Source organism: Desulfovibrio sp., from assembly GCA_016208105.1.
GTDB lineage: Bacteria > Desulfobacterota > Desulfovibrionia > Desulfovibrionales > Desulfovibrionaceae > Fundidesulfovibrio.
This window is the reverse complement of sequence record JACQYS010000029.1, coordinates 114932-228961: the sequence shown is the minus strand read 5'-3', so window position 1 is coordinate 228961 and position 114030 is coordinate 114932. Positions and strand designations below refer to the sequence as shown.

The 114030-nt window shown below is 60.3% G+C and carries 102 protein-coding genes, 1 tRNA gene, 1 rRNA gene and 1 pseudogene (1 of these 105 running past the window's edge); 76 read left to right on the top strand and 29 right to left on the bottom strand.

Annotated elements, in window-relative coordinates; genetic code table 11:
* Positions 1-20: 20 nt before the first annotated feature.
* From rrf to HY795_18460, 4 genes are all read left to right on the top strand, one after another.
* Positions 21-136: ribosomal RNA gene (gene rrf / locus HY795_18475) — 5S ribosomal RNA — on the top strand.
* Between the two features lie 99 nt (positions 137-235).
* Positions 236-1051 carry an HNH endonuclease gene (locus HY795_18470; GenBank protein ID MBI4807204.1) on the top strand — a complete coding sequence of 272 codons (816 nt, stop codon included), beginning with the start codon at positions 236-238 and terminating at the stop codon, positions 1049-1051.
* A gap of 362 nt (positions 1052-1413) precedes the next feature.
* Positions 1414-1659: a type II toxin-antitoxin system Phd/YefM family antitoxin gene (locus HY795_18465; protein MBI4807203.1), complete on the top strand. Its 246-nt coding sequence runs from the start codon at positions 1414-1416 to the stop codon at positions 1657-1659.
* Positions 1649-1936, top strand: coding sequence for a type II toxin-antitoxin system RelE/ParE family toxin (locus HY795_18460; GenBank protein ID MBI4807202.1), 288 nt, complete (start codon positions 1649-1651; stop codon positions 1934-1936). The genes HY795_18465 and HY795_18460 overlap by 11 nt, the downstream gene beginning before the upstream one ends.
* 92 nt (positions 1937-2028) lie before the next feature.
* Here HY795_18460 and HY795_18455 read toward each other — a convergent pair whose 3' ends face one another.
* Positions 2029-2709, bottom strand: coding sequence for a hypothetical protein (locus HY795_18455; GenBank protein ID MBI4807201.1), 681 nt, complete (start codon positions 2707-2709; stop codon positions 2029-2031).
* 242 nt (positions 2710-2951) lie between these two features.
* Between HY795_18455 and HY795_18450 the strand changes: the two genes are divergently transcribed.
* Complete coding sequence (locus HY795_18450) at positions 2952-3764, top strand: glutamate racemase (protein MBI4807200.1); 813 nt, start codon at positions 2952-2954, stop codon at positions 3762-3764.
* Between the two features lie 109 nt (positions 3765-3873).
* Complete coding sequence (locus tag HY795_18445; GenBank protein MBI4807199.1) at positions 3874-4062, top strand: hypothetical protein; 189 nt, start codon at positions 3874-3876, stop codon at positions 4060-4062.
* Positions 4063-4146: 84 nt separating this feature from the next.
* Here the strand turns inward: HY795_18445 and HY795_18440 are convergent, their stop codons facing one another.
* The 3 genes from HY795_18440 to HY795_18430 are packed head-to-tail and all read right to left on the bottom strand — an operon-like array spanning position 4147 to position 6977.
* Positions 4147-5118 (bottom strand): chemotaxis protein CheV, encoded by a 972-nt coding sequence (locus tag HY795_18440; protein ID MBI4807198.1) that lies wholly within the window; start codon positions 5116-5118, stop codon positions 4147-4149.
* Positions 5119-5134: 16 nt separating this feature from the next.
* Positions 5135-5986 carry a 4-hydroxy-3-methylbut-2-enyl diphosphate reductase gene (ispH, locus tag HY795_18435; GenBank protein ID MBI4807197.1) on the bottom strand — a complete coding sequence of 284 codons (852 nt, stop codon included), beginning with the start codon at positions 5984-5986 and terminating at the stop codon, positions 5135-5137.
* Positions 5973-6977, bottom strand: coding sequence for a tRNA-dihydrouridine synthase family protein (locus HY795_18430; GenBank protein MBI4807196.1), 1005 nt, complete (start codon positions 6975-6977; stop codon positions 5973-5975). Before HY795_18430 ends, ispH begins: the two co-directional genes overlap by 14 nt.
* Before the next feature lie 221 nt (positions 6978-7198).
* Between HY795_18430 and HY795_18425 the strand changes: the two genes are divergently transcribed.
* From HY795_18425 to HY795_18375, 11 genes are all read left to right on the top strand, one after another.
* Positions 7199-8125, top strand: coding sequence for a branched-chain amino acid transaminase (locus HY795_18425; GenBank protein MBI4807195.1), 927 nt, complete (start codon positions 7199-7201; stop codon positions 8123-8125).
* Positions 8126-8167: 42 nt separating this feature from the next.
* A complete protein-coding gene (dnaX, locus tag HY795_18420; GenBank protein MBI4807194.1) occupies positions 8168-10186 on the top strand; it encodes a DNA polymerase III subunit gamma/tau in 2019 nt (672 codons plus the stop codon).
* Between the two features lie 13 nt (positions 10187-10199).
* Positions 10200-10511 (top strand): YbaB/EbfC family nucleoid-associated protein, encoded by a 312-nt coding sequence (locus HY795_18415; protein MBI4807193.1) that lies wholly within the window; start codon positions 10200-10202, stop codon positions 10509-10511.
* Positions 10512-10514: 3 nt separating this feature from the next.
* The gene (gene recR / locus HY795_18410) at positions 10515-11120 is read left to right on the top strand and encodes a recombination protein RecR (GenBank protein MBI4807192.1); all 606 of its coding nucleotides are present in this window, start codon (positions 10515-10517) and stop codon (positions 11118-11120) included.
* A gap of 6 nt (positions 11121-11126) precedes the next feature.
* Entirely contained in the window at positions 11127-13301 is a 2175-nt protein-coding gene (locus tag HY795_18405) for an ATP-dependent RecD-like DNA helicase (GenBank protein MBI4807191.1), read from the top strand.
* 18 nt (positions 13302-13319) lie between these two features.
* Positions 13320-14279 carry a flippase-like domain-containing protein gene (locus tag HY795_18400; GenBank protein ID MBI4807190.1) on the top strand — a complete coding sequence of 320 codons (960 nt, stop codon included), beginning with the start codon at positions 13320-13322 and terminating at the stop codon, positions 14277-14279.
* Entirely contained in the window at positions 14276-15085 is an 810-nt protein-coding gene (gene thiD / locus HY795_18395; GenBank protein MBI4807189.1) for a bifunctional hydroxymethylpyrimidine kinase/phosphomethylpyrimidine kinase, read from the top strand. Before HY795_18400 ends, thiD begins: the two co-directional genes overlap by 4 nt.
* Positions 15086-15099: 14 nt before the next feature.
* Positions 15100-15182, top strand: a tRNA-Leu gene (locus HY795_18390).
* Positions 15183-16156: 974 nt separating this feature from the next.
* Complete coding sequence (locus tag HY795_18385) at positions 16157-17413, top strand: carbonic anhydrase (GenBank protein MBI4807188.1); 1257 nt, start codon at positions 16157-16159, stop codon at positions 17411-17413.
* A 128-nt stretch (positions 17414-17541) separates the two neighbouring features.
* Positions 17542-18501, top strand: a complete 960-nt coding sequence (locus tag HY795_18380) for a chemotaxis protein CheV (protein MBI4807187.1) — start codon at positions 17542-17544, stop codon at positions 18499-18501.
* Between the two features lie 206 nt (positions 18502-18707).
* A complete protein-coding gene (locus HY795_18375) occupies positions 18708-18965 on the top strand; it encodes a hypothetical protein (protein ID MBI4807186.1) in 258 nt (85 codons plus the stop codon).
* Positions 18966-19017: 52 nt separating this feature from the next.
* On the opposite strand, the gene HY795_18370 is transcribed toward HY795_18375, so the two are convergent.
* On the bottom strand, positions 19018-20232 hold the full coding sequence (locus HY795_18370) for an acyltransferase (GenBank protein MBI4807185.1): 1215 nt from the start codon (positions 20230-20232) through the stop codon (positions 19018-19020).
* A 156-nt stretch (positions 20233-20388) separates the two neighbouring features.
* Between HY795_18370 and HY795_18365 the strand changes: the two are divergent.
* Positions 20389-21380, top strand: a pseudogene (locus tag HY795_18365) (methyltransferase domain-containing protein).
* Positions 21381-21399: 19 nt separating this feature from the next.
* Here the strand turns inward: HY795_18365 and HY795_18360 are convergent.
* Complete coding sequence (locus tag HY795_18360; GenBank protein ID MBI4807184.1) at positions 21400-22698, bottom strand: MFS transporter; 1299 nt, start codon at positions 22696-22698, stop codon at positions 21400-21402.
* A gap of 267 nt (positions 22699-22965) precedes the next feature.
* On the opposite strand from HY795_18360, the gene HY795_18355 reads away from it, so the two are divergent.
* The 8 genes from HY795_18355 (at position 22966) to HY795_18320 (ending at position 30996) form a co-directional block, all read left to right on the top strand.
* Positions 22966-23619: a DedA family protein gene (locus HY795_18355; protein ID MBI4807183.1), complete on the top strand. Its 654-nt coding sequence runs from the start codon at positions 22966-22968 to the stop codon at positions 23617-23619.
* A gap of 184 nt (positions 23620-23803) precedes the next feature.
* Positions 23804-25597 (top strand): hypothetical protein, encoded by a 1794-nt coding sequence (locus tag HY795_18350; protein ID MBI4807182.1) that lies wholly within the window; start codon positions 23804-23806, stop codon positions 25595-25597.
* A gap of 17 nt (positions 25598-25614) precedes the next feature.
* Complete coding sequence (locus HY795_18345) at positions 25615-25947, top strand: STAS domain-containing protein (protein MBI4807181.1); 333 nt, start codon at positions 25615-25617, stop codon at positions 25945-25947.
* The gene (locus tag HY795_18340; GenBank protein ID MBI4807180.1) at positions 25944-26306 is read left to right on the top strand and encodes a response regulator; all 363 of its coding nucleotides are present in this window, start codon (positions 25944-25946) and stop codon (positions 26304-26306) included. Before HY795_18345 ends, HY795_18340 begins: the two co-directional genes overlap by 4 nt.
* 36 nt (positions 26307-26342) lie before the next feature.
* Positions 26343-28433: a chemotaxis protein CheA gene (locus tag HY795_18335; GenBank protein ID MBI4807179.1), complete on the top strand. Its 2091-nt coding sequence runs from the start codon at positions 26343-26345 to the stop codon at positions 28431-28433.
* 15 nt (positions 28434-28448) lie between these two features.
* Positions 28449-29303, top strand: a complete 855-nt coding sequence (locus HY795_18330; protein MBI4807178.1) for a protein-glutamate O-methyltransferase — start codon at positions 28449-28451, stop codon at positions 29301-29303.
* A 9-nt stretch (positions 29304-29312) separates the two neighbouring features.
* On the top strand, positions 29313-30389 hold the full coding sequence (locus tag HY795_18325; protein MBI4807177.1) for a chemotaxis response regulator protein-glutamate methylesterase: 1077 nt from the start codon (positions 29313-29315) through the stop codon (positions 30387-30389).
* Positions 30390-30393: 4 nt separating this feature from the next.
* A complete protein-coding gene (locus HY795_18320; protein ID MBI4807176.1) occupies positions 30394-30996 on the top strand; it encodes a class IV adenylate cyclase in 603 nt (200 codons plus the stop codon).
* Between the two features lie 22 nt (positions 30997-31018).
* On the opposite strand, the gene HY795_18315 is transcribed toward HY795_18320, so the two are convergent.
* Positions 31019-33973 carry a PD-(D/E)XK nuclease family protein gene (locus tag HY795_18315; protein ID MBI4807175.1) on the bottom strand — a complete coding sequence of 985 codons (2955 nt, stop codon included), beginning with the start codon at positions 33971-33973 and terminating at the stop codon, positions 31019-31021.
* A complete protein-coding gene (locus HY795_18310; protein ID MBI4807174.1) occupies positions 33970-37146 on the bottom strand; it encodes a UvrD-helicase domain-containing protein in 3177 nt (1058 codons plus the stop codon). Before HY795_18310 ends, HY795_18315 begins: the two co-directional genes overlap by 4 nt.
* A 194-nt stretch (positions 37147-37340) precedes the next feature.
* Here HY795_18310 and HY795_18305 point away from each other — a divergent pair, with 194 nt between their 5' ends.
* A complete protein-coding gene (locus tag HY795_18305; protein MBI4807173.1) occupies positions 37341-37664 on the top strand; it encodes a hypothetical protein in 324 nt (107 codons plus the stop codon).
* Positions 37665-37720: 56 nt separating this feature from the next.
* Here the strand turns inward: HY795_18305 and HY795_18300 are convergent, their stop codons facing one another.
* A complete protein-coding gene (locus HY795_18300; GenBank protein ID MBI4807172.1) occupies positions 37721-40099 on the bottom strand; it encodes an AsmA family protein in 2379 nt (792 codons plus the stop codon).
* 52 nt (positions 40100-40151) lie between these two features.
* On the opposite strand from HY795_18300, the gene HY795_18295 reads away from it, so the two are divergent.
* From HY795_18295 to moaC, 10 genes are all read left to right on the top strand, one after another.
* A complete protein-coding gene (locus HY795_18295; protein ID MBI4807171.1) occupies positions 40152-41018 on the top strand; it encodes an RNA pseudouridine synthase in 867 nt (288 codons plus the stop codon).
* Positions 41003-41503, top strand: a complete 501-nt coding sequence (locus HY795_18290; protein MBI4807170.1) for a hypothetical protein — start codon at positions 41003-41005, stop codon at positions 41501-41503. The genes HY795_18295 and HY795_18290 overlap by 16 nt, the downstream gene beginning before the upstream one ends.
* A gap of 106 nt (positions 41504-41609) precedes the next feature.
* The gene (locus HY795_18285; protein ID MBI4807169.1) at positions 41610-42323 is read left to right on the top strand and encodes an ABC transporter permease; all 714 of its coding nucleotides are present in this window, start codon (positions 41610-41612) and stop codon (positions 42321-42323) included.
* 3 nt (positions 42324-42326) lie between these two features.
* Positions 42327-43067, top strand: a complete 741-nt coding sequence (locus HY795_18280; GenBank protein ID MBI4807168.1) for an ABC transporter ATP-binding protein — start codon at positions 42327-42329, stop codon at positions 43065-43067.
* Positions 43068-47876, top strand: coding sequence for a M28 family peptidase (locus HY795_18275; protein MBI4807167.1), 4809 nt, complete (start codon positions 43068-43070; stop codon positions 47874-47876). It abuts the gene before it with no gap.
* Positions 47877-47988: 112 nt separating this feature from the next.
* Entirely contained in the window at positions 47989-49968 is a 1980-nt protein-coding gene (locus HY795_18270) for a hypothetical protein (protein MBI4807166.1), read from the top strand.
* A gap of 33 nt (positions 49969-50001) precedes the next feature.
* Positions 50002-51957, top strand: a complete 1956-nt coding sequence (locus HY795_18265; GenBank protein MBI4807165.1) for a peptide transporter — start codon at positions 50002-50004, stop codon at positions 51955-51957.
* 155 nt (positions 51958-52112) lie between these two features.
* Positions 52113-52337 (top strand): DNA-directed RNA polymerase subunit omega, encoded by a 225-nt coding sequence (locus tag HY795_18260; GenBank protein ID MBI4807164.1) that lies wholly within the window; start codon positions 52113-52115, stop codon positions 52335-52337.
* A gap of 6 nt (positions 52338-52343) precedes the next feature.
* Positions 52344-53459 (top strand): molecular chaperone DnaJ, encoded by a 1116-nt coding sequence (gene dnaJ / locus HY795_18255; protein MBI4807163.1) that lies wholly within the window; start codon positions 52344-52346, stop codon positions 53457-53459.
* Positions 53459-53941: a cyclic pyranopterin monophosphate synthase MoaC gene (gene moaC, locus HY795_18250; GenBank protein MBI4807162.1), complete on the top strand. Its 483-nt coding sequence runs from the start codon at positions 53459-53461 to the stop codon at positions 53939-53941. Before dnaJ ends, moaC begins: the two co-directional genes overlap by 1 nt.
* A gap of 190 nt (positions 53942-54131) precedes the next feature.
* Here the strand turns inward: moaC and HY795_18245 are convergent, their stop codons facing one another.
* On the bottom strand, positions 54132-55388 hold the full coding sequence (locus tag HY795_18245) for a YihY/virulence factor BrkB family protein (protein MBI4807161.1): 1257 nt from the start codon (positions 55386-55388) through the stop codon (positions 54132-54134).
* Between the two features lie 179 nt (positions 55389-55567).
* Between HY795_18245 and HY795_18240 the strand changes: the two genes are divergently transcribed.
* On the top strand, positions 55568-56914 hold the full coding sequence (locus HY795_18240; GenBank protein MBI4807160.1) for a TrpB-like pyridoxal phosphate-dependent enzyme: 1347 nt from the start codon (positions 55568-55570) through the stop codon (positions 56912-56914).
* Between the two features lie 132 nt (positions 56915-57046).
* On the opposite strand, the gene HY795_18235 is transcribed toward HY795_18240, so the two are convergent.
* Positions 57047-57763, bottom strand: a complete 717-nt coding sequence (locus HY795_18235) for a TerC family protein (GenBank protein MBI4807159.1) — start codon at positions 57761-57763, stop codon at positions 57047-57049.
* A 109-nt stretch (positions 57764-57872) separates the two neighbouring features.
* Between HY795_18235 and HY795_18230 the strand changes: the two genes are divergently transcribed.
* The gene (locus HY795_18230; GenBank protein ID MBI4807158.1) at positions 57873-59066 is read left to right on the top strand and encodes a glycosyltransferase family 92 protein; all 1194 of its coding nucleotides are present in this window, start codon (positions 57873-57875) and stop codon (positions 59064-59066) included.
* On the opposite strand, the gene HY795_18225 is transcribed toward HY795_18230, so the two are convergent.
* From HY795_18225 to HY795_18210, 4 genes are all read right to left on the bottom strand, one after another.
* Positions 59063-59785, bottom strand: coding sequence for an amino acid ABC transporter ATP-binding protein (locus HY795_18225; protein ID MBI4807157.1), 723 nt, complete (start codon positions 59783-59785; stop codon positions 59063-59065). The two genes, HY795_18230 and HY795_18225, sit on opposite strands and share 4 nt — an antisense overlap.
* A gap of 13 nt (positions 59786-59798) precedes the next feature.
* Positions 59799-60590 carry an amino acid ABC transporter permease gene (locus tag HY795_18220; GenBank protein ID MBI4807156.1) on the bottom strand — a complete coding sequence of 264 codons (792 nt, stop codon included), beginning with the start codon at positions 60588-60590 and terminating at the stop codon, positions 59799-59801.
* Between the two features lie 53 nt (positions 60591-60643).
* Positions 60644-61381 carry a basic amino acid ABC transporter substrate-binding protein gene (locus tag HY795_18215; protein ID MBI4807155.1) on the bottom strand — a complete coding sequence of 246 codons (738 nt, stop codon included), beginning with the start codon at positions 61379-61381 and terminating at the stop codon, positions 60644-60646.
* Between the two features lie 235 nt (positions 61382-61616).
* The gene (locus HY795_18210; GenBank protein ID MBI4807154.1) at positions 61617-62732 is read right to left on the bottom strand and encodes an aminotransferase class I/II-fold pyridoxal phosphate-dependent enzyme; all 1116 of its coding nucleotides are present in this window, start codon (positions 62730-62732) and stop codon (positions 61617-61619) included.
* Between the two features lie 100 nt (positions 62733-62832).
* Here HY795_18210 and HY795_18205 point away from each other — a divergent pair, with 100 nt between their 5' ends.
* The 3 genes from HY795_18205 (at position 62833) to HY795_18195 (ending at position 65953) form a co-directional block, all read left to right on the top strand.
* Positions 62833-63819, top strand: coding sequence for a polysaccharide deacetylase family protein (locus tag HY795_18205; protein MBI4807153.1), 987 nt, complete (start codon positions 62833-62835; stop codon positions 63817-63819).
* Positions 63820-63982: 163 nt separating this feature from the next.
* Positions 63983-64711: an HD domain-containing protein gene (locus HY795_18200; protein MBI4807152.1), complete on the top strand. Its 729-nt coding sequence runs from the start codon at positions 63983-63985 to the stop codon at positions 64709-64711.
* A 129-nt stretch (positions 64712-64840) separates the two neighbouring features.
* The gene (locus HY795_18195) at positions 64841-65953 is read left to right on the top strand and encodes a hypothetical protein (GenBank protein MBI4807151.1); all 1113 of its coding nucleotides are present in this window, start codon (positions 64841-64843) and stop codon (positions 65951-65953) included.
* 31 nt (positions 65954-65984) lie between these two features.
* On the opposite strand, the gene HY795_18190 is transcribed toward HY795_18195, so the two are convergent.
* The 4 genes from HY795_18190 to HY795_18175 all read right to left on the bottom strand — a co-directional run bounded on the left by HY795_18190 (position 65985) and on the right by HY795_18175 (position 71097).
* Positions 65985-66752 (bottom strand): GGDEF domain-containing protein, encoded by a 768-nt coding sequence (locus tag HY795_18190; protein ID MBI4807150.1) that lies wholly within the window; start codon positions 66750-66752, stop codon positions 65985-65987.
* Positions 66753-66941: 189 nt separating this feature from the next.
* Complete coding sequence (gene clpB / locus HY795_18185) at positions 66942-69545, bottom strand: ATP-dependent chaperone ClpB (protein MBI4807149.1); 2604 nt, start codon at positions 69543-69545, stop codon at positions 66942-66944.
* Between the two features lie 244 nt (positions 69546-69789).
* Positions 69790-70107, bottom strand: coding sequence for a chaperone modulator CbpM (locus HY795_18180; GenBank protein MBI4807148.1), 318 nt, complete (start codon positions 70105-70107; stop codon positions 69790-69792).
* A 15-nt stretch (positions 70108-70122) separates the two neighbouring features.
* A complete protein-coding gene (locus tag HY795_18175; protein MBI4807147.1) occupies positions 70123-71097 on the bottom strand; it encodes a J domain-containing protein in 975 nt (324 codons plus the stop codon).
* Positions 71098-71365: 268 nt separating this feature from the next.
* Between HY795_18175 and HY795_18170 the strand changes: the two genes are divergently transcribed.
* Positions 71366-72085, top strand: coding sequence for a Smr/MutS family protein (locus HY795_18170; protein ID MBI4807146.1), 720 nt, complete (start codon positions 71366-71368; stop codon positions 72083-72085).
* Positions 72086-72173: 88 nt separating this feature from the next.
* On the opposite strand, the gene HY795_18165 is transcribed toward HY795_18170, so the two are convergent.
* Together HY795_18165 and HY795_18160 are read right to left on the bottom strand one after the other, a co-directional pair.
* A complete protein-coding gene (locus HY795_18165; protein MBI4807145.1) occupies positions 72174-73541 on the bottom strand; it encodes a B12-binding domain-containing radical SAM protein in 1368 nt (455 codons plus the stop codon).
* Positions 73542-73884: 343 nt separating this feature from the next.
* Positions 73885-75669 carry a DUF115 domain-containing protein gene (locus HY795_18160; GenBank protein MBI4807144.1) on the bottom strand — a complete coding sequence of 595 codons (1785 nt, stop codon included), beginning with the start codon at positions 75667-75669 and terminating at the stop codon, positions 73885-73887.
* 58 nt (positions 75670-75727) lie between these two features.
* Here HY795_18160 and HY795_18155 point away from each other — a divergent pair, with 58 nt between their 5' ends.
* Positions 75728-78013, top strand: coding sequence for a cysteine synthase (locus HY795_18155; GenBank protein ID MBI4807143.1), 2286 nt, complete (start codon positions 75728-75730; stop codon positions 78011-78013).
* A gap of 239 nt (positions 78014-78252) precedes the next feature.
* Here the strand turns inward: HY795_18155 and hisF are convergent, their stop codons facing one another.
* Complete coding sequence (hisF, locus tag HY795_18150) at positions 78253-79032, bottom strand: imidazole glycerol phosphate synthase subunit HisF (protein MBI4807142.1); 780 nt, start codon at positions 79030-79032, stop codon at positions 78253-78255.
* Entirely contained in the window at positions 79022-79663 is a 642-nt protein-coding gene (hisH, locus tag HY795_18145; protein MBI4807141.1) for an imidazole glycerol phosphate synthase subunit HisH, read from the bottom strand. The genes hisF and hisH overlap by 11 nt, the downstream gene beginning before the upstream one ends.
* 403 nt (positions 79664-80066) lie before the next feature.
* Between hisH and HY795_18140 the strand changes: the two genes are divergently transcribed.
* The gene (locus tag HY795_18140) at positions 80067-80381 is read left to right on the top strand and encodes a hypothetical protein (GenBank protein ID MBI4807140.1); all 315 of its coding nucleotides are present in this window, start codon (positions 80067-80069) and stop codon (positions 80379-80381) included.
* Between the two features lie 120 nt (positions 80382-80501).
* Here HY795_18140 and HY795_18135 read toward each other — a convergent pair whose 3' ends face one another.
* Positions 80502-80882, bottom strand: a complete 381-nt coding sequence (locus tag HY795_18135; protein MBI4807139.1) for a hypothetical protein — start codon at positions 80880-80882, stop codon at positions 80502-80504.
* Between the two features lie 228 nt (positions 80883-81110).
* Between HY795_18135 and HY795_18130 the strand changes: the two genes are divergently transcribed.
* Positions 81111-81788 (top strand): type 1 glutamine amidotransferase domain-containing protein, encoded by a 678-nt coding sequence (locus HY795_18130; GenBank protein ID MBI4807138.1) that lies wholly within the window; start codon positions 81111-81113, stop codon positions 81786-81788.
* Positions 81789-81864: 76 nt separating this feature from the next.
* Here HY795_18130 and HY795_18125 read toward each other — a convergent pair whose 3' ends face one another.
* The 4 genes from HY795_18125 to HY795_18110 are packed head-to-tail and all read right to left on the bottom strand — an operon-like array spanning position 81865 to position 86517.
* Positions 81865-83421, bottom strand: a complete 1557-nt coding sequence (locus tag HY795_18125) for a sigma-54-dependent Fis family transcriptional regulator (GenBank protein MBI4807137.1) — start codon at positions 83419-83421, stop codon at positions 81865-81867.
* A 13-nt stretch (positions 83422-83434) separates the two neighbouring features.
* The gene (locus HY795_18120; GenBank protein ID MBI4807136.1) at positions 83435-84022 is read right to left on the bottom strand and encodes an indolepyruvate oxidoreductase subunit beta; all 588 of its coding nucleotides are present in this window, start codon (positions 84020-84022) and stop codon (positions 83435-83437) included.
* Position 84023: 1 nt separating this feature from the next.
* The gene (iorA, locus tag HY795_18115) at positions 84024-85865 is read right to left on the bottom strand and encodes an indolepyruvate ferredoxin oxidoreductase subunit alpha (protein MBI4807135.1); all 1842 of its coding nucleotides are present in this window, start codon (positions 85863-85865) and stop codon (positions 84024-84026) included.
* Between the two features lie 22 nt (positions 85866-85887).
* Positions 85888-86517, bottom strand: a complete 630-nt coding sequence (locus HY795_18110; protein ID MBI4807134.1) for a hypothetical protein — start codon at positions 86515-86517, stop codon at positions 85888-85890.
* A 168-nt stretch (positions 86518-86685) separates the two neighbouring features.
* Here HY795_18110 and HY795_18105 point away from each other — a divergent pair, with 168 nt between their 5' ends.
* From HY795_18105 to HY795_17985, 25 genes are all read left to right on the top strand, one after another.
* Positions 86686-87945, top strand: coding sequence for a glutamate-5-semialdehyde dehydrogenase (locus HY795_18105; GenBank protein MBI4807133.1), 1260 nt, complete (start codon positions 86686-86688; stop codon positions 87943-87945).
* Positions 87946-88012: 67 nt separating this feature from the next.
* Positions 88013-88669: a nicotinate (nicotinamide) nucleotide adenylyltransferase gene (nadD, locus tag HY795_18100; protein ID MBI4807132.1), complete on the top strand. Its 657-nt coding sequence runs from the start codon at positions 88013-88015 to the stop codon at positions 88667-88669.
* Positions 88670-88726: 57 nt separating this feature from the next.
* The gene (locus tag HY795_18095) at positions 88727-89884 is read left to right on the top strand and encodes a hypothetical protein (protein ID MBI4807131.1); all 1158 of its coding nucleotides are present in this window, start codon (positions 88727-88729) and stop codon (positions 89882-89884) included.
* On the top strand, positions 89881-90741 hold the full coding sequence (locus HY795_18090; GenBank protein MBI4807130.1) for a substrate-binding domain-containing protein: 861 nt from the start codon (positions 89881-89883) through the stop codon (positions 90739-90741). The genes HY795_18095 and HY795_18090 overlap by 4 nt, the downstream gene beginning before the upstream one ends.
* Positions 90742-90852: 111 nt before the next feature.
* Positions 90853-91905, top strand: coding sequence for an HlyC/CorC family transporter (locus tag HY795_18085; protein ID MBI4807129.1), 1053 nt, complete (start codon positions 90853-90855; stop codon positions 91903-91905).
* The gene (locus HY795_18080; GenBank protein MBI4807128.1) at positions 91905-92330 is read left to right on the top strand and encodes a cytochrome c maturation protein CcmE; all 426 of its coding nucleotides are present in this window, start codon (positions 91905-91907) and stop codon (positions 92328-92330) included. The genes HY795_18085 and HY795_18080 overlap by 1 nt, the downstream gene beginning before the upstream one ends.
* Before the next feature lie 37 nt (positions 92331-92367).
* Positions 92368-94254 carry a heme lyase CcmF/NrfE family subunit gene (locus HY795_18075; GenBank protein MBI4807127.1) on the top strand — a complete coding sequence of 629 codons (1887 nt, stop codon included), beginning with the start codon at positions 92368-92370 and terminating at the stop codon, positions 94252-94254.
* A 1-nt stretch (position 94255) separates the two neighbouring features.
* Positions 94256-94915 (top strand): ABC transporter ATP-binding protein, encoded by a 660-nt coding sequence (locus HY795_18070; GenBank protein ID MBI4807126.1) that lies wholly within the window; start codon positions 94256-94258, stop codon positions 94913-94915.
* On the top strand, positions 94909-95580 hold the full coding sequence (locus HY795_18065) for a heme exporter protein CcmB (protein MBI4807125.1): 672 nt from the start codon (positions 94909-94911) through the stop codon (positions 95578-95580). Before HY795_18070 ends, HY795_18065 begins: the two co-directional genes overlap by 7 nt.
* Before the next feature lies 1 nt (position 95581).
* On the top strand, positions 95582-96244 hold the full coding sequence (gene ccsA / locus HY795_18060; GenBank protein ID MBI4807124.1) for a cytochrome c biogenesis protein CcsA: 663 nt from the start codon (positions 95582-95584) through the stop codon (positions 96242-96244).
* Between the two features lie 9 nt (positions 96245-96253).
* A complete protein-coding gene (locus HY795_18055; protein MBI4807123.1) occupies positions 96254-96394 on the top strand; it encodes a CcmD family protein in 141 nt (46 codons plus the stop codon).
* A complete protein-coding gene (locus HY795_18050) occupies positions 96387-96977 on the top strand; it encodes a tetratricopeptide repeat protein (protein MBI4807122.1) in 591 nt (196 codons plus the stop codon). Before HY795_18055 ends, HY795_18050 begins: the two co-directional genes overlap by 8 nt.
* Before the next feature lie 347 nt (positions 96978-97324).
* A complete protein-coding gene (locus tag HY795_18045) occupies positions 97325-98485 on the top strand; it encodes an ABC transporter substrate-binding protein (protein MBI4807121.1) in 1161 nt (386 codons plus the stop codon).
* Between the two features lie 174 nt (positions 98486-98659).
* On the top strand, positions 98660-99547 hold the full coding sequence (locus tag HY795_18040; protein ID MBI4807120.1) for a branched-chain amino acid ABC transporter permease: 888 nt from the start codon (positions 98660-98662) through the stop codon (positions 99545-99547).
* 10 nt (positions 99548-99557) lie between these two features.
* On the top strand, positions 99558-100589 hold the full coding sequence (locus tag HY795_18035) for a branched-chain amino acid ABC transporter permease (protein MBI4807119.1): 1032 nt from the start codon (positions 99558-99560) through the stop codon (positions 100587-100589).
* Between the two features lie 2 nt (positions 100590-100591).
* The gene (locus HY795_18030) at positions 100592-101377 is read left to right on the top strand and encodes an ABC transporter ATP-binding protein (protein MBI4807118.1); all 786 of its coding nucleotides are present in this window, start codon (positions 100592-100594) and stop codon (positions 101375-101377) included.
* Complete coding sequence (locus HY795_18025; protein MBI4807117.1) at positions 101370-102077, top strand: ABC transporter ATP-binding protein; 708 nt, start codon at positions 101370-101372, stop codon at positions 102075-102077. Before HY795_18030 ends, HY795_18025 begins: the two co-directional genes overlap by 8 nt.
* 18 nt (positions 102078-102095) lie before the next feature.
* The gene (gene guaB, locus HY795_18020; protein ID MBI4807116.1) at positions 102096-103556 is read left to right on the top strand and encodes an IMP dehydrogenase; all 1461 of its coding nucleotides are present in this window, start codon (positions 102096-102098) and stop codon (positions 103554-103556) included.
* The gene (guaA, locus tag HY795_18015; GenBank protein MBI4807115.1) at positions 103557-105110 is read left to right on the top strand and encodes a glutamine-hydrolyzing GMP synthase; all 1554 of its coding nucleotides are present in this window, start codon (positions 103557-103559) and stop codon (positions 105108-105110) included.
* A 4-nt stretch (positions 105111-105114) separates the two neighbouring features.
* Entirely contained in the window at positions 105115-105579 is a 465-nt protein-coding gene (gene tatB / locus HY795_18010) for a twin-arginine translocase subunit TatB (GenBank protein ID MBI4807114.1), read from the top strand.
* Entirely contained in the window at positions 105572-106153 is a 582-nt protein-coding gene (gene hisB / locus HY795_18005; protein ID MBI4807113.1) for an imidazoleglycerol-phosphate dehydratase HisB, read from the top strand. Before tatB ends, hisB begins: the two co-directional genes overlap by 8 nt.
* Positions 106153-106803, top strand: a complete 651-nt coding sequence (locus tag HY795_18000) for a hypothetical protein (protein ID MBI4807112.1) — start codon at positions 106153-106155, stop codon at positions 106801-106803. Before hisB ends, HY795_18000 begins: the two co-directional genes overlap by 1 nt.
* On the top strand, positions 106800-107537 hold the full coding sequence (gene hisA, locus HY795_17995; protein ID MBI4807111.1) for a 1-(5-phosphoribosyl)-5-[(5-phosphoribosylamino)methylideneamino]imidazole-4-carboxamide isomerase: 738 nt from the start codon (positions 106800-106802) through the stop codon (positions 107535-107537). Before HY795_18000 ends, hisA begins: the two co-directional genes overlap by 4 nt.
* A 222-nt stretch (positions 107538-107759) precedes the next feature.
* Positions 107760-107972: a heavy-metal-associated domain-containing protein gene (locus HY795_17990; GenBank protein MBI4807110.1), complete on the top strand. Its 213-nt coding sequence runs from the start codon at positions 107760-107762 to the stop codon at positions 107970-107972.
* 83 nt (positions 107973-108055) lie between these two features.
* On the top strand, positions 108056-108676 hold the full coding sequence (locus tag HY795_17985; protein ID MBI4807109.1) for a class I SAM-dependent methyltransferase: 621 nt from the start codon (positions 108056-108058) through the stop codon (positions 108674-108676).
* Here HY795_17985 and HY795_17980 read toward each other — a convergent pair.
* Positions 108659-109597, bottom strand: a complete 939-nt coding sequence (locus tag HY795_17980; protein ID MBI4807108.1) for an alcohol dehydrogenase catalytic domain-containing protein — start codon at positions 109595-109597, stop codon at positions 108659-108661. The genes HY795_17985 and HY795_17980 overlap by 18 nt on opposite strands.
* Positions 109598-109691: 94 nt before the next feature.
* Here HY795_17980 and HY795_17975 point away from each other — a divergent pair, with 94 nt between their 5' ends.
* From HY795_17975 to HY795_17955, 5 genes are all read left to right on the top strand, one after another.
* Positions 109692-110078: a cupin domain-containing protein gene (locus tag HY795_17975; protein ID MBI4807107.1), complete on the top strand. Its 387-nt coding sequence runs from the start codon at positions 109692-109694 to the stop codon at positions 110076-110078.
* Positions 110079-110206: 128 nt separating this feature from the next.
* Entirely contained in the window at positions 110207-110989 is a 783-nt protein-coding gene (locus tag HY795_17970) for an AraC family transcriptional regulator (GenBank protein ID MBI4807106.1), read from the top strand.
* On the top strand, positions 110986-112581 hold the full coding sequence (gene coaE / locus HY795_17965; GenBank protein MBI4807105.1) for a dephospho-CoA kinase: 1596 nt from the start codon (positions 110986-110988) through the stop codon (positions 112579-112581). The genes HY795_17970 and coaE overlap by 4 nt, the downstream gene beginning before the upstream one ends.
* Before the next feature lie 6 nt (positions 112582-112587).
* The gene (locus HY795_17960) at positions 112588-113310 is read left to right on the top strand and encodes a rhomboid family intramembrane serine protease (protein ID MBI4807104.1); all 723 of its coding nucleotides are present in this window, start codon (positions 112588-112590) and stop codon (positions 113308-113310) included.
* 96 nt (positions 113311-113406) lie between these two features.
* Positions 113407-114030: the 5' portion of an ABC transporter ATP-binding protein gene (locus HY795_17955; GenBank protein MBI4807103.1), read on the top strand. It continues 135 nt past the right edge of the window; the window shows 624 of its 759 coding nt (coding positions 1-624); the start codon lies at positions 113407-113409; the stop codon falls past the right edge of the window.

The window sequence follows — 114030 nt, the reverse complement described above, 5'->3', positions numbered from 1 at the left end:
TTATATATCATCAGGAATTTCCTGGTGGCCCCAGAGGAGGGGGTACACCCGATCCCATTCCGAACTCGGAAGTTAAGCCCTCCATCGCCGATGATACTGCTAGGACCGCTAGTGGGAAAGTAGGTCGCCGCCAGGATCCTTTCAGAAAGGCCCGCACAAATTGCGGGCCTTTCGCTTTTGGATCATTTTCTTTATTTGGGTCTTGCATGTGCTGTTTCTATGAGGGGGTTCTGATATGAAGCAACGTATTACAATTCCACAAGAAATTGTTGCAAAAGTAATGCTCGATAGCGACAGGACGTGTTGTGTTTGTTGTGAAAGAGGTAAAAAAGTACAGATTCACCATGTCGATGAAAATCCGGCTAATAACGATATTAATAATCTTTCAGTATTATGTTTTGATTGTCACGATCTAACAATGGTTCGCGGTGGATTTGGTCGATCCTTGACCAAAGAACAAGTTCTTGTTTTTCGGGAGAATTGGTATGGTCGCGTAAAGAAGAGAAGAGATGATTGTGACCAAATTGCTGTTTCTCGGCAACTCGGTGATATGCCAAAGGATTACGGCAATGTGTTGGTATTAGATATTGCTATGAAGAGAAGTGATGATTTTTCTGTTGATTTACTATCGCAGAATAACATTCGTGAATATATTGAAAACATTCCTTTTATGATTGATAGAGCACATGCCTATGCTCAGCCAAAGTTTGACACAGGAATTACATCGGAAATGATGCAGGGTGGATATGATATTATAGATTCTTTGGTTAATATTATTCGGGTATTATGCAGTTTTTTCCCATCTGTAAAAAATGAGACGGAGTCCATAGAACGTTTTATTGATGGATATGTTCGTTCAAAATTTATATGGCATCACTTTGCACAAGAACCACATGGCCCTGGTACTGGGGGAACAATTGTTGGACAGTTAGTAGCAGGAAGTGTTATTTCTGAATTGAAATCGATGATTGTTGATATTGTAGGCGGTATATGCATGTGGGACGATGAATTTGAATTTGTCGATTGGCGGAAGCGTGTCATTGGTCGTTAACACATAACTTTCGGAATAGTTTTTACAATATATGTACAGTGATGGTTGTTACCTGACACCGCCGCCCTAGCGGGGCAACGCTTAGGCTGCCTCGTTCGTCTCGTCGGGTAGCGCTCCGCTGTCTTTAAGAAGGCCTTCAAGGAAGGCCGTGTAGGGCGTCCTTCCGTTTATGCCTCGGCCTTATGCGGGCGCTCCCGATTGTAGTGCTGAGATACGATTCCAGCGACTTCTGCATCTTCCCCGCTGATTCGTACCATATCTGCCTGCCTTGAATCCGTAAGTGCTCCCCTTGCTCCTCTTGACGCCGACTTTTTAAGGCCCTATTTATAGTGCTATATAAAGCACCAAAAAGTGAGCCTAGCATGCAAACCATTTATGCGAACAAGACGGTGAGCGTCACAGAGCTTAAACGAAATTTCAGCTCGGTCCTGAGCCAGGCATCGGATGATCCTGTGGCGGTACTCAACCACAACAGGCCGGAGGCCTATCTGCTCTCCGCTTCGCATTACGAGCAACTTCTTGAGCGCCTGGAGGATCTTGAGGACGCACGGTTGGTCCAGGAGCGCTCGGACGGACCTTTCGTGGAAGTGGACATCAATGAGCTATAAGCTGCGCTTCCACGAGCTAGCTTTGAAAGAGTGGAGGAAACTGGACGCAACCCTTCGCGAACAGTTCAAGAAGAAACTGGCCGAACGTCTGGATAATCCGCATATTCTTTCGTCCGCTCTTGCGGGAATGCCAAACTGCTACAAAATCAAACTGCGCAAGGTGGGCTATCGACTCGTGTACCGCGTTGATGACGACATTCTCTACGTGACTGTTGTCGCAGTGGGCAAGCGCGACAAACTACGGGTGTACTCTCAAGCGCGCGAGCGCTTGGCTTAGTAGCCGGAGTCAAAGGGACGGCAGCTTTTGACATTTCTACAAATCCGATCCACAACCTCTTCATTGCATAGCAACTTCAGCCCGTAGTCGCGTCAATAACTGATCCCGGTCCCACCAATGGGCTGAGCTGATGACCCTAACCACGGATACAGCGGCTCAGACCCGGTTTGCGTTTCTGTACCGGTAGGAGTCGCGGTCCAGTAGGTACTCATCCATGGATATATGCCTCCTGTGGTTTGAGTGCCCGAGGACGAAAGCGAGGGGAAGGCCCCCCAGGCAAAACCAGTGCCTGTTGTTGTGGGAAGCGCCGTTGTGAGCGGAGAGAAGCCTGAGAAGATGTCAACATTTGTTCCTGTTCCCAATGTTGGCGTTTGGCCGAAAAGCCATGAGGTATTATTCGTGAAACCTGTGGTCTGAAATGTCGGGAGTGTCTGTTGGGTCGGCTGTATTTGAGCCTGTTCCCTTCTGTCCCATTCAGCGATCAACTCATCCCACGTTGCGCCGGTTTTTGTCAGTTCATAGGACGAGAGATCAATGGTTTGAGGAATCCCGGCGGCTTGAATTTCTGGAAAGAGGTTGAGTATGTTCGGGGCGATAGTCACTATCGTCCCTGGTTGCCCAGACACTTCTCCGCAATATATTTTTCCTGTCATCCCAGGTATTAAGAGACCGGAACACTCCTCTTCCGCATGTGACAGCGATGTTGTGGTAACGGTGAGTAGGATTAATGCACAGAATACTTTAGATTTGCACAACATTTTAATGACGTTCATGGTCCCCTCCATGTTGTCCTGAAGTGCCTCCTTAATATATAAATACGCCGCAAGAATTGTGGAGGGGCATGAATGGTGTTTTTTTTATCGCCAACTATGTCTAATCAAGCACGGTTTGTGGAAAAACATAGTAAAGCAGGGTGGATGGTCCCTTTTTTAGAGTCAGAGTTTTCACCGCTTGATGTTCAGCCCGGCATGTGGTTTGAACGCCCCACACGTTTCGCTTACTGGACAATAAACATATGAACATTTCCCCTTCCTCGCCGATAGGCATCTTCGACTCCGGAGTGGGCGGGCTCACCGTGGCCCGCGCTGTCATGGAGCGTCTTCCGGGCGAGAATGTCGTCTATTTCGGCGACACGGCCCGGGTGCCGTATGGCGTCAAATCCCATGAGACAGTGGCCCGGTTCGCCCAGCAGATCGCATCCTTTCTGCTCGGCAAGCAGGTCAAGATGCTCATCATCGCCTGCAACACCATGGCGGCCGTGGCTTATGACGCTGTTCGCGCCTTGTCCGGCGTGCCGGTGCTGGAGGTGATAGACGCTGGCGCCCGCACCGCCGTGGCCCGCACCCGCAACCGCCGCATAGGCATCATCGGCACGCCTTCCACCATAAGCTCTGGGGCCTACCTCTCGGCCATACAGCGCTACGACGTGAGCGGCATGTTTTTGGCCTCCGAAGCCTGCCCGTTGTTCGTGCCTTTGGTTGAAGAAGGATGGCTGGACCACCCGGTGACCCGCCTGACCGCTTTTGAGTACCTTACGCCGCTTCTGGCCCAGAACATCGATACGTTGGTGCTTGGCTGCACGCACTACCCGTTGCTCAAGCCTCTGCTCGGCTCGGTGCTCGGTTCAGGGGTGCAACTGGTGGACTCGGCTGAAGCGGTGTCCGTGCGTGCCGAGGCTATGCTTAAGGAGATGAATCTTCTGAATCCCCAGGCCACTGAGGCCCAGCACGTTTTCCATGTGACGGACGTACCGCAGCGTTTCCAGGAAGTGGGAGAGCGTTTTCTGGGGCGTTCGTTGAACAATATCCAGTTGGAGAGCATCTGCTAACAGGCGGGGCATGTATCAACGCGAAGCCGAAATGGATTCCAAAGGGCGAAAAGCCCTTTGGCCGCCGGAGGCCTTTCCCTTCAACCAACCGCCCGCCAAGGAGTGCAACATGGCCAGCGAGACCATCGTGGTAAGGCTTGAAGACGTGCCGGTCCGCAAGAAAATGCCGCCGCCGGCGAAGACCATCCGGGACCCGAAGGCGTATCGCCGAAATCCCAAACATAAGAACAGAGACAACTCGCAGGACGACGAAAAAGCGCCCGGCAGGGATAACCCGCCGGGCGCTTCGCATTTGTGATCATCATACTTTCTAAGGAAAACGCCCCTAAAATTCTGCCGGGCAGTCCTCCCTCAATCGCTTCACACCACATCGACCGCAGGCTTAGGCCTCGACGGTAAGCCGCTCCTCGATCAGCTTCTTGGCACGCAGGGCAAGCTGGCTCACTTCGGGTTTGGAGATCTGGTCGTCCGCGCCCACGGCCTCGCCTTTGTGGCGCAGCTTGTCGGTGATGAGCGAAGAGAACAGAAGCACCGGGAGCTGGCGCAGGGCCGGGTCGTCCTTGATGCGCTTGGTGAGGTTGTGGCCGTCCATGGTGGGCATCTCGATGTCCGAGACCACCACCTGCACGAAGTCTGTCACGCTTTTGCCTTCGGTCTCGGCGTTGGATTTTATCTGCTGCAGACGCTCCCAGGCCTGGAGGCCGGTGTTGACCACCTCCACCTCGAAGTTGGCCTTTTCCATGAGGTCGCGCAGCATTTCGCGGATCAAGGCCGAGTCGTCGGCGATGAGGGCACGGTAACGCTGGCCGGACTTCCAGTCGATGCTGGTGTCCAGGTGCAGCCCGAGTTCAGGGTTCAAGTCGGCCACGATCTTTTCGAGGTCCAAGAGAAAGACGATGCGGTCTTCCAGTTTGACCACACCGGTGATGGACTCGCCGCTCAGGGTGGAGACGTACGTGTTGGGCGGCTCGACGGATTCCCAACTCAGACGGTGGATGCGGGTGACTCCGGAGACCATGAACGCCGTGGTCACCCGGTTGAACTCGGTGACGATGACCTTGGGAGATTCGAGTTCCGTGCGCTCCTTGCCGAGCCAGACGGAAAGATCGACCAGGGGGATGATGTGGTTGCGGAGGTTGAAGGCGCCTAGAACCGAGGGATGAGACACTTCAGGCAGCGCTGTTACGCGGGGAAGCCGTATTATTTCCAGCACCTTGGCTACGTTGACCCCATAGTAGCCCTTGTAGGCGCCCTGTCCGGAAGGATCCCCTTCCGTGACGGTCTCGTCCAGAAAGAATTCCACAATCTCGAGTTCGTTGGTGCCGGCCTCGAGCAGGATGTTGGTCTGGGCCATCTATAGTCCTCCGCGTCTAGAGCGTGCGTAAGATCGATTCCACGGTATCAATGATCTTTTTGGGCGTCGAAGCCCCTGCTGTCAAGCCGATACGCTTCTTTCCCCTCATCTTTTCCAAAGGAAGTTCGGCTTCTGTCTCCACATGGACGCACGGTACGCCCTGGGCCTCGGCAACTTTTACCAATCTGCGGGTGTTGCCGCTGTTGCGCCCGCCCACTACCACCATGAAGTCGGATTGTTTGGCAATGGCGATGGCCTCTTCCTGGCGTTTCTGGGTGGCGTCGCAGATGGTGTGCAGGACGGGGATCTCTTGTCCCAGAGTGTCGAAGAGAAACTCCCGGATGCGTTCGAACTCGATTTCGTCCTGGGTTGTTTGCGCGGCCAGAAAATAGGAATCCGTGGGGTAGAGGGAGTGGCTCTTGAGCTCGTCCAGGCTGTCGAAAACTATGGCCCCGTGGGATGCGTGGCTCAAAAGCCCGCGAACTTCGGGATGGGCCTCTTCTCCGTAGAGGAGCAGTATTTTTCCCTGATCGGCCTGCTTGGCGATGAGTTTTTGGGCCTTCTTGACCTTGGGGCAGGTTGCGTCCGAGACGTTCAGTCCTTGCGCGGCCAGCCGGTCGTCCATCTGGCGGGGAATGCCGTGGGCGCGGATGAGCACGGTGGCTCCCTGAGCGATGGATTCTGGTTCCTCGGACTGGCGAACGCCTTTTGCGGCGTACTCTTCAAGCACCTGGGGATTATGGATGAGCGGCCCGAACGTGTAGATGGACACACCCGAACCGTTTTCGTCCAGAAGCTGGTCGAGCTTGCGCAGGGCTAGGTCCACGCCCATGCAGAACCCCGCGGTCTTGGCCCTAAGCACGTCCATCCCAATTCTCCCTGATGTGCAGCCGCTGTTCAGGTGAAGGCACTGTCTGCGCCAAGGCAATGCGGCCGGTAATATCGCGCAGATGTTCCCATGATGTACAGGATGCCACCTCCATGCGCAACGCCCTTGCGCCAAGAAGGTTGCGAATGTAGCGCGGCACGATGGAGCGCATGCGCAACAGGGCCCGCTCCGGACGGCCGAACCGGCGGATAAGCTCCGCGTGGCGCTCAATGAGGCGTGCGATCTGCGGCCCCGAAGCCGGGTGACAATTTGCGTTCAGATAGTGGGCGAAAATCGCCGGATCGTACATGGCCCCGCGAGCGAACATCACCCCGTCGGCTCCAGTCTCGGCAAGGCAGCGTCTGGCATCCTGGGCGCAGAACAGGTCCCCGCTGGCCATGACGGGCACGGTGACGCTTTTTTTGAGCGCCTTGACGAACTGCCAATTGGCCGTTCCGGAATAGCCTTGCCGGGCGTGGCGCGGGTGCAGCGTGAGCCAGGAAACGCCATGATCCTCAAGAGACTTGGCTATGTTTAAAACCGGAGTGTCCCCGGCGTCCCAGCCTGTGCGCAGCTTGACCCCGACCCGTCCAGGCCCGGCCTTGGCCACCATGACCTTGGCGATTTCAACAAGCAGTTCCGGGGTGCGCAGCAGGGCGGCCCCGGCTCCGGTCTTCACAACCTTGGAGACCGAGCATCCGCAGTTGAGGTCGAACCATGAAAATCCGGCTTCCAAAAGCTTGTCCATGGCCTGGGCGAACATGTCCGGTTCCGCGCCGAAGAGCTGCACCACCAGCGGAGCGTCTTCGGGACAGGTGGCCAGGAGGTCCTTGGTGCCGGGGCTGTAATAGACAAGGCCCTTGGCGCTGACCATTTCCGTGACGGCGCAGGCCGCCCCGTATTCGCGGCAGAGCATGCGGAAGGGCAGGTCGGAATAGCCGGCCAAGGGGGCCAGCCAGGGCTTGTCAGGAGCTATGGGGAGAAGCTGCATACGGTGTGGGACCTTGGTAGCCCGATGGTGCTGCCGGGCGGCTCGCCGTAGTGGCGCGCGTTCGTGAGTCCTCTAACCATTGGGGACCTGGTTGGCAATGGTTCGTATGAGCAACCGTGCGGATTTCCGGGGCATCCTTGACCTCGGGTGAGCTTTTGTCTAGCCTCTTTGTTTCAAGCCCGTGCGTCTTGGCTTCGGGCAATACCAGGAAAGAGGAATTTATGTCGCCCAAATCCGAGCTTATCTGGTTCGATGGCGCTCTGGTGCCTTGGGAAAAGGCCCAGGTGCACGTGATGACCCACACTCTCCATTACGGAGTGGGCGTTTTCGAGGGCATACGCGCCTACAAGAAGACCGGCGGCGGCTCCGCGGTTTTCAGGCTTGAGGAGCACGTTCACAGGCTTTTTGATTCCGCCAAGATCGTCGAGATAAAGATCCCCTACACCGAAGGCCAGATCGTTGCGGCCATCGAAGAGACCCTCAAGGCCAACAAAATGGAGGAGGGCTACATCCGACCTATCTCCTTCATCGGCACCGGAATGTCGCTTGGGGTGTTCCCGGGCAAGAACCCCATCCATACGGCCATCTGCGTCTGGCCCTGGGGCGCGTACCTGGGCGAGGAAGCCCTCCAGAAAGGCATCCGCATCAGGACATCCTCTTTCACGCGCCACCATGTGAACGTGATGATGACCAAGGCCAAGGTCTGCGGCAACTACGTCAACTCGGTGCTGGCCAAGAACGAGGCCTTGGCGGACGGCTACGACGAAGGCCTGCTCCTGGACACCGAGGGCTACGTGTCCGAAGGGTCTGGCGAGAACATCTTCATGGTCGTGCACAATGTGATCAAGACCCCGCCACTGACCTCGATTCTCTCCGGCATCACCCGCGAGACGGTGATCACCCTGGCCCGGGACATGGGCTACGAGGTACGCGAGACACGCTTCACCCGCGACGAGCTCTACACCGCCGACGAGGCCTTCTTCACCGGTACGGCCGCCGAAATCACCCCCATCCGCGAGCTCGACCGCCGGACCATCGGCGAGGGCAAGGCAGGGCCGGTGGCCAAGGCGCTTCAGAAGGAATTCTTCAAGGTGGTCAAGGGCGAGAACCTCAAGTACTCTTCCTGGCTGCACGGCTACGCCATCTAAGGCTGTTTCGCCGCTGGGCCAACGCGCCCAGCGGCTTACGCTATGTCATCGCAAAGCCTCACCACGAAATACCGGCCGCAGCGCTTCAGCGACGTGGCCGGACAGGACGCCATAAAGCGGATTCTGTCCAAGGCCTCGGCCGAGGACAAGATCGCTCCGGCATATCTGTTCTCCGGCACGCGCGGCGTGGGCAAGACCACCCTGGCCCGCGTGCTGGCCAAGGCGCTCAACTGCCTTACTGCCCCCACGGCCGAGCCCTGCAACGAATGTTCTCAGTGCCGCCAGATCACGGCCGGAGTCTCGCCGGACGTTATTGAAATCGACGCCGCCACCCACGGCAACGTGGAGGAGGCCCGCCGCCTCAAAGAGGACATCGGCTACGCTCCCCTGCAGAGCCGCTACAAGGTGTTCATCATCGACGAGGCGCACATGCTCTCCAAGGCGGCGTTCAACGCGCTGCTCAAGACCCTTGAAGAACCCCCGGGCCGGGTGACCTTCATCCTGGCCACCACCGAGCCCCACAAGATTCTGCCCACCATCATCAGCCGCTGCCAGCACTACGTGTTCAAGCGTCTGGTGCAGCCTGATCTGGAAGCGCATCTGGCCGGGTTGTTGGGTCGCGAGGCCCAGCCATTCGAGCCTTCCGCCGTGAGCCTTTTGGCGCGGCGCGGGGCCGGCAGCGTGCGCGACTCCATGTCACTCCTGGCTCAGGTGCTGGCCATGGGCGGCGAGACCCTCACGGAACAGGACGTGCGGGACGTGTTGGGCCTGGCCGGGCAGGACGTGTTCTTCTCCTTCATGCGCTCCTTCAAGGACCAGGACTGCCTGGGTGTGAGCGGGCTCTTGCGCCAGGTGCTGGACCGCGGCCTGGACATCGGCTTTTTCCTGCGGGAATTGGCCACCTGCTGGCGCAACCTGTTTCTTCTGAACCAGGCCGGGGAGAAGGCGCTGTCCACCTTGGAACTCACCGAGGAGGAAGGCGGGCAGTGGGTTTCATGGGCAAAAGAGTTCGACGCCCGCCACATACACGCCTGCTGGCAGATGACCCTTGAGGGCCAGCGCCGGGTGATGACCAGCCTGGAACCGGCATTGGCGCTCGAACTGCTGTTGTTAAATCTCGCCTACATCCCGAAGCTCCTCTCGCTCGAAGCCATTAACGCGGGCCAGACCCAGCCTCCGGGACGCGGCGCATCTGGCCACGGCCACACCCCACGTCCCGCCTCAGCTCCTGCAGGCCAGGGGTATTCCGCGCCAAACCGGCCGTCCCCTGCCGCCGCTCCGACTTCAGGGCAGCCGCAACGCCCGGCCCCGGTTTCTTACGGCTCGTCAGCCCCGGCTCCGCGCCAGGTTTCCAGGGCGCAACCGGCGTCTTCCGGCCCGGCACCAAGCCCCAGGCCTGGGCAGGACACCTCGCAGCACGGACAGGCTCGGTCAGGACCGTCCGAGGATGAGCCCGGCCCTCCTGTCCCTGGAGAGGGTTTTTCACCAAAAGACCCGGAGTCTCTTTCGCATCAGGCCATGCCGGTACGTCCGGCACAGTCCTCTGATGAAGAGGCGGATAATTCAGGTGGGGAAGAACCGGCAGCGTCCGGCCCAAATATGGAGCACAGCGTTCATACGGTTGCGCCCGGAACGCTGGCCAGCACGCTTGAGCCAGAGGAGCATTCAGCACCGGCGCACCGGCCCAGGGGGCCGCACACCTGGAAGGGATACCTGGAGTATGTCCGCCATGAGGCCGGGGAGAATGCCGTTCTGAAGGGGGCCCTTCACGGAGTGAAGGGAGCTCTCGAGGACACGGAACAGGGTGCAGTTGTGCGCTTTTTGTGCCCCAACGAGTTCTTGAAGGGGCAGCTTGTTGAAAAGAACGGAAATCTCGCGTTCTTAAATGCCAGGGCCGCCGAGTATTTCGGGCCTGGAACCAAGCTTGTCTTCGAAGTGGCGAAGGGGCAAAAGCCCATGAACCAGCAGGAAATGCGCGCCAAGGCGGAGCAGACATCCCTGTTCCAGGAAGCGCGGGACAATATGGGGGCGTACATCATAGACGTGCGCACCAAAAACTGATCCGGAGGATACCATGAAAGGTATGGGAGATATGATGCGTCAGGCCCAGATGATGCAGAAGAAAATGCAGCAGATTCAGGAAGATATGGGCAAGCGCACCGTGGAAGCCACCGCCGGGGGCGGCATGGTCACCGTGGTGGCCACCGGTTCCCAGGACATCGTTTCGGTCAAGATCGACAAGGCCGTGGTGGACCCGGCGGACGTGGACATGCTCCAGGACCTGGTGCTGGCCGCCGTGAACGACGCGTTGAAAAAGGCCCGGGAGATGCAACAGTCCGAGATGGCCGCACTCACGGGCGGGCTTAAGATCCCGGGGCTCTTCTAAGGCATGAAGTCTCTTCCCAAGCCGCTGGCCGATTTGGTCGGCGAGCTGTCCTCGTTGCCAGGCCTGGGGCCGAAATCAGCGCTCCGGGCCGCTCTGACGCTGCTCAAATGGCCCAAGGAACGCACCCAGAGCCTGGGACGTGCCGTGCACGATTTGCGTGAGAACCTGTGCCTGTGTTCTTTATGCGCGGGCCTGGCCGAATCCGACCCGTGCCCCATCTGCGCCGATCCGACACGAAACGGTGAGTCCCTCTGCCTTGTGAGCGAGTGGGACTCGCTTCTGGCCCTGGAAGAGACGGGACTCTACAAAGGCCGTTATCTCATCCTGGGCGGTCTGCTCTCTCCGTTGGACGGCGTTGACCCTTCCAGCCTGGAGATCGAACGCTTCCAACACAGGCTGGGGGAAGGTTCCATAAAGGAAGTCATCCTGGCTCTCGGCACCACCTTGGAGGCCGAGGCCACGGCGAGCTATCTGAAGAACCTGATCGAGCGCGGGTATTCCGGCGTGCGCCTGACCCGCCTGGCCCAGGGCATCCCCCTGGGGGCCGAGGTGAAGTACGTGGACAAGGAGACGCTCAGGCAGTCCATGGTCCACCGGCAGGATATCTAGTTTCCCATGGCCACTGAACTGACCTGCGAGGTCCACACCGTCACCTTCTTCTCAGAGGAAACCAGCTACCTGGTGGCCAGGGTCCAGGCCAAAGGCGAGCCCGGCGTGGTGACCATAGTCGGCTCCATGGGGCAGGTGACCCCGGGGGAGACGCTCTTTTTGCGCGGCACCTGGACCACCCATCCGCAGTACGGCCGTCAGTTCAACGTGGAGTACTTCGAACAGCGCATGCCCGCTTCGCTCACAGGCATCAAGCGCTACCTGGAATCCAAGCAGATCAAGGGAGTGGGGCCGGTGCTGGCCGGAAAGCTCATTGCCAGCTTCGGCGACAAGGTGCTGGAAGTCCTGGACGAAACCCCGGACCGCCTGCTCAAGGTCAAGGGCATATCGCCTAAGATACTTGAAAAAATAGTGTCGAGCTGGAACCAGCAGCGGGAAGTGCGCGGCCTCATGCTCTTTCTGCAGACCCACGAGGTACCCACCACCTTCGCCCAGCGCATCTACAAACACTACGGGGCTGGAGCCGTCCAGAAGCTCAAGGAAAACCCGTACGGCTTGGCCTACGACATCCACGGCATAGGGTTCAAAACCGCCGACGCCATGGCCCTGAAACTGGGCTTCGCCCTCGACTGCCCTGAACGTCTGGAAGCGGCCATAGTGTATGGTCTTTTCAGCTTGAGCGACTCAGGACATCTCTTCTACCCGCGCGACGAGTTGCTTGAGCGGGTGGAAACCATGCTCGGGGGCGTGGGGCTGCACCTTTTGGCCGAGGCTCTGGAAAGCCTGGAACAGCAGAAACGGGTTCGGGTGGAAGCGCTTCCGCAGCAGGATATCCCCCACGCCGTCTACCTCACCCATTTCTACAACTGGGAGCGGGAGATAGCCGAGCGGCTCTGGGCCATCGCGGCCCATCCGGCCGCGTCTCCGGCGGACAAGGTGGCCAAGCTTCTGCCTTCGGTGGAGGCCGAGTCCGGCATAAAGCTCTCCAGTGAGCAGCACTTGGCCGTGTCTCAGGCCTGCTCCACAAAATCCTTCATCATCACCGGCGGTCCCGGCACCGGCAAGACCACCATCACCCGGGCCGTGGTGCGGGTGTTGGACAAGCTTGGCTACAAGGTGAAGCTGTGCGCGCCCACGGGCCGCGCCGCCAAGCGCATGAGCGAGGCCACGGGCTATCCGGCCTCCACCCTGCACAGGCTTTTAATCTCGCAGCCCGGCGGCGGCTTCGCCCACAACGAGGAGCACAAGCTCAAGGCCGACGTGGTTGTTGTGGACGAGGCCAGCATGCTGGACGTGCAGCTTCTTTTAAGCCTCTTGCGGGCCCTGCCGCTCACCTGCCGTCTCATCCTGGTGGGGGACGTGAACCAGCTCCCTTCGGTGGGTCCGGGCAACGTCCTGGGTGACATGCTTGAGTCCGGCGCCCTGGACCAGGCCCGCTTGAACCACATCTTCCGCCAGGCCCTGGAATCCATGATTGTGGTCAATGCCCACAGGATAAACGAGGGCAAATTCCCTTTGCAGTCGGTGAAAGCCCCCCCAGAAGCGGACTTTTTCTGGGTGGAGTGCGACGATCCCGTCCAGGTGCAGGAAAAAATAATCGATCTGGTGGCCAGCCGAATTCCCAGAACCTACGGCTACGATGCCGTCCGGGACATCCAGGTGCTCTCGCCCATGCACAAGGGGGAGGTGGGAACCCAGGCATTGAACGCGCTCCTGCAGGAGAGGCTCAATCCGTCTGGTCGGGAGCTTACACGCGGGAAAAACCGTTTCCGCGTGGGCGACAGGGTCTTGCAGACGAAGAACAACTATGAAAAGGACATCTTCAACGGCGATCTGGGGTGGGTTGTCGACGCCGATCCCCACGAGTGCGAACTCACCGTGGATTTCGACGGACGCCATGTTCCCTACGACTCCTCGGATATGGACGAATTGACCCTGGCCTATGCGGTGAGCGTCCACAAATCCCAGGGGAGCGAGTACCCGGTCGTGGTTGTGCCGGTGGTCACCCAGCATTACGTCATGCTCAAGCGCAACCTCATATATACCGCCCTTACCCGCGCCAGAAAGCTGGCTGTCATCATCGGGGGCAAGAAGGCCCTGGGCATCGGCCTGGGATCCGTGGGAACAGCGAAACGCTACACGCACCTGCGCTACCGCCTGCAGGAATGCTTCAACCGATAGCCGGAAAAACCACGCGACATGATCCTAAAGAAAACGCTCAGCCTGGTCTTGCGCACAGCCCTTGTGGGCGGCTGCCTCGTCTACGCCTTCTGGGGAATCGACTTTACGCAGCTGTGGAAGGCTTTCTCCCAATTCGATGCCATGGCCATCGTGGTAACAACGTTGTTGTCTTTCCTGGGTTACGGAGCCATGGCGATTCGGATGAATTTCCTGTCCGGTTTCCACTGCGGCAACTGGGTGGGACTCAAGGCTTTTTTGTTGTCCATGGCGGTGAACAACGTCGTCCCCGCCAAGCTTGGCGAGTTGGCCAAGGCCTTCTATCTGCGCAAAGAAGGCGGGTATTCCCTCAGCCAATCCATCAGCATGGTGTTCTGGGAGCGCTTCTTCGATCTGAACGCAATCCTGGCCATGGGCTTGGTGGTCGCGTTTCATTTCAGGCTCAAGATGGCCTTCTTCCCGTTGGCCATCTGCGTGGGGAGCATCTGGACTTTCCTGTTTCTTATCCGCACTTGGCCTGACCGGGGCACCCGGTTGATCAATCTCGTGCCGGTGGAGAGGCTGCGCGAGTTCATTGTGGAAGTGAAGCTGCAGTTGGTTCACGGCGTTACCCTGCGTTACCTGTTCATCTTGGGATTCTATACAGCCCTGGTGTGGATGCTCTACGCCATTCCGACCTTCCTGACGGTCTACTGGGTGGCCGGACTCAAGCTGACCATGGGCCAGACCCTTGCGGTCTTCATCCTGTCAGCCCTGGGGATGGCCATGCCGTCTTCGCCTGGAGCGGTGGGGGTGTTCGAAGCAGCCATTATTTTCGGCCTGGGCCTTTTCAAGGTGGACAAGGAGCTTGCCCTGGCCATTGGCCTGATCATCCACATGATGCAGTTCATTCCCACCACGGTGGCCGGTCTTTTGGTCCTGGCCAAGAGCGGTCTGTCGCTTAAGGATCTTCGCAGAAAAGACGAGGAGCTCGAAGCGTGAGCGCTGTTCCCTGCGTGCTGACCATCGCCGGGTCCGATTCCGGCGGCGGGGCGGGCATTCAGGCCGACCTCAAGACGTTCATGGCGCACCGTTGCTACGGGGCGAGCGTCATCACCGCGCTCACCGCCCAGAACACCCTGGGGGTTACGGGAATACACGCTCCGGAGCCGGATTTCGTCTCGCTGCAGCTTCGCACCGTTCTGGAGGACATTCCTGTGCGGGCAGCCAAGACGGGCATGCTCTTTTCCGCCGCCATTGTCTGCGCGGTGGCCGCCGGACTTGAAGGCAAAGCCTTTCCTCTGGTGGTGGACCCGGTGAGTGTTTCCCAGAGCGGACACAAGCTGCTTGAGGATGACGCGGTGCTGGCCCTGGTGCAACGGATGCTGCCCCTTGCCGATCTGGCCACGCCCAACCGGCCTGAGGCGGAACTGCTCACGGGCATCGCGATCAGTGGCCGGGAGAGCTTGTTCGCCGCCCTGGAGCGGCTTCTTTCTTTCGGAAGCAAGGCAGTGCTCGTAAAGGGCGGCCACATGAACGAGGAAGAGGGCTTGCTCACGGACTGGCTTGCGGTGCCAGGCAAAGAGCCGCTGCCTCTGCCGGTGAAGCGGGTGGACACGGTGCACACGCATGGCACGGGCTGCTCCCTGTCGGCGGCCATTGCCGCTCGTCTGGCCCTTGGGGATGAACTGATCCCGGCGGTGCGCGGCGCACAGGAATTTCTCAATAGAGCTTTGGCCACCGGGTTCGCCGTGGGTGGCGGGGCATCGCCGCCGAACCATCTGGCGAACTTTCCGGAATCGTGCTAGGGCGTGCCCCTCAAGCGAGAGTGGCGGAACTGGTAGACGCACCAGATTTAGGATCTGGCGGGTAACCGTAGGGGTTCGAGTCCCCTCTTTCGCACCAAATTACTGTTCAGGGTGGTCCAAATAGGTCCATATACCCTGAAAATCACTGAGAAGCCGGGCTAGGAATAGCCCGGCTTCGTCCGTTTTGGTCCACTGTATTCAGCCAGGTGTAGCCCTCTGTGCGTTGTCATCTGGTGCTTCACTTTATGATGCCATGGGAATCAGAGTCCATCATATTTGAGTGACGGTGCTGCCCTTAAAGAATGTGCTCCAAGATTGGTTTTGGCTCTGCTGGGAAATCTTCCGAGCACTGGTCCCGCTTCGACCTCAGTCTTTAAAGTATCATCAGCGGAATAGATGGCGTGGCAAACAGAATCATCTGACAAGGACGATTGTGGCGAGATAAGCTTAGATTGCCACTCATAATGCATTTAAAAATGCTTCATGACTAGACAAAGATGCCGCTAAATGAATGTTGTGAACGGCAGAATGTGGAAAGCGACAGAGCAATTTCTGAGATTGGTAACAGTAAAGAATACTACTTAGTTCATAGTCAGCGAGGGTAGAATTTAGAGTACCGTCACTTTTCAAACTTTTCATAGACCAAGCTGTTCCCATGTACTATGGTGGAATATCGAGTTCTTTTTCCGTTGCGCTTTCCGAAGTTCAATTGATGCAAACAATTAACAACAAAGGATTTGCACGATGCGCAATTTGAAACTCAGGGCGAAAATCGGCTTGGGGTTCGGCGTCATCATTTCATAGCCATGCTTTTGAGCGGAAGGGCGTCATGGAGACGAATTCATTATCATCTTGGATATTAACGGATATTCAATAATGCCGAGCTAGTCGAGATAGCCATGTCAAATCCGGCCGGTCAGGCTGCCGCATGACCGGTGCCCTCCAAGGATTTGTACGAGCTATATATGCACAACCCGCAGTGGTTGATAAATTTAACCGTTGGAGTGCTCAGCGGAGATGCGTTCGGGGCCAGGAGTAACTATTATCCGAAGAATAACCATCGGAGATTGTATGAGATCAACGCCGGTTACCCTTGTTCTAGCGATTTGCATGAGTGTTTTTTCCTTCAGTTCTTCAATTGCAGGTCCCAGTGATGCCTCTGCTAAGCCGCCACCAGACAAGATCATAACATGGCTTAATGCTGGTAACAGTCGTTTTGTACTTGGTAAAAGCACACACCCGCATATGGATTCGAAACGAATCTTCCAGGCAGGAACAGAGAGTCAGGGGAAGCATGCCTTAGCCACCATACTGTCCTGCTCAGATTCACGGGTGCCGCCTGAAATTGTGTTCGATGCGGGAATAATGGATCTTTTTGTCATACGGGTAGCCGGGAATGTGGCCAATACGGATGAGATCGGCACGGCGGAGTATGGGTTGTGTCATGTGAATACCCCTGTTCTGGTTGTTCTGGGCCATACGCAATGCGGCGCGGTTACCGCCGTTACTCAAGAGGTGACCGGTCATGGCCATCCTCTTGAGCGTAACATCCCTCCGCTGGTGTCTTCAATTATCCCTGCTGTGCAACGTACCATGGCCGACAATCCAGACCTCAAAGACGACGCTTTGATTAAAAAAGCAATCGAGATGAATGTCTGGCAAGTGATCAAAAATCTCTTTCTCAAGAGTCCTGCTGTTCGCGAGTTGGTAAAAGGCGGAAAGGCAAAGGTCGTTGGCGCGATCTATGACATGCACACCGGCAAGGTGAACTGGCTGCCTGTTGAAAAGGTTTCGGCGATTCTGAAAGAGGCGGACGCATCACCCGAGAAAGCCATCAACGCAATGTTCGAGCAGAATACGCCCACACAAGATAAAGCCGCTGGCCATAAAGCAGCAGCCTCTAACGATGACCAGACTCTGGCCCCCAGGGTCAAAGACCTTGCTGCAAAGCTTGATTCCAAAACAGCCGAAGCTGCTTCGGAGTTGAAGGAGGTCAGGAGCAAGCTCGATTCGTTGGCGGGACAGGTGAAGAATTTGACCGATTCCGGAAAAGGCATCGCGACTGACGCCGGTTCGGAAACGAGCAAGGCTCTCGCGGCAGACTTGAAGACCATCAAGGCCGGAATGGAAACACGGCTCTCTGTGTTCGAGTCTTCAACCAGCTGGATGTTTTGGATGCTGGTGTCTCTTCTTACCCTCTCTGTACTGTGTTTCAGCTGGTTGTTCTGGAAGCTAGGCAACCTCGGGGCTCAGCAAGAAATGCTCAGGGGCAAGGTCCGCAAGGCTTTTGAGCGCATCAATAGTGACATAAAGCGTATGGGAGGATAAGCATCTTACTTGTGTAGTACAAGATGCGGGGCAGCGTTTCCTTGTTCATCGATCGATGAAATTCATCCGCCAATGAGGGAACCCGGCTGGCGGATGAGGATTTGCGTCGAACCACAAAGGGGCAGACCATGAGTGGCAGCGAAATACTGCTTGAGTCCGGAACTAATGAGCTGGAAATTATTGAGTTTTTCATATCCGAGGGTACTGCTTCTGGAGAAAAACAAACCCATTATTTCGGAGTAAACGTCGCCAAGGTTCTTGAGGTGATTGAAAATCCCGGCTTGGTTTCCGGCAAGTCCGCCGTAGACCCCTGCTTCATGGGAACGATCCCGCTTCGGGAAAAGGTACTCCCTGTCATAGATCTCAGCATATGGCTCCGGCTTAAGAAGGAAGCGTCCCGTCATGAAGTCATCCTTGTTACGGAATTCAATAATACCTTGATTGGCTTCCTTGCTTCTGGGGTGACGCAGATATACCGTGTCAGTTGGCAAGATGTTGAACCGCCAGGAAGGTTCTTGACTTCAGTTGAATCCGGATGCGTTACTGGGATAGTGCATTTTAAGGAGCATTCCTTGCTCATGCTTGACCTGGAAAGCTTCCTTGCAGAGTACGATTCGTACCAGACAAATATGAATCATGAAGCCATACAGAATGTGGAGAATGCATACACGGCACTCGTTGTCGACGATTCAAGGTCCATGCGTGATTTGATAGTAAGAAGCTTGGAAGAATCGAAATTTAATATTGTTACGGCATCGAACGGGGAAGAGGCCTGGAACATAATGATTCATCAGAGGGATAATCTCCATGAGGGATTCCGCTCCGCTGAAGAAATGATTGATATCATTGTTTCCGACATTGAAATGCCGCGCATGGACGGCATGACCTTGACCAAAAAAATAAAATCAGACCCTGTTCTGCGCGGAGTGCCGGTTATCCTGTTTTCGTCTTTGATTACCGACTCGTTGCGTCACAAAGGGCAATCGGTGGGGGCGGACATGCAGATCAGCAAACCGGAGTTTTCGGAATTGGCGGCCCGGTCGATCCAGCTCATAAATACCGCCAGGTCGACGAACACGGCTTCTTGATTGAAGAAAAAAATGCGGCTGCTGGGATGAGAGTTCCTGGACCATGCTCGCATGCGTGCGGTTGCGGAGTGTGTGCCGTGTGGAACCGGCAAAGCCGGATTGGAGAGAGTCCGGTGTTGTCCTGAGTGATCCTTTGACATCCGCAAGACTGTCCCGCTTTGTTGCCTTGGTTGTACACGAGCTTCTGCGATTTGAAGGAGCTTACTATGGCAAAGTCCTATCTGCTTTACAGATGTGGCGGCAACGAGCAACGGCTGCCCGTGGCGATTTTCACCGCTGACGGCGTGGATGAGGCCCGGGAAGCGCCGACTTGGCTTAGGCGGCGCCATCCCGAAAACGAACTGCTGGTGCTTGGCCCGGGGGAATTCTTTGAGGTCATTGAAGAGGGGCAATGTCCGCCCGACGAATGGAAGAAAGCGGCAGCCAGGCTTGAGCACAGTTCTCTGTCAGGCCGGGAGGGGTAGCCAGGGAAGTCTCATGCGTTCGGAGCGGGAGCCTGCTTTGTGACCGGCGGGATTATGGCGTTTCCCGCGCTTCAAGGGCAACGGCCGGTTCGTCCACGATGTCGATCCTGGCCGGCCTCACGGACCAGGCCTTTTTGATACGGGTGAGAATCCGCACGGTTGGTTCGTCGATCGCAACAGTGAAAACATAGGCCACCAGGATCGTAACACCAACATAGCAGATGATGGACAGGGTCATGGGTACCGGGCCTGAAGAACCGAACCTCCAGTAGAGTTCCGATAATCCGATGCACAGAAGCGGAAAATGGACCAGATAGAGCGCGAAGGAAATCCTGCCGAGAAACTGGGACGGGCGTGAGTCTAAAACCGCCCCAGACCTCTTCCAGAGAATGATTCCCAGAAGCAGGGCGGTGGCCCCGATGGCGCGTACCGTGCTGAAAGCCGGACTGAATCTCCCCACAAAGGCGGAAATCGCCTCATAGATGGTGCCTTCAGCCGGTGCAAACGGCAGACCGCCGAGAAAAAGCCCGATGAGAAGAAGCGCCGCACCCAGAAGGCTGTTCTGTTTGAGTTTCCCATGCGACTGCGCCTCGAAAAGCAATGCCCCGAAAAAGAAACCGAGGAGATTGGAAGGCCATTGCTGGACGAAGAAGCAGACGAGCGCCGTGAAGAGCAACACCGGAACACGGACGGATTTGGAGACGAGCAGATACAGCGCATAGATTGCCAAAGACCCCGCCAGCTCGACGCGCATGGTCCAAAGCACGTTGTTGAAATAGGACAAGCCGGTCCAATAGACGCTGTAAGAACCTTCTCGCAGGACCGCGCTGAATGGAGGGTCGGGGAGCTGGTACATGAAACCAAGCCACCAGTGCCCGACAATCTGCGCCGCCCGCTGAGACGCTCCGGGGAAGAGTCTGTCCAGGGCGTAGGCAAGGCAGACGCTCGAGAGGATAGGCACTGTGAGCCGCAGATACCTGGTTACCACCAGCAGGGGCAGCCGGCAGCGGGTCTTGGCCGCTGATGCGGCGATAACATAGCCGCTGAGCACGAAAAAGACATACACGGCAAAGGTGCCGCTATACAAAACGAACAACGGAGACGTTGCGATGGCATGCTGAAGAGTTGCGTCAGCTTTCCCCTCCGCACCGAAGTAGAGCACAGGGAAAAAACCAGCGATAAGATGAGAGATTATAACGATAAAGGCGGCTATGCCCCGGAGCCCGTCCAATGACGTTACGCGGGAAGGTGGTGAGGCGCGGTTCATTCGCCACGCTCACTATCCTAATCACCCGGAGTTTGCTAGCCGGTCGGTTCTGCCGGTCCTGACGGTTGTTCTTGAGAAGGGTGGTGGGGAGAATGAAAGAGGGTTAGTGTCCATTTGCTTCAAATCAGAAAAACGCATGATGCCGAGGAAATCACCGTGAACGAACCAATCCTTACGCCAGGCCCGCTGCTTGAAATTTCAGGCTCCTACTGGAAGACATGCGCTCTTCATGCCGGGGCCATGCTGGATGTGTTCACACCTCTTGATTCCGGCCCCAGGACCTCGGAGGAGCTCGCACAGGAAATACACTGCGACAACAGGGCTCTGGCCATGCTCCTGAACGCCCTGGCCTCCATGGAACTGCTGGTCAAATCCGGGGAGCATTTCACCCTGTCAGCATTAGCCAGGACGTTTCTTGTCAAGAATTCACCCCGGTACATGGGCTACATCATCCGGCACCACCACAGGCTGATGGCCTCCTGGTCCATGCTTCCGCAATCTGTCTGTACCGGCAAGCCCGCACGCGAACAACGCCGAAGCGATGAGGACCGGGAGGATTTCCTTCTTGGCATGTTCAACCTGGCTTCAGGCATCGCCCCTGGGGTGGCCAAAAAACTGGACTTCACCGGAAGGCAGCGCCTTTTGGATCTGGGTGGAGGGCCCGGGACCTACGCAATCCATTTCTGCCTGGAGAACCCACAGCTTACAGCCACGGTGTTCGATCTGGCCGGGACCAGGAGTTTCGCCGAGGCCACGATCTCGCGTTTTGGGGTGGAGAGCAGGGTAGAATTTTTGGCGGGAGACTACCACCAGGATCCACTTCCGGGAGGATATGACGTTGCCTGGCTCTCCCATATTCTCCACGCCGAGGGGCCGGAGAGCTGCCGGAACATCCTGGCCAAGGCCGCCAGGGCCCTCAAGCCAGGGGGCTTGCTTTTCATCCATGAGTTCATCCTGAACGACACCATGGACGGACCGGAATTCCCGGCTCTCTTTTCCCTGAACATGCTTCTGGGCACCCAAAAGGCCAATCCTACTCCGAGGCCCAGCTCAGGGACATGCTGGCTTCCGCAGGGGCACGGGATATCCGCAGGCTCGACTTCTCAGGTCCGAATGATTCCGGGATAATGCTTGGCGTAATGGGCTGAACGGAGCTTGATGGCGTTTTCAGGAGACGGTCCGGTTTCTTTCCGGCCTGAAGGTTTCCTTGAGTGCGAGGCAGACCAGGAGCAACATGACCGATGTGGCAAACAGCGCGGTGAAGGCCGCGCTGTAGCCTTCGGTTGTGAAAGCCCCGGAAGGGTCACGGCCGTGGTATTCCAGTATCATCCCGAGCAGTGGCTGGAACACGGCTCCACCCACGAAGGGGAAGATGTTCATTATACCCACCGCGGTTCCAGCCAGTGACACCGGGAACAGTTCCTTGGCCGTGGTAAAGGCCACGGCGGGTGCCGCGCCTCCGAACACTCCGAAAAGATAGAAGAGAATAAAGAGCCCGGGGCCGGAGACGCGGTGCATGCCCCAGGACAGGGTGGCTGTGAGGCAGCACAGACCCAGAGCGCAGAGCGCCAGGGCGGTTTTCCGGCTCTTGAACACTCTGGTGGACAGATAACTCACTAGCGGCCCGCCCGTCACCAAGCCCACCGAGACCATGGCCAGGATGGTTCCCGCCAGGGCGGGGCTGTGCCCGTGCATGTGGCTCAAAAACGGCCCGGCCCAGAGCCCGGCAAAGGAGAAGAACACTCCGTTGTCCAAAAAAAGCCAGGCCGCGACCAGCCAGCCCCATCTGTTCGAGAGTACCACCTTTATCCCGGGGATAAGGGCTTGCCTGCCTGGCGGGAGACCATGCGGCGCGTCAGGCCCCTTGTAGCCCGCCAAGGCCGGTGTGTCGCGGACAATGGCCCACAGAAGCGCGGCCACGAGAATCGCGATGGCGGCCAAGCCGATGAATGCGTTGCGCCAGCCGATAATCTGCGCGGTCTGGGCCAAGGGGGCGGAGGCGAGCAGGGAACCGACGCCCCCCATGGAAACCAGCATGCCGATCATGGTTGAAAAACGTTCGGGAGGGTACCACTCCGCCAGGGTCTTCAGGGTGCAGACCCAGATCATGGACATCCCGAGCCCCACGAGGATACGTCCCGCGGTTGCCCAGGAAGCGTCGGCGGCAAGGCCGATGAGGGCCGCTCCCAGGGCGGCGAGCAGATAGAACGTGGAGGTGGTGCGCCTGGCTCCCCATGAGTCGGCCAAGAGACCCGCCGGGAGCTGCATGGCGGCGTAGGAGTAAAAGAACGCGCCGGAGAGCATGCCGATGAGGCCGCCGCCAGCGTTCAAGTCCCGCATCATATCCACCGCCACCACTGCCGGGCACAGGCGATGAAATGTAACCAGCATGTAGCTAAGCGCCAGGGTGGCGAATACCAGGGAGCGGTATCCCCGGACGCTTAGTCCGTAAGTGCGGGGCATCATTGCCGCAGTAGACAAATCCCAGGGTGATGGCAACCGCGGGGAAGGCGGAGGGGTCAAAACAGTGGACAGAGCGCCCTTCCGAAGCTTAAACAAACTACGCCGGGCTTGCTCCTTCTGTGCCAGACACCGTCGGATCTTTCATCCCCGAGCACCACATCGCTAGAACAACCTACGTTATCCTGGCCTGGAATATCGCTGGCCGCGGGTCTGGAATGTTGTCCGGACGCGGCGCGAGTTGGGCCACCGCGAGGCAGGCGCGCGATCATCATGTTGGAAATGCTTGAAGGCTTTATACGGGATTACGGCTACGTTGCACTGTTTGTCGGCACCTTTTTCGAGGGGGAGACGATCCTTCTGGTAGCGGGGTTCTTGGCTCACAGCGGCGGTCTTGATTTGTCACTGTGCATCTTGTCCGCTTTTGTGGGCAGCCTCTCCGGCGATCAGGCGGCTTTTTACGTGGGGAGGTGGAAGGGAAGGCAGTTCGTGGAGAAGCGTCCCGCCTGGAAATGCCGCGTGGACCGTGTGCACCAGATGCTGGAACGATTTCATGAAGCCCTTATTCTCTCTTTCCGTTTCTTCTATGGCCTGAGAAATCTCACTCCCTTCATACTCGGCACCACGGATATCTCCGGTTTCAAGTTCTTCACCCTCAATGCGATAGGTGCAGCCATTTGGGCCGTGGCGTTCGGCTATGCCGGATATTTTTTCGGGGCGGTCGTGGCCACGGTGCTCAAAGACGTCCATAACGTGCAGATGATCATACTCATCGCGGCCGCAGTGGTGGGTGCCGCCGTATGGTTCTTCCGCCATCTCAAGCGCAAGAAAGCCGAAAAGGCCTGTGCCGGGCACAATCTTGACGCTGACCATCCACATGACGAAAAAAAGCTCGACTCGTCCTCATGCGAGACGCCGCGCGAGTAGGCAAGGCCCCTCCTGGACAGTCAGTGACGGCAGCATTGGCATTTTTGCCTTGAAACGCTGTATTGTTCCGTCGTGACTTGCTTTTTCTCCCCGTTTGCTTCAGTACAATATGACAAGCGCACTCCACGGTGCGATCCGGGGCTGTGCCGCTCGGTGCTGGGTCAATTCATTTGCGCGAGGGATCATGTCCGACATACTGCCTGAAGACAACGCCCCTATCGCCGAATCGGCGCGTTTCTGTGCCAGAGAGCTGGATGGGCTTGGCAACAGGTTCCTCAAATCGTTCCACGGTTGCGAACAGGACTTTTTGCGCCTCGGCAAAGCCTTGGACGGATTCAATACCGCCGCGGTGGCTGTTTCGCGTGAAGCTTCCGAGCTGGCCGAACTGACTGCGGGCGACGCGGTTGGCAACGCCTCCGCGAAGCTCGCCTCCAATCTTGATCGCCTTGGGCGGGAATGCGAAAACGCCATCGCGGGCCAGGACATATCCAATCTGGACGCCATCGCGGAAGTTGGTTCCAAACTCACCGCCAGCATCCGTGATTTCACCCGGCTGGTGAAGCACCTCTCCATGCTTGGCATAGCCACCCGCATAGAGAGCGCCCGTCTTGGAAGTCATGGGCTTGGTTTCAGCACGCTGGCGGACGATGTGGAGAAACTGGCCGGCAAGATCGCAAGCTCTTCAGAGGTCATCTCGAGGCGGGCCCAGGAGCTGACCAGCCAGTGCCAGGAAGCGGCGGTAAGCCTGGTTGATATGGACCAGGCCAGGAAATCCTGCTCTCTCTCCGCGTTGGATCTTCTTGAGGCCGATCTTGACGCACTGGACTCGCTCACCGAATCCTCCCGCAAGACAGCGGCCGAGATAGCGGATGAGGCCGAGGGAATGGTGCAGAGCGTGTCCGCTGCGGTACTCTCCATGCAGTTTCACGACATTATCCGCCAGCAGTTGGAGCATGTGGCGGAGGCGTCGGAAGAGGCCAAGGCCATGGCGGTGGATGGCCCCCAGACCCAGGGCGGACATGACGCCCGGGATTGGGCTGAACTTGCTGGCTGGATGAAAAGTGTCCTGGTTCTCCAACAATCGCAGTTGGGAAATGCCAAGGACCGTTTCGCAGAGGCCATGCTGTCGCTTGGAACAAGCCTTCGCGATATCGCCATCCGTGTGCAGAGCATGGCCACCCAGGCCGGCTCCGTGGCGAACCAGGAGACTGGCCAGGGAGGCGTTCTCGGCCAGATCGAGTCCGAGGTCCGCAGGATTTCGCAATCTTTGCGGGACTACGCGGGGCTGCAACACAAGATGTCCAGTGTCATGAATGATGTGGGGAACTCCATCCAGTATATGTCCTCCTCAGTCTCCGAGATCGAGGAGGTGGGGTCCGAGATAGAACTCATTGCGCTGAACGCGTCGGTCAAGGCCGCGCACACAGGCGAGGAGGGCAAAGCCCTGGGCGTATTGGCCTCGGCCATACAGAAACTCTCGGTGGATGCCAGAGGACAGACCGACACCATTATGGAGCTTTTGGCCTCGGTGGACTCCACGTCGCTTACTTTGAAAGACATCAATAAGGACGCCGGGAACGGGAATGTCTTTGAGGAAGCTGTGGCGGAACTGGACAACGAGGTGGCCAACCTCAAGTCGCTCGGAGAACGTTCGGCTTTTTCGGCGAATCGAGTTCAGACCCTGGCTTCACAGCTTTCCGATGAAATTGAAAACACGGTTCAGTCCCTCGAATTTCAGCAAAAACTGATAAGCTCGATGGGAGAAGCGGAGACGGTGCTGAGCAGGTTGGTTCTTGAACTCGATGCCGTTTTGCCGGCAGGCGCGGCGTTGTCCCAGTCTCCAAAATTGCGTGAAATGCTGGACCGCTACACCATGGATGCCGAGCGTCTGGTTCACGAGAACGCTTTAGGCATCACGTCGAGCGCCTCTGCCGAGCAAGATGACGGCGAGTTCGGCGGCAACGTGGAACTGTTCTGAACCGGGAGCCTCACGCTATGGGAATCCAGCAGATTAACACGCCCAAAAAGGGAAAGACGGTGTTGTCGCTTTCCGGGGAATACGCGATATCGGACGCGGGTGAGTTGAAACAGGACATGGTGAAGGCCTTGGACAAGGCCAAAAGCGTGCTCCACCTGGATGTCAGCGGGGTGGAGCGGGTTGATTTGCTCTTTTTCCAATTATTGTTCGCTTTGGCCTCGCAGGCCAGTTTGGATGGCAAGAGTGTGGTTCTGGATCTCCCTCTGCCCGAGCCGCTGCGTCTGACAGCGGAGGGGCTGGGCCTGGACCAGCACGATTTTGAACAAACGTTTACTTCCGGAGTTTCTTGATGAAAACGGTTATGACCGTGGACGATTCCGCCAGCGTACGCCAGATGGTGGCTTTCACCCTCAAAAACGCTGGTTATTCAGTCATCGAAGCGGTTGACGGCAAGGATGCCCTGGCCAAGCTCCAGGGCAAGGTGGAAATGGTCATTACCGACCTCAACATGCCCAATATGGATGGCATCTCGCTCATCAAGGCGGTTCGCGCTCAAGCCGCCTACAAGTTCATACCGATAGTCATGCTGACCACGGAATCCCAGGCCGGAAGAAAGCAGGAAGGAAAGGACGCCGGGGCCACCGGCTGGATTGTTAAACCGTTCAAACCCGAGCAGTTGCTGGCAGTGGTGCAGAAGGTTCTCAGATAGGCGGCAAACCTAGATCGGATACGAACAAGGCTGGGCATGGAAGATATCCACCGCAAAGCATTCCGGGATGAAGCGTACGACCTGCTGCATGAGCTCGAATCCGCACTGTTAGAGCTTGAAGACGCCCCAGGCGACGATGAACTCGTCAACCGCGTGTTCAGGGCCATGCACACGCTTAAAGGTTCCGGGGCGATGTTCGGTTTCGATGACATCGCCAATTTCACCCATGAGGTGGAGACCGTCTTCGACAAGGTCCGATCCGGAGAGCTTGAGGTTACCAAACCGCTGCTGGACCTTACGTTTCAAGCCAAGGACCACGTTAAGCTTCTTCTCGAAAACGACGGAGGAGATCTTTCCGCCTATGTTTCCCAGGCGTCCGACCTTTTAAACAGCTTCAGGGCGTTGGGGCCTGCCGCAGCGCCTGATTCAGCCGAACCCCAGGTGGTTGACGAGGCGGGGGACAGCCCACGGGAAGAGCGAGGCGCCGAGCTGGTCTACCGGGTCCGGGTCAAGCCCAAACCGGAGATCTACGCCACCGGCAACAACCCGGAATTTCTTTTGGAAGACTTGAAAAGCCTGGGCAAGGCCAAAATCTTCGCACATCTCGAAGAAGTCCCCCCTCTGCGTGAGCTGGATGCCCAGAACTGCCATTTGTGGTGGGACGTGCTCCTGACCACGGACGTTACGGAAAGCGCCATCCGCGACGTCTTCATCTTTGTTGAGGACGAGTGCGACTACACAGTGCAGGCTCTGGACGCTACCGAGGATGTCGAGCTGCGCAAGCTCGGCGAGATACTCGTCGACCGCGGAGACATCACACCGGAAGGGGTGTCCAAAGCCCTAAGCGGCCAGAAGCGGCTCGGAGCGATCCTCACCGAAGCGGGGCTTTTGCCCGAGAAGTCTGTGGAAGCGGCCCTGGCCGAGCAGGCCTTGGTGAAGGACAAGGCCGAGCAGAAAAAAGGCCCGGAAGGCGCTTCGAGCCTGAGAGTCTCCGCCGAAAAGCTCGACCTCCTGCAGGACCTGGTGGGCGAACTCGTTATCGTGCAGGCCCAGATCAAGCAGATCGCCCCCTCCCTGGGCAATGCCATGGTGTTGACCCTGGCCGAGCAGCTTGAGCGGCTAAGCGACGACATCCGTGATTCCACCTTGTCCATCCGCATGCTGCCCATCGGCTCCACGTTCAGCACCTACCGCCGTCTGGTTCGCGATCTTTCGGCGGAAATCGGCAAGGAGATCGACCTCGTTACCTCCGGCGAGGAGACCGAACTGGATAAGACCGTTCTTGACCGGCTTGGCGATGCGTTGATCCATCTTCTCAGAAACAGCATTGACCACGGCATAGAGACCCCCGCCGAACGCGAAGCCGCCGGCAAGCCCAGGCGCGGAACATTGAAGCTCACAGCCGAGCACTCCGGCGGAGACGTTGTCATCCAGGTAATTGATGACGGCAAAGGCATTGATCCTGACAGGGTGCGGCAAAAGGCAGTGGAGCGCGGGCTCATCCCGGAAAACGCGGAGCTTGGCCTCAGGGAAACACTCGAGCTCATATTCCTGCCGGGCTTTTCCACCGCCCAGACAGTATCGAGCGTGTCCGGGCGCGGTGTCGGCATGGACGTGGTGAAACGCGTGGTGAACACCATGCGCGGAAGCATCGACATCGAATCCGAGCTTGGCAACGGTTCGGTGGCCACCATCCGTCTGCCGCTGACCCTGGCCATCATCGACGGGCTTCAGGTACGCGTCGGCGACCAGGGCTACGTCATGCCCCTGGACGTTGTGGAGGAGTGCGTGGAACTAAACCGCGCGGACCTGGGCTCGGACGGGCGGGGGCGCATCATCAACCTTCGCGGCGAGGTGGTTCCTTTCATCTCGCTCAGGGAGTGGTTCGGATTTTCAGGCGAGAGCCCGACCATCGAACAGGTGGTGGTCCTGCGCGTGGAAGGCTACCGGCTGGGCATGGTGGTGGACAATGTGGTCGGCGAGCACCAGACGGTCATCAAGAGCCTGGGCCCGGTATTCCGCAAGCTCGAGGGCTTTTCCGGAGCAACCATCCAGGGAGACGGCACCATGTCGCTTATTCTGGATGTGAAACGCATTGTCCGTATGGCTCTGGGCGAGCACAGATAGAACGCAAATCGTTTCATGACCACGGAACACACCGCCTGCCGGCACCCTCAAGCTCTTCCTGAGCGAGACTTCAAACGCCTTGCGGATTTCATCTATTCCGAGTGCGGCATCAAGCTGCCCCTTGCCAAAAAAACCATGCTCGAGGCGCGTCTGCACAAGCGTCTGCGCGTTCTGGGCATGGATTCCTATTCCCGCTACTGTGAGTATCTTTTCACCCCCAAGGGAATGGAAGCGGAGTTGATCTCCCTTATCGATACGGTCACCACCAATACAACGGAATTCTTCAGGGAACCCAAGCATTTCGATATTCTCACAGGCAAGGTCCTCCCGGATTTTTTGAAAAGACGCGGAGTCTCCACCCCGCTTCGCCTCTGGAGCGCAGGCTGTTCGTCAGGAGAAGAACCCTATACCCTGGCCATGGTGCTCTCCGAATACGGTCAGCAGGTTGCGGGCTTCCGCTTCGGTATTCTGGCCACCGACATCTCCACCCAGGTGCTGGCGCGAGCAATGAAGGGGATTTACACCGACGACAAGCTCCGGAACACTCCCTACGAATACAAGAAACGCTACATGCTTCGTGGAAAAAACAACTGTTCCGGGCTCATACGTTTTTCAGCCGAGATACGGAACAAAATACAGTTTCAACGGCTGAACTTCATGGAGGAATTTTCTTTCGAAAAGCCCATGCATGTTGTTTTTTGCCGAAACGTCATCATCTATTTCGACAGAAAGACACAGGAAAACCTTTTGGGGCGTTTCTGCCAGTGCCTGGAGCCGGGAGGGCATTTGTTCATAGGACATTCGGAAAGCATAACGGGAATGGATCTGCCTCTTACTCCCGTCGCTCCCACAGTGTATCGCAGAACATGAGGTGGACACGTGAAGAACGGTAAGATCCGCGTGCTCGTCGTCGACGATTCCGCCCTTGTTCGCCAGGCCATGCAGGAGGTTCTCTCTTCCGACCCCGATATCGAGGTCATGGCTTTGGCCTCCGACCCCTTTCACGCCGCCGGCTACATTGCCCAGGAAGTCCCGGACGTCATCACGCTCGATATCGAGATGCCCCGCATGGACGGGCTTACTTTTCTCAAGAAGCTCATGGCCCAGCATCCCATCCCGGTGCTCATCTGCTCCACGTTGACCGAGTCCGGGTCCGAGACGACCCTGCGAGCCATGGAATATGGCGCGGTGGACATCATCACCAAGCCGAAGCTCGGCACCAAGCAGTTCCTGGACGAATCCCGCACCATCCTCTGCGACGCCGTGAAAGCCGCCGCCCGGGCCAAGATGCGCATAAGGCCCATAGTGCCCACGCTTACCGTGCAGCCCAAACTTTCCGCTGACGTTATGTTGCCCGGGCCCACGGGCAAGGCCATGTTCGGCACCACGGAAAAGGTCGTTCTGGTGGGGGCTTCCACCGGAGGCACCGAAGCGCTGAGCGTTTTCCTGCAAGCCCTGCCCAGCGACTGCCCCGGGATAGCCATCGTGCAGCACATGCCGGAGAACTTCACGGCCGCGTTCTCCAAGCGTCTGGACTCCATCTGCCAGGTCACGGTCAAGGAGGCCCGGGACAACGACACCGTTCTTCGCGGCCAGGCCCTTATCGCTCCGGGAAACAAGCACATGCTGCTCAAACGCTCCGGGGCGCGCTATTACGTGGAGGTCAAGGACGGCCCGCTGGTCAGGCGGCACAGGCCGAGCGTGGATGTCTTGTTCAGGTCCGGAGCCCGCTATGCCGGAAAAAACGCCGTGGGGGTCATCATGACCGGCATGGGGGACGACGGCGCGGAAGGCATGCGGGAGATGAAGGAGTCCGGGGCGTACACCATCGCCCAGGACGAGGCCAGCTGCGTGGTGTTCGGCATGCCCCAGGAAGCGATCAAGCTGGGCGGCGTGGACAGGGTGCTGCCCTTGGATGACATCGCCCGGGAAGTGCTGCGCGTCTGTGCGGGATAGGCTTATGGCCAAGGAACTTGAAGCAAAATTCGCCGTGGAATCGCTCGACCCGCTCCGGTCCATGCTCAAAAGCATGGGCGCTCTGGTCAAGGATTGCCGGTTCGAGCGAAACGTTGTTTTCGACACACCTGATCGCACCCTCCGGGCGCGCGGTGAGCTCTTGAGGCTGCGCCAGACGGACAAAGCCGTGCTGACTTGGAAACGGCCGTCTTCCGAGCCTGCCCCCGCTGGCGTGAAAGCCATGGACGAAGTGGAAACCACGGTGGGGGATTTCGAAACCATGCGCGAGGTGCTGCACGGTTTGGGCTACGAGGAAGCCCTCTGGTACGAGAAACTTCGCGAGCAATGGTCTCTGAGGCAGTCTTTGGTGTGCCTGGACGTGTTGCCATTTGGAGAATTTGTGGAAATCGAAGGCGAACCGTCCGCCATCGCCAAGGCCGCGGACTGCCTGGGCCTTGATATGGGGCAGGCCAAAGCCCTTACGTATCACGACCTGTACCGGGACTATCTGGCCCGCCTGGGCCTGCCCCCGCAGGACAGCTTCATCTTTTCGGAAAGGGATAAGGCGCGCCTGAGCAGGTTGTGCCCCATTCCCGGCAAGAAATAGTCTCTCGCCCCGCCCCCGCCGGCTACTCGCCCGCAGCGGCTGAGCAAGCCTGGCGCCACGCGCACCAGGCGCAGGATCTGGAAGAAAGCGGCGCAAACGCGGGCGTTTCAAGCATCATCCTGAGAATGAACCCGGCCAGAAGGGGCGTCTGCTCCTGAATGCGGGTCGAGATGGTTTCCTCGTCCACATCTGGTCCGAAAAGCGGCGTTTCCTCGCCGCCCTTGCCCAAGCAGACGAATACCGCGTTCGCGGCTTCCCTGCCGGAGTCCTTCCAGAAAGCGTGCATATAGAGGGGCATCTGGATGGAACCCAGTTTCTCGGCGATCTGGGGCAGGGCCAAGAGCCCAAGAGCCGTATCCCCGGACCCGACGATCTGCCAGATGTCCTCGTCATCCCAGAATTTTTTGGCGGTCTTTTTCGGGGTTCCCGTCTTGTAGTCCAGGATGAACAGCCCGCCTTCGCGCTGGTCCAGCCGGTCTACGGTGCCGGTCAGGTCATACTGTTCCCCGTCCAGCTGGAGCCTGGCCTTGATGCGCTTTTCCGTCTCCAGAGGGGTGCAGGCCGGAGTGTTGCGGGCGAAATCCGTAAGGCGCAGGAGGGCGGTGCGCTCAAGCATGAGCCGGGCATGGGCGGGCATCTGCCGGAAGAACGGTGCCTCATGGAGCTTTGCGGAAAAAATGGCCGCGAGCCTTTGCCCGTCCAGTCCGCCCTGGGCAATGGGCTTGCCCAGGAGCGGGGCGAAGAAGTCCTGGAGCGCTTCATGGGCCAGCTGCCCGAACGCCGGGGGATCACCTTCCTCGGCCACCTCCTGCAACGGCTCAAGAGGCGTGAGGTATTTGTAAAAGAAGGCCAGGGGACAATTGAGGAAGCTGTCCAGGAGGGTGGGGGAGACGCCCCGGTAGCGCAGGTGCGTCTCAAGCTTCAACCGGCAGGCCGGGGTGTTTTCCACCGCTCCCAAGGACGGACGCACGCCCCGCATGGGCAGGGTGATAAGGCGGCGCGGCCCTTCGCCTGGCTTTATGAGGCGTCCCTGGCGTTTTTCTTCCTCCCAGAGAAGCTGTTCCACATAGCGGCTTGGCATGCTCTTGCCGTCCAGGATTCCGGGCTGGATTCCTGAAGAGTAGAGGATGTCCACGTCTTTCGCCCCCTGGATCAGGCGGTAGAACGTGTGCGCCGAGGTGAGGTCCCGCTCGCGCTGGCCGGGCAGGCCCAGGGCCTGGCGCAAAGGATCGGGAAGGAGCGGGTCGGGCCGGGGGATACCGGGCAGGGCCTCCTCGGTCGCTCCCAGAATGAAGATCTTCTCAAAGGTGAGGAGCCTCGTTTCCAGCATGCCCAGCACCTGCAGGCCGGAAAGCGGGTCGGCCTCGAACGGCGCCCGCTGGCGCTTGAGAAGCTCCCTGGCCATGGCGCGCACGGCCTCGGGGGGGAAAGCCTCCTGGCTTATGGAACTATCGTGCAGTTCCGGGATGACCTGGTCGATGAGCCCGGCCAGGCAGGCGGCATCGATGATGAAGCGTTCCCAGCGCCCCCCGGAATGCTCGGGATCAAGAAGCAGCTCGGCAAGGCCGAGCAGGGCCTGGGCCATGCGCCGGGGAGTCGTGGTGTCCTCGAACGCGGTGAAGCACACCCGCACCACCCGCTGCCTGAGTTCTTCGGACTGCGGGTCGGCGTCCGCGGGGACCCAGGCTGCCGGGTCGACGTATTTCTCGCCCTGGCGGATAAAGGCCTCCCAGTCGTGGAAGAGCATGCGAAGCGGGGTCTCGTCGCCCAGGCGCAACAGCTTGAGCAGGGGATGGCGCAGCAGGGTGATCACTTCCCGCCAATGATAGCCGCCGGGCATGCGGCCGTCCTGGAGGCGCAGGATGGTTTCGATGAGCTGGAAAAGGGGCGAGCGCCACATGGGAAAGCCCATGGACACGTTCACATCACGGCGCGGAAGATGGTGCAGCACGGGCATGAGCATGCTGGTGTCCGGCAGAACCACGGCGTAGCCGGCGGTGTCGCCGCAGGCGTCCAGCTCCTTGCGCAGGGTCATGAGCTGGGAGTGAAGGTCAAAACCCTGGTGGAAAGTGATGGATGCCCGGCGGGCCGGTTCGGGCTCCTGGGCCGCAGAGAAAAGGCTGAACTGGTCGGTGCGGGTGCGCCAGGACGGCAGCGGAGAGAGCTTGTCGTCCGTGGCCAGCTGGGCCGTTGCTTTCCAGCTTTTGAGCCAGCGGACGTGCTCCTCGCAGGACCAATGCGGTTTCGCGCCGCGCCCGGCAATCGCGGGGTCGGTGTGCCAGAGGATTTCGGCGGCGCCCTTGCTCCAGAGAGGCTTCAAAAGTGCTTCCTCGCTCCCGGTGAGGGCGTGGAAGCCGCAAGCCAGGATCAGTTTTCCGTCCAGAATGGCAACGGCCTTGGCTGGGTCGTCAGCCACTATGGAGCGCAAGAGCCCCGGAGTGCATGCGCCTTGGGAGACAAGCGCCTCGCGGTAGGCCGCCTGAATGGTTTTCAGGCTGCCCAGAAGGGCTGCCGCAGTTGGCATCACCATGTCCTGGACATGGTCCAGGTTGGAAGCGGCCACCCCCTGCTGGAAGAGCTCCTCCAGAAGCGAGGAGAGCTTGAGCCCCCAGGGAAAGAAGTCCTTCACTTCCTCAGGCAAGGCGTTGTCCGGGCCGCGCAGGCCTGCGCGAAGGCCGGTGACCACCCTGTGCAGGACGCCCACCCGGTCCAGCTCGGAAAGAGGGCGAAGCGGGGTGGCCGTGATGCGCCCGGCCAGCTCGGCGAAGAGTTCGTCGATGGAGACGATGCGCGGCAGGATGCAGGGCTTGGCCAGCCGCTCGTCCGAGGAAAGCTTGTCCAGCAGGTAGCGCCTGGGCCGTCTGTGCGGAAACAGCACGATAAGACTTTCGAAGCGTGTCTGGAAACGTTCCAAAAGCTGCTCGGCCAGACCTGTCAGGAAGTCGCGGTCCCAGGGGATGACGGTTACCGGGTTCACGGATTGCCCCCCAAGGCGACCTGGCGCACGGTTTTCAAATCCACGTAGACAAGAAGCCCGCGCACCGGCCGCCCGGAAGATTGGGGCAGCTTCGCGGCCAACTCCAGGTACCTGAGCAGCTGTTCATGATGGGCCGGATCTTCCCGCCCGGTCTTGTAGTCGAGAACAAGGGTCTGCGCCGGGGTGAAGGCCATGAGGTCGGGCCGGTGTATCTGGCCGTCCGCATCCAAAAGCTCTACTTCCCTCAGCCCCAGGTGCTGGCACTGCGGGAAAAAATCCTGGGAGCAGAGCCAGTCAAGGCAGTCGACAAGCCCCTGCTCCATGGTGTCGTCCTCGGCACTGCTTAGGGCCATAGCCTGGCTTGCGGCTGTGCTCACATCCACTCCAGGATGCAGGAGTTCCAACGCCTTATGCAGAACAATGCCCCGCTTGCGTTCGGTCATGCGCAGTCGTTCCGAAGGATCGCCAAGCTCCTTTCGGGCGATTTTAAGCCCCGGCAGCCACTCCAGGGGAGCCGCCGCAGTGAGGGGAACCGGCACGGACCGGGGCTCCTGGCCCCTTACGGGCTGCAGCCGGGACGGCACCAGCTCCGCCTGGCTCGGCGGGCGCTGGCCGAAAGTGGTTTCCTGGTCCTCCAGGGAAATTCCGGCAGCCTGGAACAAAATCTCGGCGGCCTTGGCCAAGGGGTAGCGGTTCACCAGCTTGGCTTCCCCTGGCAGGTAGATGTGCAGCTCTTCCTCGGGCCTGGTCCAGGCCACATAGAGGAGGTTCACCTGCTCGAACAGGGATTTGGCCGCCTGCCGGTGGTATGGTTCGCCCAGTTCCTTGCAGAGGGGGGCGGTGAACTCGGTTCCGTTCATTCCAACGGTGGCCAGCCCGCCTGGTTGGCGGAAGGGAAAGAGATGGAAGGGCACTACCGCGACCGGAAACTCCAGGCCCTTGGCCTTGTGGATGGTCAGGACTCTGACGGCCTGGGCGTCCTCGGGCTGGGGAATTTTTTCCTCGCTCCCTTTGTCGCGCCAGAACTCCAGGAAGGACGACAGCGAGCCGTATCCTTGCGTTTCCGCGTTGTGAACCAGTTCCAGGAAGCGGCGCAGGAAAACCTCGTCGTCCGGGTAGGCTTCGAAAACGCCGCAGGAGGAGAACAGTTCCTGCACCAGGTCGTAGGGGCTGGCCGGTCCGGCGCCTTTCAGGAAAGGCTCGATGATGCGCTGCCAGGCCTCGGGGTAGTCGCGCTGGAATTTGCGGTACAGCGGCCCTTTTGACTGCGCGGCAAGCCAGTCCGAAAGTGCCTGTGGCGAGACGTTCTGGGAGCGGCAGAAGAGTTCCCGGCAGGAAAGAAAGCCCCACAGGGCCAGGTTGTCCGGCGGGTAGTCCAGAAACGCCAGGAAGGAAATCGCGCCCCGCACGATGGGATGCTCGGCCAGGCGCAGGCTGTTTTCCGTGACCACGGGAACGTCCAGATCGACCAGCCACTGCGCGGCTTTGGCCGCCTCTTTGTTGGTGCGGGTGAGAACGGCGATTTCGGAAGGGGCGCGACGTTTGAGCAGGTCGTGCTGGAAGAGGTCGGCCAGGGCTTGGCGCGCTGAAAGCTCGTAGTCTTCCGGTGATGAGCCGGGAAGTTTGGAGACGCAGACGAAGCCGTTCGCGCTTTCGCGCCCTGGCGGCACCTCCTGCACCACTTCCGAGAAAGCCTTGCCGAGGCTTTCTCCTAGCCAGCCCCGGATCGTTTCCGGGGCTTCCGGCATAAGCGCCGCCGCTGCCTGACTCGCGGCCTCCTTCCTGGCAAGGCAGGAGAAAAAGCGGTTGTTGAACGCGACTATCTCCGGGGCGCTTCGCCAGTTCTGGGCCAGGGTTTCGCGCAACGGATCGGGGCAGATGTGGGCCAGTTCAGGCTGCCTGGCCGCGGCTTCGAAGAGTCCGGACTCTCCGCCGCGCCAGCCGTAGACGGCCTGTTTCACGTCGCCCACGTAGAAGAGCGAGCCGCCCTTGGACAAACATTCCTGGGACAGCTGGGAAAGCACGTCCCACTGGCTCAAACTCGTGTCCTGGAATTCGTCGATGAGCAGGTGGTTCAAGCGTGAACCGAGGCGGCAGTATGCTTCCGGCACTCCACCGGATTCCGAAAGGAGCCCGGCCACGCTGCCGGGCAGCTGGGAGAGAAGGGCCACGGCCTTGTCCCGGCGGTAGGCCGCGAAGGCCTCCATGAGAAGCGCTCCGAACTCGATAAAGGGCTGCCAGGCCAAGGCCTTGGCCAGGACGCTGCCCCTGTTTTTGGCCTCAGAGTAGGCTTGGCGCAAATCGAGATACAGTGCGTCCAGCGCGGGACTGGCCAGCTGTTTCGAGTCCTTGACCAGGCAGTCGGCGATATCGTTCTTGTGGGCGTAGGCGGAGTCGGGCAGGGCCTTGAGGCTCGAAACATTCGTCAGCGCGCCAAGAAGCGTGGTGAAATTGGATACCGGCCGGGCTCCGGCGGCAGCCAGGGCCTGTTCCAATGCCTGGGCGGCCAGAACAAGGGAACTCTTCAGGACGTCCAACTCCCGGTGCAACTCGTCCGCATCGACCTGGGCTGGCGTCTCGTTTTCGAGCAGGTAGCCGAATACGTCCTTGAGCCGGTTCTCCACCCGCTCGGCCAGCCAGAAACCGCCAGCGCCCTCAAGGAGGGTCAGGGCGTCGGCCATCCTCGCTGTCAGGGCTTCGAGTTCCGGATCGGGTCCGGCCGTGCGAGCGGTTACTGCGTCGTACAGGGCCTCGAAAACCATGTCTTGATCCAGGCTTGTCTCGAAGTCCGGGGGCAGGCCCAGCTCCAGGGCGAAAAGCCTGGCAAGCTGGTTGAGCAGGCTGTCGATGGTGCGCACGTTCAGGGTCTGGAAATGCTTGAGGGTGCGTTCCAGCCAGGCGCGGGCCGTGTCCCTGGCCCCGGAGCCGGAAAAATCCGGATCGGGCAGCCCGAGCGCAAGGCTTTTCAGCGCCGTGAGCACGCGCTCCTTCATCTCGGAGGCGGCCTTGTTGGTGAAGGTTATGGCCAGGATGCTCTCCGGGCCGTAGCCTTGGCCCGGAACAGGGCCGCACGCAGGAGCGGGACTGCCGCTTTTCATCAGGAGATTCAGGAAGCGCCGGGTGAGGCGGTAGGTTTTGCCGGATCCGGCAGAGGCGTGCAGTTGTTCGATCATCGTGGATTTCGTGGTGGGCCTTGCTTGAAAGCAAGTGTAATCGCTTCGGTCCGGCAGGGCAATCGCCAGCTCTGGGCGCTTGAGAAATTGCACCTGCGAACCGCCGATACAAAGGCTTGCGGCCAGGAGGGATGAAAGTGCCGCGGCATAGGATTTGCTTTGTGAACCTCGAAGTGTTCGCAAGGAGGCGGATCATGCACACAAGCCATCACGCCCCGGACCAGGACAATCCGGAATTGACCAGCCGGGTGGCCCACAGCCTCGGACTCGGTGAAATGACCTTGAACGAGATCGATTACGATGACCTGTACTTCTCGGATTCCGTGATAAAGACCCTGCACCATCTGGCCATGACTCTTCTGCAAGGGGAGTCTCTTCAGGAAGATGGCTTGAGCTTGCGGGCCTACTGGGTCGAAGCCACCATGGAGCTGGTGCTGTGCGCCGATAGCGGAAAGGACTTGCATCTGGTGCGGGTTCCGGAAGCACACTGGACCTTTAAACAACGCACCTACCACTGATAAAAAAGGGGGGGCATTTGCCCCCCTGATTTCTCACGCGTCTCTTCTCCCCCAACTCACGGTTTTTTCGGCAACCCCAGGATGTTGCCCACGGCGTCCAGGGCGCCTTTGCCCACGTTGCCCGGGGCATTGATCACACCCTGGGGCGACTTCACAACGGTATCCAGAACGCCCTTGGCAACGCCTGTGGCCAGGGCGGCCGCGTCCACGGACACGTTCGGGGAAGAGAGGCTGCCCGTCAGGTGGACAGGGATGGTCGCCAGTTTGGCGAAACTGGCCTGTACCTTGTAGTCCAGGGTTTCGGCCGCGAGGTTTATCCAGCCCTGGCCGGTCACTTTGTGGGGAGGCACCACGGCCAGCAGGTCGTTGCCCGAGGCCACCCCGTTCGAGATGAGGAAGCTGCCGGTGATGGATTCGTAGTTGGTCCTGGCCTGGCCTTGGCCCTGGGCCATGAGTTTTTCCTTGGAGGAGAAAACGTCCGGGGAGAGGTCGAAGCCCAGGATGGCGCCGTTTCTCAAGGCGAAGGATGTCTTGCCGTTCAGCGAGGAAAGCACTTCCTTGGCCTCCTGCCCCGTTGCCGTTACCGAGGCGTTCACGGAAGCACGCCCCGAGAGCTTGGCCTTGCCCTGCATGTCGGTGAGCAAGGGCTCCAGTTGAATTCCGTCGGCGTTTACCGAGGCCGAGAGAGGAGCGTTGGCGCCGCCACGCAGGGAATGGCGCAGGCTGGCTTTCAGTGACCCCTGGTACAACGACAGCTGAAGGGGGCTGACCTCCAGCGTGTTGTCTTTGATGGCTAACTTTGCGCTGACGTTCTGCATGTGGAGTTTGGCCGCCTTGAGCTTGCCGATTTCCACGGTGCCGGTCACGTCCGCCGCCACATCCACGGGTTTGGCCGCATCCTTCTTGGCCGGGGCCTGCTTCTCGCCGCCTCCCGCGGGGATGTAGCGGTCCGCATCCAGGCTGTCCGCCTTGAAAACAAAATTGATCTTTGGTTTCTGGTGCTTATCCATATTCATGGCCAGCGACATGGAGGTGTTGTCCAGCTTGAAGGTTTCCGTGCGCAGGGAGAACGTGTCCCCTCTGCCTTCGAAGGTGTAAGCCAGCTGGAGCTTGGTCAGGGCCGAAGCGTCTGAGGACGCGGGCAAGGGCTGCCCGAGTCTGGCCAGTATCTGGCGGGGGTTGCATTCGGCCAGGGCGAACTTGCCCTTTACTGATGCGGTTCCCGTGATGTCCGTGGCGTGGAGTTCCGAGGTGATGTCCAGCCCCAGGGCCTTGATCGAGAAATCGGTGATGTCGGTGGTGCCCTTCGCCATGTCCGTATTGATCTTGAACTGGGCTTTGGCCGTGCCGGAATCCTGAATGGCCACGCCGAATTTCTCCAGCACCTGCTTGGGGTTGAATTCGTTTGTGGCCAGGGTGGCGTTGACCTGGGCCGCCTGGTGAACGTTCACGGCATGGACTTCGCCTGAGAGCGCGAACCCCATGACGTCGAGCATGAGCCCGGTGATGTCCGCAACGCCTTGTTTCAGATCTGTCTTGATGGTCATGCCCAGGCTGAACCCGGCCCCGGCCTCGGGCAGGATGCCGCCTTTGCCGGTGGCGGAAAGCTTGAGCCCTTCTCCTGAGAATACTTGGTTGTTCACGTCCACCTTGATGGTGCCCGTGTAACTGGCCTCAACGGACTTAACCGGGAGGGTCTTGCCGCTGGCGGTGGTCTTGAGGCTGGCGTTCTCGAAGGCGAAGCGCAGGGCTTCGGGTATGGCCATGGCCTGCCCGGAGAGCTCCACGCGCCCTGATGCCTCGGGTTCGGCCAGGGAGTAGTTGAAGCCCAGGGTCACCGGGAAGGCCTTGCCCCGGACCACCCGGCCGGTGTTCAGGTTGAATTCGGTTACCCGCGCCTTGTTTTTCGTCATGCGGTCGTCGAACGTGAAGCGGGAATTGGTTATACTGACGTCTTCGATCTGGTAGTCGATGGCGAAGCGTTCGTTCTTGTCGGTGACGATCACCACTTTTTCGCCCTCGAACGTCACCTCTTTCACCGGTGATTTGGGAAGGTTCAGGTTGCCTTTCTCATCCCGGACGATGCCTAGTTCCAGGCCGTCAAGACTCACTTTTCCGGCCTCGACCTTGCCGGAGAGGAGAGGGATCACCTTGACGGACACGCTGGCCTTGCCGAGCTTGGCCAGAACGTCCCCTCCGACGTCAGCGGGAGAGTTCACGGCCACTTGGCTGAGTTCCACTCCAAGCGAGGGAAAATAGGTGACCTTGATGGGGCCGAAAAAAGCCACGTCAAGACCCGTAGTGTCTTTCAGCGTCTTGGCTATTTGGTTCTTGAAGGCGTTGGGGTCCAGGCTTAAGCCAAGGACAACCAGGGCAGCCATGAGAACGCACACTCCTGCTGCGGAGAAAATCGCGATTTTTATAGGGGTTCTCATCCATTCGCTCCTTGGAAAGGTTCACGTTGTTCTATAGACCTCATACGTGCCCATGACAAACGAAAAGACATTCGCAGTGCCGCTAGAGGCCCAGGGAGAGCGCCTGGACCGTTTTCTGGCCCAGGCCGGCGCCATGAGCCTGCGCGCCGCCCGCCGCCTGGTGCGAAGGGGCGCCGCCATGGTGGACGGGTCCGCCAGGACGGAGGGCTACAAACTGCGGAGCGGCCAGATCGTGGCCATGGCCCATGGCGACCCTGAGCTCCTGTGCGCCGCGCCGCGCCTTATCCGCAAGAGCGAGTCTTTCGCGGCCTTTTTCAAACCTTCCGGCCTTCATTCGGTGAGCGTGTGCGGTTCGTTCGAACCGAGCCTGGAGGGATGTTTGCCGGAGCTCATGCCCGGAGAGCAGGTGACGCTGGTCAACCGCCTGGACCGGGACACTTCCGGGATCGTGCTCGGGGCCTTGACCCCCCAGGCGGCCGAGAACTTTCGGTTGTTGGAGAACGCCGGGCGCGTTGACAAACGCTATCTCTCACTTGTCCACGGTGCGCTGGACGCACCCTTGCGGCTGAAATGGGCATTGGACACGGCGGATCGAGCCCGGGTAAAGGTGCTTGACGCCGACAGCCAGGACAGCCTTCGCTGGACAGGCATCCGGCCGATAACGGCCGTTGGCGGGTTGACCCTGGTGGAGGCTTGTATCGCAAAGGGGGCCAGGCATCAGATACGGGCCCACCTCGCCCGGGCTGGGTATGCCATAGCGGGTGACGTTTTGTATGACGGCCCTGCGGCGCCAGGCCTGCGGTTGCACCATTGGTGCGTGAATTTCCCAGGATTTAGTGCTCAGGCGCTTCCCGACTGGGAGGAAGTTAAAGAGTTGATCGAGATATTTTCAAAGGAGAACGCATGCGGATCATCATAAGTATTCTGTTCGCGGCCTTTTTCTTGTGCGGCTGTTCGGTGGTCTCCGGCCCCAAGAAGGAGCCGTCCAACAAGCAGTTGCAGGTGCTCGAGTTCTTGGATGCCGGCCGGCCAAAGGCCGCCCTGGTCACTGCCGACCAGTTGGTGCAGCAGTCGCCCGATGATTACCAGAGCTACCTGACGCGAAACGCGGTGTACCTGGTTCTTCGCGACTATGCCCAGGCCCAGGCCGACAACGAGAAGGCCCTGGAGGTGTTCCAGGCGAATCCCGCGCGCTACCCGGAAAAGGAACGCAATTACAGGCTGGCCAAGATCCACGAGAGCTTCGCCCTGACCGCGCTTATCGCATCGCGCCGGGCCGGGGACTCGCAGGAGCGCAAACGCCTGGAAGGCCTTTTCAATGAGCACGCCGAAAAGGTGAAGGCATTGGACGAGGAGACCTGGAAGAACATGCGCGGCCTGGCGGGCGAGCAGGTGGGAGAATAGCCGCCGGTTGACACCAAATCGACGTTTCCCGCCTCTTTCCATTTGCGGGGAGATGGGCTACAAACCAATGTACTAGGAATTCCACGCAGATCGGATACAAACCGGCATGGACCAGCAGAACGTAAAACATCGACCCTTCACGCAGTCCGGGGAGACCGTGGCCAGGCAGGTGGTCCTGCCCATGGGCAAGTCTTTCGAGATAAGCGTGAAGAGCCTCAAGGTGCGCTTTTTCCGCTCGCTTATCACGGTCATGAGCCTGGTGCTGGCTGTGGCTTTCCTGGCCTTCACGCTCCTTGGGCATGACGTGGCCATGGGCCTCCTGGCCTCGGGCGATCCCGCCCTCCAGACGGAACTCATCAAGGCCGGGTTCGACCTGGCCCCCGGACGTTATCCGGGCAGCTTCGAGGTGGCGGCCAGCGCCAAGGACCGGTGGATAGTGATTCTGTCCCTTCTGGTGTGCGCAGTGGGCATCGTGAATGCGCAGCTCATGGCCGTAACGGAACGTTTCCGTGAAATCGGCACCATGAAGTGCCTGGGCGCCCTGGACAGCTTCGTGCTGCGGCTATTTCTGCTTGAAGCTGGAATGCAGGGCCTGGCCGGAGCGTTCGCCGGGGCGTTTCTCGGCGGGCTGGTGGGAATTCTCATGGGCGTCTTCAGGTTCGGCATGCCCGCACTCTATCACCTGCAAGCTGCGGAAGTAGCGTCCAGCATGGGCTGGGCCGTTTTGGTGGGTTTTACTCTGAGCCTGGTCGGAGTGTCCTATCCTGCTTTGGTGGCCTCCCGGATGCCTCCGGTGGTGGCCATGCGCGCAGAGGAATAAAGCATGGCTTCGAAGCACAATATCGTCCGAGTCGCCGGGGTCACCAAGTCCTTCGAACTGGGCAAGCTCACTGTCCAGGCCCTGAAGGGCGTTGACCTCTCCATCCATTCCGGGGAGTACCTGTCCATCATGGGGCCTTCCGGCTCCGGAAAATCGACGCTTTTCAACATGATCGGCGGCCTGGACAAGCCTACCACCGGCAAGGTCTTCATCGACGAGGTGGATATTGCCCAGCTCGACGCCTATGAGCTGGCCTGGCTTCGAAACAGAAAGATCGGCTATATTTTCCAGACCTTCAATCTCATTCAGGTGATGAGCGCCCTGGAGAACGTCACCCTGCCCATGACCTTCGCGGGCGTGCCCGAGGACGAGGCCATCGAAAGGGGCTTGAGCCTTCTCGGGCTGGTGGGCCTGCGCGAACGCCACGCCCACAGGCCCATGGAACTCTCCGGCGGCCAGCAGCAGCGAGTGGCCATAGCGCGCTCCCTGGCCAACAATCCGGCCATCGTCCTGGCGGACGAACCCACTGGCAACCTGGACCTCACCACAGGCGAGGAGATCATCACCCTGCTCAAGAACTTGAGCCAGGAGCGCAACGTCACCATCATCTCCGCCACCCACGACTACAAGATGCTGAACGTCTCCGACCGGGTGGTCTGGATTCGAGACGGGCGCATCGACAAGATCGAGGAGCGCGACCAGCTGAAGATCACTCTGGGCGGCATCGGGGCCAAGGAATACTAGATGAAGCGACTTGTCGCGTCTGTGTTCTTCCTGGCCTTGCTGGGAGTGTGCGCGTCAACCGGCCTGGCCAAGAAGGGCAAGGCCAGCCAGCCCGCGCCCGATCCGGCCAAAGTGGAGGCTTTCGGCAAGGACCCCATAGCCTCCCTTGCGTCCCTGGGAGACCGCTCCACGGGCTCCGCCGGGGCCGCCGAGGCAGCCGGGATCATTCAGGCCTGGTTCGAGAGCCTGGAACTTGGCACTGTGGGCCGCCAGTCGTTCCAGCTTCCGGTCAAGAAGTACGGCCAATGCGTGCTTGTGGCGGGGTCGAAAACAATCCCCATACGCCCGGCGGATGTGAACGTTCTCACCCCCGCTGCCGCCAATGACCTGGAAGGGACGCTCATCGACGCCGGGCCGGGTGAAGTTTCCGATTTTAATGGAAAAGACGTTGCCGGGGCCATCGTGCTCATGGACCTGGACTCCGGAAAGAACTGGATGAACGCCGCCCTGCTGGGGGCCCGGGCGGTGGTCTACGTAGACCGCAACAATAACGGCGGGGAGCCAGCCTCCAGGGCCGTTTTCCAGGAAAAGATCGAGCTTACCCCGGTGTTGTTCCCCAGGTTCTACGTGGATAAAAAGGTCGTGGACAACGACCTGGCCGGTCAACTGTCCCGTCCCGCGATTTTGCGCTCCGAGGCGGCCTGGGAACCCCATCTGGCCGACAACGTCTATCTGTACATTGAAGGCTCGGACCCCGCCCTGTCCAAGCAGATCCTGCTCATTGAGGCCTTTTACGACAGCCTGGCCTACATCCCCGGCCTGTCACCCGGAGCGGATGAAGCCTCATCCATGGCCGCGCTCGTGGAAACGGCCAAGAAATTCAAGGCGGAGCGTCCCAAGCGTTCCGTACTGCTGACCGCCACGGCCGGACATGCCCAGACCTTGGCCGGGTGGCGCGACTTTCTGTCCGCCTTCCGGGTCAAGGGAAAGGACCTGCGCACGGTCCGCAAGGACCTGGCGGATAAGCTCAAAGGGGCGTCCGGCGTACTGGAGGTTCTGAAGAAGCCCGACGCGGATCTTTCCGATCCCGTGCTTGCCCCCGCGCTGGAGGTGGCTCTCAAGGACGAGGTGGACGTGGTGTCCACGAAGCTCATGCAGCTTCGCCTGGAAGGGGGCAAGGTCCCGCAGGACGATCTGGCCGCGCTCACCGCACGCCGGGCCGTGTTGCGCTCCTTGAGCTGGCGGACCAGCTTCTCCGGTCTCACCGAACAGGAAAGCAGCCTGTTGCGCACGCTTTTTCCCGCTATCCGGGCGCGCTATCTGGACATTGAGGCCGACGCCAAACGACAGCTCGCCGCGGCCGACACCACCCGGGACCTGCGCCAGCTCACGGGCGATGCGGAGGTCATGGCCGCGCTGTCCCTGCATCTCTCCAGCCATGGAGACGGAGTGGGGGCCTTCAATGACGGGTGGCTCTATTCCCTCAAGCCTGAAATCAACCGTGTGCAGCCCTATTCAGGGCTTTCCGGCTTTTTGACAGAAGCGGCCCAAGGTCTTGGCTATCCCAAGGACGGCGTGCGTTTCGTCAATGGCTTGCGCGCCGACCGGACCCGCCCCTGGCGCAGCTATTTCGTGGACCACCCCCAGCTTGGGGGCGAGGTCTCGGCCATTTCTGGCTTTTTGGGTGTGACCCTGGCCACGGTCAACGACGGCAGGTTTCTGTGGGGCACCCCCGGGGACGTCCCGGCGCGCGTGGACCGGGAGGGACTTACCCGTCAGATAGGCCTGGTCACCGGGCTTGCCTCGTCTCTTGCGAACGGTGGCCTGCAAATGCCGGAAAATCTGCCCAGAAACGGGTTCGCCACGCTGGGTGGGAGGGCCAAGTTCATCCGCCAGGGGGAACTCTTCCCGGACAGGGCCGCGGCAGGCACCGTGGCGCTTGTTTTCCAGGGTGACAGCCGGTTCTTGACCATGGCGGGCTCGGACGGTTCCTTCAAGGTGTCCGGCTTGGCTGACAGCCGCCACGTTTTGGACAAGGCCGTTGTGGAGGGCTACCGCTTCTCGCCGCAGACAGGCGAAGCGGTATGGGCGGTGGACAAGAAGCAGACCGGCAAGGACGCGTACCGCGTCCGCCTGCGCCGTCTGGTGTCCGAAATCGACCTGGTCATGTTCTCCTGCAAGCAGAGCACGATATTCTCCACCTTCGACCCGCGAACCTTCAGGTATTTCACCAAGGTGGAGCTGTTGGACGGCAGGCGCGAGGCCGAACCCATGCGCTACTGGTTCTCGCGGCTGGACACCTTGAGCTCCACGCTGTTCAGCGTGTTCCTGGAACCCTCGGCCACCTACAAGCTCATCCTCTCCGACACCGTGCTGGCCAAGAAGATGATCCTGCTCGATTCGAGCCCGGAACGCCCGGACGGCACAGGATATCCCGTAGACAAATGGCCGCTCCTGCCCTGGACCGAACTGCACGCGGCCGAGGACATGTGGGACCTTCTGACTCCGCGCATAAAAAATCTTGAGGACCACGGAATATTCAACGAACGCATCAGGGAAATGCAGGACACCGGCCGGGGCATGCTGGCCAAGGCGGTCGAGCTGAGGGCCCAGAAGCGCTACGACGAGGCCCTGTCCCAGGCCCGTGGCTCCTGGGCCTTCGCGGCCCGGGTGTACAACGACGTGGAGAAGACCCAGAAGGACGTGCTGATTGGCGTTCTCTTCTACATCGCCCTGTTCATCCCCTTCGCCTACTGCATGGAGCGCCTGATCTTCGCCTTCACGGACATCCACAAACGCATCCTGGGCTTCTTGGGCATCCTGACCACGGTCATCGCCATCATCTACAACGTGCATCCGGCCTTCAAGCTCACCTACAGCCCCATGGTGGTGATACTAGCCTTCTTCATCATCGGCCTGGCCATGGTGGTCGCTTTCATCATCATCATGCGCTTCGAGCAGGAGATGGAGGAACTGCAGCGACGAGCCAAGCACGTGAAAGCCTCGGAAATAGGCAAGCTCAAGGCGTTCGCCGCGTCCTTCTCCATCGGCGTCACCAACTTGAGGCGGCGGAAAATCCGCACATCGCTTACCTGCGCCACCCTGGTGATTCTCACCTTCACCATCATGAGCTTCACCTCGGTGCGCAGCGCCAGGGTGGACCACGCCGTGCGCTTTTCGCCCACAAGCACCTACCAGGGTGTTATGCTCAAGAATCTCGGCTGGAAGACCATCCCCATCGAAGCCGAGAACGTGCTCTCGGACCATGCCGGGCAGGGCAAGGCCTCGCCCCGGGCCGTGATCGAAGCCAAGGATCGCGTGAATCCCTTCGTCACTCAGGTGAAGGGGCCTTCCAAGCACGAAACGGTACAGGGCGTGCTCGGGCTCTCTTACGCGGAAGCGGCCGTCACCCGCATGGACCGCATCCTCACTGCCGGACACTGGTTCAAGGACGGCGAGCGTTCCGCAGTGCTGCTGCCCGAGGCCCTGGCCCAGCGTATCGGAGCAACCGCAGGCTCCAAGGTGATGCTCTGGGGCGAACCGTACGAGGTTGCCGGGATTTTTTCTGGCAAGGCCTTGGATCAGCTCACCGACCTGGACGGAGAGCCGCTCACCCCGGTGATATTCCCAAGCGAGGCGGCGGTTGAAGTCACCGAGACCGACAAGGACGCGGTCGAATCCGGCGAGGACGTGGTCTCCTACCAGGGACGCTACCAGCATGTTCCCGGCGACCAGGTGATCATTCTGCCCTACGAGTCGGTCATGAGCCTGGGCGGGCAATTGAAAAGCCTGGCCGTGACCGCGGACGGCGCCCAGGACCTGGCCGACAAGCTGGCGGACCGATTCGGCCTTACCATCTATGCCGGGCTGCCGGGCGGCACCTTCGTGCTCCAGTCCTCAGACACCATCAACTACGCCGGCGTGCCCAATATCGTGGTCCCTTTGGCCATCGCCATGCTCATCGTGCTCTCCACCATGATAGGCGCCGTGTACGAGCGCAAACGGGAGATCGCCGTGTACACCGCCGTGGGCCTGGCCCCCACCCACGTGTCCTTTTTGTTCATAGCCGAGGCACTGGCTTTTGCCGTTATTTCGGCGGTCATGGGCTACCTGTTGGCCCAGACCACGGCCGGGCTTCTTTCCGGAACGGCGGTGTGGAAGGGCATGACCGCCAACTACAGCTCCCTGGCCGGGGTGGCGGCCATGGGCCTCGTCATCATGGTGGTGCTGGTGTCCGTTATTTATCCCTCCCGGGTGGCGGCCAACATAGCCATACCGGATGTGAACCGCTCCTGGACGCTGCCAGAGCCGCAAGGCAATACCATCAAGGCCACCTTGCCGTTTTTGATGCACATCCGCGAACAGGACTGCGCGGGCGGGTTCCTGCTTGAGTACTACAAAGCGCACTACGATGTGTCTCACGGGTTGTTTTCCACGGCCGAAATCCGCCAGGATTTCGTCTGCCCCTGGAAGGACCCAGGGGCGGGGCCGCACCCCGGCGAGCTTCACGGGGAGTTCTGCGCCCTGGATTCCTGCCTGCGCATCATGGCCAAGGTGTGGCTGGCGCCGTTTGATTTCGGCATCAACCAGCAGGTGACCATCACCTTCTCCCCGGCCATGTGGCACCCGGGATACCTGGAGATTGAAGTGGAGCTCACGCGCGAGGCGGGCGAGGCGCGCATGTGGAAGCGCTTGAACAAAGGGTTCCTGGATGATCTGCGCAAGCAGATGCTGGTGTGGCGCTCGCTGGACGAGGAGCGGCGCACCTCCTATGAAGCCAGCGTGGACACGAGCATGAAAAACCCCGAAGCTCCGGGCAGGGTGGCCTGATGGCTGGTGTACACACCCTTTCCGGTCGTAGCCCAACCCAGCCCATCTTTCATGGGATGGGTGAGGTTTTAGGCTGCCTGCGGGCGGGTATACGAGAAGGCGCGAGATAAGCATGCAACAAAGCCCCATCCGGCCCCGCGCCATCATCCTGGGAGTGCTCTCCGGCACAGTGCTGTGTCTGGCCACGCCCTACAACAACATGTATCTGGCGGCCACGCCCCTGGGCGGCGGGCATTTCCCCCTTGCCCCGTTCATCCTGCTGGTGTGCCTCACCATGCTGGTGGCGACCGTGGCTCGCATTTTCAGGGCAAAGCCGCTTTTAAACGGCGCCGAACTGCTGGTCACCTGGATGCTGGCCGTGGTGGTGTCCGGGATCGCCTATACCGGGCTCATGCGCACGTTTTTATTGAACGTGACCGCTGTGGACCATTTCGCTTCCGCCGGAAACCGCTGGTCCGAGACCCTGGCCCCCCTCTTGCCGCAAACCTGGACCGTCTCCGACCCCAAGGCCGTGGAACTCTTCTACAACGGCCTGCCGGACGGGCGCAGGCTCTCCTGGCTGGAACTTCTGGGGCGCATTCCCTGGGGCGCCTGGGCCGGGCCCATGGCCGCCTGGGGCGTGTTCGTCCTGCTGTGCTACCTGGTGATGGTCTGCCTGGTGAACCTCTTCAGCAAGCAGTGGATCTCCAACGAACGCATGAACTTCCCCCTGCTGCGCCTTCCCTACATGATGGAAGAGTCCTTCCAGGAGGGCAAGGTCGGCTCGTTCTTCACGGACCGGTTTCTCCTGGTCGGGCTCCTGATTCCCGTGATGCTGCATACGTTGAACGGGCTCTCCGTCTATATGCCCACCATCCCCCAGGTTCCCACCGTGCTTCTGGCCGGGCCGTATTTCGCCAAGACCGGTCTGTTCTCGGGATTCACGAAACTAAAGATCTACTTCATTCCGGCCTTCATAGGCTTCGCGTTTCTGACTTCGCGCCAGATATCGCTCTCCTTCTGGGTTTTCTTCCTGCTGGGCGGCCTTCTGACGGGCGCTTTGTCCATGGTGGGCTACCAGGTGCCGCAATCGGCCCTGGGCGTCACCTTCGGCCCCACCCTGACCATGGTGGAAGAGACACAGATGATCGGCGCTTATGGCGTGTTTTTCCTCTTCTTCGTCTGGCTGGCCAGGGATCATCTCAAGGAAGTCGTCGTCACCGCCTTCAGTTCCAAACCGGCCCCGGCCCGCGAATCAGAATGGTTCTCGGTGCGCTGGGCTTTTTGGGGCTTTATTCTGGGCGGGGCAGGGCTTACGGCCTGGTGCGTGCATTTCGGCATGCCGCTTCTGGTTGCGGTGCTGCTCCTGGCTGTGTTCTTCGTGGTCATGCTGGTGGCTACCCGGGTGATCGGGCAGGGCGGCATCGCCTATTTCACCCTGACAGCCGCTCCAACGGACGGCTTGCTGGCTCTTTTCGGATCAGGATTCTTCACCGGTGCCGGGCTTTTGATGGGCGCAGTGATGCAGAAGGTGATGTTTCTGGACCTGCGCGAATCGCTCATGCCATCCCTCTTGCACGCGGCCAAGGTCGGGGAGCCGGTGTCGCGCAAGCGGCTCTATCTGGCGGGCATCTGCCTGGCCCTGGGGTTTGGCGTGGTGGCCTCGTTCGTGGCCATGCTGGCTTTGTGCCACAAGGTGGGCGTACGCGACCTTCAGGCCGAATGGGAGATATCCTCGGTGCTTCGGGTGTACGAGGAGTCGCAGAAGCTCATCGACGCCCCCGCCGGCCATAACGCCTGGATCATCACCTTCGCTTCCGTTGGCGCGGTGGTCATGCTGGCCCTGGTGCTGTGCTTCCAGCGCTTCTACTGGTGGCCGCTCCACCCGGTGGGCTACCTGACCATGTACAGCTCGGCCATGCGCATCCTGTGGTTCAGCTTCTTTCTGGGCTGGCTGTGCAACCAGGTCACTCTGCGCTACGGAGGCATCGAGCTTTTCCGGCAGGTCCGTATGTTTTTCATCGGCCTTATTCTTGGCGATTTTCTCATGGGCGGGGTGTTCGCCGGGGTTGGCCTGTTCATGGGCCAGAGCTACCAGGTGCTGCCGTCATGATAACGAATACAGTTCCCCCGGTAGGTTCTCGCCATGTATGACGACAAAGAACTGAAAGAATACCGGGATCTTCTGGAAACGCCCTCCCATTTCGAGGAGGGGTTTGACTGGAAGACCATTGCCGGGGCCATCTTCATCGGGTTCCTCATGATGCCCGGGTCCATGTACCTGAACCTGGTGATCGGGGCGGGCATCGGCCCGGCCGCCCGCTGGGTGACCATCATCCTCTTCGCCGAGATCGCCAAGCGCGCCTACTCCGACCTCAAGCAGCAGGAGGTGTTCCTGCTCTATTACATGGCTGGCGCAGCCATGCATTCGCCTTTCCAGGGGCTTTTGTGGAACCAGTATCTGGTGCAGTCCGACGCGGCCAAGATGCTGGGCCTCACCGAGTTCATCCCGACCTGGGTGGCCCCGGCCATGGGATCGGAATCACTGATAGAACGAACGTTCATGCACCGGGACTGGCTGGTCCCCATCCTGTTGCTCATCGGTTCGCAGATCGTGCAGCGGGTGGACCATTTCGGCCTGGGGTATGCGCTTTATCGCATCACCTCGGACGTGGAGAAACTGCCGTTCCCCATGGCCCCGGTGGGAGCGCTCGGAACCATGGCCCTGGCCGAATCCGCCGAGGAACGAAAAACCGGCTGGAAGTGGCGGGTCTTCTCCATCGGCGGGGTGATAGGCATTCTTTTCGGCTGTCTGTATGTGCTCTTCCCGGTGCTCTCCGGGCTTATATTCACGGAACCGGTGCGCCTGATACCCATCCCCTGGATCGACCTGACCCGCCACACAGAGGACGCCATGCCAGCCGTGGCTACCGGCCTGCAACTGGACCTGGGCCTTGTGTTCACGGGCATGGTGTTGCCCTTCTGGGCGGTTATCGGCGGGCTCATCGGGCAGATAATCACCTTCGTGGCCAACCCGATCCTCTACGAGCACGGCATCCTGCACCGCTGGCACAAGGGCATGGGGACCGTGGACACGGTATTCGCCAACAACTTCGACTTCTACTTGAGCTTCGGCCTGGGGCTGGGGCTGGCCATCGGCGTCATAGGCGTGTGGCAGGTGGCCAAGAGCCTGCGCAAGGGCCCTGGCAACGTGAACTACCGGGAGGTGTTCAAGAGCCATCCCACCCGGGGCGACATCAACTTCTGGGTGTCCATCGCCATCTACGTCTTCTCCTCGCTGGCCTACATCCTGCTCTGCCGCTGGCTGGTGCCTGATTTCCCGTGGATATTCTTCGTTCTCTACGGGTTCATCTACACCCCGGTGATCTCCTACATCACGGCGCGCATGGAGGGCATAGCCGGGCAGTTCGTGAGCCTGCCCCTGGTGCGGGAGGCGAGCTTCATAGCCGGAGCCAAGTTCTTCGGCTACCACGGCATCGAGATATGGTACGCTCCCATACCGATCCACAACTACGGCAAGGCCACCGTGGATTTTCGGGAGATCGAGCTGACCGGCACCAGCCTGCGCGGCGTCATCAAGGCGGAAATAGTGGTGTTCCCCGTGGTGATGATCGCCAGCCTCTTGTTCTCGCAGTTCATCTGGCAACTGGCTCCGCTGCCTTCGGCCGCCTATCCCTACGCCCAGCAGCTGTGGCATCTCCAGGCCCTGAACACACTCCTCATGCAGACCTCCACCCTGGAGGGCAATTCGCTCTTTTTCCAGGCCTTGAACGGCGATTACCTTACTGCCGGTCTCGGCCTTGGCCTTGTTACCTACGCGGGCCTGAACGCCTTCGGCCTGCCGGTGCTCCTGGTGTACGGCGTGGTGCGCGGCCTGGGCCAGCACATTCCCCACGGGCTCGTTCTGGAAGTGATCGGAGCGTTTCTGGGCCGGTATTACTTCCACAAGAAATACGGGGCCATGTGGCGCCAGTACGCTCCTGTGCTCCTGGCCGGATTCTCCTGCGGCATGGGGCTTACGGGCATGTTCGCCATGGGCTGCACGCTTATTCTCAAGAGTTTGGGCAAGCTGTCCTATTGACGCCTTGACCCTGGCTCGCGCATCGACTAAAAAGTCCTGTTGCTTTTTTGTGAACTGGCTGAAAAAACTTGCCACTTGACGAAAGCACAACCCTGATTATTCATAAAATCGTGCCGGTTGGCCTTTAAGCCCGCCGGCGTTTTCAAGAGGACACCATGGCGCGCATAACCGTAGAAGACTGCCTCGAACGCATCAACAACCGTTTCATGATCGTGCAGATGGCCATCAAGAGGGTCCACCAGTTCCGCGAGGGCTACGAGCCCCTGGTCGAATGCAGGAACAAGGAAATCGTCACCTCCCTTCGCGAAGTGGCCGGGGGCAAGGTTCTGCCCGCCGAGTCCATTGAGGAAGCCGGCGTCTACGCTCACGAAAAACAGTAGCAGTTCATGACCAAAGCCGATTATTACGAGATCCTGGGCGTGCCCCGGGATGCGGACGAGGACGAAATAAAAAAGGCCTACCGCCAGGCGGCCTTCAAATTCCATCCGGACCGCAACCCCGGCGACGCCGAGGCGGAGAGCAGGTTCAAGGAAGCGGCGGAAGCCTACGAGGTTCTGCGCGACCCCCAGAAACGCGCCCGTTACGATCGTTTCGGGCACCAGGGCCTGGGTGACACCGGCTTCGGCGGTTTCTCCAACGCCGAGGACATCTTCAGCACCTTCTCCGACATATTCGGCGAATTCTTCGGTTTCGGCGCTGCCCGGGGGCGCGGCCCCAGGCCCCAGGCCGGAAACGATCTGCGCTACGACCTCCGCGTCTCCTTCAGGGACGTGGCCATGGGGTCCGAGGCCGCACTCAAGATTCCCAAGCACGTCTCCTGCTCGGAATGCGACGGCACCGGCGCCGCGCCGGGTTCTCGCCCGGAAACCTGCCGCCAGTGCGGCGGCGTGGGGCAGGTGCACCAGAACCAGGGCTTCTTCCGCATCGCCGTGGCCTGCCCGGTCTGCCGTGGCGAAGGCACCGTGATCGTCAACCCGTGCCCGCGCTGCAAGGGCAGGGGCCAGACTCCCGAAGTTCGCGAACTCAAGGTGCGCATCCCGGCCGGTGTGGACGACGGCTCACGCCTGCGTCTGCGCGGCGAGGGCGAGCCCGGCCTGCACGGCGGCCCTCCGGGCGACCTCTACGTCATCATCCACGTGGAGGAGGACAAGACCTTCCGCCGCCAGGGGCAGGACCTCATCGTCACCCTGGACATCGGCATGGTCCAGGCCGCCCTGGGCGACAAGGTGAAAGTGCCCACCCTGGAGGGCGAAGAGACCATCGACATCCCCAAGGGCACCCAGTCCGGGGAGGTCTTCTCGCTTCGGGGCAAGGGCTTGCCGCATCCCGGCCGGTCCCACCGTGGCGACCTTCTTGTGGAGGTCATCGTCAAGACGCCCAAGAGCCTCTCCAAGAAGCAGGAAGAGCTGCTGCGCGAATTCGCCAAGCTTGACGAGGAAAAACCCCTCAAGAAGGTGAAGAACTTCTTCAAGAAGGCCAAGGATGCGGCCATGGGGTCCTGATGAGCCAGGACCCCTCGTTCACCCATCTTGACGACAAGGGCCAGGCCCGCATGGTGGACGTGGGGGCCAAGGCCGTCACCGCCCGCGTGGCCGTTGCCGAAGCCATAGTCAGCCTTTCGCCCGAAACCTACCGTCTTCTGAACGACCAAGCCCTGCCCAAGGGCGACGCCCTGGCCACCGCGCGCATCGCCGGTATCATGGCCGCCAAGAAGACCTCTGACCTCATCCCCCTGTGCCATCCCCTAGGCCTTGATTCGGTGGACGTTCGCTTCGAAATGGACGACGCCACGCACAGCGTGCGCATCGAGGCTGAAGCCAGGCTTCACGCCAAGACCGGCGTGGAGATGGAAGCCATGACCGCCGCCAGCGTGGCCGCGCTCACCCTCTACGACATGTGCAAGGCCGTGCAGAAGGACATCGTCATCGAGCGGGTCCGGCTTCTCTACAAGTCGGGCGGCAAAAGCGGCGAATTTAAAGCGTAGAAGATGCCTCCGGCGGCCAGAGAGGGCGCTGCCCTCCCTGGACCCTCCCGCCAGGGGGATGATCCCCCTGGACCCTCAATATTCTTCGCGGGCCTTATGACCGGCTACCGGTCATAAGGCCCGCGAAGTTATATGGGATTCCAAAGGGATGAAGTCCCTTTGGCCGCCGGAGGCATCTTCTCTACTGGCCTCAGTCTTTGTCTTCCGGCATGGCGAGCCACACCTCCCGCAGGGTCTGGGTCGAACCCTCCAGGCAGGAGGCGTTCAGCCGCTCCTTGACCGCCGCCAGGGCCGGGTAGCGCTCGGCGATGCCTTCGTTTTGGTCCTCGCCCCGCAGTCCTTCCCAGGCCACTATGAGCTCACCCACCGTTATCTTGTCAGGTGCGGCTGCCAGCACATAATGCTCGGAGTCGCTCTCTTCGTTCACCTTTACGGCAAAGCCCAGCCGGACCAGTTTCTTCAGTTCCTCCACCACCAGCCGGACCGGGACGCCAAGGGGCAGGGCAGCGGCTGCGTCCGAGAGCGGCGGCTCCTTGTTCTCGGCCCGCTCAGTGAGCATGAGCGCCAGGATCAGGGCCAGGTCGCGCCGGTCCGCGAAGGAATAGCTTTTGGCCGAATTCTCGTGATGGATCCGTTGGAAGTTCTGGCTGGCGTTGGCGATCTCGGCTCCGGCCAGCACGATGAGCCAGCTGATGTAGAGCCACACCAGGAGCAGCGGTATCTGGGCGAAGCTTCCGTAGATGGCGTTGTAGCCGGTCACGCCGATCTGGTATTTTATGTACAGGGCCTGGGTGCTCTGCCAGGCGAATCCGGCGCAGGCCGCACCGGCCAGGGCCGGGAAGGAGGAGACCCGAACGTTTGGCAGGAACTTGTAGAGAATAAAAAGCGATATGATGACCATCACCATGGGCACGGCCTTGACCCCCAAGGTGAATGCCTGGTTTACCAAGGATATCTCGCGCAGCCACTGAACCACCGAGGCGTTTTCCAGGGTGGCGGTGACGCTGAACGCCGCCAGGATGAACACGGGGCAGACCAGGATCACGGTTATGTAGTTGCTGAACCTGCTCCAGATGCCTCGCTTTTCTTTGGCGTGCCAGATGATGTTGAAGGCCTCCTCCATGGTGGAGAGAAGGCTCACCGAGGTTATGAACAGGGTGGCCACGCCGATGAAGCCCAGGGCCTTCACATTGGTGTTCTGGATGTAGCCCAGAACCGCGTCCACCACGTCGGCCTTTTCGGCAAACAGGCGCATGAGCACTTCCCGCAGGAATGCGGCCTCGTAGATGCCGAACCCCTTGGCCACGGAAAAGGCCACGGCCAGGAAAGGAACCAGGGAGAGAACGGTTGTGTAGCCCAGCGACGAGGCCAGCGACAGGCTTCGATTTCTAAGAAAGGAAGCCGCCACGAAGTGAAGCCAGGGGAAGATGATGGTGGGGTTCTGCATGGCGTGCACCGGAAAGTTTTTTTAATGCGTACCAGGGGTTGCCTCGGATGACGATGTTTTTTTCACCCACGTGCGCAGGTGGGCTTTCTTGACAGCGACCTCTGGTGGCGGATAGCCAGACGCCTATCACGTCATGGTTTCATGCATTTGGCAGCAAACGACAGCCCAGAGGAGCCCAGATGGAGTCCAAGATCATACTGCCGGAACGGGACATGCCCCGCCATTGGTACAACGCCCAGCCCGATTTGCCCACTCCGCTGGCTCCTCCACTAAACCCCGGCACCAATCAGCCCATTACCCCGGACCAGCTCGCGCCGATATTTCCCATGGGCATCATCGAGCAGGAGGTGAGCCAGAAACCGCTCATCGAGATTCCCGAACCCGTGCTCGATATCTATCGCCTCTACCGGCCGACGCCGCTCGTCCGGGCCAGCCGCCTGGAGAAGGCCCTGGGGGTCAAGTGCAAGATATACTACAAGGATGAATCCCGCTCCCCGGCCGGGTCGCACAAGCCCAACACAGCGGTGCCGCAGGCCTATTACAACAAGCTCGAAGGGGTGAAGCGCCTGGCCACCGAGACCGGGGCGGGGCAATGGGGCACGGCCCTCTCGTTCGCCTGCAAGATGTTCGGGATGGAATGCACCGTGTACATGGTGAAGGTGAGCTACAACCAGAAGCCCTACCGGCGCATTCTCATACAATCGTACGGGGCGGAGATATTCCCGTCGCCTTCGGACAAAACCCAGGTGGGACGTAAAATCTTGGAGACCGACCCGGATTGCCAGGGCAGCCTGGGCCTGGCCATATCCGAAGCCGTGGAGGACGCGGCCACCCACGACGACACCAAATACGCCCTGGGCAGCGTGCTGAACCACGTGGTGCTGCACCAGACAATCGTGGGCCTGGAGACGGAAAAGCAGCTGGCCATGGCCGGAGAGAAGCCCGACTATCTGGTCGGCTGCGTGGGCGGCGGCAGCAACTTCGGCGGACTGGTGCTTCCTTTCCTGCCCCGCAAGCTGGCCGGGGAGAAGATCACCTTCGTGGCTGCCGAGCCCAAGGCCTGTCCCACCCTTACCCGTGGGCAGTTCCGCTACGACTACGGCGATGTGGCCCGCCTGACTCCTCTTCTAAAGATGCACACCCTGGGCCACGGCTACATGCCAGCGCCCATCCATGCCGGCGGCCTGCGCTACCATGGCGACGCCCCCCTTGTATGCAATCTGGCGGCCGAGGGGCTTGTGGACGCGCGCGCCTACTACCAGAACGACTGCTTCGAGGCGGCCCGGCTGTTCCAGGCCACGGAAGGTTTCCTGCCCGCTCCCGAAACGTCGCACGCGATCAAGGCGGCCATCGAAGTCGCCCAGCAGGCCGAGCCCGGCCAGACGGTGGTGTTTCTGTTCTCAGGCCACGGCCTTCTGGACCTGGCCTCCTACGATTCCTATCTCCAGGGCAACTTGGTCGATTTCGAGCACTCGGAGGACGACATCCGGGAATCCTTGAAATCCTGCCCGGAGATCGAGAGCTAGCAGATAAGCAAACGGGTATCGAACTGCCAATGCGTTTGGAGCATCGGCTGTTGAATGAATTGATACGACAAGGGGGACCGCCACATGGCAGTCCCCCTTGTTTATTGATGTGTGCTCATGCGGCCTGAGATGTCATGTCTTTTTGGTCCCTGCCCGCCGTTCCCTCAGGTTCAAGAGTTCCACGCCCAGGGAGAAGGCCATGGCGAAATAGATGTAGCCACGGTCGATGTGCTTGCCCAGGCCCTCGGCCACCAGGAAGACGCCGATCAAGATCAGAAACGACAAGGCCAGCATCTGGATGGAGGGGTGGTGCTTGACGAAGTGACTTACCGGGTCGGCGAAGACCATCATCACTATGACGGCGGCCACCACCGCAGCGATCATCACCGCCACCTGATCCACCATGCCCACGGCGGTTATCACCGAATCGAGCGAGAAAATGATGTCCAGAACGGCGATCTGGGCAACGGCCGCCCTGTACGACATGACCTTGCCGACTCCTCCGTGGCTGTTGGCCTTGCCCTCGGTCTTCTCATGGATCTCGAAGGTGGACTTGGCGATAAGGAACAGCCCGCCGGCCAGAAGGATGATGTCCCGGCCGGAGAAAGCGTGTTCGACCAGGGTGAAAAGCGGCGTCGTGAGCCTCATTACCCAGGCGATTGACAAGAGCAGCAGGATGCGGGTGCCCATGGCCAGCAAGAGACCGATCTTGCGCGCCCTGGTCTGCTGTTCGGCCGGCAGCCTGTTGGTGATGATGGCGATGAAGACGATGTTGTCGATACCGAGCACGATCTCCAGCGCGGAGAGTGTCAAAAATGCTATGAAATTCGAGAGAGTGAAGATTTCCATGGGATGTGTGGTTGTGTGTCCGAAAAGGTTAGAAAAGGTTCCTTGAGCTTGTTTCAGGACATGGATAAGTTTTCCCGCAGGACTTGGCTAGTCCTAAACCGGAGGGGAAATGCGCTATCTGGGTGTATGCCTGATTGCCAAGAACGAGGAGAGATACCTGGGGGAATGGCTCAGCCACCACGTTCTGGCCGGGGTGGAACGCTTCATCATTTATGATAACGCCGAGCACCCAGTTCTTGAAAACCTCCTGGGCGAATACATTTCGGAAAAGCTGGTGGAAGTGGTGCACTGGCCCTTCGCCACAGCCCAGCTGAACGTCTACCAGCATTGTTTGGCAACCTTCGGCGCACAGTTCAAATGGCTGGGCTTCTGGGATTCTGATGAGTTCGTGGTCCCCAAGGATCCTTGCGACATTCGCGGCGTGCTGTGCGATTATGAAGAGTTCGCCGGGCTGGCCGTGAGCAGCGTTCTGTACGGCTCGTCCGGTCACCTGAAAAGCCCGGCCGGGCTCCAGGTCGAGAACTACATGGAGATTGTCCATCCCGACCAGCACATCAAAACCATTCTTCAGCCCGAGTATGCCCAGACGCCGCTCACGCCGCATCATTTCAGATACAAGCCGGGCGGCTTTTGCGTGAACGAGAACGGTCTGCCAGTGCCTGGCCCCACCGCGCCCCACACGTCTTCCAGGATCAAGTTGAACCACTATTTCTATCGTTCGCAGGAGGATTGGTGCGCCAAGATGGAACGGGGTCTGGCGCATCCGTTGGCCGACGGGAGCTCATACCGCCTGGACCAGTTTTTCGAACACCTGGGCTATCCGCGCATCATTGACGAATCCATGCGGTCATGGGGGGAACGCATACGCGCCCTGGAAACCCAGGGGCCGGCAGCGGCGGCACGTCTTGCAGGGAGATGGGCCGGGCTCTCAGGCGAGCAGTGGCAAACGATGCTCGCGGAGAAACTCGTGGAATTCGATCAAGCCCTTGGAACCGGGAACCAGGTGACGGACGAACTGGCAGAGTTCTTCACTCTCTTGCCATGCTATAGCCCAGGCAATCCCTACGTGTGCAACATCCTGAGCATGTTCCACAGGGAGACGGGCCGGATGGACAAGGCGTGGGAGTGGATAAAACGCTCGCTCATGCTCAATGCCACTCCCGAAGCATACTTCGAACTAGCCGTCTGGCACAGGGCGCATGGCGACCAGACCCAAGCCGCCCGGGTCAAGGAGTGGCTGCGCGTGCAACTGGAGATCTCCGGCCAGATGACTCCGGCCTGGCAGGAGATGCTGGCGGGCTAGAGAATCTGCTCCAGGAATTTCTGGGCCCTGGGATGTTTGGCGCTCTCGAAGAACTCCACGGGCGGCCCTTCGTCTATTATCTGCCCCTGGTCCATGAAGATGATGCGGTCTGCGGCCTGGCGCGCAAAGCCCATCTCGTGGGTCACCACCACCATGGTCATGCCCTCGCGCGCCAGATCAAGCATCACGGCCAGAACCTCGCCGATCATCTCCGGGTCGAGCGCCGAAGTGGGCTCGTCGAAGAGCATGATCTTGGGGTTCATGGCCAGGGCTCTGGCAATGGCCACACGCTGCTGCTGGCCGCCCGAGAGCATGGCCGGAAACACCCCCGCCTTGTCCTTGATGCCCACCTTGTCCAAAAGCGCCATGGCTTGGACCTCGGCCTGTTCGCGGGGCTCGCCGCGAAGCTTCATTGGGGCCAGGGTGACGTTGTCCAGAACTGTGTAGTGGGGGAAGAGGTTGAAAGACTGGAACACCATGCCCACTTCCATGCGCACCTGGTTGATGTCCACCTTGGAGTCAGAGAGGTCGAACCCGTCCACCACGATGCGTCCCGCGTCGATGGTTTCCAGACGGTTGATGGTGCGCAGGAGGGTGGATTTTCCGGAGCCCGAGGGGCCGATGATGACCACCTTCTCGCCGGGACGCACAGCCAGGCTGACGTTTGAAAGGGCGCGCAGCTTGCCGAAGAACTTGCCCACACCGTCTATGGTGATGATGGGTTCGGCGGTATTACTTGCGGACATAGTAGGAAAGCCTCTCTTCCAGCTTGGACACCATCTTGGACAAGAGCAGGGTGATGATCAGGTAGATGAGCGCCACCACCGTGTAGGTCTCGAAATACATGAACGTCTCGGAAGCGAATTCGCGGCCCCGGCGCAAGAGGTCGGCCACGGCCAGAATGGAGACCAGGGAGGTGTCCTTTAGGAGCATGATGAATTCGTTGCCCACCGGCGGCAGGATGATGCGCATGGCCTGGGGCAGGATGACATAGCGCATGGTCTGGGCGCGGCTGAATCCAAGGGAGCGGGCGGCTTCGGTCTGGCCTTTGTCGATGGCCAGGATGCCGGCGCGGAAAATTTCACCAAGGTAGGCGCCGTAGCATACGGCCATGGCGATTACCGCGGCAACCATGTCCGGAACGCGAACGAACCTGCCCAGGGCGTAGTAGATGTAGAAAAGCTGCACCAGAAGCGGGATGCCTCGGATGATTTCCACATAGGTGGAGGCGATGAGATTGATCCAGCGGTTGCGAGATACCCGGCCAAGACCGGTCAACAGGCCGATGAAAAGGGCCAGGATGAGGGAGAAAATCGTCACCTGGAAGGTTATCAGCACCCCGTCCGGAACGAATTTGATAAGCCTTAAGTAGGCGCCCTTTTCCACCAGTACCAGGTAGAGAAGCGTGCCAACGGAGGCAGCCAGGGAGAGCCACCAGGCCGAGACGAGCCCCCGGTCGGACTTGCGGGGGATGGCCGGGCCGTCGTGCTGTTCGATTACTGGGGCGGGCGGTTTTGTCTGCATGGGATAAAAAGAAGGGGAGGGCAATGCCGCCCTCCCCGAAAGAAGTTACAGGTCTACTGGCCGATCCACTTTTTCATGAGCTCTTTCTCGATGCCCTTGGCTTTCACGGCCTCGATGCCCTTGTTGATGAGGGCCAGGTTTTCCTTGTCGCCTTTCTTCACGGCGATGCCGTAGAACTCGTCCTCGCCGGTTTCGATGATGCAGGCGATCTTGAGCTTGCCCTTGTACTTCTCGGTCTGCAGGGCGTACTGGGCGGCCACGGGATCGTCGCAGACAACGCCGTCGATGCGGCCGTTGTACAGGTCTTCGATGGCCAGACCCACTTCATCGTAGGACTTGTCTTTGATTCCATCCATCTTCTTCACCGCGAAGTGGCCGGTGGTGGAGATCTGGGCGCCCAGGGTCTTGCCCTTCATCTCGGCGGCGCTTTTGACCTTGGAGTCCGCGGGAACCACCAGGGCCTGGCGCACCTTGAAGTAGGGGGTGGAGAAGTCCATGGCGTTCTTGCGTTCGTCGGTGATGGACACGGAGGAACAGATGGCGTCGTACTTGTTGGCGGCCAGGCCGGCGAAGATGCCGTCCCAGGCGGTGGCCTTGAATTCGGGGGTGAACCCGGCCTCTTTGCCGGCGGCCTTCATGTAGTCGATGGCGAAGCCGGTGAGCTCCTTGTCGGGACCGACGAACTCCATGGGCGGCCAGGTGGCGTCGGAGGCAAAGATGATGGTCTTGGCCCAGGCGGACTGGGCGAGCAGGGTGAGCATCAGGGCGGCCAGGACGACGATTCTGCGCATGTTTCTCTCCGTGGTTGGGATGTTGCCAAAAGGAGCGCGGGCTCTGGTTGGCCCGCGTAAAAAACTCTGTCACGTTCGTCACGCGACCGAACACACTTGCCACATTCCATCAAAAATTCAAGAGAATTCAAACGGAAGGAACATAGCGAGTGTGTGGTTAACCAGCTATCATCGTTGTAAAATTTATTAATAAGGGGAAATTTTGACCTCCGAGGGATACTTTATATGCACCCACTCAGCATGTGCGCAAAAATGCTTCGAGCTCATCGAGTCCCTCGGCGAAGCTTTTCCTGCCGAATCCCACCCTGAAGTGGGCCTTCCATTCTTCACCATAGAGCCTTCCAGGCAGGAGCAGCACGCCTGATTCTTCGAGAACCCGCTTGCAGAAGGGTTCCGAATCCTCCCCGGAGGCCAGGCGGGGAAAGGCGATGGGGCCCGCCTTGGGCTTTGCCCAGGCGAACATGCCGGCGTGGCGGGCCATGAAGGGTCCCAAGAGAGAAAGGTTGTCCAGGGTAAGCTCGCGGATTCGAGCCAGGATGGCGTCCTTGCGGCGAAGAGCCAGGGCGGCGAGGAATTCGCTCGGGGCGCTGCCGCAGATGGTGGTGTAGTCCTTCACGCCGGACATGGCGTCAAGTATGCTCTTATCCCTGCATGCGGCCCATCCCACCCGAAGGCCTGCCAGACCGAGAGACTTGGACATCACTCCAAGGGAGACGGCCCTGTCATAAAGCTCACAGGCCGGGCGGGGCGCTTGTTTTTCATCATATTCCAGGAAACGATAGACCTCGTCGGAAAAAAGCAGGCACCCGGCGCGGGCTACGATCTCGACAATGCCGTCCATAGCCTTGGATGTCAGGCAGGAGCCCGTGGGGTTGTGCGGGGAATTGATGAACACGGCCTTGGTGTTTCGATTCACAAGCCGGGCCAGTTCGTCCAGGTCCGGTACCCAGCCGTCTTCTTCGCGGCAGACCCAGGGGATCACCCTGCAGCCTCGGGACTCGGCCACCTGGTAGAGCGACTGGTAGCAGGGCGTCTGGACGATCACTTCGTCTCCGGAGTTCAGGCACGCGGTGGCGAAAGTGAAGATGGCTTCCTCCGCGCCCACGTGAACGAGCACGTCCTGAGGATCGAAACCCTCGTAGAGGGCAGCGATCTGCTCCCGCAAAGCCTTGCCGCCTGGCGCCTCGGTATAGCCGAGCTGCAGGCTCTCGAATTCATCCCTGGAGCCTGGCTCCAGGGCAAGGAGTTCTCCGATGGTCATGGACTGGCAATCCGAAACGCAGAGCAGGTACGGGGCGTTGAACTCGTGCTGGGCGAAGTAGCGTTCCAGGCGAAAAGGCGGAAGATGCATGCAGGCTCCGGGATGATGGTGTGGATTTGTGAATGATATCAAGGGGACGACTCTCGTGCAACCGCTTGCCTCAACAGCTCGCTCAGGCTATTTCCCAAAAATGATGTCCATACGAATCGGTATAGTCATTTTCGCCGTCCTGTCTGTTCTGGCCCCATGCGCCTTTGCCGCCGAACTGTGGACTGCGTCGGAGCTTGCCGGACGCCCCGAAGAGCGCCGGTCCGGCGGTCTCCATCCGCCAGATCTCACTACGCCTGCCAGGACGGTTCCTTCTGTCCAGCCGGCTCCGCTCCCCGCGCAGCTTCGCGGCTCGATAAGGCGGGTGGACACCAAGGGCGAGAAGCTCGTGGCCCTGACCTTCGACCTCTGTGAACTCTCTGACCAGCGTGCCGGGTACGACGGGGCCGTCGTCGATATCCTGCGATCCGAAGGCGTTCCCGCCACGTTCTTCGCCAGTGGCAAGTGGTTGCGCTCGCACCCGGAGAGGGCCATGCAGCTTGTGGCCGATCCGCTTTTCGAAGTTGGCAATCATGCCTGGACCCACGGCAACTTCGGCGTGCTGGACGCCACCCGCATGCGCGAGCAGATCGCCTGGGCTCAGGCGCAATACGAGTTGGTTCGGGAAGACCTGATTCGCCTGGCTGCGGAGCGCGGAGTGACCGGGATGGATGCCCGCGTCCCGCCAAGCATCCGCGTGTTCCGTTTCCCCTATGGGAGATGCAGGCCGGAGGCCTTGAACATGCTGGCCGAGATGGGGCTGGCCGCTGTTCAGTGGGACGTGAACACCATGGACGCCTCGAAATCCCGCACTGGCGCCGAAAATGCGGCCACGGTTGAAAAAGGCGTGAGGCCGGGTTCCATCGTGCTGGGGCACGCCAACGGCAACGGCCATGGCACAGCCGAGTCCTTGCGCATCATCATCCCCTCGCTTCGGGCCAAAGGGTACCGTTTCGTCACAGTGAGCCGGCTCCTGGAATCCGGAGCGGCCCAGACGTCCCAGGAATGCTTCGATTCCCGCCCGGGAGATACCGCCGTGTACGATTCTATCTTCGGCGACGGCACCGTGCACCCACGTTCAAAACAATAAGCGCCGGTTTCGTAAGCTTCCCTGGGCAGTCCCACGGGAACGCCGTTCTTTTTCCACCCATTTTTAGCTGTTCCAAGCTTTCCTCCCACGGTGCGGCCTGAAAAATATTGATTTTGAATATCAATATCGATATTGAGCTGGAGCCAAACAGGGAGAAGGATTCATGAAGCTTCTTTGTGCGTTAGAAGAGTGCCGTGGCACCTACCGGTGCGGCCAGTTGACCGCAACGGTCCATCAGATAGCTGAAACCCTCGGACGGGCGGTGGACGCCAAGGACAGCCGCCTGTTCGAGCATTCGGCCCTCACGGCCGATTTCGCCACAGTACTGGCTTTGGCCCACGGTCTTTCAGCCAAGCAGACGGACCTGGTTCACATCGCCGGTCACCTGCACGACATAGGAAAGATCGGCATCCCAGACAACATCTTCCTGAAGCCCGCGAAATTGGACCGGAGCGAATGGGCTCTCATAAGGGAGCATCCCAAAATCGGCGCCGAGATCCTAAGGCCCATCGAACTCTTTTCCGCCAGGCACGGCGTGGTGGACATGGTGCTGTCCCATCACGAGCGTTTTGACGGCGGCGGTTACCCGCATGGACTTTCAGGCAGGGACATCCCGCTGGGCGGGCGTATCCTCGCAGTGGCCGACAGCCTCGCGGCCATGCTCGAGCACCGGGCCTACCGACAGCCCATGAGCCTCAGCGAAGCATTGCATGAGATCGAACGGTGCACCGGTTCATGGTACGACCCGGAAATCTGCCGGGACCTCCTTGGCAACATCGATGAATTCGCCGAGGTGCTGTTGCGTCACTCTGGCGGTTCGGCACCCAAGGAGAGACTAACGTCACGAGCCCAGGCGCGAGCTTTCGCACAAGCATTGGAGGAAACAAGCTGATTCCATCCGCATGCGAAGGCCGTTGCGGCTGCCCGGGCGTTCTAAAAAGGTGATCCTCGAGAAAGGGTAACCAAAGCATATTTGCTCACCACTTGCTTATTCGAAAGCGCTTATTTAACAGGATCAGTCATGGTCGTAAAAAGTGGTGCCCGTGTTGTTTCCGTGGATTTTTTGCGTGGACTCACCGTGGCGTTCATGATCATCGCCAACAATCCAGGAGATACCTGGCACGTCTACAGGGAGCTTATTCACGCCAGGTGGCACGGTTGGACCGCGGTTGATTTTATTTTCCCCTTCTTTTTGTTTCTGGTCGGAGTGTCCGTGGCCCTGGCGGTCCCCCGGGATAATCAGTCTGTCATGAAGAGCGGCATTTGGCTCCGGGCCTTCAGAAGAGCGGCTATCCTGTTCGCTCTCGGGCTCTTCGTGAACGGGTTTCCCTTTTTCGACCTGGAGTCGCTGAGGATTCCGGGAGTGCTGCAACGCATAGCCTTGGTCTACCTGGCCTCGCTGTGGCTGCATTCGATCCTGGATTGGCGGGGAGTGGCATCCGTGGCCCTGATCATTCTTGTGGGGTACTGGCTCCTCTGGGCCTTCGTGCCTGTGCCGGGACTAGGCCGTCCGAGCCTGGACACGGAGTACAATCTCGAAGGCTGGCTGGACCAGATGCTCTTGCGGGGTCATATCTGGGAATACGATACGACCTGGGACCCCGAGGGGTTGTTGAGCACCCTTCCGTGCATCTCGCTGGCTTTGTTCGGGGTTTTGGCCGGCCGCTGGATCAAGTCCGGAAAAGGGCTCAGTCCTTGGGCTGTGTTCGCCTTTGGCCTGACTCTGCACGTGCTCGGTCTGGTATGGGACGAGTGGTTTCCCATAAACAAACTCATCACCACCAGCTCCTTCGTGCTTTTTGTCGGAGGTTTCGGGCTCATGCTGCTGGCCATGGCCCACCTTGTCCTGGACGGCAAAACGCCAGGCGCCTGGACGGCCCCGTTCCTCGCCCTTGGGAAAAACGCCCTGTTTCTCTATGTGGCGTCCCAGATATTGACCAAGGTGCTCTACGTCACAACGCTTCCCGGGACAGTTTTCTCCGGGAAAAGCCTTCATTACTGGCTGTTCGACGGGTTGTTCGGATTCATCGGGAACAGGTATCTGGCCTCGGTGGCCTGGGCGGTGGGGTTGACCGCGGCTTTGACAGTGGTGGCCATGGTCATGAGCCGCAGGAATCTCGTGGTTAAGCTCTGAGCCTTCCCGCATCCTGGAAAAGGCTTGGAAGCTAGCCGGTGAGGCGGGAGCCAGTGGACACGGCCAGGCAGTCGCGGCCCGCGTTCTTGGCCTTGTAAAGCGCCTTGTCGGCCTCGGCGATAAGGCCGAAGGAAGAGTCTTCTCCGGACACGGTGCCTCCCGCCAATCCTACTGAAGCGGTGAGCTTCACCTGGCTTCCATCGGTCAGAAGGAGCCTGGCTTCGCGTATTCCGGCCAGCACCCGCTCGGCGACTTTGGTCGCCTCGGCAGGGGCTGTGTCCGGGAGAATCACCGCGAATTCTTCCCCCCCAACCCGCGCAGCCACGTCGGATACCCTGATGGATGCCCGGATGGCGGTGGCGGCGGTCCGCAGTGCCATGTCGCCTGCGGGATGTCCGAAGGTGTCGTTTATGGTCTTGAACCGGTCCATGTCCAGGAGCAGAAGGCAGAGCGGCTTTCCGCTTCTGCGGCTTGCCTGAACACATTCTCCCATACGCTGGTCGAACATCCGGCTGTTGGGAAGTCCGGTGAGCTCATCGAGCATGGCCAGCCGTGAAAGCCGTTCCTCTTCCCTGCCCAAAAGCCAGCCGAAGCAGCCGAAGGCCCCCATGGTTCCCAGGAACATGTATGCGAAAAGACCGGCATTCTCGCTAACAAGCTGAAGCGGCGGAATGCCCAGGGCGGCTTTGATCGCTATCCAGCCCAGGGGGGCGAAGACGGCCAGGAAGACGCCTTGAAGCGCCCGGACGCGTCTATGCTTCCGTTTCGGAGGGATGAAAAAAGGCACACTGTCGATCACGGTGAATTACCACTGTTAAGGAGAATCATACCTGATTATTCATTCATTCTAAAATTACAAGTGGGGAATGGAGAAATCATCGAGCTGGTGTTCCCTCTTTTTCAAGACGTTAAAAAATAAGTCGGCCGCGACCACATTCGTTCCAAACGATGCGGTCGCGGCCGGATTTTGGGATCTATTTCGCGGATACTAAGCTGTGAATGCGAGCGCACCGTCTCGCACATCAATCGTGACATCCTGCCCGTCGATAATCTCGCCGCCGATAAGCTTCCTGGCCAGCGGGGTTTCGATGTGGGCCTGGATGTAGCGGTGCAGGGGCCGGGCGCCATACACCGGATCGTAGGCCGCATCGACGATGAAGGACTTGGCGGCGTCCGAGAGCGTAAGCGTTATCTTGCGCTCGATGAGACGCGCCCTGAGCCCCGTGAGCATGAGCTCGATGATCTTGGTTATCTGGTCCTTGAGCAGCGGCTTAAAGAGCACCACCTCGTCCACCCTGTTCAGGAACTCCGGCCGGAAATGGCCGCGCAGGGTCTCCATGACCTTGTCGGCAGTGCCTGGCTTGAATTCACCGCCCTCCTGAATGCCCTCCAGCATGAACTGGGAACCCAGGTTCGAGGTCATGATGATGATGGTGTTCTTGAAATCCACGGTCTTGCCATGGCTGTCCGTCAACCGCCCGTCGTCCAGCACCTGGAGCAGCACATTGAACACGTCGTGATGTGCCTTTTCGATTTCGTCGAAAAGCACCACGGAGTATGGCTTGCGGCGCACGGCCTCGGTGAGCTGGCCGCCTTCGTCATAACCCACGTAGCCCGGGGGAGCACCGATGAGCCGGGACACGGTGTGTTTTTCCATGTACTCGCTCATGTCCAGGCGCACGATGTTGTCCTCTGTGTCGAAGAGCGACTCGGCCAGGGTCTTGCACAGTTCCGTCTTGCCCACGCCTGTGGGGCCAAGGAAAATAAACGACCCGATGGGGCGCTTGGGGTCCTTGAGCCCGGCCCTGGCCCGCAGCACGGCGTCAGCCACGGCGGTGACGGCCTCGTCCTGGCCCACAACCCGGTTGTGCAGCTGTTCGGGCAGGCGCAAGAGCTTTTCGCGCTCGGTTTCCAGAAGCCTGGTGACCGGGATGCCGGTCCAGCGGGAGATAACCTGGGCCACGTCGTCCGGGCCCACTTCCTCTCTCAGCATGCGCTGTCCGCCGGAAGCCTGGTCGATCTCGGCCTCGCGCTTGTTCAGTTCGTTTTCGAGCTGGGCCAGCTTGCCGTAGCGCAGTTCCGCCGCCTTGTTGAGATCGTAGTCTCGCTCGGCGTTTTCGATTTCGAGCTTGGTGTGCTCGATCCCTTCCTTGATGCTGCGCAGGCTCTCGATGGCCTTCTTCTCCCGGTCCCACTGGGTGAGGAGCACCGTCTGCTCCTCCTTCAAGCCCGCCAGTTCCTCGCGCAGCTTCTCCAGCCGCTCTTTGGAGGCCTTGTCGGTCTCCCGGGTGAGCGCGGCCTGTTCGATCTCCAGCTGCATGATGCGCCGGTTGATGGTGTCCAGCTCCGTGGGCAGAGAATCTATCTCGGTGCGGATCATGGCCGCGGCTTCGTCGATCAAATCTATGGCCTTGTCCGGGAGCTGGCGGTCCGGCAGGTAGCGGTGCGAGAGAACCGAGGCCTCCACCAGGGCCGCGTCCGCGATGCGCACGCCGTGGTGCACCTCGAAACGCTCGCGCAGGCCGCGCAATATGGAGATGGTGTCCTCCAGTGTCGGCTCGTCCACCAGCACAGGCTGGAAGCGGCGCTCCAGGGCCGGGTCCTTCTCGATGTACTTGCGGTACTCGTCGATGGTGGTGGCGCCGATGCAGTGCAGTTCGCCGCGAGCCAGCATGGGCTTCAAGAGGTTGCCCGCGTCCATGGCCCCTTCGGCCTTGCCAGCGCCCACGATGGTGTGCAGCTCGTCGATAAAGAGGATGATGCGCCCTTCGGAAGACTGCACTTCCTTGAGCACGGCCTTCAGGCGCTCCTCGAATTCGCCCCGGTATTTCGCACCGGCGATGAGCGCGCCCATGTCCAGGGCGAACAGGGTCTTTTCCTTGAGTCCCTCGGGCACGTCCTTTTTCACGATGCGCTGGGCCAGGCCTTCCACGATGGCCGTCTTGCCAACGCCAGCCTCGCCGATGAGCACCGGGTTATTCTTGGTTCGCCGCGACAGGATGCGGACGCAGCGCCTGATCTCCTCGTCGCGCCCGATCACCGGGTCGAGTTTGCCCTTCTTGGCTTCGTCCACCAGGTCGCGGCCGTATTTCTTTAAAGCCTCGTAAGTGTCTTCGGGATTGGCCGAGGTGACGCGCTGGGAGCCGCGCACGTCGGTGAGCACGCCAAGGATCTTCTCCTTGGTCAGGCCGAAGTGCTTGTTCACCTTGCCCAGGGGCGAGGAGGGCGGCTCGTCCAGAAGCGAAAGGAACAGGTGTTCCACGGAAACGTATTCGTCCTTCATGGACTTGGCCAGTTCGCTGGCTGCCACCAACACCTCGTTCACCCTGGGGGTGACGTAGACCTGGCCTGGCTGGGAACCGGGGCCGGACACCCTGGGCATTTTGCCCAGTTCGTCCTCCAGGCTGCGTTCGTAGGCCCGAACGTCGTATCCGGCGCGCTCCAAAAGGCGCGGAACAAGGCCCTGCTCCTGCTGCACGAGCGAAAGCATGAGGTGCCCGGCGTCTATCTGCTGATGCCCTAGGCGCACAGCCACGGCCTGGGCCTGGCTTATGGCTTCCTGGGATTTCTGGGTGAACTTGTTGAGGTCCATAACGTCTCCTTAAGGCGCGGTGTGTAGTATTTGAGGCCTTAGGAGGCCTCCGGCGGCCAGAGAGGGCGCCGCCCTCTCTGGACTCTCCCGCCAAAGGGCCGCCGCCCTTTGAAATCCCCTATCGCTTCGCGGTTTTCACCGGCTTGCCGGTGAAAACCGCGAAGCAACTGAGGGTCCAGGGGGATCATCCCCCTGGCGGGTGCAGGGCGGAGCCCTGCTGGGGCATGGGGCGAAGCCCCATCTCTTATATCAATCTTTCCAGATCGCGGACGCGCTGTTCCAGCGTTTCGATGCGTTCCAGCAGATCCACAATGATGGAGCTGCCCACGGTGTTTATGTCCAGGTCGTGGCAGAGCCTGGAGAGTTTCTTCACCCGGTACACGTCGCGATGCCTGAACAGGTATTCGCTGCCAACGGTGCGCTGCGGGCACAGCCAGCCAAGCTCGATCAGTTCACCCACGAAGGAGGGGTGCAGGTCGGTCAATTCCATGAACTGCGCCCAGGCGATCAGTTCGGACTTCATGGGCAGGTCCGAGCCGGTGATGACGGTGATGTCTACCATGCTGGCCTCCGTGTCCTAGTGGTGTTCGCGCGGGTTGAAGTCCGAAGCCTTGGCCAGTTTTTCCCAGAGGGAACGTTCCTCGTCGGAAAGGGTCTTGGGAACCTGGACCATGATACGCGCCAGCTGGTCGCCGCGCCCGGCCTTGCCGTTGAGCCCTTTTCCCCGGATGCGCAGCTTGCGCCCCGAGCCGATTCCCGGCGGGATGGTCATCTCGATCTCACCGTCCAGGGTCGGCACGCGCACGGTTGCACCGAGCGCCGCCTCCCAGGGCGATACCGGGACATCCACCACCACGTTCACGTCTTCGAGCTTGAAGCGCGAATGCGGCCGGATGGTGATGCGCAAGTACAGGTCGCCCGTCGGTCCGCCGCCGAAGCCCTGTGCTCCCTGGCCAGCCAGGCGGATCTTGCCTCCGTCGCGCATGCCGGCCGGAATGTTCACTGAAAGGGTCTTGGGCTTCAGGTAGGGCCGCCCGTCCGGGGCGATGGCCTCCTCCTGCAGGGTGATGGCCTTGGAGCCGCCCTGGTAGGCTTCTTCCAGGGTGAGCTCCAGGCTCGCCTCAACATCCTGGCCGCGCGAGGGCCTGCGCTGAAAGCCTCCGCCCTGGCCGAAACCGGGACCGCCGCCAAAGCCGCCCATCCCTCCGGACCCGCCGAAGATGGTCTGGAAGAAGTCTGAGAAGCCGCCCATGTCGTGCGGTCCGCCCCCGCCTCCGAAGTTGAACCGGACGTTCTCGTAGCCCGGAGGAGGCTGGAAGTTCTGGCCATGCTGCCAGTTGGGCCCCAGGGTGTCGTACATCTTTCGTTTTTCAGGGTCGCGCAGCACCTCGTAGGCTTCGTTTATGTCCTTGAACTTGCCCTCGGCCTTGCAGTCGCCGGGATTCAAGTCAGGGTGGCACTTCCTGGCCAACTTTTTGAAAGCCTTGGAGATTTCGTCCTGAGAGGCATCTCGCTTGACCTCGAGGAGCTTGTAGTAGTCTTTGTATTCCACGTGGTTATCCTTTGCGGACGTGTACGTCCCTCGGCAAGTTTACATAATAAGGCGGCTGCTTAAACCGTCAAGGGGTTCGGATAGTTAAGTGTTCGTTTTTGGCAGTATACATGATTGGGCAAGGGACGGAACAGGGTTTTCACTGGCTGGAAACCTTGCCTGGGGGGACGAGCCTTTAGGGGAGGATGCTTCCTCTGAAAAGCTTTGGGAGAATGTCTGAAGCGGGTGATGCGTTGCAATCGCCCTCAAGTCAGGCTAGCACCCCGGCATGCCCAAAGACGACTTCAACAATCCCTTCGACAAGCTCAAGGGCTTAAAGCTCAAGAAAGAGAAGCCAAAGGCTCCGGCGTTCGTAAAAAAGCCGGCGCCCAAACAGTCTATCGCGGACGAACCGGCCACGCTGGACGAGGGCGACCTTTTCGCCCAGGCCATGTCCGGCGTGAACCGCATGAACAAGGCCGACACCGGCCGCCAGATCGTCGCCAAGGCCAAGCCAGCCGTGCTCGCCCCTGCCGACCCGGACGCCGAGGCCAGGGGCATGCTCCGCGACCTGGTGTCAGGCAAGGTGGAATTCGAGCTGGAGTATACCGAGGAATACGTCCAGGGCTTCATCAAGGGAATCGACCAGAAGATATTTCGCCAGCTCAAAGCCGGGCAGTACAGCCCGGAGGCGCATCTGGATCTGCACGGGCTCAATGCGGAGCAGGCTTACGACTCGCTTCTGCACTTCACCCGGGAAAAGTACTTCCAGGGCAAGCGCTGCATCCTTCTCATACCGGGGCGCGGCATCAACTCACCCGGGGGGATGCCGGTGCTCAAGGAGGAGCTGAAGTCCTGGCTGACCAGGGACCCCCTGAAACGGGTGGTGATGGCCTTCTGCACGGCCCAGCCGCGCCACGGCGGGGCAGGGGCGATCTATGTGTTGCTCAGGCAGCGCAAGAAGACGGAAGGCAAGATCAAGTGGGAAAATCTCTGGGGGGATGATTAGCGCACTTGCATTTGATTGTAAGTAAGATTTATTTAGTTTTATTGATTGTTATTACTTTATGAAAAGCTCGATTGTATTAGTACGAGGCTCACTTTAAATTTACCATCCTGAAAAAAAGGCCAATATTCCTCATGGTTTCTTTGAAAGCGTTTGCGTTAGGCCGCGTTTTTATCTTAAGACAATATCCATACCAGGCATAAAAAATCATCAGGTAGAGCTTGGAAAAGGGCATTTTTGAAAGAATAGGGGCATACCTTCTCAGTATCGGGAAGTTGACAATCAGGCCAAACAGTTTGTGGAGGTTCTCTATCTTTTTCTTGTCAGCAGAAGGAAATTTGAGAGTAGAAATACGTTTGTTTGTACCCGTTGATTCCATCTCTAGTGTAAGAAATCCATGTTCTTTGGCGTAGTCAGCAATTGGTGTTCCTGAATATGGATAAAGTATAGACGACCATGCAAAATCAGGTTGTATTTGTATGTTTAGGTCGATTGTGCGCAGATCTGTCTCGAAGCTGTTATTGATTGGCAGTCCAGTGAGGTTTTGTGTAATAAGTTTAATGCCGATGCTTTTGATTGTCTCTGTTGCATTTATGATCTGTTTATTTGAGATGTTCCGTAAAAGAATTTCGTTTGCTATTTTTTCGTCGCCACATTCAACACCCATCCAGACAACGTATAGTCCGGCCTCGTGAAGTTTTGCCAGGGTCTCTTTTTTAATAAGGTTAGCTCGGACATTGCAGGAGAAAGGCAGCCCAATCTCTTGCTTATATAGTCTGCAAAAATTGTCGATCCAGTCTGATGGTTTTGAAAGAAAGGAATCGTCGGCAAATCCCACAAAATCTAGAGGGTATCGTTTTTTTGTTGCTGCGATCTCGGCAATAACCCTTTCTGGGGATTTGTAACGTATGATGCAACCTTTGTTCTTGTAGATCGCATTGTATTTGTTGTTGAAACAATAGGTACACTTATAAGGACATCCGCGGGATGTGAAAAATGATTTAGAGGTGTCATTGCGCAGTAATTTGTCGTCCTCAAAGATCAAATCGTTGTCTGGAATGGGCAGCGCATCGAGGTCTTCCACGAGCGGCCTAGGGTCGTTTTTATATATTGTTCCTTGGTAACGTACTATAAAATTTGGCGTGTTCCAGTAGTCATCATCGCATTTAACTCTAAGGGAGAAGTCAGGAAATGCCAAATCCCCCTCTCCAACACATACAGAATCACAGTCAGGGTCATCAATTAAATCTGGGGAAAACGTGGCATGTGGCCCGCCAAAAACAGAAATGAATTTGTGATGTGTTTTTAGATTTCTATTGAATTCTAAGGCAGCGAGATGTTCTCCAGTCATAATACTATATGCAATAATGCTAGGTCTTACTCTTCTTATGATATTCGTAGTTCTTTCAATCCCATCACATGCATGAGACAAGGACACCGAGAAGCCTTTCTGTTTCAATGAGGCAATGAGACATGCTACCCCAATGCGGGGTAACCCAATCCTATCGATATTGACAAAGTGTATATTCATGTTTACAGATAATTATCGCTGTATGTTTTCTTATATCGTTATGCTTGCTTCTGCTGTATAAGAATTTATGTCAATAGTTGGCGGCAAAAAGTAACCTTGCCTTTTAGCTGGCTCACCAGTGCAGAAAAATCATGTTCGATAAGAACAATCGCAAACGATTATGAGTAAAGAAGTTACAAATGGCAGAACGTTTGGAATTTGTCCAGCATCAAAAAATGACCGCGCCAATCGGCGCGGCCTTTGATATTACGCAAGCCTTTCAATCCGTCAGTCAGGCCGCCGCTTCCCTCTTCTGAAGTCCGTCCGGGCCAAGGGTCTGGTCGATCTCCTTCACCTTGCCCAGGGCGCGCTTCAAAATGTCCCGGTACTCCTTCATGTCCATGGGCACGTACTTGGACCGGCAGTTCACCATGGCCGCCATGTCCATCACCTCGTTGTACAGGTAGGGCAGATACAGCGGGTCCTGCTTGAGGAAGTGAAGAACCCTGTTCAACAGGTTCTTTATCTCGCCCTGGTGCTTGCCCGGCTTTTTCAGGAATTTCTCAAGATGCCGGGTGGCGTTTCTTAGCGACGAATTCCAGTTGTTGAATCTGGCCTGGTAGACCGGGCGCATGCGGGGCTGGTTGGCCCGGCGGATGGCCGCCAGGAAACGCTCCTTGGCTCCGGGCTGCGAGGCGAGAAGTCCTCTCTGGTGGCATTCCTCCACGTCCACCACCCGGCTGCCCTCGATCTCCACACCGCCGCCGTAGATGTTGTACACAGGAACCTGGGCCTTGCGCAGGTCCTTCTCCAGGTCGCGCATGGCCGACAGGTAGCCGACGTTGGAGTAGATGGTCTTGCCCCACAGGTTGGTGAGCTGCACGTCCCGCATGGGGTCGAAACTTTGAACGTGCTGGTGGGCGTGGTGGCCGGGAGCGTGTGTCCTGTCGGCTGGCCAGGAGAAATCCTGCCCGGCCAGGACGATGCGGCTTACTCCGCACCAGGAGAGAAAACGCGCCAGGGTGACGCCCACGTTGCCGCCAGCGTCCAGGACCAGTTCATGCTCGTGGAACACGTAGGTGCCGATGCCGCCCATGGTCCACAAGGGGATCTTGGGTCCGGGATAATGCTTGACCACTTCCGGGTCGAGCTTGGTGGAATAGATAAGGGGCAGGTCTTTCAGCCAGGACATGTCCTGGATGTTGTCGTAGAGCTGCATCATCTCGGGCCTGAAGTCGATGGCCAGGCAGATGTCGGGCTTTAGGCCCACCCGCTCCAGGGCGGGCAAGGTCTGCAACGCGCTGGCGTAGATGGCGTGGCCGGGCCGTTCGGCCAGTTTCGGGCCGGTATCGGCCAGGGATGGCCCCGCGCCGAGGATGACGGCGGTGGCGCCCTGGGCCATGTCCTTTAAGGGCTGCAGGCTGCCGTTGTTCATGGCGTCGGCGTAGTTCTTGAGTTCGTTGCCCACCATGACTTCCTGCTTTAAGCGCAGGGTGGCCAGCTCCACCGAGAAGTTCTCCAGCTTGCCCCGGGTGAGCTGGCTCAACTGAGCGTATTCCGGGCCAATCTGCTGGCAAACCACGTCGTTTCTCAAGTGAATGCTGCCGTAGACCAGGTTGAGGTCCAAACGCTGCACCGCGTTTTCCACCTGGTCGTGGTCGGGCACCACAAAGCGGAGCTTTCCGGCCTCCAGGTACGGGCGGTAGTCCGTCTGGCCCAGGCAGGCCAGGAGCATGTCCGCCCTGGGCTCGATAACGATCACCTTGTGCGAATCCGGTGTTCCGGTCAGCACATGGTTGAGTCCGTACCCCAGATTCACGCCCACGATGACCGTGGCGTCGCGCTCGGGCTGCTTTACCGTCCTCCAGTCGTCGTAGAGCACCGGCAGGGGCGGGCACCTTTCGATGAGGCCGGACCCGTCGTCCATGCGCCAATCCAGAATGCCCATGGAATTGACGAAGATGCGCGAGAGTGCGCCCTCGATGTCCTTGACGGCGTGGGCCAGCCAGGAGGCCACTGGTTCCTTGCGTGCGGCCAGGGTCTCCAGGTTGGCGGTGAGGTACTGGTGGAGGTTCATGCCGGACGGTAAGCAAGTTTCTTGCCAGTTGCGAATCTTTCCCCTAAACCCCAGGGGCATGGCACATCCGGATATCCTCTCCCTGATAGGTTACACACCTTTAGTCTTAATCAACAGGTTGAACCCCAATCCCAAGGTTGCGCTCTCAGCCAAGCTGGAAGCCAAGAACGTGGGCGGGTCCATCAAGGATAGAGTCGCCCTGGCCATGATCGACGCGGCCACCCAGTCGGGCGAACTCACGCCGGACAAGACCGTCATCGAGGCCACCTCCGGCAACACCGGCATCGGCCTGGCCATGGTCTGCGCCGTGAAAGGCCTCAAGCTGACGCTGGTCATGCCCGCTTCCGCCTCCGAGGAGCGCAAGCGCATCATGCGCGCCTACGGGGCCGAACTCCTGCTCACCCCCGGCCATTTGGGCACCGACGGCGCCATAGAAGAGGCCTACCGCTTGGCCCGGGAGCATCCCGAACAATACGTGCTCATGGATCAGTTCAATAATCCCGCCAGCATAGCCGCCCACTATCAGGGAACAGGGCAGGAAATCTGGGATCAGACCGACGGAGCCGTGACCCACGTGGTGGCCACGCTCGGCACCTCCGGCACGGCCATGGGCATTGCCAAAAGACTCAAGGAATTGAATCCGGCCGTCAAAGTCGTGGCGGTGGAGCCAAGGCCCGGCCACCGCATCCAGGGCCTGAAAAACATGCAGGAGTCGTATCCTCCGGGCATTTACGACAAGCGCGAATTGGGCGCCGTGGTGCGCGTGGAGGACGAGGAGGCCTTTGAGATGGCCCGCAGGCTGGCCCGCCAGGAGGGCATCCTGGCCGGCATGAGCGGCGGGGCGGCCGTGGCCGCGGCCGTTCGCCTGTGCTCCGAACTGGAATCCGGCGTGGTGGTGGTTATCCTTCCCGACGGCGGCGAGCGCTATCTCTCCACCGAACTTTTCGCCACGCCGGAGACCAAGGGCGTACGCTTACGCTCGATAGCGGACGGCAAGCAGGTTCACCTGCTTCCGGGTCCTGCCGGGCTCTACACCCTGGGCCCCAGCCTGGACGCCACGGGAGACGCCGAGTCCTGGCGGCGCATCGTTCTTCTTGACGTTTTGGCCCGACATGCCCGTTCACGCGGCCTGGACGCCCAGGTGGCGGCCGGGCTGGCCGATATGGACGACCGGGCCCTGGCCGCCGCGCGTACGGCAAAGCTCAGCCGTGAAGCCTACGTTGAGCAGGCCACCCGGGAGCTTGCCGGCCTGGCCGCCAAGCTGGGCGCCACTGTCTCGTTCCCCATGGCTTCGAATGACCTTGAGCGCATGCTGGAATTGACCCGCTCGCTCATGCGCAAGGGGTTGTGCTACGAGAAGCTTCGGTCCGTGTATTTCGACGTGGCCCGCGACAAGGGCTACGGCGGCCTTTCCCATGCGAACCTGGGCAAACTGGCCCTGGGAAAGACCGTGGACCTGGCCGCGTACCTCAAGGACAATCCGCAGGACTTCACCCTGCTGAAAAGGGTCAGCCTCCAGGATCTGAAGCTCGGCCAGGTGGTTCAGACAGAGTGGGGCGCCGTCCGGCCGAGCTGGTTCCTCCAGATGGCCGTCTGTGCGCTTGGCGGACTGTCGCGCCTTTCCGTGGTCCTGGCCGGGGAAGGCCACCTGTTCCCGCACTTGGAGAACCTCCGGGCCATCTGGAGTCTGGCCGGGGGCGTCAAACCCGAAGCCTGGCTCACCAGCGGTTCGGTGCGCGGCCCTGAAGGTGAGCCTGGTCTGGAGGGCATCGCCCAGCGTGTGGGAGGCTTCCACGCCGCCCGGCTGTGGCTTCTCTCCGTGCACTACCGCAGACCCCTGGACGCCACGGAAAAGACCCTGGCCATGTGGGCGGCCAACTGGCGCAAGGTGCGCGACGCCGCGGCCAACCTCTCGCACACCGCCCTGGGCGCGGAGCAGGCTTCCGCCGAAGCCTCGGCAGCCGTGGAAGATTTACGCCGGGAGCTTGACGCCGCCCTGGACGACGACCTTGGCCTTCACCACTTCTGGCCCAAGCTCTTCGCCTACTGCCGCAAGGCCAATGCAAGCGCGTCAGGCAAGAAGGCCTCCGCCGCCGATGCCGCCGCCTATCTGGAAGGGCTCAAGGCCGTGGACACGGTGCTTGGCATTTTGGACGATTCCCAGCTTCCCCTGGCTCGGGCCAACTGGCCAAGCCAGGCTGTGGATCTGGCGGAAAAGCGGGAGAAAGCTCGGGCTGCCAAGGATTTCAAGCTGGCCGACGAATTGCGCGCCGAGATAGAAGCTCTTGGACTCAAGGCCGAGGACACCCCGGCCGGCATGAGATTGTATAAAGCAAGGTATTAAGAGCAGGGCGCTGCCCTGCACCCGCCAGGGGGATGATCCCCCTGGACCCTCAATATGCTTCGCGGGCCTGATGACCGGGAACCGGTCATCAGGCCCGCGAAGCTATAAGGGATTCCAAAGGGCCAGTGGCCCTTTGGCCGCCGGAGGCTTTCTTATTCTCTCTGGCTTGTCACAGTGGCAAAGAAAAAGGCCCGGACACGCGCCGGGCCTTTTGTATTATCGTTAGCGCCGGGGCCAGCTTACCAGACCATGCGCATCTTCACGCCCTCACCGTTCAAGTACTCTTTCAGCTGGGTGATAGTGTACTCGCCGTAGTGAACGATGGACGCGATGAGCGCGGCGCTGGCTTTGCCCTCGGTCAGGGCGTCCAGCATGTGCTTGGGCGATCCGGCCCCGCCCGAGGCGATCACCGGGATGGTCACGGCTTCGCTTATCATGCGCGTGAGTTTCAGTTCGTATCCGGCCTTGGTGCCGTCTGCGTCGATGGAGTTCACGCAGAGCTCGCCCGCGCCCAGGGCCTCCACGGTCTTGGCCCATTCGATGGCGTCCAGGCCCATCTTCTTGCGGCCGCCGTGGATGACGATCTCGTAGCCGGAGGGAATCTGTTCGCTCACGCCCACATTGAGCACGTCCATGCCCACCACCACACATTGCGATCCGAAGGCGGCCGCGCCCTCGCTTATGATGTCAGGTGTTTTCACGGCAGCGGAGTTCACGGAGATCTTCTCCGCCCCGGCCATGAGAACGGCCCGCATGTCTTCCACTGTGGAGATGCCGCCGCCCACGGAAAAGGGAATGAATATCTTGGAGGCGACTTTTTCCACCACCTTGAGCATGATGCCCCGGCCCTCGGAAGAGGCGGTGATGTCGTAGAACACGATCTCGTCCGCGCCTTGCTCGTAGTAGGCCTTGGCGGTTTCCACCGGGTCGCCGATGTCCACGTTGCCCAAAAACTTCACGCCCTTGGTGAGCTTGCCGTCGCGGACGTCCAGGCAGGGGATGACGCGCTTACTGAGCATTGGACACCTCCCCGCAATATTTGGCGAAATTCGATAAGAGCCGAAGCCCGGGGCGGCCGGATTTTTCCGGGTGGAACTGGACGGCCCACAAGCCGGGACGGCCGTGCAGGGAGCAGAAATTCATGCCGTAGAAGGTGGTGCCGAGCACGAACTGGGCTTTGGGAACCGGGTAGTAGCTGTGCACGAAATAGAATTCGGAGTCCGCGTCTACGCCGTCGAACAGCTCGCAGGGCTTGGTGAGCGCCACCTTGTTCCAGCCCATGTGGGGGATGCGGATGGGCTGGCCGTCCTCTTCGGTGAGGGCCCGGTTGAACATGGCGCACTCGCCGGGAACGATGCCCAGGGCTTTGGTGTCATTCTCCTCGGAGTAATCCAGGAGTATCTGGCAGCCCACGCAGATGCCCAGAAGGGGCTTTTTCGAATCCACGATGGAGCGCAGCACATCGTCCAGGCCCGTGCTGGTCAGTTCGTCCATGGCCTGACCGGCCGCGCCCACGCCGGGAAAGATGACGCCGTTTGCCTTGAGCAGGGTATCGGGGTCTGCGGTGATTTGGCAGGGGATTCCAAGATAATCCAGGGCGCGGCGGACCGATGTCTGGTTGCCGGCCTTGTAGTCGAGAATGGCGAGCATGGCTTCCTCCGTGCGCGGTTGCTAGTAGAATTTCCTGGCGGAGGCAAGGGGCCGGGCGTCTTGAGTTTTGGAGACGCCTTGCCTAGTGTCTGGCCGCTTTGGCTGTTGGAGAGGGAAGCCTCCGGCGGCCAGAGAGGGCGCCGCCCTCTCTGGACTCTCCCGCCAAAGGTTGACTCGGGCCGTCCTGGCCCTCGCCCTGCGGGCGCTGCAAGCAGCGCCTAATTCCGCTGTCCTGCGGAATTGTCGTCGCCCTTTGGAATCCCTTTCGGCTACGCGTGAATCACCGGCCAGCCGTGGTTCATGCGAAGCATTGAGGGTCCAGGGGGATCATCCCCCTGGCGGGTGCAGGGCGGCGCCCTGCCGGGGTTTGGGGTGGAACCCCAAGTAAACTGGAGGTCATTTGATGATAAAGACTTTGCTTCTGTCGGTCGTCCTGACCGCATGCACGGCGAGCGCGGCTATGGCCCAAAGCGGAGGCTACATGGAATGTACAGCCTGTCAGCTCGTTCTCGGATTGGTGGAGGCTTCCGCAGGTGACGGGCAGAACATTGTGGTGGACGCGAGCAAGCAGTGTTCGCTCCTGCCCCCTGGTGACCGCGATGCCTGCGTGAAGTTCTACGCGGCCATGGGCCCCAAGTTCATACAGGCCCTCAAGGACCGGCGTGCCAAGGGAGAGGGCTTGGATGCCATCTGCCGGGCCATGTCCTATTGCCAGTAGCGAGTTGACAATACATCGAATTATGATGTGACGTAGCGAAATACGCGAGCCTATTTAAACAAGAACAAATGGCCGGGGGATCGCTCACCCGGCCGTTTCAGTTGATACGAGGTGGTCAGGCTATCGTTTTCCTTGCTTGTGATGGAATATCTTCGCTTCGGTTTTGAGTTGGTTCTTGTCCAGGTGGGCGTAGCGGTTCACAGCGCTTCGCGCCAATGTGGCGACGATGCGGGACAGGTCGGATCCCTCCCAGGTTTCCCTGAATGCAGGCACTTCAAGCACGGCTGCTGAGATCGTGTATCCATTTGGTACGTCCGGAGCCAGGGCCACATCTTCAAATCGAACCGCCCCGGGCTTGCCCAGGGCGTCGGAGAGAAGGGTGGAAGCCATCTCCGCAAAAAACTTACGCACATCCTCCGTGGACTCTGCCCTGTCCATTCGCTCCCTGAATCCTGGCGCCACGGTTTGCTCAAGACGGGTGAAGGAAATCTGACGGGTCATCTGCTCCTCCTTGCCGCCGCAGCTCAACGGTCGGCTCTGACACATGCCTGAAGGATAGCATATTGCGGCGAACGGTCAAACCGGTTTCGTGAAATGACGAAGAGGGTAATGTGGAATACTGAGCCATCTGTGCGTGGAGAACGGCCCGTGACCTTGATCTCGTCTTGGAAAAAGCGTAGCTATTAGACTAGAAATTTCCCCCTGTTCGTTAACAATCGAGGAGTGCCGATGAATATACTGATGGTGGTCACCTCCCACGACAAGTTGGCGGACACCGGGCGAAAGACGGGCTTCTGGCTGGAAGAGCTGGCCGCTCCGTATTACGTGTTCAGGCAGGCGGGCGCGGACGTTGTTCTGGCTTCGCCCAAGGGAGGACGGCCTCCGGTGGACCCCGGGAGCGTTGTTCCCGAAGCCATGACGGACACGGCCAGGCGCTTTCTGGACGATCCTGAGGCCCAGGCGGCGCTGTCCTCCACGGTGAAACTCGCCGGAGTTTCAGCCGAGGGTTTCGACGCGGTGTTCTATCCCGGCGGGCACGGCCCGCTTTGGGATCTGGCCGAGAACAAGGACTCCATAGCGCTCATCGAGGCCTTTTACGCCAAGGGAAAGCCCGTGGGCGCGGTGTGCCATGGCCCGGCCGTGCTTCGCCGCCCAAGGAAGGCAGACGGGTCTCCCCTGGTGTCTGGCAAGGCGGTCACGGGTTTCACCAACAGCGAGGAACAGGCCGTGGGGCTCTCTCAGGTGGTGCCTTTCAGTATTGAAGACGAGTTGACGGCCAATGGGGCCAAGTTCGAGAGCGCGGCCAACTTCCAGCCGTACGCCGTGGCGGACGGCAACCTGGTTACCGGGCAGAACCCGGCGTCCTCCGAGGCGGCCGCCAGGCTGCTGCTGAAGCTTCTCGCCTAACTCAGACTACTTAAAAAAAGAAAAGGCCGTGGATGCGTCTGCAACGCGTCCACGGCATGTGTTGTTTGGGGGAGTTCTAGCGGCGTTTGCCCGGGGTGAACCGCTTGGGGTCGATGTTGTGCTTCTTCACCTTGTAGTTGATGATGCGGTAGCTCTCGCGAAGATCCTTGGCAGCCTGGAACATGTTGCCTTTGGCCTTCTTCAGGGCCTCGATCAAAAGCTCCTTCTCGAACTGGTCCACTGCTTCGCCAAAGGAGAGGGTGGCCTCGGTGTTGGAGCTTTCGGCGGTCTGCAGGGTCGGGGGCAGATGGTAGGCCCTGATCACGCCGTCTTCGGACTGGTCGAAGGCCCGCTCCATGCAGGAGCGCAGCTCGCGAACGTTGTCCGGCCAGTGGTACTGGCTGATGAGGTCTATTGCAGGCGTGGAGATGCGCTTGAATTCCCTGCTCTCGGTGGCGGCGAATTCCTCCAGAAAGTATTCGGCCAGAGGGAGCACGTCGCCAGCCCTGTCGCGCAGCGGCGGGACGTAAATGGTGACGACCGAGAGGGCGTAGTAGAGGTCTTCCAGGAAATCCCCGCTGTTCACCAGGTCTTCCAGATTGGCCCGGCTGGAGGCGATGACGCGCACATCCAGGGGGATGGGCTGGTCGGAGCCGATGCGGTGGGCAACCCCGTCCTGAAGGAAACGCAAGAGGCCCTGCTGGGTCTCCTGGGTCATTTCCTCAACGTCTTCGATATAAAGGGTGCCGCCCTGGGCCAGTTCCAGCGCCCCGCGCTTGGACTGGGTGGAGCTTGAGGCCTCGCCTTTTTGAATTCCGAACGTGGCCCGGAAGATGGCATCCGGCGGCTCGGCCGAGCAGACCAGGCGATGGAACGTGCGCTTGCGCCTGGAACTCTGGCCGTGGAGGGCCTTGGCCAGGTATTCCTTGCCTGTGCCTTCCTCGCCGCGCAAGAGCACGGGCGAGTCGTTCTGGGCGGCCTGGTCGATCTGCCTGAGCACAAGCCGCATGCTTTTGGAAACAGCCACAACCTTGTGCTTGATCTGGGCCTCGGCCACGGCCTCGGGTTCGGGCTTGGCTTTGGCCCGGGGCTTGACCAATTCGTCGCGCAGACGCTCCGCCGTCAGGGCGAAAACGCCGCCGGCGGCCATCATGAAATCCCTCTGGCGCTCCAGAAAGACCGGCGGGGCTTTGGCGACGTCGGCACAGAGCGCGCCCATGGCGATGCTCTGGCCCGAATACTTCTGGCCGGGCACCACGACCGGGACGCAGATGAAGGCCAGGTTCTCGAGCTCTCCGGCCGGGCGGCCGTAGAAGTCGGGATGGTCGGCCATGTTCTCGATGATGACCGACTGGCGCGTGGCCAGGGTCTGGCCGATGACAATGGGGCCGGGACCCTGGGGGGTGCCGAAGAAGGCTTCCTGCCCGCGCGAAAGCGACAGGCGCAGATTCTTGAGCGGCACGTCCAAAAGCTCAAGATACACCCTGTGGTAGTTCATCGTCTCAACGAGCCTCGCCAGCATGACGTCCAGGCAGTCCCTGGCGGGCCGCGAAGGAACGGATTCGTCGAGCAAGGCTCTCAGAGCGGTGAGGAACTTTTGCGACAGGCTCTCGCCGGAAGAGAAGACATTCATACGAGACTCCCGATCAGCCGAGGACTGCTTTGGCGCCGAGCTCCAGGGCTTTGAGGTTCACCTCCGCCAGCGCGGGCTTCAAGTACTTGCGCACCGAACGCTCCAGGGCGTCCATGCCAAACGGCAGGGCCTTTACCGCGCAAGCGGCTCCCAGAAGCACGGTGTTGGCGCTCTGTGCGGCTCCAGCCTCCTCGGCCAGTGTCCGGCACGGCAGAAACAGCGCCTGGGAAGCCACGGCCTGCGCCTTGGCGCGAACGTCGTCCAGCGCGGGGTAGCTTGCCTTGCCCGTTGCCACCGAAAGGGGAGGCAATGACTCGGAATTGCTGATGAGCTTTCCGCCCGGTTTCAGATAGCACAGGGCCCGCAAGGTCTCCAGGAGTTCGAAGCCAAGCAGGACGTCGGCTTCGCCATGAGTGATTTTGGGGCTCAAATAGCCGATGAGAACGGTGGATTCCACCACGCCGCCACGCTGGGCCATGCCGTGGATCTCTCCGGATGTTACCGGCAGGCCTTCGTCCAAGGCGGTAAGCGACACGAGCTTGGTGGCGGTCAAGGTTCCCTGGCCGCCCACCCCGGTGAAGAATATACGTGCGCGCTGCATCTTAAGCGCCCCTTTTCTTTGCCTTGAAGGACTTGTCCAGTTGGAGGCAGAACATGCATCCCGAGCACATAGCTTCGTCCACGCGCACGGCGCCGCCCTCTTTGAGGAAGGCCGGACAGGCCAAAGTGTTCAGCACGTTCAGGCATCCTTCGCTTTGTGCGGCAACGGTGGCCGTCTGGGGTTTGCCCTTGCCGCTGGTCCGCCGCTCGTGGATGACGCACGGATCGCGGAAGATGATGACCCGGGGGCCTTTCTTGGCCTTCATGTCTTCCAGGGCCTTTTTGGCGGCCTTGTGGTTGAACGAACTCAAGGTCACCACGCTCTTTACGCCGCAGGCCGCAACCAGGGGCTCGATCTCGATGGGGCGCTCATTGGGGCCGATGGCCGTGTGGTCCACGCCCGGGTGGGGCTGGTGGCCGGTCATGGCCGTGGTGCGGTTGTCCAGGATGATCACCAGGATGTCGTGGTCGTTGTAGACCGCGTTTATGAGCCCTGTGATCCCGGAGTGGAAGAACGTGGAGTCGCCGATGAAGCCGATGGTGGTCTTTCCGCTGGCCGTGGCGAAGCCGGAACCAGTGGAAATGCTCGACCCCATGCACAAGAGGAAATCGGCGGCGGACAAGGGAGGCAAAAGCCCCAGAGTATAGCAGCCGATGTCTGAGGAGTAGAAGGCGTCGTCCCCGAAGACTTCGCGCACAGTGAAGTAGGAGGCCCGGTGCGAGCAGCCGGAGCAGAGGTTGGGCGGGCGCATGGCCAGGCCCTGCATGGGCGCGCAGTGGTCAGCGGTGCGGCCTTGGCGGCCGCAGGCCAGGCGCAGCGCATGGCGGACCATGTCCGTGGAGTATTCGCCCCAGGCAGGCAGGTTCTCGCTCTTGCCGATCACTTCCAGGCTTACGCCCTCGCGCTGGAGAAGCGCCCGGATGTGGTTCTCGACCAAAGGCTCGAGCTCTTCCAGGATCAGTATTTTGGAGAGCCCCTTGGCGAAGTTCAGAATCAGGCCGTCGGGCATGGGGTAGCTGAAACCAAGCTCCAGCACTTTCACGGAGCCTTCCATTCCCTCTTCCAGCAGGGCGTCCGACAAGTAACAGCGGCAGATTCCCGATGCGATGACGCCCAGGGTCCCCTGGCCGCTCACCTTGTTCCAGGGAGACTGTTCTGCTTCCTGGCGGATTGCGCTCAGACGATCCAGCAGCTGGCGGTGCTGCACCCTGGAATGTGCCGGAATGGGCACGAACTGCTGCAAATTGCGCGCGAAAGGCTTGAAGGACTTTTCCTTGGGCAGGTTGCCGAGTGTCACCGGCCCGCGCACGTGGTTGACCCTGGTGGTGGTGCGCAAAAGCACCGGCTGTCCGGTGCGGGCCGCCAGGTGCAGGGCGTCGCGGGTCATGTCCTTGCATTCCTGGGCGGTGGCCGGCTCGAAGCAGGGCAGTCCGGCCAGGCGGGCGTAATAACGGTTGTCCTGCTCGTTCTGGCTGGAATGGCATCCGGGGTCGTCCGCGGAGAGAAGAACCAGTCCGCCGGGCGCGGTGATGTAGGAGAGGGTGAGCAAGGGGTCGGCCGCCACGTTCACGCCCACGTGCTTCATGGTCACCAGGGTGGGCGTTCCCGCCAGGGCCGCGCCGGCCCCCACTTCCAAGGCGACCTTCTCGTTGGTGGAATACTCGAAGCGGTACTCGCCCTCGCGTGAGAGCCTGAAGAACGTGTCAGGCACTTCGGAGGAGGGAGTCCCGGGGTAGCAACTCACAAACCCGACGCCGCCCTCGAGGGCGCCTCGGACAATGGCCTCGTTCCCAAGCAGCAGCAAAGACTCGCCCGGGGTATCGGCCAACAGGGGGCTTGGCATGGATGCTGATCCTTTGAGACGGTTATTTCATTTTGGCTTTGATTTCGTCGATCTTGGCCTCGTAGAAGGCCTTGTTGCCTCCGGCGCCCAGGTCCTTCATCCGCTCGTAAGCGGCCAGGGCTTCGCCCCAGGCCTGGGCTTCCTCGGCCACCACCGCGAGCTGGCGGGCGACCACGGGCTGGAATCCCTTGGGAGCCTTGGGCAGAAAGTCGGAAAGAATCTTCACGGACTGAGCCTTGTCTCCGCCGAGGGCCACGGCGGTGGCGCGGCCCATGACAGCCAGTTCGCGGATGCCGTCGGGACCGGTGATGGAAAGCTGGTTCCAGGCGTCGGCTGCCTTGTCAAAAGCGCTCTGCTCCTGGGCGGTGCGGGCGATTTCCAGAAGCGCCGCTCCCTTGGTGGAGGCCGGGGCGTTCTTGAAGTATGCTTCCAGGGCAGCCAGGCGTTCGGGGCCGGTCTGGGTGGAGATGATGGCTCCCAGCTCGTTCTCGGCCTTGATCTTGGCCTGTTTGGCGCTCTGGTCGTACCAGACGTAGGCTCCCACGGCCAACACGGCCGCGATCACCGCAACGACGGCGGTACGCCAGTATTGGGACACAAAACGCGCCAGGGGGGTCATCTGCTCGGGACGGTCGAAAGTAATGTCTGCCATGTGGTGCCGTATCTCTAGTATTGAGGATTTAAAAAAAACCGCCGCTTACGCGGTGGAGGGCCGAAAGGCGTTTCATCTATACCTAAAGCCCCCTGACTGTCAAAAGGCTCTCGTTGACGAGGGTGCGGGGCCAAGGCTATCTGTGGCCTTCACCCCATCGGAGGACCCATGAGCATTCATGATCAGATGAAGGCGCTGGCAGGCCAAGCCAAGAACGCGTCCCGTTTTATGGCCAAGGCCCCTGGTGCGGCCAAGGACAAGGCTTTGACAATCCTGGCCGGTCTGTTGGAGTCGCGTGCGGATTTCATCGCCGAAGCCAACGCGAAAGACATTGCCAAGGCAGAATCTGCCGGCATGGATTCAGCCAAGCTTGATCGTCTTCGCCTGTCGCCAAAGGTCCTGGCGTCAATGGCCAAGGCCTGCCTGGACGTTGCGGCCATGCCCGATCCGGTCGGGGCAATAGAAACCATGTGGCAGCGGCCCAACGGGCTCATGGTCGGGAAAATGCGCATTCCCCTTGGCGTGGTGTGCATGATCTACGAGTCGCGGCCCAACGTCACCGTGGATTCGGCCATCCTGTGCCTGAAGGCGGGCAATGCCGTAGTCCTGCGCGGCGGGTCCGAGGCGTTTCATTCCAATATGGCCCTGGCGGCCCTTTTGAGCCAGGCCCTGGAAGAGGCCGGGCTGCCCGGCGGAGCCGTGCGCCTGGTGGACACCACCGACCGCGCCGCCGTGCCGGCTCTGTGCAAGCTGGACGAGTATATCGACGTCATGATCCCCCGTGGCGGCGAAGGACTCATCCGCTCGGTGGTCGAAGCGGCCACCATGCCGGTTCTCAAACACTACAAGGGCGTCTGCCATATCTATGTGGATGAGGATGCCGACCTGGAAGGGGCGGTGACCATCGTGGACAATTCCAAGTGCCAGCGCCCCGGCGTGTGCAACGCCTTGGAATGCCTGCTGGTCAGCCGCGCCGCCGCGTCCGTCCTGCTCCCCAGGCTGGCCGAGTCCCTTGGCAAGCGCGGCGTTGAGTTCAGGGCTTGCCCCGCGTCTCTTCCTCTGCTCGGTCCCACGGCCAAACCCGCCACCGAGGCCGACTGGGGCTATGAATTCCTGGACTACGTTCTGGCCGTGCGCGTTGTCGAGAACATGGACGCCGCTCTGGAGCATATCGCGGCCTACGGCTCCAACCATACAGAATGCATTCTCACGGCCAACCACGACCGGGCCATGCGCTTTTTGCGCGAGGCGGACGCCTCCATGGTGGGCATCAACTGCGCGACCCGCTTCAACGACGGCGGTGAACTGGGTCTTGGCGCCGAGATCGGCATCAGCACCTCCAAGCTGCACGCGTATGGCCCCATGGGGGTCAAGGAACTCACCAGCCTGAAATTCGTTGTGTTCGGGCAGGGGCAGGTGAGGGGGTAGTGACCGGCGAGGTTCTCATTGCGGGCCTGATCCCTTTGGGCCTGAGTGCGGGCGGGAGGTAATACCGATGTCGCGCCTGGGCATTCTGGGCGGCTCGTTCAACCCGGTGCATGTGGCTCATGTCCGTCTTGCCGTGGAAATGGCCGAGGCCTTGAACCTGGACCGGGTCGAACTCATTCCGGCAGCCAGGCCTCCCCATAAATCCGACGGGGGCATGCTGCCCTTCGAGCTTCGGGCCGAGCTTCTTTCCTTGGCCATTCAAGGCATGGAAAGCTTGCGCGTCAATCTCATGGAGGCCGAGCGTCCCGGTCCGTCCTACACCTGGGATACCTTGACAGAGCTCGCAGTCAGAAATCCCGAAGACGACATCCATTTCATCATGGGGGCGAGCGACCTATTAAACCTGCACTCGTGGAGGCACGGCACGGAACTCGGCAGCCTGGCAAATCTGGCCGTGGCCACCCGGGATCATCTGGGAAGGGCGGAGGTGGAAGCCTATCTCGCGGCCAGGCCGGAGATCCGTTGCGAACCGGACGGTCCGGGCCGGTGGCGCATGGACTCCGGCAAACGCATCGAACTCGTTGACATTCCACGCCTTGACATCAGCGCCTCCTTTGTAAGAGAGCGTTTCCGGCGCGGGGCGAACCTGCGTTTTCTCATCCCTCGCACAGTCGAGGAGCAACTCAACCGCCAGAGGGACCAGATCCTCAAGATATGGTCTTGAGTTTGGCCCTATGGAAAAGGTTATAGCGTGAATCATGTCTTTTCGGGCCGGAGGCTCGTGGCAGCCTGCTGCTCGGTCTTTTTTTGCCTGGTCCTCTGCATCCCCTTGACCGCTCAGGTCTTGAACCTGGCCCCCCAGGGGAAACTCGCGGAAGCCACCAATTCTCCATTTCCTGATTTCGCATGGAATTTTGATGTGTTCAAAGCCATGGGAAAGAGCATGGCTTCGGGCTGGCTGGACAAGAACTTTCCCTTACGCGGGCTTCTCATCCGCTGGTACAATTACTCTTCAGCCACCCTGTTCGGCTCCATATCCGGGAATTCGCCGGTTGTTGTCGGCAAGGAGGGGTGGCTTTACCTGGCCAAGGACCGGACCATAGACGTTCTGGAAGAACACCGCGCCGTAAAGCCGCTCACAGAGCCACAACTGAAGCATCTGGCCTCCATCTACGAGGAGCGCAAGGCCTGGCTTGCCGAGCGGGGCATCAAGTATCTGGTGGTCATAGCTCCCAACAAGAACACCCTGTACCCGGAATACCTGCCCGATGAATTCAAGCAGGTGGGCCAGTCTTCGCGCATGGAGCAGGTCATGGCTTTTCTTGAAGCCAAGACGGACCTCAATGTGCTGGACCTACGCCTGGTGCTTCAGGAAGCCAAGAAGACCGCGCAGGTGTTCTACGCAACGGACAGCCATTGGAACGCCCGGGGCGCCTTCCCGAGCTACCAGGCGGTGATCGAGCGCCTGGGCAGGGATTTCCCGAAATTAAAGCCCATGAGCGCCGACGAGTTTTATCCCCAGGACTACACCTTTCTGGGCGGGGACTTGTCCTACATGGTGGGGCTTGAGGAATTGGTCACCGAACACAAGGTATTCATGCTGCCCAAGAAACCTCTGTCCGCCAGGGGCGTGAGCACGGGGATTTTCAAGCCTGGCTATACGCAGCCGGCCCAGGCCTCCTTGCGAGGCGACGTCCCGGGGCTGCCCAAGGCGGTTTTTTTCCACGATTCGTATTTCTGGGACATCCTGGGATTTCTGGGCGAGCACTTCAGCCGTTCCGTCTATGTATGGATGAGGCCCGGGCTTGGCGGGAAACAGGGCCTGTTCGACAAGGAACTCATCGAGTCCGAGAAGCCTGACGTGGTGGTGGAGCAGGTCGCCGAGCGGTTCTTCCTGCCGCAGGTGGTCAAGGCTCCGGTCGCGGGGGATGCCCAATGAGGTCGCTTGTTACGGCTTTGCTTTTGGTGCTCGTTTCTTTCGCGCAGGCCTTGGCCGTCCCGGTAGAGAATCCGTTCGCGGGCTTGTCCGGGGAGTTGAGGATAACAGGGAGCGACGTGGGTCTCATCGCGGCGCGCGAGGCTGCCGAGAAGATTATGGCCCAGAATCCGTCTGTGAAGATAACCTTCACCTTGACCGGGCCAGGCATGGGGCTAAGGCGCGTCCGCTTCCGCCAGGCGGATATCTGCCTGTATGACCGCAATCCGCCTGAGGCACACCAGCAGCAGGGGGCAAGCCTCTCTTTCGTTGCCTACGGAGTGGATCCGGTGGTCGTTGTGGTCAATCCGGTCAACACCGTCGGTCCTCTCTCGATTGATCAGCTCCGCCTGCTCTTCAGCGCCAAGATAAGGACGTGGGAATCCGTGGGTGGCGGCTCGTATCCCGTCATGCCGATTTACATCGAAGCTTCCGAGATCGAGGGAAAACCCGACACCAAGCCCGGCAATGTCAGCGTGTCCAGCCAGCCCGCCATGCGGTTCACCCTTGGAAGAAACAAGGAGACCCTCGGGTTCATCAGCATGCGCGACCTGGACGCCACGCTCAAGCCGGTGGCCCTGGAGGGTGTCGCGCCGGACTTGGAGGCCTTCAAGGCCGGACGCTACAGGGTATACAGATTGATGTACGCGGCCATGGGCACGGACCCGTCGCCCCTGGCCGCCGCGTTCATGCGGTACATGGCTGGCCCCCAGGGACAGGCCTTGCTTGAAGCTACGGGCTATCTGCCCTTGGCCGCGAAGCCCGCCTGGGAGACGGTGTTGCCCGTGGGCGAGCCGGATAGAATCGCTCTGGGATGGTAGCTTAGCCTTTACAATGTCCCAGAAAGGCTTAAAATACACTGAAACCTGAAAAGCGACGGACGATACCCGTGTTCCAGCCTCGACCAGTGAAGCCCCGTTCTTCATCCCCACATGCTTGAGCTCCTCCTGGCCATCGCCTTTGCCCTGGTTCTGACCTCGTTTTGCTCCCTGAGCGAAGCGGTGCTCTATTCGCTCCGCTGGAGCTGGATAGAACGCATGCGCGCCGAGGGGAAACGCTCGGGCGAGATCATGTACCAGATGCGCATGAACATAGAAAAACCCATCACTGCCATCCTCACGGTGAACACCATGGCCTGTGCCGCCGGGTCAGCCGTGGCGGGCGCACTGGCCGTCGGGGTGCTGGGCGACGAACAGCTCATCTATTTCACGGCGTTGTTTTCGGTGTTCATTCTCGTTTTCGGGGAGATTCTTCCGAAGACCATGGGCGTTGCCTATGCGAGAAGGCTCAGTCCCGTTCTGGCCGGCCCTCTGAAGTTCATGGTGACGGTGCTCACCCCGGTGATTTGGGCCAGCGGCTTCCTGGTGAACCTGGTCAAACCCAAATCCAAGGGACCGGACGCATCGGAAGACGACATCCGGGCCATGGTCAGGCTCACCAGCCGTGCCGGCAAGATTAACGCCCTGGAAGAGATGTCCATCACCAACATACTTGCTCTGGACACCAAGCAGGTTCGCCAGATAATGACCCCGCGCACGGTGGTGTTCTCGCTTTCAGCGGATACGACGGTGGCCCGGGCCAGGGAGGAGAATCCACTCTGGCCCCACAGCCGCGTTCCGGTCTACGAAGCGGACGACCCGGAGAACGTTGTCGGCATCGCCTTCAGGCGTCAGGTTTTTGAGGCCCTGGCCAATGACCAGCATGGGCTCAAGCTTTCCCAGATAATGAAGCCGGTGCAGTTCGTTTTGGACACCATGTCCTTGGATAAGGTTCTCATTCGCTTTATCGAGTCCAAGATGCACCTGTTCGTGGTTCTGGACGAATACGGCGGGGTGTGTGGCGTGATCACGCTCGAGGACGTCCTGGAGGAAATCCTTGGCAAGGAAATCGTTGACGAGACCGATGAGGTCGCGGATATGAGAGAGCTGGCCAGGGTGCGCCGGGAACAGCTTCTTCGTGACCAGACACCGGGTGGGGGGAATTGATGGCGGGAAACAGCAAGACAGGCGTGTACGCGGCCGCGGCGTTTCTTTTTCTCGGAGGTCTCGGCTGGCTCATCTACTCCGGGCTGGATGAAGGTTCGGTCTATTTTCTCAATGTGAGCGAGGCCCTGGCCGTCACCCCCGAGAAGCTCGGGCAGGCAAGGCTTTTCGGCACCGTGGCCGAGGAAGGATTGACCACCGCCCCCGGAGGGCTTGGCGTGAGTTTCACCCTCCTTGACAAGGACGACAAGGCCAAGACGCTCCTCGTGGAGTACAAGGGGGCCGTTCCCGATACCTTCAAGCCTGGTGTCGAGGTCATAGTGGAGGGGGGGATGACCCCTGGCAAGGGAGTCTTCGGGGCCACCACGCTCATGACCAAGTGTCCGTCCAAATACCAGAAAGAAAACCGCAAAGAGACCCGGGGCTGAGAAAGCCGCCGGGGCCTACGCCCTAAGGGGGAATCGTATGCATTTTGCCGCCCATTGGGCGCTTTTGTTGTCTCTTATCGGTGCGTTGGCCTTGGCAGGGCTCGCTGCATGGCAGCTGTTCAACAAAGATCCCGGGAAGGCCTCCTGGCTCGAGGCCGGGCAGAGCGTGCTTTTCTCGGTTCTGACGGCCGTGTCCGTGGTGCTCTTCATCGCCCTGTACAAGCGTGATTTCTCCTACGAATACGTCTACAGTTATTCCGACCGCGTTCTGCCGCTCTTCTACGCACTTACGGCGTTCTGGGCCGGGCAGGCCGGTTCTCTGCTTTTCTGGGCCTGGATGACCGCGCTTTTCGGCCTGGCCTTCTCCATGACCCGGGGCTACGGACGGCTCGCGCCTGAAACCAAGGTGCATTTCTGGATGTTCTTCCTGGCTGTGGAGGCCTTTTTTCTTCTTCTGCTCACGGGGCCGAGCAACCCGTTCTTGAAGCTCATGCCCGCGCCCATGGACGGCAAGGGGCTCAATCCGCTTCTGCAGAACCCCGGGATGATATTTCATCCGCCGCTCTTGTTTCTCGGCTATGCGGGATTCGCCGTGCCCGGCTGCCTGGCCTTGTCCTCTTGGATTACCGGTGAGAAGACCTCCTGGCTTGCCAACACCCGTGGCATAACCATCGTTTCCTGGATAATGCTCACGGCAGGCATCGTCCTGGGCTGCTGGTGGGCCTACATGGAGCTGGGGTGGGGCGGCTATTGGGCCTGGGACCCGGTGGAGAACGCCTCGCTCATCCCCTGGTTCTCGGCCACGGCCTTCATACACACGGCGGTGGTGGAATCGCGCCGGGGGGCGCTTAAGCGCACCAACGTGATCCTCATGGCCCTGACCATGCTGCTCTGCTTCTTCGCCACCTATCTGGTGCGCAGCAACGTGATCGAATCCCTGCACGCCTTCGGCGAGGGCGGGGTGGGGCGGCCGCTCCTGACGTTTATTCTCGTTGGCTTGGCGGTGACACTCGTCGTCGGCTTCACCGGAAAGCCAGCTACCGCCTCTAAACCCATGTCCGGGCTGGTTTCCCTTCCGGGCATGCTGGTGGCCCTGGCCTGGCTGCTCATGGCCTGCGCCGGGGTGGTGTTCCTTGGGACCCTGTGGCCGGTGATCTCCAAGCTGTGGAGCGCCAACCCCGTGGGCCTGGACGCCAACTTCTACAACAGGGTGTGCAACCCGCTCTTCGTTGTGGTGGGCGTCATTCTGGCGTTCTGCCCGTGGCTCAGCTGGAAGGACGGCCTGCGCGAACCCCGTTGGGCCATGGTTGCCCTGGTGGCCATGCTCGCCTCGGCTGCCGCGTTTTTCACCATGGGGTACCGCAAGCCTGTTCCGCTGGTCGGCATGGCCTCGGCCGTGTCCGCGCTGGTGAGCCTGGCCATGCTGCTTGCCACCTCCAGGGCCGCCCGAAACCTGAAAGGCGGGCTCGGGGCCTGGATGCTGCACGCCGGCCTGGCCCTGGTGCTGTTGGGCGTTGCCTTCTCCGGCCCCTACCAGCAGTCCAAGGAAGCTATCGTCTCTCCCGGCCAGTCCGTGGAACTGGGTGAATACAAGCTGACCTACGTGGACCTGGAGGAATTCTCCACTCCCGGTTACGGCGGGGGCAGGGCCAAGATCGATGTCAGCAAAGACGGCAAAGCCCTGGGCGAGCTGACTCCGGAGAGGCGCATCTACAAGAACTTCCCTCAGCCTTTTGCCGAAGTCTCCGTGATTCCATCGTTTGGCGAGGAACTCTACGCCACCCTCCTGGCCTATACCGGGGACAAGGGCGCCAGCATCAAGGTGAGCATCAACCCCCTGGTGAACTGGTTCTGGATCGGCGGAACGCTCATGTGCCTGGCTGGTTTTTTGTGCCTGGGGCGCGCCCAGAGCCAAGAGCCCTGAGATGCTCAGTCTCTCGGCTGTGGCCAAGTTCTACGGCGACCGCCTGGTTTTCAAGGGGCTGGACGTAAAGGTCCTTCCCGGCCGGGCTCTTATGGTCGTCGGGGCCAATGGAGCGGGGAAATCCACCCTGCTTCGGGTCATGGCCGGGCTCTCGAAACCCTCCGCCGGAAAGGTGGAGACGTCTCTGGACAGGCGCGAGATGGCCTACCTGGGGCACCAGACCTTTCTCTACGGCGAGGCCACGGCCCTGGAGAACCTGCGCTTCTGGACCGGACTGTACGGACTCGGCCTTGACGACTCCGCCCTGGAGCTGGCCCTGGACCGGGTGGGGCTTAAAAAATTCGCCCAGGAACGGGCCGGGCATTTTTCCAGAGGAATGGCCCAGCGCCTGAATCTGGCCCGGGTGTTCTGCATCGCACCCAAGCTTCTTTTTCTCGACGAACCGGACACAGGCCTGGACGAGGCGTCCAAGGCCGTTCTCCACCAGGAGATAGCCCGGGCCAGGCAGGGAGAACGCGCCGTTGTCTGGGTGAGCCACCACCTTGAGCGCGACCTTCCCAAGGCCGACGACGTCCTGCATCTGGACCGGGGGCGCGTTGGCTATCTGGGACCGGTTGCCGGATTCGACGCATCCGTGATGTCCGGGGCGTCTGTATGCTGAGCCCAGCGCTGCGCATAGCGGCCAAGGATCTGCGCCTGTGTCTGCGCGGAGCCCAGGGCCTGGCCCAGACGGCCCTGTTGGGGCTCCTGGTCATATTCGTCTTCAGCCTTTCGAGAAGGCCTGGCGAAGAAGTGCCCGCGCTGGCCGCGGCGGCCATCTTCTGGCTGTCCACGCTTTTCGCCCAGGTGCTGGTGTTCAGCGGGCTCTACGCCCTGGAAGAGGGCAATGGCGCGCGGCTTGGCCTGGCCATGTCCCCCATGCCGCCCCAGGCCGTCTGGCTGGGCAAGGCCATGGCTGGCCTGGTTTTGATCCTGTGCTGCCAGCTGGTATTTGCCGTGGCGGTCGCGGCGTTTTTGGGACAGGGTGTGGCCGGTTCCCCAGCCCTGGGGGGGGCCACCGTGCTGGTGGTTGACCTTGGCCTTGCCGGGCTCGGTTCCTTCATGGGCGCCTTGGCTTCGGGCAAGACGTCGCGCGAATCCCTGCTCACGGTCATCTTTTTCCCGCTGATCATTCCCGCGCTTCTTGCCGGAATCAGATTGCTGGAGGGAGTGATACTGGGCACGGACGCGGGGCTGGACTGGCTCGGGCTGGCCGGGGCTTTCGCCGCCGTGTTCTGTGCCGCGGCGCTGGTTCTTTTTCCGTTCATCTACACAGGCGAGGAATAGGATGACAGCCGTATTGGCGGCCTTGGCCGCCGCAGCCCTGACGATTGCCCAATGGTTCATCTGGATGCACGCTCCCGTGGAGGAAACCATGGGCGTGGTGCAGAAGATCTTCTACATTCACCTGCCCTTGGCCTGGTGGGCCATGATGAGCTTTTTCACCGTGTTTCTGGCCTCGCTCATGGTGCTCATCAAGAAGGACAACAGGTGGGACCGGCTGGCTGGCGCCGCGTGCGAGCTGGGCGTTCTTTTCTCCGGCCTGGCCCTGGTCACCGGGTCGCTGTGGGGCAAACCCATCTGGAACGTCTGGTGGACCTGGGACCCCAGACTCACCACAACGCTTATCATGTGGTTCGTCTACGCCGCCTATCTCATCCTGCGCCAGTCCGGCGTCGGCGGGGAGCGGGGCCCGGTTGTGCGCGCCGCCCTGGGCGTGGTCGCCTTTCTGGACGTGCCCCTCGTGTTTTATTCCGCCCGCAAATGGCGCTCCATCCACCCCACGGTTTTCGGATCGCAGGGGGGCGGGCTTGAGCCGGAAATGCTCGCGGCCGTGCTGGTGAGCATCGCCGCGGTGGGGCTCTTCTGGGCGGCCCTCCTGTCTCTTCGCGCCAGGCAGCTCGGCCAGTCGGCGGCCATTCGAAACATATTTCTTCATCAGACGAGGTAGGACTGACATATGAGCAATCAAGGCTATCTGCTTGCGGCCAACATTGTGGTTTGGCTGGGACTGTGCGGCTACCTGGCTTTTGTGGCCACCTGCCAGAAACGGCTCGAACGCCGCCTGAAACAGCTGGAGGCGTTGCACCACGATGACTAGCCATACTCCGTACCGCGTGAACAAGCCCGTTCTGGTCATGATGTTCGCGGCCGTCGCCGCCATGTTCGCCTGGTCTTTCATCTACAGGGCCGACAATCCGTCGCTCATCGCGGCCGTGGAATCGCGCGGCCAGGCTCCGGCCGGCATGCCTGGCGGGATGCCCGGTGGCGGCGCCATGAACGCCGTGATGGGCGCCATGGCCAAGCTTCAGGCCAACCCCGAGGATGTGGGGGCCATGGAAGAGGCGGCCGAGGCCTTCGCCGAGGCAGAAATGTGGGACAAGACCCTGGCCATTCTGGAAAAGGCTTCCACCAAGGCCCCGGACGAGGTCCACATCCTGAACCTCTACGGCGTCACCCTCTTCAGGCTTGAACGGCCCGCCGAGGCAGCCAAGAAATTCGAGCGCCTGCTCGAACTGGACGCCTCGAACTTCCACGCCCAGTTCAACCTGGGAGCCGTCCACAAGCATGGACTTCAGGACGCGGCCAAGGCCAGGAAGTACTTCGAAGCGGTTTTGGCCAATCCCAAGGCCGACGCGCAAACCAAGGAACAGGCCCGCCAGGAGTTGGAGTCGCCTCAGTAGCTTCCGCCCTGGTCCCCCGCTATTGGAGACGGTCCGATCGGGCGATGAAATTGCCCGGAGGACCGAACGCTCCCGTGCCTTCATCCGCTATTCCGACCGGAAAAGTCTAATAGTGATGCGGCTGTGCGCTGCTAACCGAGGATTCTCCTCTGCGAAGGAGAATCCCCGTGCCGTTTCGCAAAGCGGAACGTTACGGAAGCGTTGCATTTTTTGCCACGTAGTATAGATTCTTGCTTGGCCCGAAGCCGGGTTTTCCATACCTGTGAAAACCTGGAGATAAAGTACAGTCTAGGCATGCGCCCAGCCCGGGCGCCATATGAACCCTTTTTCTCGGAGGTTAGGCAGGCATGAAGTTCAAACATGGCCTGGTCGTGGCTCTCGCCATGGCCGCTTTCCTTGCTGTAGGCAATCTGGTCCTGGCGGCCGATGTGATTAAAATCGCCGTCCCCACTCCTCTTACCGGCCCCGCCGCCGGATACGGCGACAACGTCAAGGCCGGTGTGGCCATGAAGATCGAAGAGATCAACGCCAAGGGCGGCGTGAACGGCAAGAAGATCGAAGCCGTGTACTTCGACGAGCAGTGCGATCCCAAGGAAGCCGCCACCGTGGGCACCAAGATCGCCGGCGACAAGGACCTCGTGGCCATCGTGGGCCATCTGTGCTCCGGTGCCCACCTGGCGGCGCTGCCCAACTACCTGCGTGCCGGCGTGGCCGCTTTGTCCCCCACCGCCACCAACGTGAACATCTCCGAGAAGGGCAAGGACGCCAAGGGCCAGACCTGGAGCTTCCGCAACGTGTACCGCGACGACTTCCAGGGCGTTTTCCTGGCCGACTACATGGCCAAGGCCCTGGGGCTTAAGAAGGTTGCCGTGTTTTTTGCCAACTCCGACTACGGCATCGGCTTGAAAGACGCTTTCCTGAAGCAGGCCAAGGCTAATGGGCTTACCATTGTTGGCGAGGAAGCCTACCAGGAGAAGTCCACCGACTTCACTCCCCAGCTGACCAAGATCAAGGGCATGGCCCCCGAGGCGCTGTTCATCGCCGGCTACTACGCCGAAGGCTCGCTCATCGCCGACCAGGCCAAGAAGCTGGGCATGGACGTGCCCAAGTTCGGCGCCGACGGCTTGGACAACGCCGACTACATCAAGCTGGCCGGTCCCGCTGGAGACAACACCTACCTGACCACCCCGTTCCTGGCCGAAACCGCCGGCCCCGAAGCCAAGGCCTTCATCGATGCCTACAAGGCCAAGTTCAAGCGTGATGTTGACTGGATGAGCGCGAATGCGTATGACGCCGCCGGGATGGTCATCGAAGCCATTTCCAAGGTTGGTCCGGATCGCGCCAAGGTCCGGGAATACCTGGCAGCCATCAACACCAAGGACAAGGCGTACAAGGGCATTACCGGCCTGACTTACTTCAACGACAAGGGCGACTGCGAGAAGCCCGCTTATGTGAAGATGGTCAAAGGCGGCCAGTTCGTCCCCGCGGAAAAGCAGATGACGAAATAGCCGTCACCGGCAATATATGATTTGAAACAGGCTGGATGACCGTCCAGCCTGTTTCGTTTCCTCTCAAGACGTATTAGGGCGCACGTACTGGCGCTTAAAGCGCAGCCGCCCGCGACGCGACCCGCATGGCGAGGCCGATCCCGCCGCGCCAACACCATCGGTTCGGAGAAGGCCGTGTTCGAACAACAGCTATTTAATGGATTGACCCTTGGGCTCATCTACGCGCTTATTGCCGTGGGATACACCATGGTCTACGGCGTGATCGAGCTGATCAACTTCGCCCACGGCGAAATCTACATGCTCGGGGCCTTTTTGTGCATCACCTTCATTCAAGCCTTGGGCATCCCGCTTTTTCCGGCCATAGCCCTTTCCATGGCCTGTTGCGCGGCAATAGGCGTCTTTATTGACCGGATAGCCTACAAGCCCCTTCGCAAGGCTCCTCGCCTGGCCGCGCTCATTACGGCCATCGGCGTGTCCATCTTTCTGCAGAACATCGCCATGATCATCTGGGGTTCCCGTCCGGTTCCCTTCGTGAGAGCGGCGGTTCCCAAGGTGTTCGGCGAGACGGTGTTCACCCTGGGCTCGGTGAACGTCTCGGGGCTGCAATTATTCATCTACGCCGTGACCACGGCCATGATGGTGGGGCTGACGCTCATCATCAATAAGACCAAGGTGGGCACGGCCATGCGCGCCCTGGCCCAGAACCCGGTAAGCGCCGCGCTTATGGGAATCAATGTCGACCGGGTCATATCCTTCACCTTCGCCTTGGGTTCGAGCCTGGGAGCCGTGGCAGGCATCCTGGTGGGCATGTACTACAACACAATAAGCGCCACCATGGGCTACAACGCTGGTGTCAAGGCCTTCGCCGCCGCCGTGCTGGGCGGGATCGGCTCGGTCCCCGGAGCCATGCTCGGCGGGGTTGTTCTTGGTGTGGCCGAAACTCTTGGGGCGGGATATGTTTCGTCCCAGTACCGTGACGGCCTGGGGTACGCGGTCATGATCGCGGTCATTCTCCTGCGTCCCTCTGGCCTGCTTGGCAAGAGCGTGGGTCAAAAGGCTTAGGGAGGCGGACATGTCAAAAAATTCCACCGCCTTCAAAATCCTCGGACTGGCTTTACTCCTGGCCTTTCCTTTCCTGCCCGTCATCAGCAGCGAGTACGTGGTGCACGTCGCCGTGCTGGTCATGGTGTACGCCGTGTTGGCCATGGGCCTGAATGTCCTGCCAGGATTCTGCGACCTCTTGGACCTGGGATATGTGGGCTTCTACGGCATAGGGGCGTACACGGCGGGCATTCTGTCGCTCAACCACGGCGTGAGCTTCTGGGTCATCGTGCCCGGAGCCGTGGCCCTGGGCGCGTTGTGCGGCGTTTTGCGCGGGGCGCCCACACTCAGGCTTTCGGGCGACTACTTCGCCATCGTGACCTTTGGCTTCACGGAACTGGTGGTGCTCTTTCTCACCAACGAAATCTGGCTCACTCGCGGCCCGCTGGGCCTGCCCGGCATTCCTCCGGTTGCCGTAAGCCTCGAGTGGCTGGGCATCGACTGGCGCTACGACTTCTTGAGCGAAGTTCCGTATTATTACCTGGCCCTGTTCATGATGGCCGTAGTCTACGTGGCCATGTGCCGCATCGAGGACTCCAGGCTTGGCCGGGCCTGGCTGGCCATCAAGGAAGATCCCCTGGCCGCGGCCAGTTGCGGCGTCAACCTCATGACCTTCAAGACCGTGGCTTTCGCCTTCTCCGCCGGAGTGGGCGCCGCGGCGGGCTGCTTCATGGCCCAGTGGTCCATGTTCCTGGCCCCGGACGTGTTCAAGTTCTGGGAGTCCTTCCTGGTGCTGTGCATGATCGTGCTGGGAGGTCTTGGCAATATCAACGGGGCTATCGTCGGGTCGGTGGTGCTTATCGCGCTTGGCGAGGTGCTTCGTGTCGTGCTGCCCAACTTCGGGCTGCCGGCAGAGACGCGCTTTCTGGCCTACGGCCTCATTATGATACTCATCATGCGTTTCAAGCCGGGCGGGCTTTTCCCCACGATTGCCGCCACCAGCAAGAAGAGCAGGCTCATCCTGGAGCTTAAGGCCAGGCTGCAAGCAGAGCGGACGGGTTAGGCATGGAAACAATTCTCAAGATAGACGGTGTAAGCAAGCGTTTCGGAGGTCTTCTGGCCCTGGCCGACGTGAGCTTCGAGGTGAAGAAGGGGCGCATCCTGGGGCTCATCGGCCCCAACGGCGCCGGCAAGACCACCATGTTCAACTGCATCGCCGGTATCTACAAGCCCAGCGAAGGCGCCATCCTCTTCGACAAGGACGGCGCGCACGTGGATGTGGGAGGTTCCAGGCCCGAGCAGATGACCCAGCTCGGGGTGGCCCGCACCTTCCAGAACATCCGCCTTTTCGGGTCCCTGCCCGTGCTGGACAACGTGCGCATCGGCCGCCATTGCCGGGCGCAGCAAGGGTTCTGGGGAGCGGTGCTGCGCACCAAGGCCCAGAAGGCCGAGGAAAAGCTCCTGGTTGAGCAGAGCATGGAATATCTCGATTTCGTCGGCCTTGGGCACAAGGCCCTGGACCTCTCCAGCTCGCTTGCCTACGGCGACCAGCGCCGCCTGGAGATCGCCAGGGCCCTGGCCAGCGAACCGAAGCTCTTGCTGCTGGACGAACCGGCGGCGGGCATGAACCCGCAGGAGACCGCCTCTTTGGTGGATCTCATCCACGCCATCATGAAGAAGGGCATAACGGTCGTTCTCATCGAGCACGACATGAAGCTGGTCATGAGCATCTGCGAACACCTGGTGGTGCTCGACCACGGGATCAAGATCGCCGAGGGCGGCCCGCGCGAGATCAGGGAGAACCCGGAGGTCATCGAGGCCTATCTGGGCAGGGGAGCGGCCCATGCTTAGCCTTACGGACATCCAGACGTACTACGGCTCCATTCATGCCCTCAAGGGAGTGACCTTGAAGGTCGACCAGGGCGAAATCGTCACCCTTATCGGGGCCAACGGCGCGGGCAAGACCACCACGCTCATGAGCATTTCCGGGGTCACCCAGCCCAAGCAGGGGAAAATTGAATTTCTGGGCGAAGACATCACCAAGATGTCCACGGAAAAAATAGTGTCCAAGGGCATCACCCAGGTTCCCGAGGGCCGCATGATTTTTCCGCGCCTGACGGTTCGCGAGAACCTCTTGATGGGCGCCTATCTGCGCGACGACAAGGACGGGGTGAAGGCCGACGAGGAAAAGGTCTATGAGCTTTTCCCCAAGATGCGCGAGCGCATGAAGCAGCACGGCGGAACTCTTTCCGGCGGAGAGCAGCAGATGCTTGCAATAGGGCGCGCGCTCATGGCAAGACCCAAGGTGTTGCTGCTCGACGAGCCGAGCCTCGGGCTTGCGCCGATCGTCGTTGAGAACATTTTCGAGATCATTCAGCGCATCAACAAAGAAGGGACCACCATCCTGCTCGTGGAGCAGAATGCGCAGATGGCCCTGCACATCGCCCATCGGGGATACGTATTGGAAACCGGCGTGGTCACCCTCGAAGGGCCCGCCAAGGACCTGCTTGAAAACCCCAAGGTGCGCTCAGCCTACCTTGGACTCGATTAATCCGCCTGGGGAGGGCGTATGGACAAGATAATTGGCTTGGGCCTCACTTTCGACGATGTTTTGCTCATTCCCGCATATTCCGAGGTCCTTCCCGATCAGGTGGACGTTTCCACATGGCTCACCCCGGAAATCCGGCTGAACATTCCGCTCTTGTCCGCGGCCATGGATACCGTCACCGAGTCGCGCATGGCCATTTCCATGGCCCGCAACGGCGGGGCCGGCGTGATCCACAAGAACATGTCCATCACCCAGCAGAAACTTGAGGTGGAGAAGGTCAAGAAGAGCGAGTCGGGAATGATCATCGACCCGGTCACTGTGCACCCGGACATGACCGTGGCCGCCGCGCTCAAGGTGATGGCCGAGTTCTCCATCTCGGGCCTGCCGGTGGTGGAGAACGACGCCCTGGTGGGCATCGTCACCAACCGCGACGTGCGCTTCGTGGATGACGACTACACCAAGGTGCGCGACGTGATGACCAGCAAGAAGCTGGTCACCGTGCCGGTGGGCACTCCCCTGGAAATCGCCAAGGAACACCTGCACGAGCACCGCATCGAAAAGCTTCTGGTGGTGGACGAGAACAAGAAGCTGAAGGGCCTCATCACCATAAAGGACATCGACAAGATCCAGAAGTACCCCAACGCCTGCAAGGACCCCTGGGGCCGATTGCGCGCGGGCGGGGCCGTCGGCGTTGGCGCCAACCGGGACGAGCGTGTCGAGGCCCTTCTGGATGCGGGATGCGACTTCATCGTTCTGGACTCGGCCCACGGCCACACCAAGAACATACTTACCGCTGTGGAAGCCATCCGCTCCCAGTTCCCCAAATGCCAGCTTGTCGCGGGCAACGTGGGTACCTACGAAGGGGCCAAGGCGCTCATCAAGGCCGGCGCCGACGCCGTGAAAGTGGGCATCGGGCCAGGCTCCATCTGCACCACCCGCATCGTGGCCGGTGTTGGCGTGCCGCAGATCACGGCCATCATGGAGGCCGTGCGGGCCTGCCGCGAGGCGGGCAAATGCTGCGTTGCCGACGGCGGCATCAAGTTCTCGGGCGACGTGGTCAAGGCCATCGCCGCCGGGGCCGACACCGTGATGATGGGCTCAATGTTCGCCGGAACCGAGGAAAGCCCCGGCGAGACCATCCTCTACCAGGGCCGCACCTACAAGATCTACCGTGGCATGGGCTCCATCGACGCCATGCGCGAGGGCAGCGCCGACCGCTACTCGCAGGACAACAAATCCAACAAGCTGGTTCCCGAGGGCATCGTGGGCCGCGTGCCTTTCAAGGGCATCGTGTCCGAGTCCATCTACCAGATGGTCGGGGGCCTGCGTTCCGGTATGGGCTATGTGGGCGTCTCCAACATCAAGGACCTGCAGGAGAAACCCCAGTTCACCCGCATCTCTCCGGCCGGCTTGCGCGAATCCCACGTCCACGACGTGATCATCACCAAGGAATCTCCCAACTACAGGGTGGAGAGCTACTAAATGCAGCACAACGACACTGTCGTCATTTTAGACTACGGCTCCCAGTACACCCAGCTCATCGCGCGGCGCGTGCGCGAGGCTGGCGTATTTTCCGAAATCCATCCCTGCACCATAAGCGCGGACCAGCTGAAGGCCATGGCGCCCAAGGCCATCATCCTCTCCGGCGGCCCGGCGAGCGTGCGCGACGAGGATTCCCCGCAGCTGGACAAGGCCGTTCTGGGCCTTGGCGTGCCGGTGCTGGGCATCTGCTACGGAATGCAGCTGCTGGCCAACACCCTGGACGGGGGCGAAGTGGCCGCCGCCAAGGAGCGCGAATACGGCCGGGCCGAGCTGACATTCTCCGGAAAGAGCCCCTTGTGGGAAGGCGTCGAGGGCGACGGGCCGCACACGGTCTGGATGTCCCACGGCGACCATGTGGTGGCCATGCCCAAGGGCTTTACCGTCATAGCCCGCACCTCGAGCGTGGATGTGGCCGCCATGCAGGACGTTTCCCGCAACATCTTCGCCCTGCAGTTCCACCCCGAGGTGGCCCACACCGAGGACGGGGAGACCATTCTTCGCAACTTCCTGTTCAAGATCGCCAAGGTCAAGACCGGCTGGACCATGGCCAGCTTCGTGGAGGCCGAGGTGGCCGCCCTGCGTGAAAAGCTGGGCGACGACCAGGTGGTCTGCGCCCTGTCCGGCGGCGTGGATTCCACCGTGGTGGCCGTGCTCCTGCACAAGGCCATCGGCAAGCGCCTGCACTGCATCTTCGTGGACAACGGCGTCCTGCGCCTGCACGAGGGCGAGGAAGTAGTGGCCTACCTGCGCGAGCACTTCGACCTGAACCTCAAGTACGTCAAGGCCCAGGACCTCTTCCTGGACCGGCTGGAAGGCGTCCAGGATCCGGAGAAAAAGCGCAAGATCATCGGGCATACCTTCATCGAGGTCTTCGAGAAGGAGGCCAAGGCCATACCCGGAGTGAAGTGGCTGGCCCAGGGCACCCTGTATCCGGACGTCATTGAATCCGTCTCCTTCAAGGGCGGCCCGTCCGTGGTGATAAAAAGCCACCACAACGTGGGCGGCCTGCCCGAGAAGATGGACCTCAAGCTGGTGGAACCCCTGCGCGAACTCTTCAAGGACGAAGTGCGCAAGGTGGCCTACGAGCTCGGCATGCCCGAATCCATCATCTGGCGCCATCCCTTCCCGGGACCCGGCCTGGCCATCCGCATCATCGGCGAGATCACCCGCGAGCGCCTGGACATCCTTCGCAAGGCCGACAAGATCGTTCAGGGCGAGCTTCTGGCGGCTGACTGGTACCGCAAGGTCTGGCAGGGCTTCGCCGTGCTCCTGCCGCTTAAAACCGTCGGGGTCATGGGCGACGACCGCACCTACGAGAACGTGTGTGCGCTACGCATCGTGGATTCCCTGGACGCCATGACCGCGGACTGGTCGCGCGTGCCAACGGACATACTGGCCCGTATTTCCAACCGCATCATAAATGAAGTAAAGGGAATCAACCGGGTGGTTCTGGACATTTCCTCCAAGCCGCCCGCGACAATCGAGTGGGAGTAAACGCATGTTCGGCATCGGCTCCACAGAACTTCTGATCATCCTGATCGTTGCTCTTATCCTGATCGGACCCCAGAAGCTGCCAGACCTCATGAAGACGTTCGGCAAGGGGCTTTCCGAGTTCAGGCGCATGAGTACGGACGTGAAGTCCACTCTGGAGCGCGAAATCCAGAAGGCCGACGAGCTCAAGCGCATCGAAGAGATGAAAAACGAGCTTTTCGGAGACGATGCCCAGAAACCCGCCGAAGCCGCCCAGACTCCGGCGGAACCCGCGAAAGCGGGTGAGGTGGCCGCCCAGGCCGTTGACGCCCCAAAAAACGTGAGTTCCGCTCAGGCCGATCCCTCCGGCACAAAACCGGCGACCCAGGCAGTTCCAGCCGAACAACCGGCCGTTTCGCAAACCGCCCCGGGAACCGCGCCCCAGGCCGATGCCAAGCCCGCTTCCCAGGCCCAGGACAAGAGCCATGCGTAAGGCCCAAGTAACCCGCAGCACCAAAGAGACCTCCATAGAATTAGACGTCAACCTGGATGGCCAGGGTGTTGCCGAGGTGTCCACCGGGGTCGGGTTCGCCGACCACATGCTCACCTTGCTGGCCTTCTGGTCCGGCATGGACCTGAAGCTTTTCTGCAAGGGTGACCTGCACGTCGACTCGCACCACACCCTCGAAGACGTCGGCCTCTGCCTTGGCCAGGCCATTGTCGAGGCCCTGGGCGACAAATCCGGGATCAACCGCGTGGGCCATGCCCGGTTCCCCCTGGACGAGGCCCTTTCCGAGGTGGTGGTGGACCTCTCCGGCAGGGCCTATCTGGTCTACGAGGATACGCTTCTTCCCGCCCAGGTGGCCGGGGAGGAAAAGGATGTTTGGCGGGAGTTTTTCAAATCCCTGGCCTTCAAGGGCCAGATGAACCTCCACGTCCGCATGCTCTACGGCAAGAACGGGCACCATTTGCTGGAGTCGGCCTTCAAGGCCCTCGGCGTGGCGCTGCGTCAGGCCATAGCGCGTGACCGGGCCGGGGTGCCCAGCACCAAAGGGAGCCTAGGCTGATGCGTTCAAACCGCGCTATTGTCGTTCTGCTGGTCGTGTCTTGCGTCCTCGCTTCAGCCTGTCAGCGCCGTCCGGCCCAGGTGGAGTCCAAAATGAACCCCATGTTCAGCGTGGGCGTCGCCTCGTTTGCCGTGGTGCAAGAACCCTGGGAGCTTCTGGCGGGTTACATGCCGGATAGGGCCCAGCCGCCCAAGGCCGACTCCCTTGACGACCTGGACTCCATCCTGGTCAAGGCCATGAAGATAACGCCCGAGCGCAATATCGTGGCCGGGAGCAAGGCCAAGTCCTGCACCGAGAGCGTGCGCCGCGCACCTGACGCCAACCGTCTGGCCAGCCTGAAGTACTGGCAGGAAGTGGGCAAGTGCATGGACGTCCAGTTCCTGCTGGTGCCCATGGTCACCCACTGGAAAGAGCGCCAGGGATCGGCCGCCGGCTCCACCAGCCCGGCCTGGGTCATTCTCGATTTGTATCTGGTCAATGTGAAGACTGGCGGCGTACTCAACCATTTCCACTACGACTACCAGCAGAAAGCCCTGACGGACAACATTCTGGAAGCGGACAAGTTCTTCAAGCGTCGCGGCCAGTGGGTCACTGCGGCTGATCTCGCCCGTGAGGGCATCGAGAAGGGGCTCAAGGAGTTCGGTCTGTGATTTTGTATCCGGCCATTGATATCAAGGATGGCCAGTGCGTGCGCCTCAAGCAGGGGCTGGCCGACCAGGTGACGGTTTTCGATCCCGACCCGGTATCAGCGGCCGGGCACTGGCTTGATCTTGGTGCCACTGCCCTGCATGTGGTGGATCTGGACGGCGCTTTCGACGGCGAGCCCAAGAACAAGGATCTGGTGGCCGGAATCTGCAAACGGGCTGGTTCCGTGCCGGTGCAGCTGGGCGGCGGCATTCGCGATCTGGCCACGGCCCAGGCCTATGTGGCCGCCGGAGTGTCCCGGCTGCTCATCGGCACCATGGCCCTGGCAGACCCCGACAGGTTCGGGGAGTTGTGCAAGGCGCTGCCGGGAAAGGTGGGCGTGTCCTTGGATGCGGATCATGGCAGGCTCAAGACCAAAGGCTGGGTTGAGGATTCCGGGCTCACCGTGGACGACGTGCTGCCAAGGCTGGAAGCCCAGGGCGCCGCTTTCCTGGTGTACACCGACATCAGCCGCGACGGCATGCAGAGCGGCGTGAACCTTGAGGCCATGGAATCTTTGCTCTTAAAAACCAAACTGCCGGTGGTCGCAGCCGGCGGGGTGGCCACCCTCGATGACCTGAAGGCCTTGGCTCCCCTGGTGTCCAAGGGGCTTCAGGGCGTGATCAGCGGCCGGGCCATCTACACCGGGACGCTTGATTTCGCGCAGGCCATGGAATGGGTCGGCAGCAATAGTTTCTAACAAACGTATCACGAGCATTGTCTGATCGTTTTGGCCGCCCCCCAGGCGGCCTTTTCATTTGCGTGGCGGAACGGATGGTTCACCTGTTCATGGGCTGGCCGCTGTTCGTGAACAGGTTGTGAGCATCCAGTCGCGATGTCAGGGCTGGCGGACCAATTCTCTTTGCGGTTCAAGCCGGAAGGTGTAAAATTGTGGAAGCAATCCTTACGGAGGCAAAAACATATGAAAACACGCACCATTGAAGTCAAAGGAATGAGCTGTAACCACTGCGTCCAGTCCGTCACCCAGGCCCTGAGCGGAATAGACGGTTTGGCCAACGTGAAGGTCGATCTCACTTTCGGCACCGCCACCTACGACGAAGTCAAACCCGTGGACGAGGCCCTGGTGAAAGCGACCATCGAGCGAATTGGTTTTATTCCCGGCGGTTTCAGGTAACCACTGTGCAGGGCGACTTCAACGCGTTCTGTAGCTGCTGGCAATCGTCCGCTGGAGAGCCGCAGGCCTAGCCCCGGCAGACCATGAATTGGCGTACAGCTCCCACCGTTCCGACAAGCCTGCCCCTGCCGGAACTCTTTCTGCGGCTGGTGAGGCCAGGCACGCGCGTCCTGGACATCGGCTGCGGGGAGGCGGGAGCAGGGGCTTTGATCCAGGAGGCCGGAGGGGTCTACACCGGTCTGGACGTCAACCTGCCGAGCTTGAGGCGGGCGGCGAACCGGCACCGGGTGGCTTGCGGGGAGGGGGGGAATCTTCCGTTCAAGCCCGCTTCCTTCGACCTTGTTCTTCTTCGGGCGGTACTGACCGTTCTTGTTAGTCCTGTTGAGAGCCTTGCAGTGGTGCGCGAAGCATTGCGCGTGTGCCGGGGCGTGCTCGGAATTCAGGATTTTCTTCTCACACCGGCATTGCCGCTTTACGCAGCCCGGTATGCCGAAGGTCATTCCTTGACCGGCCAGTTCGGCACCTTCCCTGTACGCCGGGAAGGAAACGGGGATGTGCTCTACTGGGCCAGGCATTTCAGCCTGGATGAGCTCAATGAGCTCATACGGGAGGCGGGCGGCCGGGTGGACGAGGTGAGCGAGGCTCCCGCGCCGACCCGAAGCGGCAATATCATTAACGGTGTTGTCCTACTGGCTCATCCTTAAGAGCACCTTCCTGGCGCCTGGACGCGAGGCATGCGCGAACGCCTCTTCGAAGCTTTCCAGGGGGTATGTCGCCTCTATGAGCCCGGCTGGGTCCACCAGGCCTCTTGCCAGGTGATCCAGGGCCAGGGCCGTGTCCCCGCAGCGTGACCCCACCAGGGTGATTTCCTGCACCACCACCCTCGAGAGGTTGAGGCACGCCTGCGCTTCCGTAGTGGATTTCAATACGATCACTCCTTCAGGCCGCACCAGATCAAGAGCCATCTGGATGCCTTGCGGCCTGCCCGTGGCTTCCACCACCAGGTCGAACGGTCCGGCGACGTTCCCGGCCAGGCAGGTCTTAATCCCCTGGTTCCCGGCGATGGCCAGCTTGTCCGGGTGTTTGCCCACCAGCACAAGCCCCGGGCAGAGGTGGCGAAGCCCAAGGGCTGCCAGTATCCCGAGCTTTCCGTCCCCCAGCACGGCCACCCTGTCCGTGGCCAGGATATGCACCTGCTGGCCCACCTCCAGGGCCGCGGCCAGGGGCTCGGCGAACACGGCGGCTTCGTCGTTCAGCAAGTCCGGCACCAGGTGGCAGTTGGAAGCGGGAAGGGTGAGGTAATGGGCGAAGGCGCCGTCCTTGCCGAGTATTCCGAGCACCTTCCTGCCCGGAGCGTGCCGGTGGTCGCCGGTACCGGTGGCTATGTTGATGTCGGCCACCACCCGCTTTCCCATGATGCCAGGAGCGGATGGCGCAGCCTCGACCACGCCAACGAACTCATGCCCGGGCGTGCCGGAAAAGTTCATATACCCCTTAATGAGTTCGATATCGGTGTTGCAGATGCCCGCGACCAGAACGCGCACCAGGACTTCATCCTCCGCCGGAACCGGCTTTTGCTGTGGCTCAAGGAAAAAAGACCCGTTTGTGAACACGACGCGCAGCATGCAATTGCCTCCAAAAGTAAGCACGATTTTCCAATACGACCGCCTGGTAGCTTGCTAGCTGTAGACGAAACTCACGTTAAAGGAGGTCGCTATCATGTTGCAAACAAAGAGTGTTTTCCAGGAGGCGACAATAGTCACGCCCACGGGCGAAAGGTTGGCCGCCCGGCTGGAATGGGTGCAGCATCCTGTATTTTCAGGTGTTTGGATGAAACATCTTGTCACAGGGAAAGATACCGGAGGACTTCTCAGTTGTCATCTGGTGCGAGTTGAAGACGGATGCGAAATTGGAATGCATACCCATGAAGCCTCGCTGGAACTGCATGAAGTTCTGTCCGGGACAGGCAATTGCCTCATGGACGGTCGCGACACTCCGTACCAGCCCGGTGTCTGCCTGGTGATTCCCGTAGGCGAGCGGCACGCTGTGGCGGCCAAAGGCAGCGACCTGCACCTCATGGCCAAATTTTCACCGGCGCTTTTGTAGGGTTGTCATTTTGCCAGTACTCTCATGAGCCTTACCGTCAGTATTTTCAACGGCTGGTGTCTCCGGTCCCTGTATCGTTCGGGGCCGGAGACATTGACCCCGCCGGGGATTCGTAGCATCCATGGGGGATGAAGCCTGCTGTCCGAATTTGTCGCCTGAGTCCGCCTGGTCTGGAAATTTTCCATGTCGAACATGCTACCGCAGCTATCCCCACCCATGTCCACGCATCCTGGTGCGTGCTGGTCATGGAACAGGGCGAGCGATCAGTGACTGGGGCTGGTCGCGTATATCATCTTACACCCGGCGATGCTGTCATTATCCCGAAGGATACTGCGCACTCCTGTTCAGGCGCTCCAGCGGGATGTTCTTTCTGGGCCGTGAGTTTCTCACTGGACATCTTGGAATCCACTTACGCGCGGCAACTTACCGCGCAAGGCTTCTCGCGGATTCCCGGGAACACTCTGCCTGGTCTGCTCTACGCTGTTGTGAACAATCATCGCGGCTCGGAGACCGTCCAGGCACTGTTAGGAGCGCTCAGACCGAGCGTATGCCCTGCAAAAGATGACCTTCCTGCCCACCCGGCATCCGAAGTGGTAAACTCGGCAGTACGACAAGCCAGGGCCATTCTCGATGGACCGGAAGGTCTGGAGACTCCTCTTGCGGAGCTGGCCAGTCGATGCGGTGCCAGCCGGTTTCATCTGTGCAGGCTTTTCAAGCGCGAGACCGGCGTTTCTCCCAACGAATACAGAACCCTTTCGAGGCTCAGACAGGCCCGCATGCTCTTGTCTCACGGAGTATCACTTGCGGATGCGGCAGCAGGCAGCGGCTTCCACGATCAGAGCCATCTGACGCTTCGGTTCAAGAAGTACATGGGCATGCCGCCTGGCGCATTCGCACGGGCCTGCCAATGAGCGGCGAACAGCTGCAGGCTGTTGTCGAGGGGCCGGGCAGGCTGGACCAGTTCTGGGCGGAGCATCTTGCGCACCGCTCCATGACCAGGGGCAGGATTCAGGAATGGATCAAGGCCGGTTTGGCCACGGTGGACGCCGTGGTCGTCCGCAAGGCCTCCTTTAAGCTTCGCGGCGGGGAGACACTCGGCCTTACCGTGCCCGAGGTCCGCGCCGTTCCCGAGCCGGAGCAGGGGGGGCTCACCGTGCTCTACCGGGACACGGTATTGGCCGTTGTGGACAAGCCCCCCGGGCTCACGGTGCACCCCGCGCCCAGTTGCCCCCAAGGGACCCTGGTCAACCGGCTGCTGCATCATTTTCCGGAACTGAAGAATCTCGAAGGCAAACGCCCCGGCATCGTCCACCGCATTGACAAGGACACCACGGGGCTCCTGGCCGTGGCCTTGAGCGAACCGGTCCGCGTGAAACTCTCCGCGGCATTCGCCGAGCGCGAGGTAAGCAAGACCTATCTGGCCCTGATTCACGGCCGTCCAAAAAGGGATGCCGAGAGCATAGACGCCCCCATCCGGCGCGACCCTGCCCACAAGACCCGCATGGCCGTGCAGAAGGGCGGCCGGGAGGCCTTGAGCTCCTACCGTGTGGTCTGGACATCCCCGGACCGGGACGTCAGCATGGTCGAGGTGACCATAGCCACGGGCCGGACCCACCAGATACGGGTGCACATGGCCCACATCGGCCATCCGCTTCTGGGCGACAGCCTCTACGGCTCCATGGAGCAGGCTCTGCTCAAGCGCCGGGATCGTCTTCTCTACCGGCTGGCTTCGCGCCAGATGCTTCATGCCTGGAAGCTCTCGTTCACGCATCCGGAAACCGGGGAGGCTCTGGCTTTTCGCTGCCCGGTGCCCAAGGATTTCTGGCGGGTTCCGCTGTATCTCTCCCGCACTCTCCAACGGGTGGGCATCGTGGGCCTGCCAGGCAGCGGCAAAAGCGCTGTCCTGGACGCCCTGGCCAGGCGCGGCTATCCGGTCTGGAGCGCGGATGCGAGCGTGGCCGCGCTTTACGAGCCGGAAGCGGACGCCTGGCACATGCTGCGCTCCAGGTACGGGGACCGCTTTGTTACAGCTGGCGCGCCAGTGAACAAGAAGGCTCTGCTGGCTGCCATGCGCAAGTCCGAGACATTCCGGCGCGAGCTCATGGAGCTTCTCTACCCCATGGTGCAACACCAATTGGAGGATTTCTGGGCGAAGAACGCCCGCTTACGGGCGGCCTTCGCCGAGGTTCCCATGCTGCTGGAGGCCGGGTGGCTGGGAAAAGACGTGGTGGATTCGGTTGTGGGCGTTCGGTGCCCGGAAACCGTCCGCCGCCAGCGACTCGCAAACAAGCGGGGATGGGACCAGGCCATGATCGCCCTGGTGGAGTCCTGGCAGTGGCCTGAAGAGAAGAAGCTGGCCGCGTGCGGACATGTGGTCGACAATTCCGGTTCCCTGGAGGATGCCGCCCGGGCGGTGGATGCAATTCTTCCTTTGCTGCGCAAGGAGCGGACCTCCCGCCCCGCCGGACTGCTCGCCTGGTTGCGGTCGCAAAACTACGCCTGAGTTCCCATGATCCCATTGAAAGACAATATTCCCCGCATTCGAAGGCCACTGGTGGTGTGGATCATTTTCGCGCTCAATCTGGTGGTGTTTCTTTTCGAGCTTGTGCTTCCCGAACAGACCCTGAGCCTTTTGCTGCACGTTTACGGAGCTGTGCCCATTCGGTTTACCGATTCCCAATGGGCCATATACGCCGGGTATCCGTCCGGGGTTTGGACCACGGCGTTCACCTATATGTTCCTGCACGGCGGTTGGCTCCATTTTCTCCTGAACATGTGGGTGTTCTGGATTTTCGCGGACAACGTCGAGGATGCGCTGGGGCACTGGCGCTTCCTCTTGTTCTATCTGCTCTCGGGTCTGGCGGCGCTTAGCCTGCACGTGATTTTCAACCCGGGGTCGGACATGCCGGTGGTGGGCGCCTCCGGAGCCATAGCAGGAATCATGGGCGCGTATTTCCGCCTGTTTCCCCAGGCCAGGGTCATCGTGCTCATACCGCTGTTGTTCATACCCTGGATCGTGGAAGTCCCGGCCGTGGTATTTTTGGGCATCTGGTTTCTCATCCAGGTGTCATCGGGCCTGCTTGCCTCCACGCCCTTGAACGACGGCCAGTCCGTGGCCTGGTGGGCGCATGCCGGGGGCTTCGTTTTCGGCATGCTACTGGTGAAGTTTTTCGGAGGGCTTGATTGCCGCTACTGTTACATGCGCGAGAGCCGTTCCTACGAACGCCGCTGATGTTTCGCCCTCTCTGGACAACGACGCCCATCTGACATAACCCTCCCTGCTTCGGAACAAATCCGCATGTTTCCCTGAATCAAACGCGAGGCCTCAATGCTCAGCATAGAAAACCTGCACGTGACCATCGGCGAACGGGAGGTGCTCAAGGGCATCAACCTGGAAATCAAGGAAAACGAGACATTTATCCTGTTCGGTCCCAACGGGTCGGGCAAGACGACCCTGCTCATGACCCTTATGGGCTTCGGGAACTACACCATCACCCAGGGCCGCATAATGTTTCGCGGTCAGGACATCACCCACGCTTCCATTTACGAGCGCGCCCGTTTGGGCATCGGCATGTCCTTCCAGCGCCCCCCCACCATCCACGGCCTGAAGCTCCGCCAGCTTGTCTCCATGGCCTCCCAGGGCCGCCCCGTGGCCGTGGACGCAATGGCCAAGCGCGTGAACATGACCGACTTTCTGGAACGCGACGTGAACGCCGGCTTCTCAGGCGGGGAGATCAAGCGCTCCGAGCTCCTGCAGCTCATGAGCCAGCAGCCGCACATGGTGCTTTTCGACGAGCCGGAATCCGGAGTGGATCTGGAGAACATGAAGCTCATCGGGCACACGGTGCGCGAGCTCCTGGGCGGCGAATGCGCCATGGGCACCGAGCGCAGCCTGCGCATGGCCAAGTGCGGCCGCCATGTGGCCGGGCTCATCATCACCCACACCGGCTAC

Bases quoted from the DNA above. Each gene is read 5' to 3' on its own strand.
- HY795_18470 (MBI4807204.1), top strand. From the start codon at position 236: ATGAAGCAACGTATTACAATTCCACAAGAAATTGTTGCAAAAGTAATG.
- HY795_18465 (MBI4807203.1), top strand. From the start codon at position 1,414: ATGCAAACCATTTATGCGAACAAGACGGTGAGCGTCACAGAGCTTAAA.
- HY795_18460 (MBI4807202.1), top strand. From the start codon at position 1,649: ATGAGCTATAAGCTGCGCTTCCACGAGCTAGCTTTGAAAGAGTGGAGG.
- HY795_18455 (MBI4807201.1), bottom strand. From the start codon at position 2,709: ATGAACGTCATTAAAATGTTGTGCAAATCTAAAGTATTCTGTGCATTA.
- HY795_18450 (MBI4807200.1), top strand. From the start codon at position 2,952: ATGAACATTTCCCCTTCCTCGCCGATAGGCATCTTCGACTCCGGAGTG.
- HY795_18445 (MBI4807199.1), top strand. From the start codon at position 3,874: ATGGCCAGCGAGACCATCGTGGTAAGGCTTGAAGACGTGCCGGTCCGC.
- HY795_18440 (MBI4807198.1), bottom strand. From the start codon at position 5,118: ATGGCCCAGACCAACATCCTGCTCGAGGCCGGCACCAACGAACTCGAG.
- ispH (MBI4807197.1), bottom strand. From the start codon at position 5,986: ATGGACGTGCTTAGGGCCAAGACCGCGGGGTTCTGCATGGGCGTGGAC.
- HY795_18430 (MBI4807196.1), bottom strand. From the start codon at position 6,977: ATGCAGCTTCTCCCCATAGCTCCTGACAAGCCCTGGCTGGCCCCCTTG.
- HY795_18425 (MBI4807195.1), top strand. From the start codon at position 7,199: ATGTCGCCCAAATCCGAGCTTATCTGGTTCGATGGCGCTCTGGTGCCT.
- dnaX (MBI4807194.1), top strand. From the start codon at position 8,168: ATGTCATCGCAAAGCCTCACCACGAAATACCGGCCGCAGCGCTTCAGC.
- HY795_18415 (MBI4807193.1), top strand. From the start codon at position 10,200: ATGAAAGGTATGGGAGATATGATGCGTCAGGCCCAGATGATGCAGAAG.
- recR (MBI4807192.1), top strand. From the start codon at position 10,515: ATGAAGTCTCTTCCCAAGCCGCTGGCCGATTTGGTCGGCGAGCTGTCC.
- HY795_18405 (MBI4807191.1), top strand. From the start codon at position 11,127: ATGGCCACTGAACTGACCTGCGAGGTCCACACCGTCACCTTCTTCTCA.
- HY795_18400 (MBI4807190.1), top strand. From the start codon at position 13,320: ATGATCCTAAAGAAAACGCTCAGCCTGGTCTTGCGCACAGCCCTTGTG.
- HY795_18385 (MBI4807188.1), top strand. From the start codon at position 16,157: ATGAGATCAACGCCGGTTACCCTTGTTCTAGCGATTTGCATGAGTGTT.
- HY795_18380 (MBI4807187.1), top strand. From the start codon at position 17,542: ATGAGTGGCAGCGAAATACTGCTTGAGTCCGGAACTAATGAGCTGGAA.
- HY795_18375 (MBI4807186.1), top strand. From the start codon at position 18,708: ATGGCAAAGTCCTATCTGCTTTACAGATGTGGCGGCAACGAGCAACGG.
- HY795_18370 (MBI4807185.1), bottom strand. From the start codon at position 20,232: ATGAACCGCGCCTCACCACCTTCCCGCGTAACGTCATTGGACGGGCTC.
- HY795_18360 (MBI4807184.1), bottom strand. From the start codon at position 22,698: ATGATGCCCCGCACTTACGGACTAAGCGTCCGGGGATACCGCTCCCTG.
- HY795_18355 (MBI4807183.1), top strand. From the start codon at position 22,966: ATGTTGGAAATGCTTGAAGGCTTTATACGGGATTACGGCTACGTTGCA.
- HY795_18350 (MBI4807182.1), top strand. From the start codon at position 23,804: ATGTCCGACATACTGCCTGAAGACAACGCCCCTATCGCCGAATCGGCG.
- HY795_18345 (MBI4807181.1), top strand. From the start codon at position 25,615: ATGGGAATCCAGCAGATTAACACGCCCAAAAAGGGAAAGACGGTGTTG.
- HY795_18335 (MBI4807179.1), top strand. From the start codon at position 26,343: ATGGAAGATATCCACCGCAAAGCATTCCGGGATGAAGCGTACGACCTG.
- HY795_18330 (MBI4807178.1), top strand. From the start codon at position 28,449: ATGACCACGGAACACACCGCCTGCCGGCACCCTCAAGCTCTTCCTGAG.
- HY795_18320 (MBI4807176.1), top strand. From the start codon at position 30,394: ATGGCCAAGGAACTTGAAGCAAAATTCGCCGTGGAATCGCTCGACCCG.
- HY795_18310 (MBI4807174.1), bottom strand. From the start codon at position 37,146: ATGATCGAACAACTGCACGCCTCTGCCGGATCCGGCAAAACCTACCGC.
- HY795_18305 (MBI4807173.1), top strand. From the start codon at position 37,341: ATGCACACAAGCCATCACGCCCCGGACCAGGACAATCCGGAATTGACC.
- HY795_18300 (MBI4807172.1), bottom strand. From the start codon at position 40,099: ATGAGAACCCCTATAAAAATCGCGATTTTCTCCGCAGCAGGAGTGTGC.
- HY795_18295 (MBI4807171.1), top strand. From the start codon at position 40,152: ATGACAAACGAAAAGACATTCGCAGTGCCGCTAGAGGCCCAGGGAGAG.
- HY795_18290 (MBI4807170.1), top strand. From the start codon at position 41,003: ATGCGGATCATCATAAGTATTCTGTTCGCGGCCTTTTTCTTGTGCGGC.
- HY795_18285 (MBI4807169.1), top strand. From the start codon at position 41,610: ATGGACCAGCAGAACGTAAAACATCGACCCTTCACGCAGTCCGGGGAG.
- HY795_18280 (MBI4807168.1), top strand. From the start codon at position 42,327: ATGGCTTCGAAGCACAATATCGTCCGAGTCGCCGGGGTCACCAAGTCC.
- HY795_18275 (MBI4807167.1), top strand. From the start codon at position 43,068: ATGAAGCGACTTGTCGCGTCTGTGTTCTTCCTGGCCTTGCTGGGAGTG.
- HY795_18270 (MBI4807166.1), top strand. From the start codon at position 47,989: ATGCAACAAAGCCCCATCCGGCCCCGCGCCATCATCCTGGGAGTGCTC.
- HY795_18265 (MBI4807165.1), top strand. From the start codon at position 50,002: ATGTATGACGACAAAGAACTGAAAGAATACCGGGATCTTCTGGAAACG.
- HY795_18260 (MBI4807164.1), top strand. From the start codon at position 52,113: ATGGCGCGCATAACCGTAGAAGACTGCCTCGAACGCATCAACAACCGT.
- dnaJ (MBI4807163.1), top strand. From the start codon at position 52,344: ATGACCAAAGCCGATTATTACGAGATCCTGGGCGTGCCCCGGGATGCG.
- moaC (MBI4807162.1), top strand. From the start codon at position 53,459: ATGAGCCAGGACCCCTCGTTCACCCATCTTGACGACAAGGGCCAGGCC.
- HY795_18245 (MBI4807161.1), bottom strand. From the start codon at position 55,388: ATGCAGAACCCCACCATCATCTTCCCCTGGCTTCACTTCGTGGCGGCT.
- HY795_18240 (MBI4807160.1), top strand. From the start codon at position 55,568: ATGGAGTCCAAGATCATACTGCCGGAACGGGACATGCCCCGCCATTGG.
- HY795_18235 (MBI4807159.1), bottom strand. From the start codon at position 57,763: ATGGAAATCTTCACTCTCTCGAATTTCATAGCATTTTTGACACTCTCC.
- HY795_18230 (MBI4807158.1), top strand. From the start codon at position 57,873: ATGCGCTATCTGGGTGTATGCCTGATTGCCAAGAACGAGGAGAGATAC.
- HY795_18220 (MBI4807156.1), bottom strand. From the start codon at position 60,590: ATGCAGACAAAACCGCCCGCCCCAGTAATCGAACAGCACGACGGCCCG.
- HY795_18215 (MBI4807155.1), bottom strand. From the start codon at position 61,381: ATGCGCAGAATCGTCGTCCTGGCCGCCCTGATGCTCACCCTGCTCGCC.
- HY795_18210 (MBI4807154.1), bottom strand. From the start codon at position 62,732: ATGCATCTTCCGCCTTTTCGCCTGGAACGCTACTTCGCCCAGCACGAG.
- HY795_18205 (MBI4807153.1), top strand. From the start codon at position 62,833: ATGATGTCCATACGAATCGGTATAGTCATTTTCGCCGTCCTGTCTGTT.
- HY795_18200 (MBI4807152.1), top strand. From the start codon at position 63,983: ATGAAGCTTCTTTGTGCGTTAGAAGAGTGCCGTGGCACCTACCGGTGC.
- HY795_18195 (MBI4807151.1), top strand. From the start codon at position 64,841: ATGGTCGTAAAAAGTGGTGCCCGTGTTGTTTCCGTGGATTTTTTGCGT.
- clpB (MBI4807149.1), bottom strand. From the start codon at position 69,545: ATGGACCTCAACAAGTTCACCCAGAAATCCCAGGAAGCCATAAGCCAG.
- HY795_18180 (MBI4807148.1), bottom strand. From the start codon at position 70,107: ATGGTAGACATCACCGTCATCACCGGCTCGGACCTGCCCATGAAGTCC.
- HY795_18170 (MBI4807146.1), top strand. From the start codon at position 71,366: ATGCCCAAAGACGACTTCAACAATCCCTTCGACAAGCTCAAGGGCTTA.
- HY795_18160 (MBI4807144.1), bottom strand. From the start codon at position 75,669: ATGAACCTCCACCAGTACCTCACCGCCAACCTGGAGACCCTGGCCGCA.
- HY795_18155 (MBI4807143.1), top strand. From the start codon at position 75,728: ATGGCACATCCGGATATCCTCTCCCTGATAGGTTACACACCTTTAGTC.
- hisF (MBI4807142.1), bottom strand. From the start codon at position 79,032: ATGCTCAGTAAGCGCGTCATCCCCTGCCTGGACGTCCGCGACGGCAAG.
- hisH (MBI4807141.1), bottom strand. From the start codon at position 79,663: ATGCTCGCCATTCTCGACTACAAGGCCGGCAACCAGACATCGGTCCGC.
- HY795_18140 (MBI4807140.1), top strand. From the start codon at position 80,067: ATGATAAAGACTTTGCTTCTGTCGGTCGTCCTGACCGCATGCACGGCG.
- HY795_18135 (MBI4807139.1), bottom strand. From the start codon at position 80,882: ATGACCCGTCAGATTTCCTTCACCCGTCTTGAGCAAACCGTGGCGCCA.
- HY795_18130 (MBI4807138.1), top strand. From the start codon at position 81,111: ATGAATATACTGATGGTGGTCACCTCCCACGACAAGTTGGCGGACACC.
- HY795_18125 (MBI4807137.1), bottom strand. From the start codon at position 83,421: ATGAATGTCTTCTCTTCCGGCGAGAGCCTGTCGCAAAAGTTCCTCACC.
- HY795_18120 (MBI4807136.1), bottom strand. From the start codon at position 84,022: ATGCAGCGCGCACGTATATTCTTCACCGGGGTGGGCGGCCAGGGAACC.
- iorA (MBI4807135.1), bottom strand. From the start codon at position 85,865: ATGCCAAGCCCCCTGTTGGCCGATACCCCGGGCGAGTCTTTGCTGCTG.
- HY795_18110 (MBI4807134.1), bottom strand. From the start codon at position 86,517: ATGGCAGACATTACTTTCGACCGTCCCGAGCAGATGACCCCCCTGGCG.
- HY795_18105 (MBI4807133.1), top strand. From the start codon at position 86,686: ATGAGCATTCATGATCAGATGAAGGCGCTGGCAGGCCAAGCCAAGAAC.
- nadD (MBI4807132.1), top strand. From the start codon at position 88,013: ATGTCGCGCCTGGGCATTCTGGGCGGCTCGTTCAACCCGGTGCATGTG.
- HY795_18090 (MBI4807130.1), top strand. From the start codon at position 89,881: ATGAGGTCGCTTGTTACGGCTTTGCTTTTGGTGCTCGTTTCTTTCGCG.
- HY795_18085 (MBI4807129.1), top strand. From the start codon at position 90,853: ATGCTTGAGCTCCTCCTGGCCATCGCCTTTGCCCTGGTTCTGACCTCG.
- HY795_18080 (MBI4807128.1), top strand. From the start codon at position 91,905: ATGGCGGGAAACAGCAAGACAGGCGTGTACGCGGCCGCGGCGTTTCTT.
- HY795_18075 (MBI4807127.1), top strand. From the start codon at position 92,368: ATGCATTTTGCCGCCCATTGGGCGCTTTTGTTGTCTCTTATCGGTGCG.
- HY795_18070 (MBI4807126.1), top strand. From the start codon at position 94,256: ATGCTCAGTCTCTCGGCTGTGGCCAAGTTCTACGGCGACCGCCTGGTT.
- HY795_18065 (MBI4807125.1), top strand. From the start codon at position 94,909: ATGCTGAGCCCAGCGCTGCGCATAGCGGCCAAGGATCTGCGCCTGTGT.
- ccsA (MBI4807124.1), top strand. From the start codon at position 95,582: ATGACAGCCGTATTGGCGGCCTTGGCCGCCGCAGCCCTGACGATTGCC.
- HY795_18055 (MBI4807123.1), top strand. From the start codon at position 96,254: ATGAGCAATCAAGGCTATCTGCTTGCGGCCAACATTGTGGTTTGGCTG.
- HY795_18050 (MBI4807122.1), top strand. From the start codon at position 96,387: ATGACTAGCCATACTCCGTACCGCGTGAACAAGCCCGTTCTGGTCATG.
- HY795_18045 (MBI4807121.1), top strand. From the start codon at position 97,325: ATGAAGTTCAAACATGGCCTGGTCGTGGCTCTCGCCATGGCCGCTTTC.
- HY795_18035 (MBI4807119.1), top strand. From the start codon at position 99,558: ATGTCAAAAAATTCCACCGCCTTCAAAATCCTCGGACTGGCTTTACTC.
- HY795_18030 (MBI4807118.1), top strand. From the start codon at position 100,592: ATGGAAACAATTCTCAAGATAGACGGTGTAAGCAAGCGTTTCGGAGGT.
- HY795_18025 (MBI4807117.1), top strand. From the start codon at position 101,370: ATGCTTAGCCTTACGGACATCCAGACGTACTACGGCTCCATTCATGCC.
- guaB (MBI4807116.1), top strand. From the start codon at position 102,096: ATGGACAAGATAATTGGCTTGGGCCTCACTTTCGACGATGTTTTGCTC.
- guaA (MBI4807115.1), top strand. From the start codon at position 103,557: ATGCAGCACAACGACACTGTCGTCATTTTAGACTACGGCTCCCAGTAC.
- tatB (MBI4807114.1), top strand. From the start codon at position 105,115: ATGTTCGGCATCGGCTCCACAGAACTTCTGATCATCCTGATCGTTGCT.
- hisB (MBI4807113.1), top strand. From the start codon at position 105,572: ATGCGTAAGGCCCAAGTAACCCGCAGCACCAAAGAGACCTCCATAGAA.
- HY795_18000 (MBI4807112.1), top strand. From the start codon at position 106,153: ATGCGTTCAAACCGCGCTATTGTCGTTCTGCTGGTCGTGTCTTGCGTC.
- HY795_17990 (MBI4807110.1), top strand. From the start codon at position 107,760: ATGAAAACACGCACCATTGAAGTCAAAGGAATGAGCTGTAACCACTGC.
- HY795_17985 (MBI4807109.1), top strand. From the start codon at position 108,056: ATGAATTGGCGTACAGCTCCCACCGTTCCGACAAGCCTGCCCCTGCCG.
- HY795_17980 (MBI4807108.1), bottom strand. From the start codon at position 109,597: ATGCTGCGCGTCGTGTTCACAAACGGGTCTTTTTTCCTTGAGCCACAG.
- HY795_17975 (MBI4807107.1), top strand. From the start codon at position 109,692: ATGTTGCAAACAAAGAGTGTTTTCCAGGAGGCGACAATAGTCACGCCC.
- HY795_17970 (MBI4807106.1), top strand. From the start codon at position 110,207: ATGAAGCCTGCTGTCCGAATTTGTCGCCTGAGTCCGCCTGGTCTGGAA.
- coaE (MBI4807105.1), top strand. From the start codon at position 110,986: ATGAGCGGCGAACAGCTGCAGGCTGTTGTCGAGGGGCCGGGCAGGCTG.
- HY795_17960 (MBI4807104.1), top strand. From the start codon at position 112,588: ATGATCCCATTGAAAGACAATATTCCCCGCATTCGAAGGCCACTGGTG.